Consider the following 113664-nt stretch of genomic DNA (forward strand, 5'->3'; position numbering starts at 1 on the left):
GGCTGGTGCCCGGTGAGAATATACCAGAACAACATCTTTACACCGCAGCAGGCGCGCCTCCACGACTTGCGGCGCCCCGCCCACTGCTGTCCGGCGCGCCTGACTGTCGTCATGCCATAGGAGTGCCACTGTCGAGGGGATGAGTTCTTTGGTTGATCGTGCGCAGCGCACAACTCGAGGTATCGGGCGCAGAAAATCGGCTGAGGCCGAGCGGAAAGACAGGCGACCGCGCCCGGTTCCTGACCGCGACGCTGACGACACACGGGTTCTGCTGACTCTCGCCTTCCGGCCGACGGGCGTCACGGTCGTACTGCTGTCGACATTGATCGTGGTGACGCTAGTGGTGGCGAACAGCGACCTGACGGGGACGTTCGGTGCAATCGCTGCGGCATGGCTGGCGATCCATCAGGTCCCCTTGACGATCGAAGACACCACTCTCGGTGTTCTCCCGCTGCTTCCGACCGTGGGCATGGTGTTCGCCGTATTCCGGGGTTGCGCGGCAGTGATGACTCCCGAGTCCTCACCGCAGAGGGCATTCCGGGTTGTCGGCGCCGCCGTTGCCGGGCCCCTTCTCATGACGGCGATCGCGCTTGCGGTGATAGCGGACGCGTCTGCGGTGATTCCGTTGTCCTCACCGAACGCACTCACCGCGTTCGGGTGGGTGCTCTTCGTACATTTGCTCGCGGCGTCGATAGCCGTCGCTACCGTTGCATGGTCGACGATCGGCGAGCACGTGCCGTCATGGGTCCGGAATGCGGTCAGGCCGGGACTGCGCGCCACGATGGCAATACTCGGCGCCGGTGCGGCCATGGTCACGATTTTTCTCCTGCTTGGCTGGTCAACGGTCGGCTCTTTGATCGAACGCGGGGACGGCGTCGTAGGGATGCTGGGGCTCACGGTCCTTTCGTTGCTCTATCTGCCGAACGTCGTGGTCGGTGCCGCCGCCGCCCTCACTGGAGGGACTGCGCAGATTGGCGATGTCTCGGTCAGTGTCTTCGGGAACGTCGGTGGCTCGTTGCCTCCGCTGCCTCTGCTGGGCGCTGTTCCCGACGGGATGGCCGGTGGCGCCTGGCCGATACTGCTGGCGATTCCATTGCTGGCCGGGGTCATGCTCGGACGGGATTGCGGACGCCGAGTCTTCGGACAGGACGCCGTGTTCACCGCGCTTGTTGCCGCCGCCGCCGTGGGCATCGCCATGTCGGTGCTGGGACTCGTGTCGGGGGGCAGGCTCGGGGCCTTCGGCATGGTCCAATTCAGTTGGTGGGCCTTCGGGCTGCTGACGTTCGCGTGGCTAGGGTTCGCGGGGGTGGTGACCGCGGTGATCGTGGCGTGGCACCGCAATCGGGGTGCCACCGAGGAAGCCGGGACCCAGGTAGCCGAGGAGGATGATCAGCCTCGCCTGCCCGGCGCGCAGGAGGTGCTTGCCATCGCCGGCCCCGTCGGCGAGGAGCCGCCGGCGGCAGCAGGTGAGGTGCCGAGTGGTGTCATCGTGGCGGAACTGGTTGACGAGGTCGAAGCGCCCACAACTGCCGACTCACCGACAGAGGTAGTGGTGGACGCGGAGATCGAGGTAGACGAGGTCCCCAAGCCCGAAGTAGACCTGCCACCAGGACCCGCGCCCCGCAGCGACTAGGCTCTTGGGCGGTCGACATTTCGGCCGACCACCTTGTGACTCGTCCTTGGTTGCACCCGGCCTTTCGATTATTCAGGAGCAGAACTCTGACTTCCCCGCGTGACCACCCCAGGCCTACGGCGGAGGCTTCGAGCTCGTCGGTGGCAGTGTCACCGATGCGTGTCGTGGTACTCGCATCCGGTACCGGAACCCTGTTGAGGTCGCTGATCGAGGCGTCGCGGGTTGACGGGTACCCGGCGGAGATCGTCGCCGTCGGTGTCGACCGCGACTGCGATGCCATTCGGCACGCCGAGGCCGCAGCGATCGAGCACTTCCAGGTCAGTCTCCGCGAGCATGCCGACCGCGCCGCCTGGGACGCCGCACTCACCGAGGCCGTCGCGGCGCATCAGCCTTCGCTCGTCGTTTCGGCTGGATTCATGAAGATCCTCGGTCCCGCCTTCTTGGGGCGCTTCGGTGGCCGAATAATCAATTCGCATCCTGCGTTGCTGCCCGCATTCCCGGGCGCGCACGCGGTTCGCGACGCGCTGGCGTACGGGGTCAAGGTGACAGGGGCGACTGTTCACCTGGTGGACGCGGGTGTGGACACGGGCCCGATCCTGGCGCAGGAGACTGTGCAGGTGCTCGACGGCGATGACGAACCGACGTTGCACGAGCGAATCAAGACTGTGGAGCGACGGATGCTGGCGGAGGTCGTCGCCGCTGTCGCGACCCGTGGAGTTGTATCCGATGGACGAAAGGCCGTGATCCCCAGTGAGTGAACGTAAGGCAGTGCGCCGAGCGCTGGTCAGCGTCTTCGACAAGACCGGGCTGGTCGAACTGGCTACGGGCCTGCACAAGGCAGGCGTCGAACTGGTGTCGACAGGGTCGACTGCAGCGAAGATCGCGGACGCAGGCATCCCGGTCACCCCCGTGGAATCGCTGACCGGATTCCCCGAGTGCCTCGAAGGCAGGGTCAAGACCCTGCATCCTCGAGTTCACGCCGGTGTCCTCGCTGACACTCGCAAGCCCGATCACCTCGCGCAACTCGAGGAACTAGGCATCGAGGCATTCCAACTGGTTGTCGTGAATCTCTACCCGTTCACGCAGACTGTCGCGTCGGGTGCGACACCGGACGAGTGCGTCGAGCAGATCGATATCGGCGGGCCGTCCATGGTCCGTGCCGCAGCGAAGAACCACCCGTCGGTGGCGGTCGTGGTTGACCCCGATCGCTACGCGGACACGCTCGCCGCCGTTGCAGATGGTGGCTTCACCCTGGCAGAGCGCACCGCGCTCGCCGCTCAGGCATTCCAGCACACCGCGTCCTACGACGTCGCGGTGGCGAGCTGGATGACGTCGACACTGGCAGGATCGGACGATTCGCAGTTCCCGGGGTGGGCCGGAGCCACCTGGGACCGCTCGGCCGTGTTGCGGTACGGCGAAAACCCGCACCAGGCTGCCGCTCTGTATGTCGACCCAGTGGCCCCCGCGGGTCTGGCACACGCCAAGCAGTTGCACGGCAAGGAAATGTCCTACAACAACTACACCGACGGCGAGGCGGCTTGGCGTGCGGCGTTCGACTTCGGTGAACCCGCCGTGGCGATCATCAAGCATGCCAACCCGTGCGGTATCGCAGTCGCCGCCGACATCGCCGAAGCGCATCGCAAAGCGCACGCGTGCGATCCGGTCAGTGCGTATGGCGGTGTGATTGCTGCGAACCGTGAGGTCACCGTTGAGATGGCGGAGCAGGTTGCCGACATCTTCACCGAGGTGATCATTGCACCGTCCTATGCGGACGGCGCCCTCGGTGTGCTGCAGCGCAAGAAGAGCATCCGCGTTCTCCTCGCCGCCCCACCGGCGCGGGCCGGAATCGAACTGCGCCCCGTGTCCGGAGGGGTACTGCTGCAGGAACGCGACGTACTCGACGCCGCAGGCGACGACCCTGCCAAATGGACTCTGGCTGTCGGTGACAACGCAGATGAGCAGACTCTGGAGGACCTCGAATTCGCGTGGCGGGCGTGCCGCTCCGTGAAGTCGAACGCGATCCTGCTTGCGAACGGTGGCGCCTCCGTGGGCATCGGAATGGGCCAGGTCAATCGAGTCGACTCGGCTCACCTCGCCGTGCAGCGTGCAGGCGACCGCGTGGTCGGGTCGGTAGCCGCGTCGGACGCGTTCTTCCCGTTCCCGGACGGTTTGCAGGTGCTCGCGAACGCCGGCGTCAGGGCCGTTGTGCAGCCGGGCGGTTCGGTTCGTGACAACGAGGTGATCGACGCCGCCAAGGAGGCAGGGATCACCATGTATCTGACCGGCGCGCGGCACTTCGCCCACTAGAAGGCTCAGCTGGAAGTAGTGGCGTCCCGAACGAGCCCCGGCGATTGGCCGGGGCTCGTTCTGCGTCGTCAGGCTGCTTCTGCCTCTCGCCCTGACCGGCCGTCTCGCTGTCGTGGCGAGTCGGCGATCACTATCCGGGCGGCGCCGCGCCTGCGTAGTTCGCCGACCAGTTCGCCGACCCCGGACTTGTGGGCGTCGCCGCAGTGTGAGAGGTCGAGCGTCACGGCATAGCCGGTGAGGTCGTTGGGCAGGTCCATGTCGGGCGGTGCCGTGGATAGTTGGTTGATGCGTAGTTTCACTAGGTGCTCCTGAACGTGAATAGGTAAAAGAAAGGCACCCGAGGGGAGTTTCCTGGGTGCCCGAGAATGACTTGGTGAAAGTCTCAATATTCTCGGGGTGTACTGGAGTCGGTGATGTGCCTGTCACCGGAGGGGCCGCGCCATATGGGCACGGATCGCCAGCGCGCATGGAGCTGCGTCATGGCGGTACCTCCCGCGTGTCGTTGCCAGTTGGCAGACGAGGCTACCTCACGGGTTGAAGGTTCGCACCCCAAATAATTCTCCGAATGCGCACAAACGCAGGATTATGTTCGGGATTTTCGCGCAGATGTGCGCATTCGAGGTGCTGTGGACGGTGGGTCGCGCTATCCACAGGCCGCGAATTCATGCGTGCGGTCGAGGACCCGACTGCCAAGGTTCGAAGATGGGGGAATTCGAACAGCCGTTTCGGGGATCGGAAGCGCTGAAAGACGGCCGGCTCACGCGTCACGGGCTGAGTTCTTTCCGCCGCCTGCATCGAGACGCATATCTGGATCGGAGCGTCGAGGTCACAGCGATCTCGCGTGCACGCGCCGCGTGGTTGTGGGCGCGCGGTGGCGCTGTCCTTGCGGGGTACTCGGCGGCTGCGGTGCACGGAACCCGCTGGATCGGGTCGGGAGAGTTTGCAACTCTGATCCGGAAAGGAAGCAGGCGATCCGTAAACGGAATCGTGGTGCGCGCGGACACCCTGCTGCCGGAGGAGGTGTGCCGAGTGGACGGGATGCTCGCTACGACTCCGGCCCGTACCGGGTTCGACCTCGGCCGATGGCTTGCCGGTGACCGTGCCGTCGAGGTGCTCGACGCGCTCTGTCACGACACCAGAACAAGTCTGGCGGAAATCTCCGCTGTGGCGAGCCGGCATGCGGGCGAACGCGGTCTAGCTCGACTACGAACAGTTGCCTGCCTCGCCGATCCCGGCGCCGAGTCGCCTCCCGAGACGAGGACTCGACTCTTGTTGATCCGCGCAGGTCTACCGACGCCTACCACCCAGATACCGATAGCCGACCGGTCTGGTCGGGTTTTCGCCCGCGCGGACATGGGCTGGGAGATGTGGAGGGTGCTCGTCGAATACGACGGTGTACAGCACTGGGCGGACGAACGTCAGCGCACCTGGGACATCGAGCGGTTGGAGCGGCTCGCCGAACTCGGCTGGGTGGTGGTGCGGGTAAATGCGGAGCAGTTGCGCATGAGGCCCCACGCCGTCGTCGCGCGAGTTCGAGACCGACTGAGGCAGGCAGCCGCACCCGTTTGAATGCGCAGAAATGCAGATTTCCACTTGACGTGTGGCTGCAGAACTGCACACTCGGCGCGCGTCTTCGCCTCCGCGCTATAGCGTGGCGATCCAGCTGCTGAAGGGCTCACTGAATTCCGCCGAATAGGGTAAGCGCTCAACGTAGTCCGGCCCGGTAGACGATCGATCTCCGATGTCCTTCAGAACATGATTGGCGTTTGTCATCAGGACTGGAGTCAGTGCTGTGTGCGCGAGCGCCTCGTTCAGGCCGGCGACGTCCTCGAGTTGCACTTGGATGTCCTTGGCGGAGCAACTCGTCAGGACAGGGAAGCCGGCGGGAAGCTGCCTCGCGAGAGCCCGCGGATCGAGCGCGTCCTCCTCGGCGAGAGCCTTCGCGTTCGCGTTGACGAGGCCCGCGTTCTGCAAGGGTTCCGGCAAGTCGTCCGGGATCGTCCCGGACGTGCGGAGCGACTCGACGGTGTCTGCGAGCGCAAGCCGTAGTTCGTCCGCCAGTTCCACTGGCAACTGTCCGGTGCCCTCGGCGGCATCCAGTTGGGTGTGGATCTGGGTGGTCAGCAGGTCGAGAAGCCGCACGCTCAGAGGTTCGAGGAGTCCCACGGCATGTACGCGTGAGCCCTGGTCGGCGGTTGCGAGTGCGAGCGCGACGAGGGCGCCGTCGCTGTGCCCGATCACGACGAGCTTGGATGGGTCGACCCCAGGTTGGGAGGCCAGGAAGTCCAGGCCGGTGGAGGCAGCGTCCACGAACGTGCTGAAGCCGAGGCCGCCGACTTCATCGACTTCGTACGGGCCGAGGGCGGTCTCGCCGCTGCCGATCTTGTCGTAGCGCAGGCTCGCGACGCCGTGCTGTTCGAGGACGTCGGCGAGAAAGCGGAGGGTTCCGATGTCACCGGGGAGCAGCGCGCTGTCGCCGTTGCGATCGGTGGGTCCGCTGCCTGCGAGCAGAAGTGCTGCGGGCGTCGATCCGTTGGCGTGGTCGGGTGTGCGCAGGCTGCCGTAGTAGGTGACGGCGCCGCTGTCGAAGGTGATCTCGATGTCAGGCATGGGGACTGTCTACCAGTTCGGAAAATTCGCTGAGAACGAGATCTCAGAGAAGCATCACAGAACTCACAAATGCGGACATTAGCGTCTACATCATCAGTTGTCCCAACAGATTACGTCCGGGATGACCCTCGACTCCAGAAAGGTGCCGCACCATGAACGTCGTACGACTGAGCTCCGGTGACTTCGCCGCCGCCATGTTCTCCCGCGACTTCATCGATCGTGGATGCGACCGTGAAGTCGTCGAGCGGATTCATCGTGGGGCGCTCGACGAATGGGTGACCGTACTTGCCGGTTCAGGGATGCTGTCCAACCGCGTAGTCGCCGACTTGGTGCGCTCGTGGCGCGCGAATCCGCGATTGTTGCTCGATTCCCTTCTGGTGGAGTCTGATCAGACCATGCGCCAATACTGCGACGCCTTGTGGTGCGAGTTGGAGGGATTCTCGCCGCCACAGGCATACGCCGCCTGAGCGGCCTCGTGGCTGTTCCGTTCCGCAGCGGACGATTCTGGCGGTCGACACGGAACAGCTGCATACCTTTTCGCTCATCCCACCGGTAGCTTGGTGTGGTGACGTCATCGGAATCCAGACCTTCGACTATCGGCGAACTCCGTGAGTCGGGCCACGTTCAGCGCTCCGTCAAGGAAGAGATCCGGGCGAATTTGCTCGAGGTCTTGCGTGACGGACGTGATCCGTGGCCTGGCATCGTTGGCTTCGAAGAGACGGTGTCACCACAGCTGGAGCGGGCTCTTATCGCTGGTCATGACGTGGTATTGCTCGGAGAACGTGGTCAGGGCAAGACCCGGCTACTGCGTACTCTCGCTCAACTCCTCGATGAATGGACCCCGGTCATCGCTGGTTCGGAACTCGGGGAGCATCCCTATGAGCCGATCACCCCGGCCTCGATCCGCCGGGCGCGGGAAATGGGTGACGATCTGCCCATCGCGTGGCGGCACCGCAGCGAACGGTACTCGGAGAAACTCGCGACACCCGATACTTCGGTAGCTGACCTCGTCGGTGACGTCGATCCGGTGAAGGTCGCGGAGGGGCGGAGCCTTGGCGACCCCGAGACCATCCACTTCGGTCTCGTGCCCCGCGCTCACCGGGGCATTGTCGCCATCAACGAACTGCCGGACCTCGCCGAACGCATCCAGGTGTCGCTGTTGAACGTGATGGAGGAACGTGACATCCAGGTGCGCGGGTACAGCCTGCGGCTCCCACTGGACGTATTGATGGTGGCCAGCGCGAACCCTGAGGACTACACGAACCGTGGTCGCATCATCACCCCACTCAAGGATCGTTTCGGTGCCGAGATCCGTACGCACTACCCGACTCGACTAGAGGACGAGGTCGCGGTGATCGAACAGGAAGCGCAGCTCGCCGCTGAAGTACCCGATTACCTCCTCGAAATCCTGGCTCGGTTTACCCGATTGCTTCGCGAGTCGACGTCGGTTGATCAGCGATCGGGGGTGTCGGCCCGTTTCGCGGTGGCAGGCGCCGAGACCGTCAGCGCGGCGGCGGTACATCGTGGTGCGGTGCTCGGGGAGGCCGATCCGGTCGCACGCCCGGTCGACCTCGAGACAGTCGTCGAGGTCCTGCGGGGCAAGGTCGAGTTCGAATCGGGCGAGGAGGGGCGCGAGATCGAAGTTCTCGAGCACCTGTTGCGTAGGGCCACCGCCGACACCGCTCGCGCCCGATTGGGTGGCATTGATCTGGCCGAACTCGTGACCGCCGTCGAAGAGGGCGACCCCGTGGTGACCGGTGAGCGGATCACGGCCAAGGCCCTGTTGAACGAACTACCCGAACTCGATGTCCTCACCGAACTGGCCGAGCGTCTAGGCGCCGAATCCGACGGGGAGAGGGCAGCGGCCGCCGAATTCGCTCTCGAGGGTCTGTATCTGGCGCGGCGGATCTCGAAGAGGCCGGACCCCTACGGGCAGATGGTCTACTCCTGATGCCCCGCAACTCGCGGTACGGGCCGTACGACGGTGGAGACCCACTGGCACCGCCGGTGGACTTGCGTGAGGCCCTGGCTGCGATCGGGGACGATGTGCTGGCAGGCAGTTCACCGCAGCGAGCGCTGAGGGAGATGCTCCGGCGGGGAAACAAGGAACTACGGGGACTGGACGCTCTTGCGGCCGACGCCAATCGGCGTCGGCGCGAAATGCTTCAGCGCGGCAACCTGAATCGCACGTTCGAAGAGGTCCGTGAACTGCTCGACCGCGCGGTGCTCGAAGAACGCAAGGCATTGGCCCGCGCGCTCGACGACGATGCCCGCTTTTCGGAGATGCGCCTCGAGGAACTGTCGCCCTCGACCGCCCAGGCCGTGCAGGAACTCGCCGACTACGACTGGCGCAGTTCCGATGCCCGCGAGGACTACGAGAAGATCAGGGACCTGTTGGGGCGGGAACTACTGGACCAGCGCTTCGCCGGTATGAAGCAGGCGCTCGAGGGTGCGACCGAGGAAGACCGCGAGCGAATCCGAGAGATGCTCACCGACCTCAACGACCTACTGGACAAGCACTCGCGTGGTGAGGACACGCAGGAGCAGTTCGACGAGTTCATGAGCAAGCACGGGGAGTACTTCCCCGAAAATCCGCGCAACGTCGAGGAGTTGCTCGATTCACTGGCCCAGCGTGCAGCGGCGGCTCAGCGTCTGCGCAACTCGCTCTCGCCCGAGCAACGCGACGAACTGGATGCGCTGGCGCAGCAGGCTTTCGGTGATCCTTCGCTGATCGGCCAATTGGACCGACTCGACCAGCATCTGCGGGCGGCCAGACCCGGCGAGGACTGGCAGGGGGCGCAGCGATTCCGGGGAGAACGCGGTATGGGCCTTGCAGAGGGCGCCGAGGCGTTGCAGGACATTGCAGAACTCGAGTCGCTGGCTCAGCAGTTGTCGCAACAATATGCCGGCGCCGAACTCGACGACATCGACGTGGACGCGTTGGCGAGGCAGTTGGGTGATGAGGCCGCAGCGGACGCGCGAACTCTCGCCGACCTCGAAAAAGCGTTGCGAGATCAGGGCTTCTTCGACCGCGGGGCGGACGGCCAGTGGCGGCTGTCGCCGAAGGCGATGCGTCAACTCGGCCAGACAGCGCTCCGCGACGTGGCGACCCAATTGTCCTCGCGTGGTGGGCAGCGGGAGACGCGTCGGGCGGGAGCGATGGGAGAGCCAACCGGTGCGTCTCGCGAATGGGTGTTCGGTGACACCGAACCCTGGGATGTCACGCACACCATCACCAACGCCGTACTGCGCACGGCGTCCGATGAGAACGGCAGCCGATCCGTTCCGGTCAAGTTGTCCGTCACGGATGTGGAGGTGATGGAGACCGAGCAGCGGTCGCAGGCTGCGGTCGCGCTGCTCGTCGACATCTCGTTCTCGATGGTGATGGAGGGAAGGTGGGTGCCTATGAAGCGCACCGCCTTGGCGCTGAACCATCTGGTGAGCACACGTTTTCGCAGCGACGAACTGCAACTCATCTCGTTCGGTCGGCATGCGCAGGTACTGAACCCGTCGGAGCTGGCCGGATTGGACCACGGCCGGGAACAGGGCACCAACCTCCACCACGCGCTGTTGTTGGCCGCCCGGCATCTTCGTCGTCACCCCAACGCGCAGCCCGTCGTCCTGATCGTCACGGATGGCGAGCCGACAGCACACCTGGAACCGGACGGGTTCGCCTACTTCGACTACCCGCCGAGCGCACGGACACTCGGGCTGACGGTTCGTGGACTCGATACCCTTGCGCGTCTTGGTGCCCACGTCACGTTCTTTCGGCTCGGTGACGACCCCGGCCTGGCGCGCGTGATGGACCGGATGGCCGAACGGGTGGCCGGTCGTGTCGTGGCGCCGGAACTGGACGGTCTCGGCGCTGCCGTGGTCAGCGACTACATGCGCCGCCGCCGGTGACGGTGATCGGTAACACTCGGTGAACAGCGCTGGTCGGCAACTGTTTTCTTGCACGGTGGAGGCCTGAGTCGCCGTAGCATGCGAGGAATCGATGTCGTCTGATTCTTGTGGGGGATGTGTACGGTCGGCGTTCGGTTCAACGCGCGAGATTCTGGATTCGTTGGCGGACACTGTGATTGCACGATCGACGACTACGACGGACTCTCGGGCTCGAAGCAATCAGCTCGGGAGGGCGTCGATTGCGATCATCAATGGTCACGGGGTCCCGTCTATCACCTCGCGATCGCCGAGGGGCTGTTGCAACTGGATCTCCATCGTGGCGAAGACCGCTACGAGAGTGCACATCTTGTCGGCTGCTTCCGGGAGAATGCCGGTGCGGAGCGAGACATTGACAGAGGAGTCGGTCTCGACCACCGTCGCGTCGGCACCGTAACACGCTGGTGTTCCGGTGACGAAATGGATCGCAATGTTGTCGCCTTCAGTGCGCGACCACGACTCGAACGGTGTCGGATTCGCTTGCACGATGTCTGGGCGCGGTACGAACACGGTGCCGAATTCCTGATCCGGCACCTCCGAGGGGCGAGGCATACGCGCCTGCGGCATGGTCCGCGTCGGACCCTCGGCGGAAGTCACTTCCGGCGGTGCTGTGAGCTCGTCGGTGTTCGAAACGGGTCCGCACGCTGCGACAGCGAGGCATGCCAGCAACGCGAGGACAATTGCGCGCATAAACCACGGTAGCGTCAATCTTCCGCAAGCCGGACACCATTGCAATCGCCGGAATCGCAGCCAACGCCCCGACTGCGACATACCCCGGTGGGGTACGGTCTGTCTACACTGGTGGCCATGGCAAGGCGCAGGTGCACACTTTCAACGCGCACCGCGCCGCCGATGTCGGTTGCGGCCGGGGTGTCCATGGTGCACAGTCTGATCGCTCGTGTAGCTATCGCCGCTGGTGGCGATCATCCCGCGACCGCTCTCCCTCACGATGCAGGCCCGCGACTACGAGGGCGGCGAAGCTCTCGATTCTGCAGGTGTGACAGGGAGCCCGGGGCATGTGCCCCGGCGGATCCGGCTGTCGCTTTTCCGAATTGATATCCAGGAGCTTTTTCATGCGTACCAAAATCACGACTGCGATCGCCGCGACCGCAGGCACTGCGCTTCTTCTCGCCGGCTGCAGCACAGGCTCGACCGACTCGACTGCGGCACAGTCGACGTCCGTAGCGGCGACTTCGGCGGCCGAGTCGCAGGGCACATTCAACGACGCCGATGTGAATTTCCTGGAAGGGATGTACCCGCATCACGCCCAGGCCGTCGAGATGGCCGACATGGTTTCGGGGCGCACCGACAACGCCGATATCGTGACTCTCGCGGGGGCCATCAAAGCGGCGCAGCAGCCCGAAATGGACCAGATGGCCGGGTGGCTCCGGCAGTGGGGGCAACCTGATCCAGCGGCCGGCATGCAAGGGATGCCCCACGGAGACATGCAAGGGATGATGTCGCCGGACCAGATGCAGGGCCTCGAGGCGATGTCCGGCGCGGATTTCGATCGGATGTGGCTCAATATGATGATCGAACATCACCAGGGCGCGATCGACATGGCGAACACCGAACTCGCCGACGGTGAGAACCCCGAGGTCAAGCAACTCGCCACCGACATCGTGGCCGAGCAGCAGCGGGAGATCGCCGATATGCAGGCGATGCTCGGCTGATGGTCTCTCAGGTACCTGCGGGAGCTACCGGCTCGTGAATGGTAGCAGAGCCATCTCGCGAGCGTTCTTGACCGCGACGGCCACCTGACGCTGCTGTTGGGGGGTCAGGCCCGTCACTCGGCGGCTGCGGATCTTGCCGCGATCGGAGATGAAGGTGCGGAGAAGGTTGATGTCCTTGTAATCGACATACTCGATCTTGGCTGCGAACAACGGGTTCTTCTTGGGCTTGCGGCCCTCCACAGGACGTGGCTTCTTCGACGGGGATTTCTTGACGGCCATCTTCTTCCTTTACAAGCTCGACTTGTGGACGCCCGGCAGCTCCGGTAGCGCGCCATCTCCCGAACACACGCGAGAAAGCCCGAAATTCCTCGGGTGGCCACGCGGGAAGTCCATCCGCAGCGTCTCGATTGCGCAATCGTACCGGACTCGAGCTGGGCCGCAGAGGCCGCAGTATCAGCGAAAGTCCTGCATTTTCGCCACGCCAGAATCTACCCCTTCTTAGACATATCTCAGTCGATCAGGTCAAACTGTCGAGTATGCGGATACTGGTGGTCGACGACGATCGCGCTGTAAGAGAGTCCTTACGGCGGTCGCTGAGCTTCAACGGGTACTCCGTGGACTTGGCCGTCGACGGTGTCGACGCTCTGGAGAAGCTGGCTGATGCGCGTCCCGACGCGCTGGTGCTCGACGTGATGATGCCACGTCTGGACGGTCTCGAGGTCTGTCGTCGTCTGCGTAGTGTCGGCGACGATCTCCCAATTCTCGTTCTCACCGCCCGCGACTCCGTGTCGGAGCGGGTGTCCGGACTCGATGCTGGAGCCGATGACTACCTTCCGAAGCCGTTCGCGTTGGAGGAGTTGCTGGCAAGACTTCGAGCGTTGTTACGTCGAGCCGCACCCGAGCCGGGTACCGACACGGAGACGATGACGTTCGAAGACCTTGCCCTCGATCCGGTCACCCGTGAGGTGACGCGCGGTGACCGCTCCATCAGTCTCACCCGCACGGAGTTCTCTCTACTCGAGATGCTGATGGCAAACCCGCGTCGGGTCCTCACCCGAGGCCGAATCCTCGAAGAGGTGTGGGGATACGACTTCCCGACCTCCGGTAACGCGCTCGAGGTCTACATCGGATACCTCCGTCGCAAGACCGAGGCTGATGGAGAGTCGCGCCTTTTGCATACCGTTCGAGGAGTCGGCTACGTGCTTCGGGAGACGCCTCCGTGATGGCACTCCCTTTCCATCGGACCGCCGACAAGTCGGGGAAGCCCGACTCGCAGCAAGCGTCAATGAACATCACGGGGCCGATCCCGGTCGCCCCGGAGATGCGACCGCCCATGCCGCTGACGCGGTCCGTGTCGTTGCGTTGGCGGGTCACGCTTCTCGCTGCGTCCGTAGTGGCCATCGCGGTGGCCGTGTTGGCAATTGCCGCGTATGCCATGGTCTCGCGCGCGCTGTACGCCGATGTCGACAGCCAGCTCCGCACTCGCGCGGCCGCGCTGATCGACAGCAACCTCGTTACGTTCGATCCCCGCTACATAGCCGGTGCGACGCTCTACACGACAGACATCAGTGTGGCGCTGATTTTCCCGGATCTCGATACCTACATGCCGCCAGGGACCAGCGTCCCGATCGGTGAACCTGAACTGGCGGTCGCTCGCGGTGACCAGCACATGTCGTTGCGAACGGCTGAGAAACAACGGGTGCTGGCTGAGCGCACGCTGGACGGCAGCACACTCGTCATCGCGCAGCGGTTGGCGCCGACGGATGCGGTGCTCGGGCAGTTGGCCTGGGTCCTCGTCGTAGTCGGCGGGTGCGGCGTCATACTCGCGGCTATCGCGGGAACGACAGTGGGTCGCACTGGTCTGCGGCCGATCGCGCGCCTTACTGCCGCAACGGAGCGGGTGGCGCGAACGGACGACCTGACACCGATGCCGGTCACGGGCAACGACGAACTCGCCCGGCTCACCGAGAGTTTCAACACCATGCTGCGAGCCTTGGCGGAATCGCGTGAACGGCAGAGCAGGCTCGTTGCCGACGCCGGGCATGAACTGCGGACGCCGCTGACTTCGCTGCGCACCAACATGGAGTTGTTGATTGCATCGAGTCGTCCTGGGGCGCGGCATATTCCAGACGAAGACATGGCGGAACTTCGCACGGACGTCATAGCCCAGATCGAGGAGCTTTCTCAATTGGTGGGCAACCTGGTGGATCTTGCGCGGGAAGAAGCCCCGGAGACGGTATTCGAAAGAGTCGATCTCAGCGAGGTCGTGGACCGGTGCCTCGAGCGGGCGCGCCGCCGGCGCAACGAGATCGACTTCACCGCCATCACCCTTCCCTGGTTCGTTTACGGCGACCATGCCGGGTTGTCGCGAGCGGTACTGAACGTGTTCGACAACGCAGCGAAATGGAGTCCTGCCGGATCAGATGTGAAGGTGATGATGAGGCCGGTGGGTGACGGACTTCTCGAATTGACGGTCGACGACGCGGGTCCAGGTATTCCCGAGGAGGATCGAGAGCTGATCTTCGACCGCTTCTACCGTTCCACCGCTTCGCGCTCGATGCCCGGATCGGGTCTGGGTCTTGCGATCGTCCGGCAGGTCGTGATCAAACACGGAGGCACGATAGCTGTGGACGTCTCGGAGCGGGGCGGTGCACTGATCCGCATCGTGCTTCCGGGAGAACTCGATGTGGAATAGGCTGAACTGACAAGCTCGGAAGAGGGACCTGGGTTTTTCGGAGCCTTGGGTTCTGGTTCCGGGGTCTGGGTAAACGTACAGGCCGATCTCAGGTGGCTCTCAGCCCCATCGTGCATTCTCATATGCAGAGACGGTGCGACTGCCCGCTGCGGGCAGTCGCAGGCATATGGAGGTGATGCGATGACCGACGATCGACACAGTCACGACAGTGGCAATCAAAACAGCGCCGGTAATGGGGAGGACGCACGCCCGGGTCAATCGGTTCAGCCTCAGCAGATTCCGGGTCATCAGCCGACCGAACAATTTCCGGCAACTCCGCACAACACGACGGGCGCCCCGACCGGTCAACCGGGTCACGAATTCCCCGGCTACATGCAGGGTCACCCGTACATTGGGCCGCAACAGAACACAGAGCAGTTTGCGCAGGCTCAGCCCGGCGGTCCGCAGGACTACGGGTCGCAGCAGCACCCGGCGTCGCAGCAAGAAGCGAGCCAGGGCCCATATGTCGGCTATCAGAGCCCCGGCTACCAGGTACCTGGGCAACCCGTTGCCGGATCAACCGAGGACAAGCGGCGCATCCGCACCGCCCTTATCTCGGGCGCCGTGGCGCTCGCCTTGGTGAGCGGCGGTCTCGGCGGTTTCGTGGGCTCCATGGCGGCTGACAGGACCGGCGGTACCTCGGTGGTCAACGCCCTCGACGCCCCGAGGGACAACACCGCGACGCCCGCAGCGAACGCTCCGGCAGGCACGGTGCAGGCAGTGGCGCAAAAGGTGGTCCCGAGCGTGGTGTCGATCGAGGTGGCGACGCCGGGCGGTTCCGGTGGTGAAGGATCCGGCATCGTGCTCTCCTCGGATGGCCTCATCCTTACCAACAACCACGTTGCGGGCGCGGCCGCTCAGGGCGGCAGACTGATGGTCGCCTTCTCGGATGGCACCACTGCCCCCGCAAGTCTTGTCGGGGCCGACCCGGTGTCCGATCTCGCGGTCATCAAGGTGGATGGCAAGACCGATCTGACTCCGGCGGAGTTGGGAACGTCTGACAGCATCCAAGTTGGACAACAAGTCGTGGCGGTCGGGTCGCCCCTCGGACTGGCGGGCACCGTCACCCAGGGCATCGTCTCGGCAGTCGACCGTCCGGTGTCCACCAACGGTGAGTCCGGAAACCAGAACACCGTGATCGACGCCATTCAGACGGACGCCGCGATCAACCCCGGCAATTCCGGCGGTCCACTCGTCAACATGGACGGACAAGTGATCGGAGTCAACACGGCCATCGCAACCATCGGCGGTGCTGGTGAGGAGCAGGGTGGGTCCATCGGGCTCGGATTCGCCATCCCGGTGGACCAGGCACAGCGAATCGCCAAAGAATTGGTCGATACCGGTACCGCAACCCAAGCGATCATCGGGATTCAGGTTCCCACCCAGGACGACGTGAATGGTGCCACCGTCGTCGACGTCACCCCGGGCGGTCCCGCGGCCGAAGCTGGAATCCCGCAGGGGTCGGTCATCACCAAGGTCGACGACCGAATCATCAACAGTGGTGACGCTCTCATCGCTGCCATTCGTTCACATTCGCCAGGGGACAACGTCTCGATCACCTATACCGACGCGAACGGGTCCAACCCCCAAACGGTAAACGTCACACTCGGTACCGCCGAGCAAGGAGGCAACTGATGAACACCGGGATTCTCGGGCAGGTCGAGTTGGTTCTAGGTGGGGCCGCTACGGTGGGCAACATGGACATCGAAGCCTCGTTGGCCGGCCATGCGCTGGTGGTAATCGTCAACGACCGCACTGCCCACGGAGAGGGTGAGGACTCGACCGGGCCCCTCGTCACCGAGTTGCTGGGTGAGGCAGGGTTTATCGTCGACGCCACCGTCGCGGTGGCCGCCGACGAGGTCGAGATTCGCAACGCGCTCAACACTGCCGTCATCGGCGGGGTCGACCTCGTCGTGTCGGTGGGGGGGACCGGAGTGTCACCCCGTGACGTGACTCCTGATGTCACCGCGGAGGTTCTCGATCGCGAGATTCCGGGTATCTCGGAGGCGCTTCGGACTTCCGGTCTCGCCAGTGGTTTGCTGGATGCGGGCCTCTCGAGGGGTCTAGCCGGCGTGTCCGGTAGCACACTGGTGGTCAACCTGGCATCTTCCCGCTCCGCAGTGCGGGACGGGATGGCTACTTTGACCCCCTTCGCCGCACAGGTAATTTCCGAATTGTCCGGTTTGGAAGGCTGAGACGATTTCTCGTCACGACGAGGCGGAGGCTCCTCGGTACGACGACGCCGAATCACACGCCGAGCCGAAAAATCGAGAAGCAACGAGCCGGGCCCTTATCGACAGGGCTCGGCTCGCGCGCATCTTCGGGGACGTCTTCCCCGATACGACCGCGGACGAACGCGAGCATGGGGACTCGACCAGTGCCGACGAGGAATGGCTGCGTCGGCAGCGCCCCCCGCATCACGGATAGTTACCTTCGAAGGTCCGACGCAATACGAATTGTGATCTTCTGTTCGACTGTCTGCTTCTGTGCGGACGGCTCGGTTGTCGGAGATTTCACACGGAGTTGCGCTGTGTAGCGGCTGACTCCGGGGATGTCAAGGAAGTCGTGTTCGGGCAAAACGGGCGGGGTGCGCGGGAACACAAAAGTTTCATGTTTGTAAAACGCAAGTAAAGGCTGTCTAGCTTAACTTGAACGGCCTGCGAACTTACTGGTCATGGCGCATGGTGCCCGGTTCAAGAGGGCGGTGGAACATCCCAAGTTTCTCCCATATTTCACTGTGCTGTACATCACATTTGCCTTTACCCCCGTTTTAATTGCTTAGGCAACCGTTGGGCGGTTAATGTCCTCGGCGAGTCAGTACTGCAGATGGAGGGCGGGGCGGACAAGCCGTTGCCCAGTCGGATCCCGATGGTTCCCATCGGTGATTCCGTCCCTGGTGCGGTTGTCAAGTTGTTATGCCCCCGAGTTCACCTCGTGATCGTAGGAGCTTGATGTCGTGCTGGGCCCGACACGGACCACTCCTCAGTCTCGAAAGTCGTGGCTGGGAACGAGCAAGAATCCTGATGAGGGGAACGAATGAGCCAGAACCGAAAGACCGGCCTGCGTCGCGTAGCCCGCATTGCCGGCCTGGGTGCCGCCGCAGCCGTTGCACTGGGTCTGATGTCTACGGGCGCTGCGAACGCTGACACCTTCGTCCCGCTTCCCGGTGGCGAGAAGGTTATGGACGCGGGCGGTGTCAATGTGAAGGTTGCCCGCAACGCCGAGAGCGCGCTGCTGTCTCCTTCGCTGTCGGCCAACGGCGCCAGCCGCGTTGCGTGGCTGTCGGGCGACGTGTTCGCCGACCTCGGTGGCAACGTTCCGGAGGAAGGCGCAACGCTGACTACCGGTTACATCGTGGGATGCCAGGCCGACATATCCGGTCTCGATGCCGGACTCGCCGGAGGCTTCTCGCTGACCGGCCCGAGTTTGGGCGCTGCAATGAGCATGCCGATGTCTCCCGGCGAGGTCACGTTCGTGAAGCTGGGTGACAAGTCGGATCTGAAGCCGGGTGTGTCCGCGATTCAATACCGCGACCAGCAGCTCGAAATCCACGGCTGCGGTGGTCACGCGCAGGCCCGTGCAGTCTCGGTCATCGAGGTACCCGGTAACCACTACGTCAAGAGCACCCTCTACGGGCAGCCGTTCAGCCTGGGCTGATTGCTCGTCAGTACCCACTTCATTCCTTCTCGCATCAAGCGACATTCACCCTAGAGGGGAACAATGAACAGCAAGACCATGCGCCACGGCGCCAAGGCTGCCAGCGTGGTTGCGGCGGCCACCGTTGCGATCGGCCTCTTCTCCAACGGTGCGGCCAATGCCGACACCTTCATCCCGTTGCAGGACGGTGAGATCACCCACACGCTGATGGACGGCACGGTCGTGACGGTGCGTCAGACCGGCAACAGTGCGATCATCAGCCCGTCGATGGGGGCAACTCCGTTGCACCGCAACGTGTGGGCGTCGGGCACCGTCGACGTGTCGATCGAGGGCGGCACCGCGGAGGGCGGCTCCATCGACACCGGCTACCTCGTCGGCTGTCAGGTCAGCTTCGGCGGCAACGCCGGTGGTGGCGCCGGTACCGCCGCCAGCTGGGAGGACATGACTGACGGCAACGGCCAGATCACCCAACCGTTTGACATGGGCACTGACATCTTCGGTGGCGGAATCTCCATCGGCCCCGGCCAGACCACCAAGGTGTCGATCCTCGACATCGAGTACGCGGACGACTACGGCGCCGAGGCGCACAAGAGCGATTTCGACTTCGAAGGCAACCGGGGTGGCTTCACCTACTCTGACGAGACCTTCAGTGTTTCCGGTTGCGCCGGTCTCGCACATGCCCGCTCCTACACGACCGTCGAGGTCTCGACCGACAGGGTCGACGGCGTTGTCACGCTCTGGGGACAGCCGTTCAGCATGGGCTGATATTCCATTCCAGATCTGACTCCGGGTCCGCACACGCTGGTGGTGTGCGGACCCGGAGTCATTTCTCGCTATGCACCGCTTGGTCGAGTTCGCTCCCTCATCTCCCCTAGGGAGGTCCTTTGGGCGTCACTGGAAGGTCACGGTGATCGCGTTGGTGAGTGAAGCCGCGGCGACCTTGGTGGCTTCGGGTGCCGGCAGAGCCAGCATCACAACGCGTTCTCTCTGATCACGTCCGTTCTCCGAAGGGGTCACCAGCACGACGACCGCGCGCGAGGCCAACACGGTGGCGCCGGGCTGACGGTCCGGATTCGCAGGTGTCTGGGGATCGACCGTGAGCACATCGACGCTGTCGCCCTCACGTAGGAGCTCGGTGACAGCGGGATCGGCCAGTCGGATCGGCACGATACGAGCATCCTCGATCCCCGCGGCTCCGGCGGCCAGGCGTGGTCCCAGAACTCGAACGTCGGTGAGCGGCTCTCCTGCGCGGGCAGGCCCGGCGAGCGTGCGACCGGTGACATCCGCTACGGCGGTGACAGCTCCTTCAGGCAGGCTGCCTGCTTCCCACTCCACCAGATCGACATCCTCATCCGTCAGGGCACGTCCGGGTTCGAGATTGCGCGCAGCCACCACGACCGCGGACCGGTCGGAATCCGGATTTCCGCGCACCAGCAGAGCGATGGCCAGGAGTAACAGTGCTGCGGCCAGCACTCGTCTGGCAACTACGGTGCGGCCCCAGCTCGGACGAGTGAGGTCGGACAGGCGGTCCGCCCAGGACGGGCTCAGGCTTTGGTTCGTGAGGTTCGGTCTGCGCGGGGCAGGCTCATACGACATGGGCCGACGTTAGAAGACCGCAGGACCATCGACGACGCTGGACGACGTTGCCTGTGGACGAGCTGAAAGTTGTGGACAGCTGTGTGACGAACGAGAACTAGCTGGCAGCGGCCTTGGCTGGAGTGGCTGACGACGTAGACGAGGATGCTGACGAACTATCCGACTTCGAGGCGGGGGCGGATTCGGTCTTGGCGGAATCAGCCTTGGCGGGCTCGCTCGCAGCACCGGAGGAGCCGCGGCTGTCGGTGCGGTAGAAGCCACTGCCCTTGAACACGATGCCGACAGAGTTGAAGAGCTTGCGAAGTTTGCCCGAGCACTCGGGGCACACCGTCAGCGAATCTTCACTGAACGACTGAACGATGTCGAAACGGTTGTCGCACTCTGAACATGCATACGAGTAAGTGGGCACTGGGTTTCCTCCACACTGTCTAGTCAAACCGCAGATTTTTGGCACTCTACAGTCGACAGTGCCAACAACGCGAATCAAAATTCTATTCCGGGCGCGGTTCCTGCTAGCGCACGTCCTCAATCGGCAGCATTTGCGCCGAGTCCGATCAGACCGGAACCCGGGGTGAGCGCCCATCCTATCCGTACGTCGTGGGGGTCCTCGGGCAGTTCGGAGACCAGCTCTTCGTCGCGGACCACGGTGACCAGACGGGCGTCCGGGCGCGCGAGGCCGAGGGTGCGGTCGTAATAGCCTGCGCCGCGACCGAGTCGAACGCCCCTGCGGTCGACTGCCAGGGCGGGAACGAAAATTGTGTGGGCCATCTGTATTTCGCGGGGTTCGAACACCGGCCCCGTCGGCTCGCGTAGGCCGAAGCCGGCGTCCTCGAGATTGTCGGCGCCGTTGTACTCGCTCCAGTAGAGGGGGCCGGGTTCGCGGGTGATGGGGACGAGCACCCGCCCAGCCACTCCGCGGAGCGCGTCCAACAGGTCGAGGTTGCCCGGTTCGAGTGCCGTGGGAATGTAGGCGCAGACCGCGAATCCAGGGGTGAGACCGATTGTGACGAGTTCGACAAGGGACTGCTCCTCGCGCGAACGAAGCTCGGGGGAGACCGCGCGCCTGCTCGAAAGCACCAGTTGTCGCCACTCGTTCTTCGTCTGGGCCTGCATGTCACAACCCTAGAACCGGTCGAAGTGCGCTCGGCGAAAGGCTCCCGGAAGTGGTTGACAGGATCTTGGTGACTGACGAGTAGATTCCACGGTTATTGTGTGGGGATGACAGACGCCTACCCGCACACCGCCGACATCTTCCGCACGGCTGTGGTGCCGGCAGCGGGAATGGGTACGCGGTTCCTCCCCGCGACCAAGACCGTGCCGAAAGAGTTACTCCCGGTAGTAGATACTCCCGGCATCGAGCTTGTGGCCGGTGAAGCCGCGGATTCGGGGGCGAGCCGGCTGATTATCGTGACCTCGCCGGGCAAGGACGGGGTGGTCGCCCACTTCGTCGAGGATCTCGTTCTGGAGAGCAAACTCGAGGAAAGCGGCAAGCACCATCTGCTCGAGAAGGTACGCAAGGCCCCCGGTCTACTCGAGGTCGACTCCGTCGTCCAGGATCAGCCGCTCGGGTTGGGACACGCGATCGGCTGTGCCGAGTCGGCGCTCGACGATGACGAGGACGCGATTGCGGTGCTCCTCCCGGACGACTTGGTGATGCCCCGCGGCGTACTCGAGACGATGGCCCGAGTGCGCGCCAAACGAGGCGGTACCGTGCTCTGCGCCATCGATGTTCCCAAGGATCAGGTGAGCGCGTACGGTGTCTTCGATGTGGAGACGGTGCCCGACGCAGTCAACCCGGATGTGCTCAAGGTCACCGGTATGGTCGAGAAGCCGGCCATCGAGGACGCCCCGTCGACGTACGCGGCGGCCGGTCGCTATCTTCTCGACCGCGCGATTTTCGATGCGCTGCGCCGGATCGAACCCGGTGCGGGCGGCGAACTCCAAATCACCGACGCAATAGCTCTTCTCATAAAGGAAGGTCACCCCGTTCACGTTGTGGTCCATCGCGGCACGAGACACGACCTCGGAAATCCTGGCGGCTACCTCCGTGCTGCGGTTGACTTTGCCTTGGACAGCGACGAGTTCGGCCCGTCGTTGCGTGAATGGCTGGCCGACCGATTGAAGCGAACGGATCTATAGGAGTTCGGGAGGCGAGAATTTGCGGTCGGTCGAGGAGCAACAGACGATTGTGACCGCTGCAGCGGTGGCACCGCGGCCGGTCCGGGTCGCGATCTCCGAGGCCCAAGGGCTGCTGTGCGCCGAGGAGGTGGTTACCGAACTGCCGCTTCCCGGCTTCGACCAGGCCGCTATCGACGGATATGCCGTTCGCAGCGTCGACGTCCAGTCCGCAGGTTCCGACGTCCGTGACGACTACGGTGCGCCCACGGATTTGTTGCTTCCCGTGGTCGGCGAGGTCACGGCTGGTTCGCGTCAGCCGATCCGGCTCCAGCCCCGTCAGGCTGTCAAGGTCGACACGGGCGCTCCGCTGCCCACCCTCGCCGATGCCGTACTTCCACTGGATAGAACGGACGGCGGCCGGGCTCGAGTCAAGATATTCAGGCCTGTTCGTTCGGGCGACTACGTGCGCCGGGCAGGCGACGACGTGCAACCGGGAGACGTCGCGGTACGGGCGGGCACGATCATCGGTGCCGCGCAGGTCGGATTGCTGGCGGCCGTTGGTCGCGACAAGGTACTCGTTCACCCTCGGCCACGCCTGTCCGTTATCTCCGTCGGCGGTGAACTCGTCGACGTCGACCGGAGCCCTGGCCCAGGCCAGGTGTATGACGTCTGCTCATACGCACTCGCCGCCGCGGCCCGTGATGCGGGTGCCGACGTCAACCGTGTCGGTATCGCAGACGACGATGCCGGCCATCTGCGCGACGTTGTCGAGGGTCAACTGATTCGCTCCGAGATTGTCGTGATCGCGGGTGCGGTCGGCGGCGGAGCATCCGAAGGCGTCCACGACGCACTCGCCGAGCTCGGCGACCTCGAGGTCAGCCGCGTGGCCATGCACCCGGGATCGGTACAGGGATTCGGGCAGCTCGGCCGGGACGAGGTCCCGACTTTCCTGCTTCCGTCGAATCCGGTGAGTGCTCTGGTCGTGTTCGAGGTGATGGTGCGTCCGTTGATTCGCATCGCGTTGGGACGCCGCCAGCCGATGCGGCGCATGGTTTCGGCACGCACGGTCTCACCTATCACCTCGCTCGAGAACCGCAAGGGATTTCTCCGCGGACAGCTCATGCGTGACGAGGCCACTGGCGAGTATCTGGTGCAGGCGCTCGGTGGCGCGCCGGGCGCGTCCTCGCACCTGCTCTCCACTCTCGCTGAAGCCAACTGCTTGGTGTTGATCGATCCGGAGGTCACCGAGGTCCGTACGGGCGACCAGGTGGACGTGGCCTTCCTGGCGCAGCGGAGCTGATGGCCCGTTGTGAGATGGCATGAATATGCAACAGTTTGAGGTGCCGACGTGACAGCGCACCCGGGTTGGCCGCCGCGCCTAGGGCCACTACGCGTGAAAGGCGGCGTCGTCACCGTGCGCGCGGTCAGATTGCGCGACGCAGCGGCGTGGAGTCGTCTGCGCATCCGCGACAGGGCACATCTCGAGCCCTGGGAACCGACCGGGGAGGCGCCCTGGGAAGCACGTCACCACATCACCGGTTGGCCGGGTTTGTGCAACAGTCTGCGCTCGGATGCACGGAAGGGGCTCATGCTGCCGATGGCCATAGAGCTCGACGGTAACTACTGCGGTCAGCTCACGATCGGAAACGTGGTACGTGGTGCGCTGCGGTCAGCCTGGATCGGCTACTGGGTGTCCAGCGAGGTCAATGGATTGGGCGTGGCCACAGGCGCCCTCGCCATGGGAGTGGATCACGCCTTCGGGCCCGTGGGGTTGCACCGTGTCGAGGCCACCGTCCGTCCGGAAAACCTGGCGAGCCGTGCAGTTCTGCGCAAAGTCGGCTTTCGTGAGGAGGGACTGCTCACTCGCTATCTCGACGTCGACGGAATGTGGCGTGATCACATCCTGGTCGCGATGACGGTCGAGGATGTAGCGGGCTCGGTTTCGGATTCGTTGGTGCGCAGCGGCCGGGCCCAGTGGGCGTGACCGACACGATCAATGGACGAGCGTCCGTCTAGCGTTAGCCATCTGGCATTATCAAAGATCCCTGGCTGGGAAACTTCGTGGGGGGGACCTACCGCCGACTCATTACCTCGAGCCTTACGTGTTACGCATGTGAAATATGAGTTTCATGAGATCGGCGAGTCTGCGAAGATGTGACGGTTCGCGCGGTTAGCCTGTGTGGGGCAGCAGCGGTATCGATGCTGGTAGACGATTGGGAGGGGGTAGCCGTATGCCGAATTCGTTTCTTTGGATCGGGCTCGTCGTCGTATGGCTCTTCGTTCTGGTCCCTATGCTGGTGAACAATCGCCCCCGGATTCGGCAGACCAGCGATGCCGCACTTGCCACTCGAGTGCTGTACCGCGGTGATCAGCGCCCCGTGCTTCGCGGACCTGCGGTTGGCCACCGGAGCGATCCGGACTGGCAAGCGGAACCGGACCACTTCGGCTACGACGCGGAGGACCTCGTGGACACTCACGCAGAGGAAGACGATTTCGCCGCCGAGCAGGACCTGTTCGACGATTACGTGCCTGTCCGTCGGGGTCGGGGCGGATTCGATCCCGAGGCCGACGCGATCGCGCGTGAGGCCAGGTACGCGTTTCGTCAGCGGTTGGTTCTAGCCCTGGTGCTCGCAACGCTTGTGACTGCGGCACTCAGCCTGATCATCTCGCCAACGATGTGGTGGGCTTTCGCCGCTTGCTTGGTCACGCTCGTCGGGTACATGACCTATCTCCGTCGGCAGGTGCAGATCGAGCAGGAAGTCCGCCGTCGCAGGACGGAACGTCTAGCTCGTTCGCGTTCGGCCGGCGAGTTCAGAAGCGACGAGGAACTGGAGATGATCCCCGACCGGTTGCGTCGACCGGGTGCTGTGGTCCTCGAAGTCGATGACGGTGATCCGGAATTCGACTACCTCGAGCACTTCGATGAGCAGCCGATGTATCAGACGACGTTGCGTCGCGCTGCGGGCGAGTAGCTGATCACGGGTCTCGAGAGGCTCTTCGGTTCGGGCAATTCGCTCCCTCTGTGGATGGCCTGCTAAAGTTTGCCGAGCGGTTCGCAGGATTCGCTCGCGGGGCTGTGGCGCAGTTGGTAGCGCGCTTCGTTCGCATCGAAGAGGTCAGGGGTTCGATTCCCCTCAGCTCCACCAGATCTGCACGAGGCTCCCTCTCCTTTTGGAGGGGGAGCCTTTTGTGATGCGTGGTCTCACCGTGCCAGTGCGTGAGGGCGGATCACTTGGAGCGAGGTCAGCGGGAGTCGGGGGGGACTTCCGGCAAGCCCTCACTGGCGCGGAGCTTCTCGGCCATCCTGGTCAGCAGGCTCTGAGACTCTTCGGACAGGTCGAATGCGCGACTCGACAGCTTGCGTAGTTCGTAACCTTGGAGTTGGGAGAGAAGGTCGAGATCGTGGTCGACCTTTGCCGCGTAGATGTCATTGAAGAAGTAGTCGGGTTTCACTTTGAAGAAGCGCGCAAAGGCCGCGACTGTCTCGTCCGACGGATTGGTCCTCTGACCCGACCGAAGCTGGGAGATGTAGGGCTTCGAGATCTGGTAACCGTCTGCGATCAGTGCCGCCGCGACCTCGGCGTTGGTATGTGGTTTGCGCCCGGGAGGGTGGACGGTCTCGAAGAGCTTGTTCAACCGCGCAGCAAAATCTGCCATTGTGAGCCGCTGGGTCCTTCCTCGTCGGCGTCTAATTCTGTGATCGATACCATACCACGCTGATAACCAATGGATAACTCGCAGATCTGCGCCCGGAAAGGCCTCAAGCTTGACTGGTCCGCGCGTTTGTATGCATGAGCCAGGGGCGCTGATCCATCGACGTACCAGTGGGGCGTAGAGCGAACTTTGATCCACTGTCACAGTGTGTTCCGTCGACGGCGACCGGGGTGGGCGTGGACGACGAATTGGGCCGACGCGCCAGACTGCTGACGAGCGGGCGTCGAGGCGACGAGAGAATAGATTGCTGAAAGTTAGCTATGCGTGAAACTGGAACGCGGAAATTTGGACCCGGCGACGCAATGGCGCAGTCCAGAGGCCTTGTGTTGCGTTGTGCATCGTAACTGGCTTCGGTCGCTCGCTGCTCGTTCGGCTCAGCGAACAGAACTGTAGAAGCACGATGAACCGCACGGCTTGGGCCAGGTACCACAGCCGTCCCTGGATCTGGATAATTCTGGTGCAGTCGGAGATGATTGATTAGTGATACACAGAATGAGTGACGCCGAGCTCCGGAAGGCGATTCGAGTTCTGCGCGAGCGAGCCGATGATGCCCGCAAACGGGGCCAGGAGACTGACGCCAACGAAATCGAGAAGACGATTCGTACCTATCAGGAAGAAATGACCCAGCGGTTGTGAGCCATCACCGTGGGTGCTGCTTCTCGTGCTGTCGGGAGCGAATTTTCCTCTATCGTTCGTGCGCGCAATCCTGCTGCGTGCGTAGACTTCCAGCCGACACGAATCGGTGAAGACGGGGGCTCGCACGACTATGGCTATAAAGACGCTGGATGGCGCCAAGTGCCTGATCACCGGTGCCGCTAGTGGCATCGGGTATGCGACTGCTCTGGCGGCCGCGGCTGAGGGTGCCGAACTCTTTCTGACCGATATCAACGAGGTGGGGTTGGCGCTCGCGGTCGAAGAGGTGGGCAGTCGCGGCGGCACCGTGAGTTATTCTCGCGCGCTCGACGTGTCCGACTACGACGCAGTGACCGCATTTGCAGGGGAGATCCACGAGCAGTTCGGCAGTGTCGACGTCGTGATGAACGTTGCCGGCATCTCCGCGTGGGGGACGGTCGAGAACCTCGAACACCGGCACTGGAAGTCCATGGTGGACGTCAACTTGATGGGCCCGATCCACATCATCGAGAACTTCGTGCCTCCAATGGTTCGTGCGGGGCGCGGCGGCCATTTGGTCAATGTTTCCTCTGCCGCGGGTCTGTTGGCACTTCCCTGGCATGCGGCATACAGTGCAAGCAAATTCGGACTTCGCGGGGTCTCCGAGGTTCTACGTTTCGACCTCAAACGGCACGGCATCGGGGTAAGCCTTGTGGTTCCCGGTGCTGTGAAGACCCCGCTTGTGGGAACTGTCGAGATCGCCGGTGTCGACCGAGAGGACCCACGTATCAAGAAGGCGGTCCGGCTCTTCGAGAAACGGGCGGTTACGCCCGAGAAGGTCGCGTCCTGCATTGTCGCCGGCATCAAGAAGGACCGGTACATGGTCTACACGTCGCCGGACATTCGATTCGGCTACTGGTGGGCCCGCAAGTTCGCACCCCCGTACGACTTCGTGATGCAGAAGGCCAACGATCAGTTCAGCAAGTTCCTCTAGACGTCAGACACCCCGCCGAACGGAGGGGGAGGCTTGCGGCAGCACCATCCCGTCAGTGAATCGGACGCCGTCGGTGCAGCGGCACTCCACCTGTCCGCCACCGAATTGTTCGGCATGGAGTCGTGCGTACAGTCCCCGGCGTGCAAGAAGTTCGGCATGGGTGCCGCTCTCGATGAGGGTGCCCTCGTCGATGACGAAGATCACATCGGCGTGCGCGATGGTGGAGAGTCGGTGTGCGATGGCGAGTGTGGTGCGTCCGCGCATCACCTCTGCAAGTGCCTTCTGAACGAGACGCTCTGAGACAGTGTCGAGGGCCGAGGTGGCTTCGTCGAGGATGAGCACCCGAGGGTTCTTCAGCAGCACTCGGGCGATGGCCAGTCGTTGCTTCTCACCTCCCGACAACCGGAATCCGCGCTCGCCGACCAGCGTGTCATAGCCGCTGTCGAACCCGAGGATTCGGTCGTGAATGTTGGCGGCCGTGGCTGCCTCGTGAAGTTCGGCATCAGTCGCGTCCGGCTTGGCGTAGCGCAGGTTGTCCGCGATCGATGCGTGCAGCAGGTAGGGATCCTGAGTCACCATCCCGACTGCTTCGGCGAGTGAGTTCATGGTCAGGTCCCGCACGTCGTAGCCGTCGACTCGGACGGCGCCGCTGTCCACTTCGTACAGGCGCGGAACCAGATAGCAGAGTGTCGTCTTGCCCGCACCGGACGGTCCGACGAAGGCCGCGAGCTGACCCGGTTCGATCGTCAAAGACGTGCCCGCGACAGCCCATCGGCGGCGTTGATGGTCAACCGGTTCGGCAACTGGGTCCACTGTGACCGGAAGGTGCGAGCCCGCGGTGATTCCCGCGCCGCGCATCCCGCCACCGCCGTGTCCGTGGCTTCCGTGTCCGAGGCTGCGCAGGGCCACGGGGTCGGGATCGGCTGTCGTCAGCCGTACAGGCGGCGGGTATGCGAAGTACACGTCTTCCAACTCGACCCGCCCGGGTGAGTCCTGGGGGAGCGCTGTCGCGTTCGGGCGGTCGACGATCGCCGGTTGCAGGTCCAAATACTCGAAGATGCGGCGGAACAATGCCATCGACGTCTGGACGTCGAGAGTGACCCGCATCAGTGAGACCAGCGGTTGCAGCAACCTGGCCTGGAGGGTGGAGAATGCGACGAGGGTGCCTGCCGAGATCGAGGGGCCGGATCCATTGCTGATGAGGTAACCCGCCAGAAGATAGACGAGCGCGGGAGTGATTGCCATGAACGCGCTGACAACGGCGAAGAAGCCCTGTCCTGTCATCGCCTGCCGCACCTGGAGTTCGGTCTGCCTCGCGTTTTCGGCCCGGTATCGGTCGAGTTCGGTATCGGCTTGGTTGAACACCTTCGTGAGCAGCACGCCCGAAACGCTGAGGGCCTCCTCGGTGATCGCGGTCATGTCCGACAACGATTCCTGCGTCTTGCGCGCCAGCACCCGGCGCCGCCTGGCAACCCGTCGCTGCAAGTACACGAAACCGGGCAACAATGCGACCGCAAGAAGTGTCAACTGCCATGATAGGAGCAGCATCGCGATGAGAGAAGCCGCCACCGTCACCACATTCGAGAGGATGCTCGAGGCGGTAGTCGTCAGCACTGAGCGCACCCCACCTACGTCGTTGGCCAGGCGCGACTGAATCGAGCCTGTCTTGGTGGAAGTGAAGAACGCCAACTCCATCTTCTCCAGATGGGCGAACAGACGCTCCCGCAGGTCTGCCATCGACAAGTTGCCGACCTTGGTTGTGAGGTAGCTCTGACCGACGCTGATCACCGAACCGGCGAGGGTCACCGCGATCATCACCACCACCAACCACAGCAGCAGCGTGAGATGGACACCGCTGCCATCAGGTGGGAAGAGCGCACGGTCGAATACCGCCCGGGTGAGGAACGGATTGACGATACCGAGGAACGACGACACCACGATCGCGGCAACGACGAGTACGAGCCATCCACTGTAAGGGCGCAGTAGTTCCCATATGCGGGGCAGCAGGGAAGGCTGGGTGGCCGATGCCTCCGAAGTGGATGAGGGAGTGGTCACGGGCATCCACCCATCGTGCACACCTGTCATGATTCGTGGAGGGACGGGTCTCGTCAGGGGACGGTTCTCGTCACCGGTGTCCGGCGTGGAGGCAGTCGTCGAACAGTGAGCGTACTTCGTCGACGTGACTGTCGAGATCCGCGATGTCCCAGTCCTCGGTGAACACGGGCTCGAGCACGTCGACGTCGACCGTGCCGGGATGCGCCACGAGCGAGTTGCGCCACATCCGTTCGCCCGCGTTGTGGATGACGATCGGGACGATCGGCACACCCGCCTGCATCGCAAGGTGGAACCCGCCCTTTTTGAACTTGCCGAGTCGGGGAGTCGGTGACCGGGTTCCCTCCGGGGCGATGGCAATGGAAATGCCGGAATGGAGTTTTTCCACCGCGGGCGCGAGTGCCGCCCGCGCTTGCGCGCTGTCCGCCCTGTCCACATACGCGACGTCCAGGAGTGCGCCGACAGGGATGAACCGAGGGTCGCGCGCGGCCTCCTTCTTCGCGACCCCGGTGACGTCGCGTTTGATGACACTTCCGATGATCAGCATGTCGAGCGAACTCTGGTGATTGAACATGAAAACGGCGGGCCGAGCCGACCATGCGTTCTCTCTACCGTTGATTCGCAGGTTGATTCCGCAGATGGAGAGTGCGAGATCCGGACCGAAGCTACCGACCAGGTTCGCAGCCGTCTGGCGGTTCTGGGTGAGGATGCCGGCGGAGGCGCCGAATGCGACCGCACCCATCAGTGCCCCGATCGCCGTCGTAGTGCGCGCGATGGACAGTGGGTCGGCGCCGCCCTTCGGCGCCCGTAGATTCACTGACGGCCACCCGTTCTTCCGCGCGGTGGCCGCCAGCTTGCGGTCTGGATTGAGAGCCACCGGATGTCCCACCGACATCAACATCGGAACGTCCTCGGCACCATTGGAGTACGCGAAGCTCTCCTCGAGGTTCGCACCGTTCTTTTCGGCGTAATCACGGAGTGCCTCGGCTTTCGCGGGCCCCCACAGCGGTGGGGAGGCAAGCTGACCGGTGAGCATTCCGTCGATTACCTCCGGGCGGCTACAGAGCACGTCATCGACGTCGATGTCGAGATCCGCCGCCACCGACATTGCCTGATACGGGGTGGCGGACGTCGCCATCACCACCCGATGCCCGGCATGCCTGTGCGCCGCGAGAATACCGCGAACATCCGGGAAGATCATCCGCGCGATCTCTTGGCGGAACAGTCGCTCCCCCCACTCCTGCATCTCGTCTTCCATGCGCCCGGCCAGGCTTGCGACCCCGATGCGCATCAGATTGCCTATGTCTGCTCCTCGAAACCGGGTATCTATCGCTGCGCCGGTCGTGCGCAGAAGTTCGGAAACGCTGATATCGAAGCGGCGCAGTCGGTCTCGGTAGCCGACGCTGGCGGAGTAACCACTGATGAGGGTGCCGTCCAGATCGAACGCCGCGAGGGTGGTCGGGCCGGCTGCGGCGGCTTCGATGTCGTCGTGAAGACTGCTCAGATCACTCATCGTCATCTACCCCCCATCTGGTCGAGATGTTCGTGTGCGATTGCCCGGATACGGACTACCTGGTTGACCAGTTGCTCGATCTCCTCGGCGAACTCTGCCCTTCGGGCCTCGAGGTTCTCGGTATTCGGTTCCACCAAGCCACGGTTTCGTGCCAATTTCAATGCTGTCGAAAAGAGTTCGGCAGAAATGGACTCACTGCTACCGATTTGTTGCCGTAGGCGCTGCTGTTCGGCGAGAGCGAGGCACGACTTCATGAATGCCTTCTCGTCGAATTCGCGGTCGACCGGAGCGCGCAAGAGTTGATTCGCGACCACCGCGTACGCCTCCAGGAACGGTTGCAGTACGCGGTGAGCCAAGTGTATCGACATCCCGGACAACAGGTTTGTGGCGTGTTTCCGGTGAGAGAGGCTCGTCTCCCACATCGGATCGATCAGATTCAGTTCGATCCGTAGCTCGTCGCGGAAACTGTCTTTCTCGCTGAAGAAGAACTCGAACTTGAGGAGGTCGCGAATCCGCAGCGCCACATCCAATCCGTCGTCGACTGGGTCGGTGAAGTGTTTGTCACCGGCCACCAGTATCACCATCTCCGCGATCGCCCGCATCACCAGAAAATGAATTGTGTTGTTGCGATAGAACGCTGCGACGAGATGTTGATCTCGTCCGAGGTAGAACACACGCTCACTGCCCTGGTCGAAGCTTCGCAGCACCCCGGAGTCGAGATGGGTGCGCACTGCCTTGCGGATCACTTGCGGGTCGGTGAGATCGACGTCGCCGGCGGTCGGTAGCGAGCGCGCCTTGATGTATTCGACGAGTGGTCCGAGAATGCCGCTGATCTCGGAGACGGTGAGTGCTCGATCCTCGATCCCGAGGAAGGCGAGCATGACGAGCGAGGATGCTGTGACAGGGGTGACTTCGTTGATGCGATGGCACACCTCGAAGGCTGTCTTCTGCACAGCCAGTCGTGGGTCGTCACCTTGCCCGAGGTAGTCGGCCAGTGACAATGGCCTACCGATATTGACATGTGCGACACCGTGCCATCGCCCCTGCGCGCGAACGTATCCGAAGAGCCAGCGCAGAGTTTCCTTACTCTTGGCCTCGCCATGTGCCTCGGCTGCCATCGCCTCGACCTCGTAGAGCTGGTCGTACGTCAACGACACCGGGACCAGATAGACATCGGACACACCACTTTCCCGGAAAGCCTGAGCAAGGTAGTTGAGCAAGCCGAACCGTGGCGGCCGCAGCTTTCCCGTACGACTTCGTCCGCCTTCGATATACCACTCGAGGTTGAACCGCTTGGTCAGCAGATACCGCATGTATTCGCGGAGCGTCCACTTGTAGACCTCGTCGTCGCCGAACTTCCGGCGAATGAAGACGGTGCCGCTGCGTTTCCCGATCGCACCGATCGGCCAGATGTTGATGTTCAGACCACCCATTACGTGGTTCAACGGGAGGTTGTTGGCGAGTAGGGCGGGCCGCAGCACCAATGGATCCAAGTACGAGCGGTGACTGGGCAGGAACACGAGGGAGTGCTCCTTGTTCAACTCCCGCAATTCATCGAGCCGGGTGGTGTCGACGTCGAGTCGGTATGCACGGGAGAAGTAGCGGCCCAGTTGGTCCCACACTGCAATTGCTCGCCGGCTCTGCGCCGCGACCATTTCGTCCAATGCAGCGCGTGCCCGGCGGTCGACATCCGCAACGGGAAGATTCAACTCCGTGGACAACTCGTGAGTTCCGGACTGATATCGAGTGGAATCGGTGATCTCGTCGACGACGAACTTCGAGACCTTGTACTGGGTGCCTAGAAGGGTGCGTTCAGCGCGCTCTAGTGTCAAAGCCGCTTGCCGACGTATGAAATCGGGAAGTGACCCGCCGCCTGTCTCTACGAGTCGGCGTTCGAGGTCACTCAGCGGAGCCGGGTCTCCCTCGAGTACCTGGCACCGGGACGGGTCGTCCCGAATGACCCTACGCTGGGTGGTCTGGTTCGGGTGCAACGGATCTCGCAGGGACAGCGTCTCCCGCAGTTGTTGCACTCCATCGGGACGAGGTTCCCTCGGCAGCCAGACCACGCGCAGTGGGGTCAGCAACGGATCATCTTTCCTCAGTGCCAGATCGGCGAGTGCCTCGTCGGTGACCTGCACGGTCCGCGGTGGCTGTCCGGTGTCGCCTGCCTGCTCTTCCAGCCAGGTGCGGAGGACGTCGTCCTCCACATCAGTCATGGTTTCGATGAGATATACCCGTGGCCGTGTCTTCTCTTCTTCCATAGTGTCCGCCCTCCTCTCACCCACGTCCTAGTGCGACGATCTCGTCGAGACTCTCCTGCAGATACGACATGAACCGCGCCGGTTCGGTGACGGCCGCGGTGTCGAGATTGACTCCGATGCAACAGGTACCGACGTGGGAGACCAGTGTGGCCATAACCGCACATCCGGGGGCTGGGCCGAACGGAAACACTCGTTCGATGCGGGCTCCGGCCAAATACACGGGTATAGGAATACCGGCGATGTTGCTAGCCTGCAACTCGAGCGCGCTCGATTGCGAGAGATACCAATTCGCCAGCACCACTGCTGGTATCCGCGCGAGGAGGGGAGCGACGGTATCGAGTAGTCCGAGCGCAGGCTCCTGGCGAAGCCCGAGAATGATTGCGCGAACCTGCTTGATTCGCTCGATCGGGTCGTGTTCTCCGGCTGGTGCGGCGAAACGTGCTGCGGCGAAACGGTTGCCACCGGTCTGATCGGATACGGATCGTAGACTCACCGGCATGCCGACCGAGATCGTGTCGAGTTGGTGACCGAACGACTCGTGGTAGCGCCGGAAGCCGCCGAGTAGGGCGGCGACGTACGCGTCGTTGAGCGATGCGCCCACGCTGTGGGCGGCTGCTCGCAGTTCGTCAAGACCTACCTCGAGCACGCCGAACCAGCGACCTAGCCCGCGGCTACGCAGCAACGGCGAACCGGTGGTCTCGGGAGGTGTGACCACCCGGCGGATCGAATTCGTGTAGTCGACCACTTCGGAGACGGTTCCCACAGGATCGGTCGCGACCGTCGTCGCCGATCTCGCTACGCCGCGGATCAGGTCCCAGAGGAAGCCAGGAGCGTCACGCACGCTGCTGAGCGCCTGCTCCAACAACGCGGCACGGCTCGATATCTGCTCCGGTAGCGGTGCAGGGCGATCCGGCTTGTTCGGTGACGGTTCTGGACGCCTGCTGTGGAGCAAGGTCATCAGCTGAATGCCGCCGAGACCGTCTGTGATGCTGTGGTGGGTCTTCACCACGTACACGGCACGGCCATCCGCCAGCCCTTCGATAAGCATCGCGGCCCACGGTGGCCGTGCCCGATCGAAGGGTTCTGTCGCCATGTGCCGACACATTCGCAGCGCATGGTCGAAGGTCGCGGGTTCCGGCAGTCGAACCCTGGAAAGGTGATAGTCGAGATCGAATTCGGGGTCCACCGACCACACCGGGTTGCCCAGGCGGAGTGTCGGCTCCACGACGCGCATCCTGATTCGGGGCACCACGCGCGACGCCCATTCGTGTGCGCGTACGAGTCGATCCCAGTCCGGTGCCTTGTCGAGCACCTCGACCGCGACGATCGGGGACCGCAGCCTGGGCTGCGCCTCCTCCATTCGCCACATTCCGGTCTCGAAGTCGGACATGGTGCGGGCAGCCCCCCACGTGAGGTCGGAAAAGTCCACGTCAACGGCGCTCGGCGGTATCAGGGGTTCGCAGTCGGCCATGCCCACCCTCATTCGATTTCTCGCGTTGCCCTCAGCTGCTGCGTCTACAGTGTGTACCGGGCTCTCGGGTCGCGTCGGCGCTTCCGCCGGATTGGCATGCCGGAGTATTTATCTAGGCTGGTCCAATGCCGACTCTTCACCATTCGACGCTCGACAAGATCGATCCCGCGACCCTCTACAGGATCATGGTGCTGCGCACCGATGTGTTCGTCTTCGAGCAGGGCATCGTGTCGGAACCGGAACTCGACGGACGAGACCTCGAGCCCACGACCACTCTTTTCTGGGTTGAGGAGGATGGCGAGATCCTCGCAACTTTGCGTGTACTCGAGGACGAACCGACGCTGCATCTCGGCCGCGTGGCCACGGCCGCGAAAGCCCGCCGCCGCGGCCTCGCGGGGCTGCTACTCGAGGCCGTCTTCGAGCAGTTTCCGGGGCCGATCGAGATCTCCGCGCAGGCCTACCTCGAGAAGTGGTACGAGCGGTTCGGGTTTCGCAGAATAGGCGACAACTATCTCGAAGCGGGCATCGACCATTTGCTCATGAGGCGTTGACTCCCTGGTGCAGCGAAGCCCTTTCTCGAACCGGGCACCATACACCGTGTTTGCGTAGGCTGCTTTCATGGCGAAGAGTTTCGAATACTCGGAAGACATCGGATACCCGGTAGATCGGGTGCACGCGACGCTGACGGACCCGGCATTCTGGCAACACCGGTTCGAGAAGGCGCCGGAGAAAATCACTCTCGACTCCGGTCGGGGACCAGGAACACTGACGGCGATCATGCGGGACTCGATCGGGGCTTCCTCGCTCCCCGCAATCGTCGGCAAAGTCGTGACGGGTGAGCTGAAGGTCGAACGCATCGACGAGTGGAACGCCCTAGACGGCGACCGGGCAGATGGTCGGATCAGCGGAAGCTCGACCGGAATTCCGGTGCAGATCCAGTGCACTTCGGTCTTGCGCGCGTCGGGCGAAGATGCCACCGTTCTCGAGGTCGCTGGATCGGTCGAGGTAAAGGTGCCGGTGGTGGGTGGACAGATCGAGTCCCTGATCAGGAAGCTGGTCGGCGACATGATCGGGCAGGACCGAGCTGCGATCGAGAAGGCACTCGGCGACAGTTGATCGTCACCCGAGCCGGAGATGTCCGTGGAGATGGTGGGTGAGCGGCGTCAGATCGTGCGCCATCCAAAGGTCGTAGGTGAGGTCACCCCCGCGCACCGACAGTTGCCGTCGAACGCTGTACACAGGCTTGGCGTCCGGTGACGCGCTCAGCGCCAGCATGGTCAGTTCGATGGTTCGGTCGCGGATCTGACCTCGATGGATCTCGGTGAATCCGGTGGGCTGGGCGATCAGTAGTTCGGCCTCGTTCTCGGCGACCAGTCGGAGATAGCCCGACTCGGTATGCAGAGGTCGACGACTCTCGAGCTCCCATGTGCGGGAACGGTACTCCAGGAACGGTTTGCCAGTCGGCGTGAGTTCGATCTCTTCGGTGTAGGCGAAGTCGTCGATGGTTGGGTAGGCGCCCTCGCCCGCGCCGCGCCAGCGGCCAACGAACGGCACCAGGGCAGCCGGCACCTCGGGTTGAGGCGGAAGAGCCGAAACGGGCGTCGCAGTCGCGTGCATCGGTGTGCTACCAGGATTCTGATCCATGAGTTACCTCCGCGGATTCACGGTACTCGTCCGCGGCGTTGGTGGACACTTTCGATTGAGGTGCTCTGGTACGTGCCTGATGTGCCGGTCGGCATTACCTTCAAAGCATGAACGTGTCCGCATCGGCGCCACTGGGGGTCAATACAGAAGTTGGGCGGCTCCGCGCCGCACTCTTGCATCGGCCCGGAGACGAACTGAAACGGTTGACGCCCCGCAACAACGACCAACTGCTCTTCGACGGACTGCCCTGGGTCGATCGTGCGCAGGAAGAACACGATGCGTTCGCCGACGTCCTGCGGAGCCGAGGTGTCGAGGTGCTGCTGCTGTCGGATCTGGTCACCGAGACCCTCGGTACGAGTGGGGCGGCCCGCATGCAGGGGATAGGGGCGGCCGTAGACCCCCGGAAACTTGGCCACGCTCTCGCTTCGGAACTGGCCACCCACTTGCGGAGCCTTCCCGCACAGGAACTGTCGACCATCCTCACAGCAGGTATGACCTTCGACGAACTTCCGGCCGCGGCCACCACGGCATCACTGGTTCGCCGCATGCATCATGGCGGTGACTTCGTGATCGACCCCCTACCCAATCTGCTGTTCACTCGGGACTCGTCGTTCTGGATCGGCCCGCGCGTCGCCATAACGTCATTGGCGCTTCCCGCTCGGGTCCGTGAAACGTCGCTGACGGACATGATCTACGCTCACCATCCGCGTTTCCGCGGTGCCCGGCGAGCCTACGAATCCCACACGGCCCCCGTCGAAGGCGGTGACGTCCTGCTTCTCGCTCCCGGTGTGCTTGCCGTCGGGGTGGGAGAGCGTACAACCCCGGCGGGTGCCGAGGCGTTGGCGCGCAGCGTCTTCGAGGACGAGTTGGCGCACACCGTGCTTGTAGTGCCCATCGAGCAGTCGAGAGCCTCGATGCACCTCGACACCGTGTGCACGATGGTCGATCAGGATGCCGTCGTGATGTATCCCGCGGTCCAGGACTCGCTGTCGGCGTTCACCATTCACCGCGAGGACAAGGGCGTGTCGATCCGGGGAGCAGAGCCGTTCCTGGTGGCCGCGGCCGAAGCAATGGGCATCGGCAAGCTGCGCGTTATCGATACTGGCCTCGACAATGTCACTGCCGAACGCGAGCAGTGGGACGACGGGAACAACACGCTCGCGCTCGCACCAGGTGTCGTCGTTGCGTATGAGCGCAACGTCGAGACCAATGCCCGACTCGAGGCGTCGGGCATCGAGGTGCTTCGGATCGCAGGGTCGGAACTCGGTTCCGGGCGAGGCGGCCCCCGCTGCATGTCCTGCCCGGTCGCCCGAGACTCGCTGTAGAGCGGTCGCCGGTTCTTCGTCCCCGGTATCGGAGCGTTGCGTGAGGAGCGGCCGGCGATCTTCGACGGGGGTCCTACGATCAGGGGGCATTGACACTCAATTGGTTTCGGTTGCAGTGCCGTGGTCTGTCTGCAGGCTCCTGAACCGCTCGGGAACTTCAGGCGCGCCGCGCTAGAGGACTTCGCCTACCCGTGTGGCCGGGCGTGCGAGGACGGTGCCCTTGTCCGTCACCACGATCGGCCGCTCGATGAGAATGGGATTGTCCACCATCGCCTTCAGCAGTTCGTCCTCGGATGCTTGCGCGAGCCCGAGTTCCTTGTAGGCGGCCTCCCTCTTGCGGATCGCCTCGCTGGGCTTCAACCCGGCATCGTCGAGAAGTTTCCGCAATCCGTCCTTGGACGGAGGAGTTTCGAGATACTTCACGATCGTTGGCTCGATGCCCGCGTCCCGAATCAATCCGAGGACGGTTCGAGACGTGTTGCATCGCTGGTTGTGATAGATGGTTGCGCTGTTGGCCATGCCCGACATTCTGGCACCAGTGGAACAAATGCGCCTGCGGGAACGCTGCAGTATCGGGCAAGAGCAAAATCGGGACGATACAGGGAGATCGATCATGGCCGAGCAAACGACGAACACCGCGCGCCGCATCGTTATTGCGGGAGGGCACGGGAAGATCGCCCGCAAACTGATCAAGCTGCTGAGCGCTCGCGGCGACCGGGCTGTCGCGCTGATCCGCAATCCGGACCATGAAGAGGAAGTCGCCGCGCTAGGTGCCGAACCGTTGCTGCTCGATCTCGAGTCGGTCGGTGTCGACGAAGTTGCTCAGGCACTTGTCGGTGCCGACGCCGCAGTGTTCGCCGCAGGTGCGGGACCCGGCAGTGGTGCGGAGCGCAAGGACACCGTCGATCGAGGGGCGGCAGTCCTCTTCGCCGATGCCGCCGAATCCGCAGGTGTACGCCGTTTCGTCCAGGTCAGTAGTTTCGGCGCGGGGGAACCGATCCCGGACGGAATGGACGATGTCTTTGCCGCTTACCTTGCAGCAAAGACATCTGCGGAGGAGGATCTTCGGGTTCGCACGCACCTCGACTGGACGATTCTGCGCCCCGGCACTCTCATCGACGACGATCCGACCGGGAGTGTCGCACTTACCGAACCACCGCTCGAAGCCGGTTCCGTAACCCGCTCGGACGTGGCCGCTGTGATCATGGCTCTGCTCGACGCTCCGGAGACTGCGCACAAGACGCTGATGCTCACGTCCGGACCGACGCCGGTCGCGGAGGCGGTTGCAGCGTTGTAGCCACTGCTGCCGTCGCAGCGTTGTAGCCATTGCCGCACCGCTGCCCGGCGAACTACTGTCTGATACAGAGCCTGCAACAAGGAGGTGCCATCGGCCGTGCACATCGATATCGATCACGACTCGTCGACTGCCCCATTCGACCAATTGCGCCTGCAGATCATCGAACAGGTACGCAGCGGGCAGTTGATCGCGGGAACCAAGATCCCTACCGTTCGTGCGCTTGCCGTCGAGGTGGGACTTGCGCCGAACACAGTTGCCAAGGCATATCGGGAACTCGGTGAAGAGGGTGTCATCGAAACGCGCGGCAAGCAGGGCACTTTCATTGCTGCGGGCGGGGACCCGATCCGAACCGGGGCGGAGAAAGCCGCGACGATGTATGTGCGTGAACTGCGACATGTGGGGATTTCCGACGAGGAAATACTCGGTTTCGTGCGATCCGCTCTCCGGGGTGCCGAATGACGTAGAACCTGGCCGAAGATACAATTTCGCAGGATTCTTCGGAAGGCAGGTGCCCGGTATGGGTTCCCCACTTTTTAGCAATCTAGCTCTCCTGATCGCGCGCATCGGACTCGGAGTCGTCTTCATCGCGCACGGCTGGCAGAAATTCTTCGACAACGGGGTGCGGGTAACACAGGAGGGGTTCGCCCAGATGGGCATTCCATTTCCTGAGATTTCGGCAGTCGCTGCTGCTGTGATCGAACTCGTTGGTGGATTTGCGCTTCTCGTCGGTGTGCTGACGCCGGTTGCGGGAATCCTGCTGTTCCTCGTGATGCTCGGCGCGATGATGCTGGTCCACGTGGAAAACGGCGTGTTCGTCACAGACGGCGGATATGAACTCGTCGTCGCGCTGGGGGTCGGATCATTGCTCATCGCCGCGGTCGGTGCCGGGAAGATCAGCGTTGACGGTCTTCTCGGGAAGGGTTCAGGATGGGTCAAATCCGCAGCGTAATGATGACGCGAAGAAGATTTGGCCGAGTCTGTGGCTTCGCTTCGGTTTGCTTTTACCCTCAGGATTGACCAACGTAGTCGCACATGGCAACTAATACTGATCTGCCGGCAAGAGATTCCGAGTCTGCCGACGCATCGGTCGCCGGGGGGCGTGCGAGGATCGGTAATCGCACCGATTACGCCGTCTTCTCCGTCGCCGCCGTCGCGGTCTCGGCATTCGTCGTCTGGGGCTTGGTGGCGCCCGACAGCCTCGATAGCGCCGCAGGCACGGCGCTCGACTGGCTGGTCACCGATATGGGTTGGCTGTTCGTCCTGTCGGCGAGTGCTTTCGTCTTGTTCTCACTGTGGCTCGCGGTGAGCAAGTTCGGGCGGATCCCGCTCGGAAAGGACGGGGAGCGACCCGAGTTCCGGACGGTCAGCTGGATCGCAATGATGTTCAGCGCCGGAATGGGCATCGGGCTCATGTTCTACGGTGTGGCCGAGCCGCTGTCGCACTACGTCTCTCCCCCTCCCGGTACCGAGGGCGGTATCGGAACTGCAATGGCCACAACCATGTTCCACTGGAGTCTGCATCCATGGGCCATGTACGCAGTCGTAGGGCTGGCGATCGCTTACGGAACATACCGCAAGGGCCGCAATCAACTGTTCAGCTCAACGTTCATTCCGCTACTCGGACGCCGTGCCGAGGGTCCGCTCGGCAAGTTCATCGACGTGCTCGCGATCTTCGCGACCTTGTTCGGCACCGCCGCATCGCTCGGTCTCGGAGTACTACAGATCGGGTCGGGGTTCGAGGTCGTCGGGTGGTTGTCGCAAGCCGGAACCTTTTTGCTGATCACCATCGTCGCCCTGCTCACGCTGGCCTTCGTCGCGTCTGCGGTATCTGGTGTCGCGAAGGGAATTCAGTGGCTCTCCAACATCAATATGGTGCTTGCCGCGGCCCTCGCCCTGTTCGTGTTCGTCCTCGGTCCGACGGTTCTGATCCTCAACCTGCTGCCGACGACAATCGGTGCCTACACTGCGGAACTGGCGCAGATGTCGGCGCGTAGCGGAGCGACAGGAAGCGCGGAGGCCGGTGAATGGCTGTCTTCGTGGACCATCTTCTACTGGGCGTGGTGGATCTCGTGGACCCCCTTCGTCGGGCTGTTTCTGGCGCGCATCAGCCGCGGCCGGAGCATCAGGCAGTTCGTGGTCGGCGTAATCGTGGTTCCGAGCGTTGTCAGCCTCCTCTGGTTCGCGATATTCGGCGGTGCCGGCATCGATGAGCAACGAGGTGGAATCGACATCGCCGGGCAGAGTACGACTGAGGGGCAGTTGTTCGCGGTGCTCGAGCACCTACCGCTCACCGGCATCTCCTCGGTCCTGGTGATGCTGCTGGTCGCGATCTTCTTCGTCGCGGGCGCCGACGCTGCTTCCGTAGTGATGGGTACGCTGTCGCAACGTGGCGCCCTCGACCCGCAGCGCTGGGTGGTTGTCTTCTGGGGTGTGCTCACCGGCGGGGTGGCCGCACTCCTCCTGTGGACCGGCGGCGGCGCTGCGCTCTCAGGACTTCAGACGATGACGATCATTGCGGCGGCCCCGTTCGTCGTCGTCATGATCGGCCTGTGTCTGTCTCTCTACAAGGATCTCGCCAGCGATCCGCTGATCGTGGAGGAAAAGAAGATTCGCGAAGCTGCGGCACGGAGTCGCCGGGAAAGGTCGTCCGGCTAGAGGGTTCGACTGGAAATTCATTCGGCAAGCCGCCCGGTGTCCTACAGACCGGGCGGCTTGGTGCTTCCTGGCTCAGCGCCGACCGCTCAGCGCCAACTCGGAAGCCACAGTTGATGCTGCCAAGTCTCCGGGGTAATGGGGAGCGCTGTGAGTATCGGCCACAGCCAGACGAAATTGGCGACGACGAGACCCACGTAGAGACAGACGGCAAGCAGTCCGGTGCCACGCCGCTCGAACGACGCCCGTGAACTGCCCAGAACATCGCGCAGTACCAGGGCGAAACCCATCACCATGAACGGTGCCATCGGCACCGCATAGAAGTAGTACATCTGACGATCCAGGGTGATCAGCCACGGGAGAAACCCGGCGCCGTACGCGGTGAGGACGGTCGCGTAGCGCCAATCCCTGCCCACAACGGCCCTCCACAGGGCCCATGCGAGCATTGGTAGCGCCAGCCACCACATTGCGGGCGTCCCGACGAGCATGATGGCCTTGACGCAGCTGGATGCGTTGCAGCCGGTGACTTGCTCACCCTCGGCGAAGTAATACAACATCGGGCGCAGGCCCATCGGCCACGTCCACGGCTTGGACTCCCACGGGTGATGGTTGCCTGCCGAGTTGGTGAGACCCTCGTGGAATTCGAGGACATTGCCGCTGTAGTACCACAGTGACCGCAATGCGCCGGGCACGAACGACCAGAAACCGCCCGTGCCGATCTGATTTCCCACCGCGTACCGGTCGATGCTGGTTTCACTGGCGAACCACGGCCAGTAGCTCGCGAGGTAGACGAACAGTGGAACAACGACGAGTGCGTACAACGCAGGGCCGATGTCCCGGAGAGCGGTACCGAACCACGGGCGCCGCACCCCGTACGCGCGGCGGGCGGACAAGTCGAACGCCACGCTGAGCAGACCGAAGAACACGATGAAGTACAGCCCCGACCACTTCGTGGCGCACGCCAGGCCGAGCATGATGCCGGCGCCGAAACGCCACCACCGCACGCCCAGTCGTGGCCCCCAATCGGTGTCCTCGATCCGTCCTTCGGCGTAGACGCGTGCCATGCGCTCTCGCATCTGGTCACGGTCGACGACGAGGCAACCGAGAGCGGCAACGACGAAGAGCGCCAGGAAGATGTCGAGCATGCCCAGCCGCGAGGAGACGAAAGTGACGCCGTCGGCGATCAACAGGATCCCCGCGAAGGCGCCGATCAAAGTGGATCGGGTAAGGCGCCTGACTATGCGGATCACCAGCAGGATCATGATCGTTCCCGCAACGGCGGACGCGAATCGCCAGCCCCAGCCGTTGTAACCGAAGATCGCCTCTCCGATCGCGATCAGCTGCTTGCCGATAGGTGGATGCACCACCAGGCCGTAGGCGGGGTTGTCCTCGATCCATTCCCCACCGGTCAGCACTTGCCATGCCTGAGGCACGTAGTGCTTCTCGTCGAATACCGGGGTGCCCGCGTCGGTGGGGTAGCCGAGCATCACGAATCGGGTTATCGCCGCGATCGCGGTGACGAACAGCGTCACCACCCAGCCTCGGGCTCGGTCCACGGGACCGTAGTCGGGGGGCGGGACCAAGGGAGCTGGACTGACCATGATCCGCTGTCGTGCGGAGGGCGTCGGTCGGTCGTCCGTCCACGTCGTCACACGACGATCGTAGGCTGTGGGTCATGAACGGTCGTCTCGTGCTAGCCGCAACGCCGATGGGGGATGTGGGTGACGCCTCACCGAGGCTGCGAAAGGCGCTGGAAACGGCTGACATCGTCGCGGCGGAAGACACCCGACGCACCAAGGCGCTGGCGAATGCGCTCGACGTAACCATCACCGGGAAGATCGTCAGCTTCTACGACCAGGTGGAGATCGCCAGGCTGCCCGCTCTCGTCGCGGATGTGGCATCCGGCAAGACAGTGCTCCTCGTCACCGACGCCGGGATGCCATCGGTCAGCGACCCTGGATATCGGCTCGTGTCCGCTTGTGTCGCAGAGGATCTGGCGGTCACGTGCCTGCCTGGACCGTCGGCGGTGACGACGGCGCTTGCGTTGTCGGGGCTGCCGGTCGAGCGGTTCTGTTTCGACGGCTTCGCACCCCGGAAACGGGGTCAGCGCAAGACCTGGCTGGGGGAGCTGAAGACCGAACCGCGGGCATGTGTGTTCTTCGAGGCTCCGCACCGTCTGCCGGAATGCCTGGCCGATGCCGTGGACGTGCTCGGCGGCACGCGGCGTGCCGCCGTGTGCCGCGAACTGACCAAGACCTACGAGGAAGTGCGGCGCGGCACACTCGCTGAACTCGCTGACTGGGCCGAGGACGGTGTTCGTGGCGAGATAACGGTGGTACTCGAGGGTTCCAGTCCGGTGGCATCTGATCCGGCCGACCTCGTCGAGGAGGTCGAACGCCTTGTCGACGAGGGAACGCGGCTGAAGGACGCGTGCGCGCTCGTCGCCACGGCGGGTGTGCCGAAGCGGAAACTCTACGAAACGGTGCTGGCGTCGCGAAAGGCCAACTCTGAAGAGTCGAGCGGCTAACGCCGCAGGGCACGCTCCCCGGGGGCCAGTGATGCGGCGTCCGCCGCCGACTGTCCGGCATACCAGCCGTTGACGTCGACGGCTTTGCGGCGTGACTTGCGGGTGTTCGGGAACAGACGCTCGAACTCGGAATCGACTGCCTCTGACCTGCGGGCCAGGATCGGCAGGAGGTCCTGGACCCGGATCGACGCCTCGTCCGCAGCATCAGCCATGGCCCGGCTGTCTGCGTCGCGAAGGCGTTGGCCGATGCGGCTGGCGAAGCCCGCGAGGAAGCCCTTGCGGAAGGATGTGGTGTGTGACCCGCCCCGGCTGTCGGCATCCTCGAGTTGCATTGCATGCGTGGCCTGCACGAGAAGCGATGTGAAAAGCAGGTCGACCTGCTGGAGCGCAAGGGGCGTCCCGACCACAGTGGCGATGGCGAGGGAGCTGAACCACACGGTGCGTACCTGGTTGGCGTCGCCTATCTCGGTGAGAAGGTGCACCTTCTCCTTGAGGTAAGGATTCTCCAAGTGGATGCGACGACTGTGCACCGGTGTGTCACCCATCCCGCTCCCCTTGTGGAGAAGGGTGGCGGTGATCGCGTAGCGCGTCATCAACTCTTGGGCCTTCGAGGTGAAGATCTCCGCTTCCTCGGCGAAGTCGGTGGCCTCGGCTTTGGCGAGAAGTCCGCGGATTCTGTTGAGTACCTTCGTATCTACTCGAGTGGCAGACTCTGCGACACCGTCGACGATGCGGACGCTCGGCCATGTCGAGGGCGGTGGGGTGAGCATGGTCCATCCGGGCAGGTTCGTCCAAGTCAGGGATAGATCGGTGAATTGTTGGACGGGATGGAACGGGTCTTCGTACATCAGCCCGGCGGCGAGAGTGCGGAAGTCGGCCTCTTCTGCCGGACACCGCCGGGCAAGGCGGTTCGCTGCCGGATACTGCTCGCCGATGGTGCGGAGTTGATCGACCCAGTCTCGTGGTGCGCGGTGCTCGGCGCGCGTCCGTCGGGATTCGTACAGAACGAGTGTCGCCGCTAGAGGTGCGTCCGATGGTTCCCTGGACCGCCGCGCCAGATGCACGATGTCGGCGGGTTGCCAACCGCGCTCGTATGCGGAGGACAACTCGCCCACGAGGATGTGCACCGTGGAGGCTGGCCGAAGGTCTGCTTCGTCGTCGAACACGTGCGCTCCGTTCCCGAACCCACTCGCGTGTGACCGAAGGGATGTTCCCCCGGTGTCATAGGCAGTGTGTATGCGGGGTACGACAACACCGACCCCGCATGTGGTCACTCCTCTACGTACCGAGGGAAAACGCCCGAAGGTGCGGGTAGCGGGGTCCCCGCGACGATTCGGGTGGCGAGGTCGCTGAATTGGCGTGACCCGGGATCCTGGCCGAGGAGATCGAGGAGTTTGTTCGCCGCATCCGGCATCACCGGCTGTACGAGGATGCTCACGATCCGCACCACTTCGAGCGTGACGTACAGCACGGTCCCCATCCGCTCGGGATCTGTCTTCCGCAAGACCCAGGGTTCCTGCTTGGAGAAGTACCGGTTCGTCTCGCCGAGAACCGACCAGATTGCTTCCAGCCCGAGATGCAATGCCTGGACGTCGAATTCGGCGCGGACCCGGGCCGGCAACGCATCGGCTTGCGCCAGCAGCGCATTGTCGTCCTCGCTGAGGTCGCCGGGAGCGGGGACCTTGGCGTCGCAGTTCTTCGCGACCATCGACAGCGACCGCTGGGCGAGATTGCCGAGTTCGTTCGCGAGGTCGGCGTTGATCCGGGTGACGATGGCCTCGTGGCTGTAGCTGCCGTCCTGGCCGTACGAGATCTCGCGGAGCAGGAAGAAGCGGACTGCGTCGAGACCGTACTGCTCGACCATCGCGACCGGGTCGACCACGTTGCCGACCGACTTCGACATCTTCTCGCCCCTGTTGTAGAGGAACCCGTGCACGAAGACGCGCTCGGGCAACTCGATGCCTGCCGACATCAGGAACGCGGGCCAGAACACCGTGTGGAACCGGGTGATGTCCTTGCCGATGATGTGCACGTTCGCCGGCCAGAACTTGCGGAACTGCTCGGACTCGGTGTTCGGGTATCCGGCGCCGGTGAGGTAGTTGGTGAGCGCGTCCACCCACACGTACATGACGTGTTCGGGGTGGCCGGGGACCTCGACACCCCAGTCGAAGGTTGTACGCGAGATCGACAGATCCTTGAGGCCGCCCTTGACGAAGCTGACGATCTCGTTGCGGCGGGTCGCGGGCGCGATGAACTCGGGGTTCTCCTCGTACAGTCTCAGCAGCTTGTCCTGGTACTCGGACAGCTTGAAGAAGTAGGTGGACTCCTCCGTCCATTCGACGGGCGTGCCCGTCTCGGTGGCCAGTCGTGAGCCGTCCTCGGCCAGTGTCGTCTCGGCCTCGGTATAGAAGGCCTCGTCCCGGACCGAGTACCAACCCGAGTAGGTGTCGAGGTAGATGTCGCCGTTGTCGAGCATTCTCTGCCAGATCGCCTTGCTGGCTTCCTCGTGATCGGCGTCCGTCGTGCGGATGAACCGGTCGAAGGAGATGTTCAAGGCCTTGTCCATCGCCTCGAAAACGTCGGAGTTGCGCGCCGCGAGTTCGCGGACGTCGACGCCCTCCTTGGCCGCGGTCTGCTGCATCTTCAGTCCGTGCTCGTCGGTCCCGGTCAGGAAGAACACGTCGAAGCCATCCAGGCGCTTGAACCGGGCCAGGGCGTCGGCGGAGATGTACTCGTAGGCGTGGCCGATGTGCGGGACGCTGTTGGGGTACGCGATCGCCGTCGTCAGATAGAAGGGTGGCCGCGAGGCGGAGGGATCAGCAGCATTCATGATTTGCCTACTCTATCTGCGCGCCCCGGCTTCGCGACGCGCAGATCGGCGTTATCGAAACTGTCGAATCGTGTCCGAACGTGCCAACCCGCTGCCATGGCGGCAACGTCGTCACTGATCGGCTCCGGTCTCGCCGGTAACCGCTCGGGATTCGTACTGCGCGCGGACGGCCTTGTCGGCGGCCGCTACCTGGTCGGGGACGAGCTTGCGGACCACGGCGTCGCGGATGAACGGCGGAAGCAGCGAGACCAGACGGGTCAGCGGTCCGATGTAGCCGGGAATGGTGACTTCGAAGCGCGGGCGTCGAATCACTCCGACCACTGCCTTCGCGACGTCGGCCGGAGTAAGGAGTTTTGCCGCACCCGTCGCCGTGCCCGCCGCGAGTTCCGTGTCGACGACGCCGGGCATGATGACCGAGATCTGCACTCCCGACCGGTGTAGTTCCTCCCTGACAGCAGTCAGGTAGCCGAGGACTCCGTGTTTGGTAGCGGCATACGTGGACTCGCCGGGCGGCGCGACCTTCGATGCCGCCGACGCAACAGTGACTATGTGGCCGCGTCCGCGGTCGCGCATTGCGGGTGCAGCGAGTTTCACTCCACGGATCACTCCGTGCAGATTGACGGCGAGTTGCCGGTCGGTGGCAGACTCTGGTTCTTCGTCGAAGCTGCCGACCCGCATGACGCCCGCATTGTTCACGAGCACGTCGATTGCGCCCCAACGATCCTCGACCGAGGCCAGGAAGTCGGAGAACGATCCGGTGTCCGTCACGTCCAGATCCAGGCCCTGCGCTGTGCCGCCGAGTCGGCCGAGTTCTTCTGCGGTCCGGCGTGCTTCGGCGCCGTCCAGGTCGCCGATCGCAACCTTGGCGCCGGCTTCGGTGAGATGTCGAGCGATCTCTTGCCCGATCCCCCGCGCGCCGCCGGTCACAGCGATCACAAGGCCGTTCAACGAGTTCGACGTCATCAGTTGGGCTCCCTCCGGTTGTGGGCGAACTTACCTTGCCCGGCGTGCGTTCAGGCCGACCCGATGATGTTCGTGTAGCCCTGATATCGACAATGTCTGCATGAGCAAAGACCGACCCGCCCCCGAACCGCCACAGCCGCTGTCGCCACTCGTCGACGCGCACACCCACCTCGATGCGTGCGGAGCCTCGGATGCCTCCAGCGTCAGGCAGATGGTGGACCGGGCAGCGGCTGTCGGGGTCGAGAGGGTCGTCACCGTGGCCGACGACCTCGAGGCCGCAAGGTTCGCCGTCGACGCCGCGAACTGGGATCCTCGGGTGTATGCGGCAGTAGCCATCCACCCGACGAGGGCGAATGTGCTCGACGAGACCACCAAGGCGGAGATCGAACGACTTGCGGGCGATCCCCGTGTGGTCGCGGTTGGCGAGACCGGGCTGGACTTCTATTGGCCGGGAAAGCTCGATGGCTGCGCTACGGCAACCGAGCAGATGGCCGGTTTTCGCTGGCACATCGATTTGGCGAAACGCCTCGGTAAGACCCTGATGATCCACAACCGGGAGGCCGATCAGGCTCTGTTGCGGGTGTTACGCGAAGAGGGGCCACCGGAGTCTGTGATCTTCCACTGTTTCTCCTCGGATGCCGAGATGGCGCGCGAGTGCATCGATGCAGGGTATGTCCTCAGCTTCTCCGGCACCGTCAGCTTCAAGAATGCGAAAGCGCTGCGAGAGGCGGCGCGACTGGTGCCGTCTGATCAGTTGATCTTCGAGACGGACGCACCGTTCCTCACCCCGCACCCGTTCCGGGGTGCACCCAACGAGCCCTACTGCCTGCCGTACACGGTCCGGGCACTGGCCGAGATCCGCGGCGAGGACCCGGAGATTCTGGCACGGGCATCCACCGCCACTGCGGAGCGCGTCTACGGCCTCCCGCTGCAGGACGGGTAGAAAGCCGAGTCCTGCTTCCACGCCTGTCCTGCGTGGTGAAGTAAGGTCGTCGTCGCAATCTTTTCGTGATCTAGACACGCCCAAATCGGACCCGAAGTTGTCAGATGATTTTCGGTTCGTTACCGTACCGTGATCAAACAAGTTGCCAGCCTTGGGACCGGATGTGTCTGAAACCGCGAGCATCACCAACGCCGAGTGGTCGGTGCGCTGATGTCTGCGTTCGCGAGGATCAACTCGGCTCGTTCGCCGCTGCTGTACGCCGTGGTGGCGCTGCTTCTCCTCACCCTGATCGCGGGCGCGGTGACGGCCGTGGTCCGGCACAAGAGCGTCATCCTCGACGTGGACGGCGAGAAGATCTCGCTGCGCACGATGGCCACCGATGCCGCACAGGCACTTGCCGCCGCCGGCTACACGATCAGCGAACGCGATGTAGTCGCCCCGGCACAAGACGCGGCTTTGTCCGACGGAGACACCGTGGTGTTGCGACGTGCGCGTGAGGTATCGCTGACGGTGGACGGTCGGCCGGAGACCGTGTGGACGACCGCGCTCACCGTTGAGGACGCACTGAAGCAATTCCAACTCGCCGACGACGTCTACGTATCCGCCTCCCGTTCGCACCGATTGCCTCTCGACGGGGCCGTTCTCGAGGTGCACAATCCGCTCGACGTCATGCTGGCTGACGGCGCCCGCCCTGCCGCCGCGGTACGCATCGCCGCACCGACGGTCGGGGAGTTCCTCGCCGAACACGGTGCGCCGCTCGAGCAGGCCGACACAGTCGTTCCCGCCGCGGATTCGCGGCTGACCGATGGCATGACCGTGACGGTCACCCGTGTTCGCACGGAGACGAAAGTCGAGACGCTGCCCCTCGAGCCCGAGGAACAGCGCATCGAAGATCCGACGATGAACATGAGTCGCACCGTTGTCGAGGACCCTGGAGTGCCGGGGATCCAGGAAGTTACGTTCGCCGTCGACACCGTCAACGGAGATGAAGTCGGCCGTCGACAGGTTGACGCGAATGTCATGACGGCGTCGTCGCCGCGCGTTGTCCGCGTCGGCGCGAAGCCTGGCACCGAGGTACCGCCCGTCGAAAACGGTGCCATCTGGGATGCGCTCGCCCAATGCGAGGCCACGGGTAACTGGGCGATCAACACCGGCAACGGCTACTTCGGCGGAGTCCAGTTCAACCAGAGCACGTGGGAGCGGCACGGCGGTCTCAAGTACGCCGCGCGCGCCGACCTGGCCACTCGCGAAGAACAGATTGCGATTGCGACCAAGACGCAGGAGGCGCAGGGTTGGGGCGCATGGCCGTCGTGCTCGAGCAAGATCGGCGTGCGCTAAGTTCACCTGGTGTCCGACGCCGAAGTACCCCCTGTCGCCCGCGGTCGGGCGGCGCTCCTCGGCCCCGCGGAGGTGCGGTCCCTGGCCGAGGCATTCGGCGTCCGTCCCACCAAGCAACTGGGGCAGAACTTCGTGCACGACGCCAACACCGTGCGTCGCATCGTCGCCACTGCGGGGGTGGATGATGCAGACAGGGTCCTCGAGGTGGGGCCGGGGCTAGGATCGCTGACTTTGGCGTTGCTCGATGTCGTCGACAAGGTGATCGCGGTCGAGGTCGACCCCAACCTCGCCGCACGACTTCCGGAGACTGTGGCCGACCGTGCCCCGCAGCTGACGGACAGGCTGGCGGTGGTGGGTGCCGACGCGATGCGGATCGCACCCTCCGAGATCCCCGGCGAACCGACCGCGCTCGTCGCCAACCTGCCGTACAACGTGGCGGTGCCAGTGCTGCTGCACTTGTTGTCGGAGCTGCCCAGTCTGCGCACTGCACTCGTGATGGTGCAGGCCGAGGTCGCCGACCGATTGGCGGCGAAACCCGGTAGCAAGACCTATGGTGCACCCAGTGTGAAGGCCAACTTTTTCGGGGACGTCCGCAGGGCAGGAGCTGTCGGGCGCGCCGTGTTCTGGCCCGTTCCGAAGGTCGAGTCGGGTCTTGTGCGCATCGACCGCTACGTCGAACCGCCGTGGCCGGTCGACGAGGAAGCCCGACGTCGTGTCTTCGCGGTGATAGATGCGGCTTTCGCTCAGCGCCGCAAGACGTTACGCGCTGCACTCGGTAGTTGGGCGGGCTCGCCCACGCAAGCGGAACGACGATTACGCGAAGCGGGAATCGAACCGTCCGCGCGGGGCGAGACACTCGATGTCGCCGCGTTCGTCCGTCTAGCGGCCACCCAGCCCTGACATTCTTCCGGTCCGGTCTGGAGTGCCCACGGGACAGATTTTCGGTCCGTGCTTGCCACGGATGTTGCCGCACCCCCCGAGACGGCGGTGGTGCTCGATGTGGTTCACTGTTCGTGGTCGTAGGTTTTGTGTTTGTGTTTTCACGCTCGCAAATCGATGGTTGCGAGCGTTTGGACGTCCTCCACAGGAATCGTCATAGACGGTCGTGTCAATGACCCAGGTCGCCGAGCTGGTTGCCTGAAGAAGTTACTGTGTTTGAGGAGATTTACATGGCAGAGGGCATCGTGAAGTGGTTCAACTCCGAGAAGGGGTTCGGCTTCATCGCCCCCGAGGACGGCAGCGCTGACGTGTTCGTCCACTACTCGGAGATCCAGAGCAGCGGCTTCCGCACGCTCGAGGAGAACCAGCGTGTTTCGTTCGAGATCGGCCAGGGCAACAAGGGCCCGCAGGCCACTGGCGTCACCGTGATCTGAGAGACGGCCATGACTTCCCGGTCCGCCGGGACATGACCTTCGAGCAAGGCCCCCTCGTCACCGAGTGGGGCCTTGTCTCTTTCCATATGCTCTTTGTGCAGGTTCTTCAGCGCTCGGCGTGTGCAGGGGCACACGTTCGATCGAAGCGCAGGTGGGTTGCCTGGTATCCGAGGTTCATCGCGCAGACCAGCCAGAGGACGAGCGCTGAATTCCCTGTTGTTCCGAACATCCCGACCACTGCAGAGGCTCCCAGGCCTGCGGCGACGACGAACGTTGCAATTCCGAGCGTCCGACGAGCCGACGAGGAAAAGGCCACCACATAGGTGACCATGAGTGCCCACAGCGTGGCCGAAATTATCGTGGCGGCCACGAACCAATCCGCCGAATACGGCATCGGCCAGGTCCACGGCGCATCGCCGTTGTCGAGTGTGCACACGAATGCCAGCGAGAACGCCATGATCACCACTGTCGTTCCGCCGAGTGCCAGATGCGCCAGCATGAGTGTCTTCTTGCTTGTTCCTTGCAGAGCGGGCGCGCTCGGGCGCGCCTGTTCGACAACCGTGTGCCGCATTCCCCGACTTCCCCGACCTTTCCTCGTTCGTCACGCGCAATGACGCCGAACGGCCGCCCGGGCACGGATGTCATGTCCGCAGTAAGGGGCTGTTCGGCGTCTTGGTCAGGCGTTACCGTATCGGTCCGCGAATCCGCGAATACGCTCGCCCACCCCGTCGGGCAACTCGATGATGTGAACGGCCAATCACCCTGGAAATGACGTAGTCGCGAACATATCAATTTTCTCACTAGTCACACAGGCCTCATGAATATCAGTAGACTAGCTAGCTGCACTTCCTGAATTTGCGCACGGGTACCGCAGTGATATTCGAGGGAAGGGTCTTCGGAATGACGAGTGTTCGTATCCAGTCGTTCTCTGCCGCAGCAAGGGCATTGATCGCCATCGTCATGACCACCGTCGTCGGCTTGGCGCTTGCAGTGTCAGCCACCGCAACGGCGTCGGCCTCGGCGGCCGATCTCTTCAACAGCGCGCAGGGCAGATTCGCCGCCGGCGACACCAGAGGTGCGCTCGCCGACATAGGCGGAGCAGTGGCGAGCGAGCCGGGCGACACCAACGCGCTGGCGTTGCAAGCGATCTACGCGGACGCGGCCGGGGACCTGATCACTCGTGAGGCAGCACTCATCCGACTTGGTGCGTTGGACGCGGGTAAGCGCGCCGGCGTGGACAACATGCTGAATGCGATCAGAATCGCGTCCTTCACTCCTCCCAATCCGCTCCCTGCCATTCAGGGCCCCTCCACCGCGATCATCGTCCTCGGATACGGACTGCTGCCCGACGGAACGATGCGCCCAGAGTTGGTCGACCGTTTGGAGGCGGCGTTGGTCCAGTCGTGGGTGTCGCCGTTGTCACCGATCATCGTCACCGGCGGGAACCCGCAGAACGGCATCACCGAGGCCGCTGCCATGCAGTGGTGGCTCGAGAACCACGGCGTCCCGGCGAGCCGCATCCACGCGGAGCATCGAGCTGGGTCCACGGTCGGAAATGCACTCAACTCCGTTCCGCTGGCTCGTTCCCTCGGCGCAGGTGGTGCCATCATCGTGACCTCTGCCAATCACATTCGCAGGGCTACGGTGGATTTCAACGTGGCGGGGTTGCCCGTTGTCGGTGCGATGAGTGCTGTCAGCAGTGCGGGGGACTTGATCGCCGAGTTCATGCCGCTGACGAAGAGTGAGCAGCTCGGCATGTATCGCGACGCGATCAAGGTGTTCGGTATCCCCGGCAGGTACTGAATGCGCATTTCCGCACCCGCACGGAGAGCGCCTAAGCTCTTAGCTTGTGCTTTCCGTCGTTCCTCACCGTGTCGTAGTTCGGGCTCCGGCCAAAGTTAATCTGCATCTGGCAGTGGGGGACCTGCGTGCCGACGGCTACCACGAGCTGAACACGGTGTTTCAGGCGCTCTCGCTGAGCGACTCGGTGGCGGTTGCCCCCGCGGACACGCTGTCGGTGACCGTTCGGGGTGAGGACGCCGCCTCGGTGCCCACGGATGAGACCAATCTGGCGTGGAAGGCCGCCGAGATGCTCGGCGACGAGTCGGGGCGGCGCCCCGACGTCGAGATCTCCATCGAAAAAGGCATCCCGGTGGCAGGGGGGATGGCCGGGGGAAGCGCGGATGCGGCAGCGACCCTCGTCGCGCTCAACGCGCTCTGGAAGCTCGATCTCTCACGCGAGGAACTCGACGGTCTCGCGGCGAGACTCGGTAGCGACGTGCCGTTTTCGCTGCACGGCGGCACCGCATTCGGGACGGGGCGTGGCGAGCACCTTCTGCCGGTACTGTCTCGCAGTACGTTCCACTGGGTACTCGCGCTCGCAAAGGGTGGATTGAGTACGCCGACGGTATTCAGGGAGCTGGACAAGCTACGCGCGGAGGGTAATCCGCCCCGACTCGGCGGTGCAGAGGATCTGATGCACGCCCTCACAACGGGCGACGCCGCCACCCTCGCCCCGTTGCTGGGCAACGATTTGCAGGCGGCCGCTCTGTCGCTCAGTCCGGGGCTGCGGCGGACATTGCGCGCGGGAGTTGCGGCAGGCGCACTGGCAGGCATCGTTTCCGGGTCCGGTCCAACCTGTGCCTTCTTGTGTGCGCACGCAGATGCCGCGGTTCAAGTCAGCGCAGAACTCGCGGGCGCTGGGGTGTGCCGGACCGTGCGGGTCGCGAGTGGACCGGTGCCGGGTGCCCGAATAGTCGACGCCGCGGCGGAGGGGTCGCTCTGATGGCGAATCTGATCAACCTCGAGCAGGTGTCGAAGTCGTTCGGCATCAAGCCGCTACTCCAGTCGGTGTCACTCGGAGTGCATGTAGGCGAACGAATCGGTGTCGTCGGACTCAACGGCGGCGGCAAGACCACGATGCTCGAGGTTCTTTCCGGATTGGAGGCACCAGATTCCGGGCGAGTCAGCCGGGTCGGCGGTCTGCGCATGGCGGTCGTGACCCAGCGCGGCATCCTGCCATCCGGTTCGAGTGTCGGCGACGTGGTTCTGGGGCCACTGGGTGTGGCCGATCACGAATGGGCGGGCGACGCCCGCATCAGGTCGATCCTGGCGGGTATCGGCATCGACAATCTGGGTCTGGACGTGAACGTCGACGAGTTGTCCGGTGGTGAACGCCGACGGGTGGCCTTGGCTGCGGCGCTCGTCCAGGATCTCGACCTGTTGGTGCTCGACGAGCCGACCAACCACCTGGACGTCGAGGGCGTGCAGTGGCTGGCCGAGCATCTCGTGAGTCGCCGCAGTGCGCTGGTGGTCGTAACTCACGACCGGTGGTTCCTCGACACCGTCGCAAATCGCACCTGGGAGGTGGTGGGCGGCAAGGTCGAAAGTTACGAGGGCGGGTACGGAGATTGGATCTTCGCTCGCGCCGAGCGTGCACGACAAGCCGATGCGGCAGAGGACCGTCGTCGCAACCTCGCCCGCAAGGAATTGGCGTGGCTGCGTCGCGGGCCTCCGGCCCGAACATCCAAACCGCGTTACCGGGTAGAGGCGGCCGAGGCGTTGATCGCCGACGTCCCCCCACCCCGCGACAGCGTGGCATTGGCGTCGTTCGCGCAGCGCAGGCTCGGCAAGGTCGTCATAGAACTCGAAGATGCGCGCCTCGACACACCTGACGGGCGGGTACTCGTGAACGACCTCACATGGCGGTTGGCGCCCGGAGAGCGCATAGGCCTCGTCGGAGTCAACGGCTCCGGCAAGACCACCGTGTTGCGCGCACTCGCGGGTGAGATCGAACCGTCGTCAGGCCGGCGCGTCCAGGGGCAGACCGTCCGCGTCGGATGGCTCCGCCAGGAGCTCGACGATCTGCCGACCGACATGAGGGTTCTCGAGGCCGTTAGAGATGTGGCGGAACGAATAACCCTGGGAAACAAGGAAATATCAGCTGGCCAGCTGGCTGAACGTCTCGGCTTCGCCCCGGCCCGCCAGCGGACGCCGGTCGGTGATCTGTCCGGCGGCGAGCGCAGACGTCTCCAGTTGACCCGTGTTCTGATGGCCGAGCCGAACGTCCTGTTGCTCGACGAGCCGACCAACGACCTCGATATCGACACACTGCAACAACTCGAAGACCTCCTCGACGGTTGGGCGGGCACGATGGTGGTGATCAGCCACGATCGTTATCTCATCGAACGCATCTGCGACTCGACCTGGGCGCTGTTCGGCGACGGGAAACTGACCAACCTGCCTGGCGGAATCGAGGAGTACCTGCGTCGCAGATCGTCTATGGGCGGCGACGGCGCCCCTTCGGTCGCGTCAGCGGCAGGCAGTGCGCCTGCGCCCAAACGCACACGTGACGGTGCAGCCGATCGCGCCGCACGCAAGGAGTTGGCCAGGTTGGAGCGTGCGGTTGAAAAGTTGGACGACCGGGAGCGAAAGCTTCATACGAAGTTGGCCGAAGCGGCCACCGACCCTGACAAACTTCAAGTGTTCGATGCCGAACTCAAGCAGGTCGTCGCGGAGAAGGAAGCCATCGAGGAGCAGTGGATGGAGCTGGCCGCCGAACTGGATTAGCGTGCGGCGATCAGCAGGTCACTTCCGTCGTCGAATACCCCTGGCTGACTATTCGGCCTATCATTACGGTATCCGATATCGAAATCCGATAGCTGAGGGGTTGGTGTAGGCAACGGCCGATTCCGGTTTTCTGCGGCAGCGCCCTGCCATTGCCTCTCGGTGTCGGTTGGCAACGTGCGACCGGAGTGTCCGATGAGTCAGTTTCTTCGCGGAGCAGTGCGACTGCACATCCTGCACCACGCCGCTGAACGGCCGATCCACGGAGCGTGGATGGCTGAGGAACTTGCCGAACACGGATACCGCATCTCGCCGGGCACCCTGTATCCCACATTGCATCGCATGCAGTTCGACGGTTTGTTGACCTCCGGCCGTGAGATCGTCGACGGGCGGACCCGCCGTGTATACGCGATTACCGACAGTGGTCGAGCTGCGCTGGCCGAGGAACGGCACGCCCTGGCGGAACTGGCTCGTGAAATCCTCGGTCCCGCGCATTTGAAAGAGCGCAAATGAGTACGACACATTCCACACTTGCCCGCCGGCTCGACACCAAGGACGCCATAGTCATCGGCCTCGGGTCGATGATCGGGGCCGGTGTGTTCTCCGCCTTCGCACCAGCTGCAAAGGCCGCAGGGGCGGGCCTGCTGATCGGCTTGGCGATCGCTGCGTTCATTGCCTTCTGCAACGCGACCGCATCCGCCCAACTAGCGGCGACATATCCGACCTCAGGGGGAACCTACGTCTATGGGCGTGAACAGCTGGGTCCGTGGTACGGATTCACGGCCGGGTGGGGATTCGTAATCGGCAAGATCGCCTCCTGTGCGGCAATGGCACTGACATTTGCCTCTTATGCGGTGCCTGGGCCGTGGTGGGTCCAGCGCTTGGTCGCGATCGTGGCAGTGCTCGCGCTCGCTGGTCTGAACTTGCGAGGAGTGACCCGGACGGCTCTGTTGACCCGAATTCTGGTGTTCTGCAGTTTGGTTGCACTCGCGGTGCTCGTCTTGGGTATCGCGTTCAGCGGCGGAGCCGACCCGTCCCATCTCGGCAGTGCGGGCGGCTGGTGGTCGGGTGGCTTGTACGGGATCTTGCAGTCAGCGGGACTGCTGTTCTTCGCATTCGCCGGATACGCCCGGATCGCGACGATGGGCGAGGAGGTCAAGGACCCGTCCCGCGTCATCCCGAAGGCAATTGCGGTCGCCCTTGCTATTACGGTCTCGATCTACCTGATTGTCGGAGTCTCGGTGCTTCTCGGCGCCGGACCGGATCAACTGGCCGCGTCGACGGCACCATTGGCGGAGGCGGTCCGCGCGGCCGGAGTCGACACGTTGGTACCGGTGGTCGCACTGGGCGGCGCGTTCGCCAGCCTTGGCGCCCTGCTCGCTCTGATCACCGGCATCGGCCGAACCGGCCTGGCCATGGCCCGTAATCGTGACCTGCCGAAATGGCTCGACGCGGTGCACCCGCGCTACGGAGTACCTCATCACGCTGAAATCGCTCTTGCGGTTGTGATCAGCGTGCTGGTGCTCACGGGAGACCTGCGGGGTGTGATCGGCTTCTCCTCGTTCGGGGTGCTGGTCTACTACGCGATCGCGAATGCGTCGGCATACACCCAACCTGCCGAGCAGCGTCGCTGGCCTCGCTGGCTCAATATCCTCGGCGTTGCCGGGTGTCTGATCCTGGTCGTTACGCTGCCGTTGACCTCGGTCTTGGCCGGATTAGCCATGTTCGCCGTCGGGTTTGCCCTTCGTGCATTCGTTCTGTGGAGGCGGAGGAGCCATCCCCCGACCGGACAGGAGGAAGGACTCGCACGGTCGGATGGATCTGCTTCGTGACGCCCTGAGATTGTCCGAACGTGCTCACGATTGACGTGCAGGTACCCGCTTGGTGAGCCAGGCATCGAGAGAAATGCGACCCGGTCCCAGTAGAAGGAGTGCGATCAGACCGAGCAGCATGGACCAATCCGCACGGGCTTCATGTGCCATGTCCCAGAAGCCGTGCAGTTGTGGGGTCAGGTTCCCGGATCCCCACATGATCGGGATCTTGGTGAGCACGATCGCCAGCGAAATGTCCACCAGCAAGGGAATGGCTGCCAACCGGGTGAGAAGTCCCATCAGAAGCATCGTGCCGAACACCACCTCGGCCAGCCCGTCGAGATAACCGAAGAAGTAGGGAGCGGGGACGGGAACCTCCTCGAACCGCCCGCCGCCGAGTGCGTCCGGGTACAAGAACTTCTGAATGCCCTCGGACAGGAACACCGCGCCGACCAAGACCCGGAGGACTATCAGCGCCCCCGGACCGTCCGCCTTCAGCCACCGTGTCCACGTGATTTCACCATCCATCCGTGCCACCATTATCGTCTCCCGATGTCGACTTTCGATATCTGCACTCGACGGTACCGGCGGTTCTCGAAGCCGACCACGATCGATATCGGCGACGAGCGGCGATCGAGCACTTCGTAATTCAGGAGGGATGGAGACCGCGAACCTAGGCCAATTTGTTACCTTTTCGTGTCCTGGATCTCGGCTGTGGACTGCATGATCCGCCCAATTCCTGGGAATTCAAGATGTGTCTGCAGATTCTCGGACTAATCTGCAGTCCAGTGCTTACATGTTCGCTGCACAGGAGGCGGGGGTCATGGATCTCGAAGCGATCAAACTGATCGAGCAGCTCAAGCACCGTTACTCACGTGCACTGGACACCAAGTCGTGGGTCGAATTCGCCGATACGATGGTCCCGGATGTCACGGCGACGTACAGCGAGTACCTCACATTCGACTCCCGTGACACGTTCGTTTCTTTTCTCGCAAACACTCTCGGGAACCACGTGATCACCGAACATCAATGCGGCCAGCCCGAGATCACTGTCACAGGTGACACAGCTGTGGGGGTGTGGTTTCTCGCTGATACCACGATGATCCCGGAGGACGGGATGCTCTTGCGCGGGTCCGCCTATTATCACGATCGTTACAAGAAGTGCTCGGACGGAAACTGGCGAATCACCCACACCGGCTATGAGCGCACATGGGAATCGGTTGCGGCACTGTCCGACTGGCCAAGCTTCCGGCTCACTTCCAACAAGTGGGCGATGGCGCAGCCGCCGCCGACGTCCGCCTGAGGGAAGAAGGTGCGATGTCTTCGAGAGCCCCCGTTCCGGGTGCGCTGCCGTATCTGACCGTGAAGCGGGGAGCCGCCGCCATCGACTGGTATTCCAGGGTTTTCGGCGCAGAGATCGTCGACGAACCGATCGTTATGGACGATGGGCGAATGGGTCACGCAGAACTGCGGTTGCCCACTGGAATGATCTATCTCGCGGAAGAATTCCCGGAAATGGGTCTGACGGCGCCGGAATCCGGTTCGACGTCGGTGAGCCTGATGTTGCCGGTTGAAGATCCCGATGACGTCCTGGCGAAGGCTCGTGATGCGGGCGGCACGGTGGAGCGCTGGATCTCGGAGGGGCACGGGCAGCGTAACGCCACCCTCATCGATCCGTTCGGCCATCGTTGGATGCTGGTGGGGCCAACGGATCCGGCATCATCTGGCTGAAGGTACGGGCTGTCGATACTGTCGGCACATGCCGACTTCATCCGATCCTTCGTCGTATCCGGACACCCGCGCTTGGATTCGCGCGCTGCCCGCGCTCGAGGGCGTCACACCCCCGCGCATGGAGGCGCCGCCGGGCTCGCCCTACGAGTTGTTTCTCGATTGGATTACGAAGGCCGTCGCAGCCGGTGTTCCCGAGCCGCAAGCCGCCGCGCTGTCGACCGTGGATGCGGACGGACGTCCCGACGCGCGGTTCCTGCTGCTCAAGGATGTGACCGAGCGCGGATTCTGGTTCTCCGGTGCTGCGCACTCGCCGAAAGGAATCGAATTGGCGTCGAATTCCGCTGCGGCACTGACGTTCTATTGGCGCGAACAGGGCAGGCAGGTGCGTGTGAGGGGATCTGTGGAGGAGGGCGGGACTGCGGTGTCGGCGCGTGATTTCCGCGAACGTTCTGTCACTGCGCGGGCCGTGGCTGCCGCCAGCAGGCAGAGCGAGGTGCTCGGTGATCCCGCCGAGTACGAGCGCGCCGTCGCGGCCGCAGTTGCTCGGATCGAGGCGGAACCGGACTTCGTTTCGGAAAGCTGGCGAGCATGGTGTCTGGTTCCCGACAGCGTCGAGTTCTGGCAGGCAGATCCCGGGCGCAGGCACCAGCGCCTGCTCTACAGCCGCGAATCCGGCGCAGGAGGATGGCGCGCAGCGCAATTGTGGCCGTGATCGGCGGTCGGCGAGGCGAATCGGAACCCCGGGACCGTCCAGACGTCAGTCGGCGGCGGCCACGAGTGGCTCGAGTGTGAGGTCGGGCAACTCCTTCTGGATGTACTGCAACCGCCACTTGTCACTGACGAGAGCGAGCATCACCCCGTCCGAGCGGGTGAATACCTCGACGCCGCGCTGGCGGTTCAGCTCGTCGGCGGACGCAGCGTCGGTTCGTCGCGCCACGGCGTAGCCGAGCGGCTCCATCCGGGCCTCGACGTTGAACTCGGCCTTCATACGTGCCGCGACCACCTCGAACTGCATCGGTCCGACGGCAGCCATGACGGGGGAGGCGTCGCCGCGGAGGTCGTTGCGGAGGATCTGTACGACACCTTCGGAGTCGAGCTGGTCCACGGCGCGCCGGAACTGCTTGTACTTGCCTGCGCTTTCAGCTCGCAAGATCGAGAAGTGCTCGGGGGCGAAGGACGGGATCGGCGGGAACTCGACCTTCTTGTCGAAGAACAGGGTGTGTCCGGGGGCGAGTGCCGTGGCGTTCACGAGCCCCACCACGTCGCCGGGGTACGCGGATTCGACCGTCGAACGTTCACGTCCGAACACGGTTTGTGCGTACTTGGTGGTGAAGGGCTTCCCGGTTTGGGCGTGGGTGACGACCATGCCGCGCTCGAATACGCCCGACACGATGCGCATGAACGCCAGTCGGTCACGGTGCGCCGCGTCCATGCCGGCCTGGACCTTGAAGACGACCGCACTGAACGGGTCGGTCACTTCGCGTGGTGTGCCGGTGACGTCCTCCCGAACGCCCGGCGCAGGCGCCAGTTCCACAAGGGTGTCGAGGATCTGCCGGACACCGAAGTTGAGCATCGCGGATGCGAAGATCAGCGGCGACGTCTGCCCTCCCAGGAACAGCTCTTGGTCGTGGTCTTGGCCGGTGGCCGAGAGTAGTTCGCTCTCCTCCACAGCGGTTTCCCATTCGGAGCCCTCCTTGGCGAGGGCGGAGTCGGCGTCCATTACCTCTTCGGGAGCGATCTTCGCACCACCCGCCGTGCGCGTGAATCGGATGTACTCGCGTGGAGCACCTCCCTCCCCGCGACGTAGCAATCCGCGGAAATCGCCCGCGATGCCCACCGGCCAGAACAGCGGGGTAGGGGTGAGGCCGATCCGTTCCTGGATCTCGTCGAGAAGTTCGAGCGGTGTCCTGCCTGGACGGTCCCATTTGTTGATGACCGTGATCACCGGGATCCCGCGGTGGCGGCACACTTGGAACAGCTTCAGGGTCTGCGGTTCGAGGCCCTTCGCCGCGTCGATCAGCATGACGGCGGCGTCGACCGCAGTCAGGACCCGGTACGTGTCTTCCGAGAAGTCGGAGTGGCCAGGGGTGTCGACCAGGTTGATCACGTTGTCGACTACATCGCCTGCCGCCACCTCGGTGGATCGGTAGTTGAACTGCAGCGCCGTGGAACTGACCGAGATTCCGCGTGCCTTCTCCATCTCCATCCAGTCGGAGACCGTCGACTTGCGGCCTGCCTTGCCGTGGACTGCGCCTGCCTCGGAGATGACCTTCGCATGCAGAGCGAGAGCCTCGGTCAGCGTCGACTTACCTGCGTCGGGGTGCGAGATCACCGCGAAGGTCCGGCGGCGGAGAGCTTCGGCCCCGATGCCCTTGTCGGATTTCCCCTGTGGCGACATTGCTGCCGAGGGAGTGCGGACGGCGCCGCCGTCGATAACGGCACCGAGGTCATTTGATTCCGAATCGGCTCGAGTGGTGTCAGCCGCGTCGGACGGGGTAGTCAACGAAGAACCTCGCGAGGGTCGGATGGGCGTAGAGGACCGTGTGGCCGGACCCCAGGTTACTCGGATGCCGAACGAGAGCTTCCAGTCGGATCCCTGAGGCAGCGATTCCACGCACAGCCAGCGGAGAGTAACGCTCGGACCCCTGTTCCGTATTAGTCACAGTAAGTCGTCGGAGTGCTCCGAATGAAGTTCGGCGGTCGGGCACTCCAAGTGCGGGAGGAGGGGTTTTGAGTAGATTCACAGACGAGATGTACTCGACCGCGGCAGGCAGCACCAACGGTCTGAATACAGGTGAGCCGGGTGTGCCTGTGAGGCAGTCGTGGGGAGAGATCCACAAGATGTCCCGGCGGATGGCAGGGGCACTCGCCGAGGCAGGTATAGGACACGGCGACGCCATCGGCATCCTGGCCGGTCAACCGGTCGACATCGCACCCTCCTGCCAGGCCACGTGGATGCGTGGCGCTTCCGTCACGATGCTGCATCAGCCCACACCTCGTACCGACCTGGCCGTGTGGGCCGGGGACACCGAAACGGTCATCACGATGATCGACGCGAAGGCGATCATCGTGGGGGCACCGTTCGACGCAGCGAAGCCATTGCTAGAGGAGCGCGGCATCCTGGTGCTGACGGTGGAGGAGTTGAAGGGCGGCACCGAGATCGGGCCCGTCGACACGTACGAGAGTGACATCGCCCTGCAACAACTCACGTCCGGTTCCACCGGTTCGCCCAAAGCGGTGCAGATCACGCACGAGAACTTCTACACCAACGCATACGCGATGATCGATCGCATCAAGTTCTCCATCGAGGACGATGTGATGGTCAGTTGGCTGCCGTTGTTCCACGACATGGGCATGGTCGGCTTTCTCAGCGTGCCCATGCAGGTCGGCGCCGAGGTCGTGAGCATCACCCCGTTGGACTTCCTGCGGACGCCTCTGCTGTGGGCGGAGCTGATGGGCAAATACAAGGGCACCGTCTCAGCAGCCCCCAACTTCGCGTACTCGCTGCTGGCCCGCCGCCTGGCACAGGCCGAGGACGGTGCCGTCGACCTCAGCACGGTCCGATACCTGTGGAACGGAGCCGAACCCGTCGACCCGGACACCATGGAGGCGCTTGCGACGGCCGGTGCACGGTTCGGTCTGAACCCGTCCGCGCTGGCCCCCGCCTACGGCATGGCAGAGACCACGCTCGCGGTGTCCATTCCCGACCCGGGGCAGGGTCCGGTCCTCGACTACGTCGATCCCGACCTGCTAGAGGCGATGCAGCGGGCGGTTCCGTCGAGCAAGCCGAACGCACGCCCCATGCCCACGCTCGGGAAGATGGTGCCGAATCTCGAGGCCCGGATCGTCGACAGCGAAGGCGAAGTGCTCCCCACCCGCGGGGTGGGGATCATCGAGGTGCGTGGCAAGGCAGTCACCCAGGGCTACGTCACCGTCGCTGGGCTGGAGCCCGCGCAGGACGCCCACGGATGGTTCAACACCGGCGATGTCGGCTACTTCACCGAAGAAGGTCTCGTCGTGGTGTGTGGACGGGTCAAGGACGTCATCATCATGGGCGGTCGAAACATCTACCCGACCGACATCGAGCGTGCCGCGGGGACGGTAGCCGGAGTGCGCCCAGGTAACGCGGTGGCGGTTCGCCTGGACGCCGGCCAGAAGAGGGAGAGCTTCGCCGTCGCAGTCGAGACCAATAACTACCAGGATCCCGAGGAGGTCAAACGCATCGAGCACGAAGTCGTGCATGCGGTTTTCTCCGAAGTGGGGGTCCGTCCCCGCACGGTGGCCGTGCTCGGTCCCGGCAGCATCCCCAAGACGTCGTCCGGCAAACTGCGCCGCACCACGTCCGTGACCCTCGTCGGCTCGTAGACTCGCGGCGTGGTGGCGGGGCGGCTAGTGCAGCTGGTTCTGTGCCGCCTCCAGTCCGACCTTCAACAGGAGTTCGACGGCATCGGCCGCCTGTTCGCAGACGAGGTCGAGCTCTTTGCGTTCGACCGTCGAGAACGGTTTCAGCACATACGATGCGGGGTCCATCCGCCCGGGCGGTCGCCCGATGCCGATGCGAGTACGTAGGTAGTCCTTGGTACCGAGCGAACTCGAGATGGACCGCAGGCCGTTGTGGCCGCCCTCGCCGCCACCCCGCTTCAGGCGGACCGTTCCGAAGTCGAGATCGAGTTCGTCGTGGACTACCACGATATTTGCAGGATCGATCGAGAAGAACCGGGCCAGTCCGGACACGGCATTACCGGACAGATTCATGAACGATCTCGGTTTGGCGAGGATCATCGGGCGTCCCTCCAGGCGGCCCTGGAGGATGTCGGCGCCACTCTTCTTGTGTACGCCGAACCTGCCGCCCATGCGCCCGGACAGCACGCCGGCCACCATGAAGCCGATGTTGTGCCTGGTCTTTTCGTATTGTGAGCCGGGGTTTCCGAGGCCCACCACCAAGGTCGTGTCTTCGCTCACCGACAGTGTCCTTCCCGTGCGTGAGGTCTCGTGAGACGACGGCGGCGCGTCATCCGGACATCCATCCGGAACGACGCGCCGCCGACGTCAGTGCAGTGGCGAGAGGATCAGTTCTGCGCCCTACTCGGCGGCAGGAGCCTCTTCGGGCTCGGCCTCGGCTTCGACGACCGGCTCCTCTTCGAGATCGGCAGCCGTCGGGGCCGCGGCCACGTTGACGATGAGCAGATCCTCGTCAGCCTGCAGGGTCGCACCCTTGGGCAAGTCGACCTGACCGGCCAGGATCTGGGTGCCGATCTCGAGGCCCTCGACGGACACCTCGATCTGCTCGGGGATCTTCAGCGCATCCACTTCAAGTGAGATGGTGGTTGCGTCCTGCGCGATCAGCGAGCCGGAAGCGGCATCACCGGTCACGACGACGGGAACGTCGACGGTGACCTTCTCGCCCTTCTCGATCACGAGGAGGTCGGCGTGCTCGATGTACTTGCGGATCGGGTGGACCACGACAGACTTGGTGAGCGCGACCTGTTCCTTGCCCTCGATGTCGAGGGTCAGGATGGCATTCGTGCCGTGCGCGCGCAGGATGGCTGCGAAATCGCGGGAGGGCACATTCAGGTGGCGGGGGTCTTTACCGTGGCCGTACAGAACTGCGGGGACCTGGCCGTCGCGGCGGGCACGGCGAGCGGCGCCCTTACCGAACTCGGTACGTACGGCGGCTACGAGGCGATTTGCGTCGGACATGGTGAAACGGCTCCTACAACTCAAAGCGGGCTACTGGCGTGCGGTTCGAGTCGACGAGGACGAACGCGCGACGGCCAGGAGCAAAGACGCCCGAACAAAGCCGTAGCCACGTCGATCACGGTGAGCCAGCCGATTGGAATCTTCCAGTTCACCCTCGCCGAGACAACTCGACAAACTCTACCGGACGGTGCGCTGACCTGCTAATCGAGAAAGACCTGGAGGTGCACAGGGCCTCACGTGGAGTATCGCCTAGCCCGTGTGGGACCCGGCCGCACGGATTCCGGCGCGCCGGCCGTAGAAGCTGCCGTCGCCGAGTGAGGTGCCGCTGGCGTATCCGCCCGCGCACACACCCGACGTGCATCGCCCCGCGGCGAACAGGCCCGGAATCGGCTCTCCCGACACGTGAAGTACTTCGGAATCGATCGTCGTCCGTAGGCCACCGAGCGGGAAGCCGAGCGTAAACCCGCGCAGGTCGATTGCCGCGACAGGTGAGCCGATCGGTTTCACCCACTCGGCCTTCTTGTGCAGTAGCGGATCCGTCCCGCCCTCGGCATGCCTGTTGTACATCTCGACGGTGGATTGGAGTGCGCCGGAGGGCATTCCCGCTTCGGATTCGAGTTCCGCGACCGTCTCGGCCACCCAGGTGGGCCGTATGCGCAGAAAGGGTGTGGCCGTGGTGGCGGCGGCGCCCGCTTCGTAAGAGGCCTCGTCGATGATGAGGAAGGCCTGGTTCTCCTGGTGGAACAGGGTCATCTGGCCGATCCGTCCCGAGTACGTGTCTTCCGGAACATAGCGCTGGCCAAGCCCGTTGACGAGGATTCCGCGAACGGTCAGCTGCGGATCGCACACGAAAGCGACCTCGGTCGCGTCCATGTGAGCGAGATCGGCGCCCAGTGCCTGAGCCATCAGAATCGAGCGCCCGTCGTGTTCCTCGATGGCTGCGCCGGGACGTCCGATGAGCCGGGGTGCGTGGGCCTCGACCATTCTTTCGTTGTACGCGAAACCGCCGCTGGCAAGGATGACGCCGCGTCGCGCCCGGACTGCAACCTCCTTGCCGTACCGTTTGGCGACGATCCCGACCACACGATCTGTGTCGTCGACGACGAGTGTCTGTGCGCGCATGTCGTATTCGGCGCGGACCCCGAGCTCTCGAGCGGTTTCGACGAGCGGTTTCATCAGCATGTACCCACCGCCTCTCTCGCCCGTTCGCTTGTCCGACATCTGTGGAACGTGTCCACGCGGTGCGGGTGTCGCGATCTCGTTGAACGGCGCCGCGTTCTCCCCACCGGAGTACACGAGGCCGTCGTCGAACGGTGGCTCCCAACCAGGTTCGCCCCAGAAGGTCTCCTTGAACGGAACGCCGCAGTCGACCAGCCAGTTGTAGTGGTCGACACTTCCGTTGCAGTAGTCGGTGATCTTTTCCTCGTCGGCGCCGGGACCGAGCGCCGCCATCATGAACTTCTTCATGTTCTCGGGGGAGTCTTCGAAGCCGCATGCCTTCTGGAGTGGAGTCCCGCCGCCGAGGTAGATCAATCCACCCGCGAGTGCGGCGGCACCGCCCCATCCACTGGTGCGTTCGAGAACGAGGACATCTGCACCCGCGCGTGCTGCCTCGATGGATGCGGAAACACCGGCGATGCCGTAGCCCACGACCACGACGTCGGCCTCGTAAGCCCATTCGGTCACTTCTGTTGCGGGTCGGGGTCGGATCGGGGTGGAATCGGCCATGGATGGAGTCCTCTCAGTCGATCACAGACGAAGCGCGGCAACGACAATTCTCAGACCCTAACGTGCGAGGCGTCCGTGAACCCGAAAACCGGTCCAGGTGGGTCCGAGTCATGCCGCGTCATCTGGCGAGCTGTCTGACTTCCGAGAGGAATCGTTCGAGGTCGTCTGGGGAGCAGAAGTAGTGCGGCGACGCCCGTACTACCGAGTCGAGTCCGCGTGCACTCATGTCCAGCAACGTATTTGCGCGCAGGCTCGACGTGACTGTGACGTTTCGTGCCGCCAACCGCTTGGTGACGTCGGCGGGATCCAGTCCGTCGATGGTGAACGACACTATTCCGCATCGGCGGGCGCCGAGATCACGCACGGTGACACCGGTCATATCGGTGAGTCCGGAGCGAAGGTGGTCGGCCGCGGTCAGCACGGCAGCTTCGACTTCCGACGGGCCGAGGTCCAAGAGATAGTCGACGGCAACACCGAGTCCGAGCCGTGCCGCGACGGCGCATTCCCAAGTTTCGAACTTGCTGGCATCGGTGACCGGCTGGTACGCGTCGGCGGCGGTCCACTCCGCACTGTGCAGATCAACTGAGGCGGGTTCGAGTGTCGCGATCAGTTCCGGACGGACGTACAGGAATCCGGTGCCCCGCGGCCCCCGTAGCCATTTCCGGCCTGTGCCGGAGAGGGCGTCGACGCCCAGTTCGCTGACGTCGATGGTGATCTGGCCGACGGATTGGCAGGCGTCGAGTAGCACCAGTGCCCCATGCGCGTGGGCCAGATCCGACACCTCGCGAACGGGGTTGACCAAACCGCTGTTGGTGGGCACATGGACGAGAGAGACGAGGCGGACACGGTCGTCGAGCAGATCTGCCAGGGCGTATACGTCGATCTGGCCAGTGGGATCGCTCGGGATCACGTCGATGGTCGCGCCCGCCTCCTGAGAGCGTTTCAAGAGAGCGATGGCGTTGCTGGCGTACTCGACCTCCGAGATCAGTACCCGGTCGCCGGGGCGGAGAGGGACGGCGTGAAAAAACCTGTTCCAGGAGGTGGTTGCGCCATCCGCCAAGGCGATGCTGTCGGCGTCGGCCCCGATCAATCGGCCCAGGGAGGTCTTCACTGCCGCGAGATCGCTGCTCCGCTCGATCGCCGCGACGTAACCGCCCACTTCGGCCTCTCGGCGCAGGTGCGCAAACATTGCATCCAGGACTTGCGTCGGCGAAAGCGAGGAACCGGCGCTCTCGAGGAACACCTTGTCCAGGCAGCCAGGTGTGTCCTGTCGCGCCTGCTCGAGGTCGAGCATGTGGATACCTCCCTCTGTGGGGTCAATTGACTCTGTGCGGTGAGACGGCTCGACGGGTACTCGTGCAAGTGAAAGTACTCCGATGAGCGTGCAAGGAGCGGCCCAGACACCTAATGTCTATAACGACATTCAGGCGGCGCCCGAAGGGGAGGTCGGATGGGTACGGCAGTTCAGTCGGCCGAGGGAACCCGCCTCACGTCGCGACCGGCGGCTGAGGCGTATCTCGGCGGTGTGTGCTTCAAGCTGGGTCCACCGCAGTTGATCGGCGCGGAATTGGAGTGGCTCACCGCGCAACCCCCTGATCGCGGCCGCCCAGAACTTGCTTCGCTGGCCGCAGCACTCGGGCCACACACTCCCCAAACCATTGATCCCTCTTCTCCTGCTCAGCCTCTCCCTGGTGGCAGCGCCGTCACGGTCGAACCCGGTGGACAGATCGAGTTGTCCAGCGCTCCCTATCGCTCCGCACGTGAACTGTGCGACTATCTCGTCGCCGATCATGCGGTTCTGGCAGACCTCTTGTCGTCTCAGTCCATTCTCATGACGTCCGCGGCCGCCGATGACAGTCGGCCCGCGCAGCGACTGATGCAGTCGCCTCGATACCAGGTCATGGAATCACACTTCGAGGAGATCGGGCCCTTCGGGAAGCTGATGATGTGCAACACCGCGGCAACGCAGATCAGCGTCGACGCAGGTGTCGATGCTGCCGCAGTTGAGGAGCGGTGGCGCCTTCTGTATGCAATCGGGCCGACCATGGTCGCGGCCTTCGCATGTTCGAGGCAATTGTTCGGGATACCCGAGGGCCAGTGGGCGTCGCAGCGAATGCGTACGTGGCTCGAACTGGACGCTCCCCGTACGATCGGTACTCCGAGCAGCGCCGACTATGCGTCATGGGTGCTGAACGCACCTCTGCTTTGCGTGTGCAACGACGGGGACGACTGGACGCCCCCAGCCGATGCGACATTCGGCGACTGGGTAGACGGGGCTCTGAGCGAAGTAATCGGGCGGCCGACAACGGCGGACCTCGACTACCACCTCACCACGTTGTTCCCCCCGGTTCGCGCTGTCGGGCACATCGAGGTGCGCTATCTCGACGCGCAACCCGGCGATCTGTGGCGGGTTCCGATCGCGGCTATCGATGCGTTGCTGTCGGGTCCGGGGGTAATGGCCGAGGCACTCGACGTGGCCCTACCTACGGCGGGGTGCTGGAAAAGCGCTGCACAATTCGGTCTACGTGACCTCGAGCTGCGTGCTTCGGCAACAGCTTTGCTGTCACTCGCGGCGTCGTACTCACCCGACCCAGAATTCGTCAGACTGCTCGACGCCGCAGCCGAGCGATGCTGCCGAGGCCGAGCTCCGAGCGAGGAAAGCTGATGGATATCCGAGAGAAGATCGAGACCGTGCTGACGCAGGCACGCGCGCGCACTGCCGGACTGACGGATTGCGTTGACGAGGGTGAACTCGTGGCACAGCATTCGCCGTTGATGAGTCCACTGGTGTGGGATCTGGCGCACGTCGGAAACCAGGAAGAGCTGTGGCTCGTCCGTGACGTCGGAGGCTTGGAGCCGATTCGCCGGGACATCGACGAGTTGTACGACGCGTTCAAGCATGCGCGGAAAACGCGGCCGTCGTTGCCGCTACTGAACCCGGATGAGGCCAGAGCCTATGTGGGTACGGTTCGTGACAAGACGTGGAACGTTCTCGACAGCTGCACTTTTCGTGGGCGTCCACTCGAGGAGAATGGATTTGCCTTCGGTATGATCGCTCAGCATGAGCAGCAGCACGCCGAAACGATGCTCGCCACCCACCAACTTCGCACCGGCGCAGCGGTGTTGAGTGCGGAGAATGCACCGCCGGTAGGGGTAGCCATCGCTGAAGACGAAGTGGTGATCCCCGCCGGCGGATTCGTAATGGGCACTTCGGATGATCCGTGGGCGCTCGACAACGAGCGCCCCGCACATTTCGTTCACCTTCCGGCGTTCGTGATCGACGCCGTTCCAGTCACCAACGGCCGGTACCTCGAATTCATCGACGACGGCGGCTATCAGCGACGAGAACTGTGGAGCGAACGAGGCTGGGCGCATCGGCTGGAGGCCGGGCTCGAGGCCCCACAGTTCTGGGAGGACGACGGGTGTGGAACCTGGTGGCGACGCAAATTCGGTGTCGTCGAGCCACTTCATTTCCACGAACCAGTCGTGCACGTCTGCTTCTTCGAGGCCGAGGCGTTCGCACGCTGGGACGGCAAACGGCTACCGACGGAAGCCGAGTGGGAGAAGGCGGCACGTTGGGATCCGTTTACCGGCAGGTCCCGCCGATACCCGTGGGGTGACGACGAACCTGACAGATCTCTCGCGAATCTAGGGCAACGGCACCTCGGTCCGGCTGTGGTCGGGGCGTATCCGTCGGGCGCGTCCCCCCTTGGTGTCCATCAACTGATCGGCGATGTCTGGGAGTGGACGTCGTCGTCCTTCGAACCCTATCCGGGTTTCACGGCGTTCCCGTATCGCGAGTACTCCGAGGTGTTCTATGGCGGCGACTATCGCGTGTTGCGTGGCGGTTCGTTCGGCACCGACCCGGTAGCGTGCCGTGGCACCTTCCGCAACTGGGACCATCCGATCCGCCGGCAGATCTTCTCAGGATTCCGCTGTGCCCGGGATCTGCCGGGGAGTGATCATTGAGATGTGCCGACACCTAGGCTATCTCGGACCGGAGCGGCCAGTGGGCGACCTCCTCGTTCGGGGTGAGAACTCGCTGTTGAATCAATCGTTTGCGCCGCGCGACATGCGAGGGGGCGGAACGATCAACGCCGACGGGTTCGGAGTGGGGTGGTGGGGAGACGAAGGATTCTCGCGCTACCGCAGCGATCAGCCACTCTGGTCCGATCCCGCCCTCCAAGAGACGTTTCGAAGTATTCGCTCAGGGGCCGTGGTCGCTGCCGCACGTTCGGCAACGGTGGGAATGCCGGTGCAGCGCACAGCATGTGCACCATTCTCGGACGAAGTATGGGCGTTCAGTCACAACGGGGTCGTGGGCGGATGGCCGGACTCCCTCGCGGAACTGGCCGCTGACCTGTCGACCGCTGACTTGTTGCAACTCGAGGCGCCAACTGATTCGGCGGCGTTGTGGCTACTGCTCCGACACCTGCTGCAGGAGTATGAACCGGAGAAGGCGCTGGTCAGACTTGTCGATTCCGTGACCGCCGTAGCCCCGCAGTCGCGATTGAACCTGCTGTTGGGCAACGGGCAGGAGTTATGGGCTACCACCTGGTACCACTCGCTGTCGGTGCTCGTCGACGACGAACGAGCGATCGTGGTATCCGAGCCTTACGACGACGACCCTGAGTGGCAATCGATCCCGGATCGGCACCTGGTGAGTGCGCGCCCGGGTCACCTGATAATCGCGCCACTAGAGATGGGAGCGAATTGAGGGTTCCCGCTCAGCAGTGGGTCCACCCCGAACGAAGCCGAAACCTGTACAAATCCATTTCCATCATGGAACAACCGCAATCAGGAGTACCGACATGAATCTTCGGCGTACAAACGATGCGGGCGCAGTTGGCTTGCGCCAAGGACACAAGGATTGGATGTTTCGATGACCGCCACGCCGACGCTCGAAGTGCATCTGCAACCGGAACAGTTGAGGGAGGCGCTCCGGAAGGACGCTACCATCGGACTGACCTCGAATCCGAAGTGGCTGCCTCCCAAGTGGTTCTACGATGCCCGAGGGAGCGAGCTGTACGAGGTGATCACGACGTTGCCGGAGTACTACCAGACCCGCACCGAACGTGCACTGCTCGTCGCGCATGCGGCGGAGATCGTGGCACTTGCGTCGCCGGAGATCCTCGTCGAACTCGGGTCGGGGTCGTCGGAGAAGACCCGGATACTCCTCGACGCCGCAAGACAGCATGGCACCCTGCATACGTATGTACCGCAAGATGTCTCGGTTTCGGCGCTCGAGGGTGCAGCGGAACAGATCGGATCCGAGTTTCCAAACCTCACTGTCCACGGTGTGGTCAGTGACTTCACCGATTCGTTGCACCACCTTCCCGGTGGCGGCCGTCGCACGATCGCTTTTCTCGGCGGCACGCTGGGGAATTTCGAGCCCGCCGAGAGGGCCGAGTTCTTGGCAGGCATCGCGGACGTCCTCGGCGCCGGAGAAAACCTCCTCTTGGGAGTTCAGCTTGTCGTCGACCCCTCCATCCTGATTCCGGCGTACGACGATGCGGCCGGCGTCACCGCACAGTTCAACCTCAATGTGCTTCAGGTACTCAACACGCAACTCGGTGCAAACTTCTCACTCGATGCCTTCCGCCATGTTGCATTGTGGGACGCCGAGAACGCCTGGATCGAGATGCGACTCGAAGCCACGAAGTCGATGACGGTTCGTGTGGATGCACTCGACTTCGAGGTCGACTTTGCGGAAGGAGAACAGATGCGCACGGAGATCTCGGCGAAGTTCACACCCGACGGGATACAGGCAGAGTTGGCGGCGTCCGGGTTCACCGTGCAGCGCGCCTGGATGGATCCGGACGACCGCTACGCGCTGTTGGTCGTCACCCGGAACTGAGGAAAAGAGCGACAGCGGGCCTACGCGCACATATAGTAGCCGGCGTATCGAAACCGACTCGAAGGAATGTCCGTGCGCCGTACGAACTTTGCCGCCCTTGCTCTCGTGGCCACTGTGGTGATCAGCATTCCCGCCACACATGCTTCAGCTCAGTCGCTGTCGTTGCCGCTCGACACGGGCAGCCTCGGTTCTGCAGGGGGGATGGCGGACGTGCCCATCGAGGACACTCTGCCCGAGTTGGTCGTGACGCCGATCCTCCAGGGCCTCGACCGCCCCTGGGATGCGGTCCAGGCTCCGGATGGCGCGATACTCACCGGCGAGCGATCCGGCGGTTTCTTCGTCCGCCGTGCGGACGGGTCGACGGGGCCGGTGGCCGCTGACCTCACCGATCTTTACGCAGAGTCGGAGACCGGGCTCATGGGTATCGCGCTCGCGGCCGACTTCGAACAGTCCCGCACGCTGTACACCTGTCAGGGATTCCAGGGTGGCGGGGTTACCGACATCCGCATCCAGTCGTGGACCGCTGACATCGGTTGGACCACGCTCACTCGCGGTCCGGTGGTGCTGGACGGCATCCCGACCATCGGGGGTAGGCACGGCGGATGCCGGATTCTCACTGCCGCGGATGGCACACTGTTCATCGGTACCGGCGACGCCGCGCAGCCGACGGTGCCGCAGGATCCCAACTCGTTGGGCGGCAAGACACTCCACATCAACACTGACGGAACGCCCGCAGCCGGAAACCCGAATCCGGACAGCCCCGTCTACTCCCTCGGCCATCGGAATGTGCAGGGCCTCGCTCAGCAGCCGGGGACAGGCCGCATCTACTCTGTCGAACACGGCACCACGTGGGACGACGAGGTGAACCTGCTCGAGGCGGGCGGTAACTACGGCTACAAGCCCGACCTCATCCCCGGAATCTACGACGAACGCGTGCCCATGACCAGTCAGATCCTTGTGCCTGGTGCTATTCCGGCAACGTGGAGATCAGGCAACTCGACGTTGGCCACCAGCGGTGGAGCCTTCGTGACCGGATCTGGATGGGGTTCCTGGAACGGCGCGTTGGTGATGGCCGCACTCAAGACGAAACAACTCGTCTTCCTGCGCCTCGCGGACGACGGGCAGTCGGCGACGGCCCAGACTTTCGGCCTGCAGGATCAGTACGGGCGCTTGCGCTCGGTGACGCCGTTGTCGGACGGTTCGCTGCTGGTCACCACAGATAGCAGTGGCACCGGCCAGGTGCTTCGCGTTACACCGCAAGGCTGAATGTCGATTGGAAGGGGCGGTCAGAACCAGGCGAGTGTGCGGCACGGTCCGCCGGATCCGCCGGCATGAGTCGGCGCGCCCACCATCACCGTCGCGCCCGACGGTGGAAGGTGTGCCAGGTTCGCGAGAATCTCGACCGCGTACTTCCCTGCTCCGAGGGCCGCGAGGTGGGCGCCGTAATTGGTGCTCCGCCCCGCGTCGATACTCGAGGTGTCCGTACCCAGACCGACTATGTCGCGCTCGCGTACCAGGAAGTCGACGGCGTCGGGATCGAAGCCCGGGGTGTGCTGGACACCGGCACGGTCCTGATTCGCGAAAGCACCCGGCAGTGCCACTCGTGTGTCCCACCCCGAGTACAGGGCGACCAGGCAGCGGTCTGGGAGGTGCCCGTGATCGGACTCCCAGTCGAGGATGTCCTGCCGCGTGAGCACGGTGTCGGGGTCATCCTGCGCACGGACGGAGATGTCGACCACGGCCACCGGCGCGATCAGGTCGGACGGCGGAATCTGTTCGACGGTGATGCCGTCGGGGCTCGCGTGAGCCGGAGCATCGACGTGGGTCCCCGTGTGCTCGTCGAGTCGTAATTCGTTCTTGTAGAAGACACTCGTGGGGGCGAGATCCAGTGATCCGAGCGAACTGCTCCCCGTCCCGATCTGCGCGATCGGGCGCATCTCGAACTGGCGTGCGCCCGGCCACACCGGGAAGTCGGGCGTAATTACGTGGGTGAGATCGACGATAGAACCACCGGGTCCCGGAGCTGCATTCGCTGTCTGCGCAGTCGCGGGAGCGGCCACCGCCGCGACTGCCACAGCCCCCATCCCCTTGAACACCGACCTCCGGCTGATGCGCCCATACACCTGATCCATCAGACGCGGCGAACACATTTGGGCCCCTTCGAGATCGGCGACAACGCGTCAGTCACGGGCGGGCGCGACGAGAACTGGCGCGACGAACTGCTCGAGAATAGTGCGCTCGTCGTCGGCGTCGGTTCCAGGGACGGTGAGGAGCGAGACGATGATCCGCACGAGCCAGCGAGCCTTGCGGGAGGTCTGCTCGTCTTTGACACCGGCATGGCCGAGGAATGCAGCGCCGAGGGATTCGATTACATCGGACGAGTTCGCGATCTGGCCGGCGAGTCCGGAGTCGCCGAGCTGGAACCACGCTGCCAGGGTCGGATCCTCGCGGACGAGCCGGATCGCCGCCAGCATCGCGTTCACGATCACGTCCCCGGCATCGCCCGACCTCGACACCTCCGCCGCGATCAGCGCCCCGATCCGCCGAGCCTCGCGGTGGACGAACGCGAGCTGTAGCGCCTGGCGGCTGTCGAAGTACCGGTAGAGCGTGGCTCTCGAGCATCCCGCAGAACGGGCGACATCGGCCATACCGACGGCCGTGATGCCCTTTTCGACGAACAGCGCAGCGGCGACGTCGAGAATGCGTTCACTCGCGTGTCGGGGGCGCTCTTCGCGCATCCAGTCCGGGGTCATGAGCCACTCGCTCGGAACGGGACACTCGTGGGTCGACGCACGTAGTTGCCGTCTGCGTAGACGACAGCGTCGATGTCCACGGTGAAGTCAGGGCAGCGGGCGAGTAACTCCTCCAAGGCGACCCGGGCCTGCATTCGGGCAGCCGCCGCGCCGAGGCAGTGGTGGGCGCCGTGGCTGAACGTGAGAATCTGCTTTGGGCGGCGAAGGACGTTCAACTCCTCAGAGTCGGGACCGTACTGGCGCGGGTCGCGGTTGGCGGAGCCGTACAGCAGCAACGTCTTCCGGCCTTTGGGGACAGTGACACCCTCGATCTCGACGTCACGCGTGGTGGTGCGGGCCAGTCCCTGAACCGGCGACGTCAGGCGCAGCAATTCTTCGACAGCGTCACCGATGAACTCGGGTTGGTCGATCAACGTTTGCCGTTGGTCGCGGTGCTGGGTGAGTAGCTGCACGGAACCGCCCAACATTCCGGTAGTGGTGTCGTTGCCGCCCGTCACCATCGTGAACGCGAAACCGAGGATGGAGAGCAGACCGCTGATGTCACCGTCAGCGCCCATTCCGCTGGCGACCAGGTGCGAGATCGTGTCATCTTCCTGGTCGGTGCGGCGCCGCTCGATCAGGGTGGTGAAATACGCCATCATCTCGGCGGCCGCGTCGCCGGCCTCCAGGGTGTTTCCCTTCGCGTTGGCCGCGACGATAGCCTCGGTCCACACGTCGAATCGGCCTCGATCTTCTTCGGGAACACCGAGATAGTGCGCGACGACCATGCTTGGGAGCGGCTTGAACAGGGTCTTCACCACATCACCTTCGCCGGCCTCGCGGAGTTGTTCGAGTCGCTCCACCACGAATGCCCGTACCGCTGGTTCCACGGCCGTGACCTGCCGTGGTGTGAACCCCTTCGATACCAGACGCCGGAACTCGGTGTGGGTCGGTGGGTCCAGCATCACCAGCGGGGGATTGTCTTGAAGGCCGATCTTTTCCAACTCACCGTATGTAGTGGTGAGTCCGTCCGCGGAGGAGAACGTCTCGCAATCACGGGCCGCCGCATAGACGTCCTCGTACCGGGACAGTACGAAGTAGTCGTTCTCCGGTTGTCGTTCGGGTATCACATGATGGACCGGATCGTGATCGCGGAGGTCGGCGTACATCTGCCACGGGGCGCGCCACGATTCTCCAGACCTGGGTACGAATGAGACGTTCGACACATGCGCAGTCATGTACTGATACTGAGACACATTGACTGATGTGTCAATGGCAATCGAACGTGAGACTGAAACGGATCTACCGCACGAAGCTCGTCGGCACGACCCGGTGACCGGTATCTGGCCTACCCTGAGGCTGCGATTCTGGCCTTTTCGAGTGCTGCGAGGGTGCGAAGGACCGTGGCGCGCTGCTTTTCGAGGTCGCTGACACGGGCGCGGGCGGCCAGGCCTGCAGGCTCACCGATCAAGGTCATCTGCTCGTCGATTGCCGAGAGTTGATCGAGCAGGCCGGTTACCCGAGTTTCGAGTGCAGAGACATCGACGGCGTCGGTGGTTTTGGATGCCGCCGGACGAGACGCCGGCTTGCGGGACGCCGGCTTGCGGGACGCCGGCTTGCGCGTCGCCGGCTTGTGGGAAACCGGCTTGCGAGCCACGCTCGGGCCGTCGGGTGCAGACGTGGAAGGAGTTCCGGAAGGCGTGGTGCTGGGCTCGGGTACCACGGTGGCGACACGTGGACGGAGGGCCTCGCGGACCTCTGCCGGGTCGGGGAGTTCCGCCAGTTTCATCTCGTTGAGTTCGCGGCGCGCGTTGCGGGCATTGACTCGATGCTCGAGCTCTTCCTCGTCGTCCGACTGTAGCGTGCCGCCGAGTGGTCGCAGGCCGTACATTCCGACGAAGTGACGGGCTGCGTCGATCACCGATTCCTTCTCACGGCAAGTGCCGCAACGTGGCTCACGCCGAAACATCTCGACGGCGCTGTCGTCTCCGCACCACACGCACGACCCTGGCGACCAACGCCGGTCCTTTCGAATTTCAGTGATATCGGTAGGGCCGGAGAGAGTCTGCGCGTCGATCACGACGGAACACATTAGGTCAACTCGAGCTGACAAGTTGCATCGCTGTGAGTACGACCTGCGATTCTGTCGGCGAGCGTGACCAAGATCATGTTTTCGCGTTCGTCAAGCATGACGGAAATGTCGTGTGCCGCACTACTTTTCCCGACCGGTAGGTCTATTCAGCCCCACCGACAGTGTTGGTCAGCCACTCGACCAGCGGACGCATTTCACGCCAGGCCGCTCGTACCTCTTCTGCGGAGCGAGCGGTGTCGATCCAGGTGGGGGAGAGGTATGCCTTGCTGGCGGTGAGGGATTTGTGGCGCATCAGGTCTAGACGGGGGTGGTCCTCGGCAACACCGCGAGGGCGCGTCTTGAGCTTGTCGCCACCGATTTCGTACCCAGCACCTTCCACCTTCTTCACAATCCGCTCGAGTTGACGGCCTCGGCGCTGGTCGTCGACGGCCTCACGGAAGCGTGTGACCTGCACCGGGGTATGCGCGTAGAAACCGCCTGCGACGAACAACCCCGAGGCGTCGATCTGCACGTAGAAGCCGACGCCGGGCCGCGTCTCTACAAATCCTCCCTGGTGCGTCTTGTAAGGGGTCTTGTCCTTCGAAAAACGCACGTCACGGTAGGGCCGAAATACCTTGCCCGGGCCGAACTCCGACTCGAGATCCGCAAGCAGCGCGACCATGGGTGCGCGCACGGAATCGTCGTAGACGGCCTTGTGTGCAGTCCAGAAGCTCTTGCTGTTGTCAGCCTCGAGGTCTTCGTAGAAGTCGAGGGCAGCGGTGGGAATCCCGGTGAACTCGCTCATACGACAACAGTAGGTGCAAAGACCTATGCGTTGCCGTTGAACAGTGAGGTAACCGAGCCGTTTTCGAAAACTTCTTTGATGGTGCGCGCCAGCAAAGGTGCGATGGACAGCACCGTCAGTGCCGGGAACTTCTTCGACTCGTCGATCGGGAGAGTGTTGGTGACGATGACTTCTTTGGCACCACAGGCCTCGAGGCGCTCGGCAGCGGGATCGGAGAGGACACCGTGGGTGGCGGCGATGATCACGTCGCCCGCTCCTGCTTCCTGGAGGATTTTCACTGCACCGGCGATCGTTCCACCGGTATCGATCATGTCGTCGATCAGGATGCAGGTGCGCCCCTCGACCTCACCGACCACTCGGTTGGACTTCACCTGGTTGGGAACCAATGGGTCGCGGGTCTTGTGGATGAACGCCAGCGGGGCGCCACCGAGGGTGTCGGCCCACTTCTCGGCGACGCGGACGCGACCGGAATCGGGTGAGACGACGGCAATATTCTCGGTGCCGTAGTTTGCGCGGATGTACTCGGCCAACTGACCTTGGGCGTGCATGTGGTCGACGGGACCGTCGAAGAATCCCTGGATTTGATCGGTGTGCAAGTCGACCGTGATGATGCGGTCGGCGCCCGCCGTCTTGAGTAGGTCGGCGACGAGCCGGGCGGAGATCGGCTCACGGCCCCGATGCTTCTTGTCCTGGCGGGCATAGGGGTAGAACGGCAACACAGCGGTGATGCGCTTGGCCGATCCGCGCTTGAGCGCGTCGATCATGATCAACTGTTCCATCAACCACGTATTGAGTGGGGCAGGATGGCTCTGCAGAACGAAGGCGTCCGATCCTCGAACCGACTCGTGGAAACGCACGAAGATCTCGCCGTTCGCGAAGTCACGGGCAGTCTGCGGGGTGACCCGCACATCGAGTTCCTTTGCGACCTGTTCGGCCAACTCCGGATGAGCGCGACCAGAAAAGAGCATGAGGTTCTTCTGGTTGTCGATCCAATTCGCGGTCACTGGTCTGAGCCATCCTTAGGTTCTTGCTGATCGGTTTCGTGCAGATCGGAAGTCTGGTGCGATATAGCAGCGGATGCAGCGTCGGCAGCGGCGGTGCCGGGCCGATTTCGTTGCACCCATCCGTCGATGTTGCGCTGTTTCCCGCCAGAGACTGCAAGCGCCCCCGGTGGCACGTCGAAACGGAGTACCGTGCCCGCTCCGGTGTAGGCGCCGTCACCGACATGGACCGGTGCGACGAACATGGTGTCCGACCCGGTCCTTACGTGCGACCCCACAACGGTACGGCTCTTGTCGACTCCGTCGTAGTTGACGAACACGCTCGACGCACCGATATTGGTGTGCTCGCCGATCGTGGCGTCACCCACATACGTGAGATGCGGAATCTTCGTGTGTGATCCGATGTCGGCGTTCTTCGCTTCTACGAATGCACCGAGTTTGCCCGAAGTGCCGAGTACGGTTCCGGGACGCAGATAGGAGTACGGACCGACGTCGGCGCCTGCGCCGATTGTCGATTCACTGCCGTGGGTGCGCACAACGCTGGCACCTTCGCCTACCGACACGTCGGTAAGGGTGGTGTCGGGCCCGATGACTGCGTCCTCGGCGACGGATGTGGAGCCGAGCAATTGGACTCCGGGATGGACGGTCACGTCACGGCCCAGCGTGACGTCGACATCGATCCAGGTGGTCGACGGATCGATCACTGTGACGCCCGCTCGCATCCAGTTCTCGACGGTGCGACGGTTGAGTTCGGCGGCCAGTGCCGACAACTGAACACGATCATTGGCGCCCGCGACCTTCACGGCGTCCGCGAGGTGAGCGCCTGCGACGGGCTGACCCGCACTGCGGGCGATCTTCACGAGATCGGTGAGGTACAACTCACCCTGCGCGTTGTCGGTGTCGAGTTGACCGAGCGCGGAGCGGAGGAACTCTGCGTCGAATGCATAGACACCCGAGTTGACCTCGGTGATGGCTGCCTGTTCCGGAGTGGCGTCTGCCTCTTCCACGATCTCGGCGATTCCGCCGGCACCGGGCTGACGGACGATCCGCCCGTAGCCTCGGGGCTCGGGTGCGGTGAAGGTGAGTACTGTGACTGCCTTCGCGGCCGGTTCGCTGCGGTGCTCCTCGATCAGGCCGTGAAGAGTCTCGGAGTCGAGCAGGGGGATGTCGGCGGCAGTGACCAGAACGATCCCGCGATAATCGGCAGGCAGAGCCGACAGCGCGCATTCGACCGCGTGACCGGTGCCTTTCTGCTCTTCCTGGATGGCGACCCCGATGGGGCGACCGAGTTCGGTTTCGAGGTCGCTGATGGCGGCGCTGACGCGCTCCTTGTCGTGGCCGACGACGGTGACGAGGTGGGTTGGGTCGATTCCTGCGGCGGCGTAGAGGGAATGGGCCAGCATCGTGCGTCCGCCCAGTTCGTGAAGCACCTTGGGTGTCTTCGACCGCATCCGAGTTCCTGCGCCTGCGGCGAGGACGACCACGGCGGTCTGCACTGGCATGAAGCTCCTCTGGGTCGTTCTACTCTTGCTGCTCTGACCTGCACAATTACGCTAAGCAGGCTCCGCGCCCAGGCCTATGAGAGCCGCTCTGCAGGCTCCGCGCTCCGCCGCCAGGACTCGAACCTGAACTATCTGAACCAAAATCAGAGGTGCTGCCATTACACCACGGCGGATTGCCACGCCGACGGGCTGTCGCACCCGTTTGCGCGAAAGAATCCTCGCATGCCGACCCGCCGCACGTCGAACCGCTTCGGAAATTTTTGTCGCGCGCGCCGATAGAGTAGGCGCTACTTGCAGGGTTTTCGTGCCGCTTCCGCGGCGATCGTTCGCTGGGAGTGACCAGGAAAGGATGGTGCTTCCGTGCCACAACCCACAGACGCAGGCACGACCCCCGAGCGGGTTGTGCGGACCCGGATGACCGGAACCCAACGCCGGGAGCAACTCATCGATATCGGGCGCGCCCTCTTCGCCGAGCGCGGCTACGAGGCGACGTCCATCGAGGAGATCGCTCAACGGGCGCATGTCTCCAAACCCGTGGTCTACGAGCACTTCGGGGGCAAGGAGGGGCTCTACGCCGTGGTCGTGGACCGGGAGATGTCGCGATTACTCGAAATGGTCACGTCCTCGCTGACGCAGAATCGGTCACGAATCCGGGTCGAACGGGTAGCTCTGGCGTTGCTGACCTATGTCGAGCAACACACGGACGGGTTCCGGATCCTCGTCCGCGACTCTCCGGTATCGGCGCCGGACGGCACGTACTCGAGTCTTCTGAACGAGGCCATCGGCCAGGTCGGGCACATCCTCGCCGGCGACTTCGAACGCCGAGGATTCAACCCCGATCTCGCCTTGCTCTACGCCCAGGCGCTGGTCGGGATGGTCTCGACCACCGCGACGTGGTGGCTCGACGAACGTACACCGCCGAAGGAGGTCGTGGCCGCTCACCTCGTGAACCTGTGTTGGAACGGTTTGACCAATCTGGAAGCGGATCCACAGTTGGGTACAGACCCGACTCCCGCCTCGGAGTAAGGAACGTGTTCTGGTCTCCCAACCCGTGGTCTAATGCCTGCGCCGCCAAGCCTATAGGGTGTTAGGGTTCGCGGGAATTGTGCGCCCCGCCGGGGGGGTTCGTTTGGGAGGCAGTCGATGGCGAGACAGGTTCGGGCAGAGGTTACTCGAGCTTCGGTCCTTACAGCGGCAGCCGACGTATTCTTACGCCTCGGCTATGCCAACGCGGGGCTCAACGAGATCATTGAGCAGTCTGGTGTAACCAAGGGCGCACTGTATTTCCATTTCAGTTCCAAGGAAGATCTTGCTCGCGGTGTGATCGACGAGGGCCAGGTTCGACTCGCTGCCGAAATGGCCACGGTGAGTGACGGGCCCGCTCCCGCGCTGGAAGCGTTGGTAGCGCTTTCCTATGTTGCAATCGAAGCGGCAGGTTCCGATCCGATCGTTGCTGCGATGTTGCGACTGCAGCATGAGATCGGCGACTACAAGGGCACGAACGGCAATCTGGTGGCTACGTGGCTCCAGGGTTTCGAGCAACTTGTCGCCAGGGCGGTCGAGGAAGGCGACATCCTCGTGAAGGATGAGGTCTCGGCGGCGGCACTCTCGACGTTCCTGCTCGGGTCCTGGATGGGCGCCTATGTCGTTGCGGGCGCGACCGATGCTTTGAATGATCTTCCGCGCCGGATGGAACGAGTCTGGTACTTCATGCTTCCGGGTCTGGTGGACGCTTCGAAGCTCGAGTATTTTCGGCAGTTCGCCTCTCGTCGTTTGTTGCGTTAGCGAAAATATTCTGCTGGTGGGGTGCGATTTCCCATCGACAACTATCAGGTATTTCACGCAACTGGCACCTGCGCGACACCGTTCAAAGGATTCGAGTTCAGTACGTTTCTGTCGCGTGCCAACTACGGACTCGAGCCTTGCAATTTCGACTTCGCAGTCTGTGAAAGATTCTCGATTCGTGGCCCAATATCGTTCCCGAATTATCGGGAAACCGGCAACAAGTACTGGCCGATGATACCCGCCTCGTATGAGGTTGGGGCATGCCTCTATGCGATCAACCTGGTGAAGTTCAACGGTAACTAGGGGATTCGATCCGAGTTTGCAGGGAGACAGGGTGGATCGAGCCCACCTGTACAGAACTGATCGAACTGTTCTGGGTCCCTGGCAACATCGAACTCCTCCCTTTACTTCCCGAAATTCGGGAAATATTCCGACTCGAGGTTTTGTTTTGTGTCAGTTTGCGGAATCCCGAAGTGACAAACTCCGGCCGAACACGGAAAATAGATGGCCGCGGGGCCATGGCCGAGTGTCGGTGTCCGGCTCTCGGGGCTTTTCGATCCCGTGAGTCCGGCGAATTGCCGCACAACAATTGATCGGAAATTGAATGCCTGTTCAGCAGTTGTCGTATCCCAAGAGCCGCGAACAGCCACCCCGAACCTCACTCGATCAGACTCGGGGTGTGTGGGATCCACCGTCGGAGTGTCGCTTCGTCGTAGCCCGACCTGCTGAGGAATGGACTTTGTGGGCAGCGTATCTGAATGGGGCGGTGGCGGCCTATCGACGGTACGGTGCCGAAAAAGCCCTCGACTTGGACCGGATTCGCGATGGAAGCTCCACCGCGTTGTTCTTCGCCGCCATCGAGGCGAACGGGTCTGTCGTCGCCGGCGTGAGGGTCCATGGTCCCTACGAGTTCGCAGATCAGGCCCACGCGATCACCGAGTGGGGGACCGATCCGGGCGCTCCTGCTGTATGGCGGATGATCGACGATCGCCTTCCGTTCGGTGTCGTCGAGGCGAAAGGCGCCTGGGTATCGGATTCGGCGCCTCGCCGCGGTGAACTGGTAGTTTCACTCGGCCGTTTCGCCACCTTCGCGATGGATCTCCTCGACGTCCAATTCATGCTCGCGACAGCTGCGGCTCACGTCTTGACCACCTGGCGATCCTCCGGCGGCGCGGTGGCCGAGCATATTGAGCCCGTGCCATATCCGGACGATCGATACGAGACGCGGCTGATGTGGTGGGATCGCAGGAGGCGAAGAAATCGGGCCGAATTCATACAACTTGCTCAATTGTTGCTCGAGACGTCACGACCGAATCCGTCGGTGTCTGCGGCTTTCGGGGTCCGTAGCGTCGACCGGCAGATGCGGAGCGTCTCGTGAGTGGGACCTGTGATGACTACACCGCGGTGTTATTCGATGAGGAACACCTCGGTACGGAGGTATTCGACAGTCTTCGCCGCGACCCCGAGGTGACATTCGTCGATCAACTGGAACAGCAGAGATCCGCTCTGCGTTCCCTCGTTCCTTCACCAGGTCCGGACGTGCTGAACGAGGCGCCGGTATGGGTGTACTACTCCTGGCGAAGGACCGCGGTGCGTCTACTCGGTCCGAATTCGTTCCGGTTGTTGAGGCTCGATAGAAACCGGAACAAGATCACTGCGAGTGAACAAGAACGACTGAGAGATGTGACCGTCGGGATCGTCGGACTGAGTGTGGGTCATGCGGTTGCGTTGGCACTGACCTTGGAAGGAGCGTGTGGGGCGCTGCGGCTAGCAGATTTCGACGTCCTCGAGTTGTCCAACCTGAACCGGGTCCCGGGCACCGTCTTCGACCTCGGAGTGAACAAGGCGGTCTGTACGGCACGTCGAATCGCCGAAATGGATCCGTACCTCGCCGTCTCGTTGCGGGACGACGGACTGGACACCGAATCGGTGGCCGAATTTCTGAAGGGCGTCGACGTGGTGGTCGACGAGTGCGATTCCCTCGACGTCAAGGTGTCTCTTCGGCGAGAGGCTCGGCGCCTGGGCATCCCGGTCGTGATGGCGACCAGCGACAAGGGTCTGCTGGACGTGGAACGATTCGACGAGGAACCGGATCGTGCGATCCTGCACGGCGTGATCGGGGATCTCGACGTGGAGTCGTTGGCGGGACTCGAATCCCGGGACAAGATTTCGCTGATCCTTCAGATCCTTGATGCAGACCGGTTGTCTCCCACGATGGCGGCGTCCTTTATCGAGGTCGGCGAGACCCTGACCACTTGGCCTCAACTGGGGGCAGACGTGCTGCTCGGTGGGGCACAAGTCGCGGCGGCGGTTCGTCGTGTCGGACTCGGACTACCACTCGCGTCCGGACGGTGCCGGATGGATTTGGACGAAACCTTGGGCGGACTTGTCGAGCCGACTGCGCCTGTTGTGCTTCCCAGCCCACCCGAGGTGCCCGAGTCCGCAGCGGGGGATGTGTCGTGCGATGACATCGAGTCGATTCTGAAAGCTGCAGTCCGGGCACCTTCCGGCGGTAACGCCCAGCCGTGGAAGATCATCGCTTCGAACGAGGGGCTGAGTCTGTCTGTTGCTCCTGAGTGCACGACGGCCATGGACGTGGGCTACCGCGCGAGCTGCGTCGCCGTGGGTGCGGCGCTCTACAACGCCAGGATCGCAGCGTCTGCCGCGGGATTGCTGGGCGGCGTAACGCTTCACGATGCGGAACCGGGGCGGCCGATCGCTACCTTGAACTTCGGCAGCCGGAACGACCGGGAGCTGTCGAGCCGATACGAACACATGCTCGACCGCACCACCAATCGAAGGCTGGGGCTGCCGAGCAGACTGGACGACGCCGAGACGAGCGCTCTCGCGGAGTCGGCGTCGCGGGAAGGGGCCCGTCTCTGTCTGGTAACCGACCCCGACGACATTGCTTCGATCGGCGCAGTACTGGCGGAGTCGGATCGAATCCGATTTCTTACGCCGGCTCTGTACCGTGAGATGCTCGATGAGCTTCGGTGGCCTCCCACCGACCCTGTCGATACGGGCATCGATGTCCGAGCGCTCGAGCTCGACCCTGCGGAACTGTCGACTCTTGCGCTGCTCCGTCGACCTGAAGTCATGGAACACTTGGGTATGCAGGACGGGGGGCACCGTTTGGGAAGGTCCACCGAGGATCGGGTGGTGTCGAGTTCCGCCATCGCCGCGATAGCGGTTCCGGGCAGCACCCCCCGTGACTACGTGCGAGGCGGGGAGGCAGCTGAAAGTGTGTGGATCCAGGCTCAGTCATTCGGACTGGCCGTCCAGCCGATTTCTCCGGTGTTTCTCTACGCTGTGGAAAGAACGGAACTTGACCGACTCTCACCTCGGTATGGGGCCTCGATGGTGAGGTTGCAGCGAGAACTCCGCGATATGGTCCGGGCGAGGCCGGGTGAGTGTCTCGTTCTGGTGCTACGACTCAGCCATGCTCCTGGTCCGTCGGTACGGAGCGAGCGCCGAACCGATCGAGCCCGAAGGCGGATGTAGTCATGGTGGCCGAAGGATCAGTGCACAGCGAGAAGCGTGCCGAGAAGCTCGAGACGCTGGTTACGACTGTCGCGTCCCGGCTCACTCCTGTCGATGCGGTCTCGTTCGTTCCGGTGGCCACGCGCGTCTTGCAGGATCTCGTCGAACATTTCGAGGTCGACACCTGCTTTCTCCGGTTCACCGACCACGAGATCGGGGCAACCGTGCTGATCGCGGAATATCCGCCCAGGCCCTTCGTGCCCGACCCGGATCCCCTCGGTGTCGTGTATTTCAAGGACGCGGATTCGACGTTCGCTCAGATCGAGCACCAGAAGGAAGTGGCTCACTTCCGCCCAGCGGCATCGGGCCCCGACTACAACGAACGGGTGCGTGAGGCATCGGGCGTGCCGGAAGTATCGCTGGCGGCCGTCCCACTGTTGTCGGGGGAGATCACGACTGGAACGCTCGGATTCATCAAGTTCGGAGACCGCGACTGGACACCGCCGGAGCTCGACGTTCTCAAGGCGATCGCCGCCCTCCTCGCGCAGGTACAGGCGCGCATCGTGGTCGAGGAGCAGTTGCGGCACTCCGCCGATCACGATTCGCTCACCGGACTTTGCAACCGGCGAGCACTCTACCGTCACCTCGATACCCGGTTGAATTCATCCGAGCCAGGTCCGATTGCGGTGCTCTTCCTGGACTTGGATCGGTTGAAACCCCTCAACGACTTCTTCGGCCACGGCGCAGGCGACGACTTCATCTCGAAGATCGCGGAGAGGCTCCGTGACCTGAGCACGACCGACGACCTGGTGGCGAGACTTGGAGGTGACGAATTCGTCCTCGTGCTAGGTGGTTCCGTCAGGCTCGAAGATGCCGAGGCGAAGGCACGGCACATTCGGGACGTGGTGACCGAGCGTGTTCACCTGGGCCGTGAGGTGGTCAGTCGTAGCGTCAGCATCGGCGTCGCCGCGGGGTATCCCGGCCAGGCCACTACGAGTTCACTCCTGAGTCAGGCCGACCAGGCCGTCATGGTGGCGAAAACCAAGGGCGGTAACGCGATCAGTGTCTTCACCGACGAGATGCAAGAGGAGAGCGAGAAACGCAACATGATCGAACTCAGTCTGCGCGCCGCCATCGCAGACGAGTCGCTGTTTCTCGAGTACCAGCCGGAGATCGATCTTCGGACTGGACGGATAGTCGGGGTAGAGGCTCTGGTTCGCTGGAGTCACCCGCTGCTCGGATTGTTGCAACCGGCGTCGTTCATCGACGTGGCCGAGGCGACCAACGTGGCAGGGGAACTCGGTCGCTGGGTGATCCGGACCGCATGCCGACAGTGGGCTCAGTGGCGGTCGCAGCTACCCGGGCTCGACATAGGCCTTCGCGTCAATGTGTCTCCAGGACAGTTGGGTGGGCTGGACTTCCTCGATGTTGTCGCGAAGTCGTTGAGAGAGTTCGATCTTCGAAAGGGCGCGCTGTGCCTGGAGATCACCGAGAACGCCGTGCTGAGCGATCTGACATGGACACGTCAGGCGCTCGAAGGACTGCACGAGATGGATGTCGAGGTCGCGATCGACGACTTCGGAACGGGCTTCAGTTCGCTTAGTCACCTGAAGGCGTTGCCGGTGGGCACTCTCAAGATCGACAAGGGGTTCGTAATGAACCTCGACACCAACCCCGAGGATCGGGCGATCGTCAAATCCATAGTCGGGCTAGCCCAATCTTTCGGACTCGAGTTGGTGGCGGAAGGCGTCGAGAACGTCGAGTCTGCGCGGCAACTGCTCGACATGGGCTGTCACCGCGCGCAGGGGTTTCTGTTCAGCCGCCCGGTCTCTGGGGAGAAGATCGGAGAGCTGCTGGCCGCGGGATCCCTCGAGGTGGAACTGTAACTGGTTGCGCAACAGCCTTGGCACCTCCTGTGCGGCGTCGTCGGAGGCCTCTCGCGTCCACTGGAGCGCACCCTCGGCCTGACCGCGGTTGCTCGGCGGACCAGGGATGGAGACTGGATCGTCGTCGTCGCAACCGACGGAGCGGCGCAGTACGTTCATCTCGAACTCGGCGGCTTCGAACCGGTCGACTCATGGTTCCATCTGCCGCCGGGAGGGTCCAGGGCCATACCGATACCTGGGAGCGGAATGGCCGAGGAGATTGCCGGGTCCGTAGCTGCACTGAACTCGATGGTGACGGCACCGGTCGTATCGGCTCGGGACTGATCCGGACCCCGGTTCGCCCGCGCGTGAAATCGACTAGGCTTACTCAGTCCGCAAATAGCCGTTCGTCCTGGCCCAAGCTGTTCGCCGGCAGTTCGTCATCACGCTCAGGAGTGTCTCGTTGTCTTCCCCGCTCATTGCTACCGAGCCGTCGTCCGTCGACACCCCGCTAGCAGGTTTGACGAAGATTGCGTTGGGCGATGGCGTCATCGCGCAGGTTGCCGACGCGCTCGGGCAAGATCATCTGGACGTCGTCGCGCCCCCGTCCGCACGTCCCTTCGTGGCGGCGGCGCTCTCCGAGCGTACCCACCTGCTGCTGGTCACCGCGACTGGGCGAGAGGCCGACGACCTCACCGTCGAACTGCAGGAGATGATCGGCGACGGCGTGGCACAGTTCCCTTCCTGGGAGACGCTGCCGCACGAGCGGTTGTCACCGAGTGCCGACACGGTCGGTCGTCGAATGGAGGTACTGCGCAGACTTGCGCGGCCCGACGACCGCACCTACGGAGCGCCGCTCCGAGTCATCGTCACCACGGTGCGGTCGCTGGTCCAGCCCATGGCGCCCGGCCTCGGTGAGATCGAACCGGTCATCCTGCGTGTGGGTATCACCCACGACTTCGAGGGGCTGGTCCAGCGGCTCATCGAAATGGCCTATACCCGTGTCGACATGGTGGGCAAGCGCGGCGAGTTCGCCGTCCGCGGAGGCATTCTGGACTTGTTCCCGCCCACGGCCGACCATCCGGTCCGTGTCGAGTTCTGGGGCGACGAGGTCACCGAACTACGCGCGTTCTCGGTGGCCGATCAGCGTTCGCTGCCCGAACTCGAGATCGAGGCCTTGGTCGCGCCGCCGTGCCGCGAACTACTTCTCACCGAGGACGTCCGGGAGCGCGCCAACCAACTCGCCACCGACAACCAGGCCGACGCCGCGCTCGTCGAGATGCTCGACAAGATGTCGGGCGGCATCCCGGTGGAGGGCATGGAGGCTCTGCTGCCGATACTGCGGCCGGGACAACTGCAACTGCTCACCGACGTGCTGCCCGACGGCGCGCACATTCTCCTCTGTGACCCGGAGAAGATCCGGACTCGCGCCACCGACCTGATCCGCACCGGCCAGGAATTCCTGGAGGCGTCATGGACGGCGGTCTCGATCGGCGGTGCCGCCCCGCTCGACACCTCGGCACTGAAGGGAGGCGGCATCGACCTCGGTGCCTCTGCGTACCGCTCCCTACGCCAGGTTCGTGAGTCTGCGGAGGCGGCCGGACTTGGATGGTGGAGCCTCAGCCCGCTCGCTTCCGGAAGCGGGGAGGAACTGGAGCTGGCGGTGACCCCGGCGCCACAGGTACGAGGCTCCGATGATCTGCTGTCAGAACTGTTCGTGAGCCTCCGGGCCCACCTGACGACCGGCGGGCGCGCCGCCATCGTGGTTGCCGGTTCAGGTACCGCGCATCGCGTGCTGGAGCGACTTCGGGAGGCAGAGGTGCCTGCGACCGAACTCGTGCCCGGATCGGAGCCCATGCGCGGTCAGGTCGGGGTCCTGAGGGGTTCGCTGCACGACGGACTGGTGCTGCCCGGGAACGACTCGAACCCTGGCCTGGTCATCGTCACCGAGGCCGACCTCACCGGCAACCGGGCGGTCGCGGTCGGCGACGGCAGGAGGCTGCCAGCAAAGCGTCGCAACCAGGTGGACCCGCTCGCCCTGACCGCCGGGGATATGGTCGTTCACGATCAGCACGGAATCGGACGATTCGTGGAGATGGTCGAGAGGACCGTAGGAGGCGCGCGTCGCGAATATCTCGTGATCGAGTACGCCGCCGGTAAGCGTGGTCATCCAGGCGACCGTCTGTTCGTTCCGATGGAGGCACTCGACCAACTCTCGCGGTATGTCGGCGGCGAGCTTCCCGCCCTCAGCAAGCTCGGCGGCTCCGATTGGACCAACACCAAACGCAAGGCGCGCAAGGCGGTTCGTGAGATCGCCGGCGAACTCGTGCAGTTGTATGCGGCGCGGCAGGCGGCCCCCGGACACGCATTCGGTCCCGACACCCCGTGGCAGACGGAGATGGAGGATGCGTTCGCGTTCACCGAGACCCAGGATCAGCTGACCGTGATCAGCGAGGTCAAGGCCGACATGGAGAAGCCTGTGCCGATGGACCGCGTCGTCGTCGGTGACGTCGGCTACGGCAAGACCGAGATCGCGGTGCGGGCCGCGTTCAAGGCAGTGCAGGATGGCAAGCAGGTCGCGGTTCTGACACCGACGACGCTCCTTGCACAGCAGCACTTGCAGACCTTCGCCGAACGTATGGCGGCGTTCCCGGTCAAGGTCCGTGGGCTGTCCCGCTTCACGCACAATGCCGAGGCCAAGGAGATCATCGAGGGCATGGCCGACGGCGAAATCGATGTGGTGATCGGCACGCACCGGCTACTGCAGACCGCGGTTCGCTGGAAAGATCTCGGTCTCGTGGTCGTGGACGAGGAACAGCGTTTCGGCGTCGAGCACAAGGAACACATCAAGGCTCTTCGCACCCATGTGGACGTCCTGACCATGTCGGCCACCCCTATCCCGCGAACCCTCGAGATGAGCATGGCGGGTATCCGGGAGATGTCGACGATCCTGACCCCGCCGGAGGAGCGTCACCCAATCCTCACCTACGTCGGCGCCTACGCGGACAAGCAGGTCGCCGCGGCTATTCGACGTGAACTACTGCGAGACGGGCAGGTGTTCTACGTCCACAATCGGGTCAGCTCGATCGACAAGGCGGCCCAGCGTATTCGCGACCTCGTACCCGAAGCACGCGTTGTGGTGGCACACGGCCAGATGAACGAAGACACGCTCGAGCGAACCGTGCAGGGGTTCTGGGAGCGTGACTACGACGTGCTTGTTTGCACCACCATCATCGAAACAGGTCTGGACATCTCCAACGCGAACACCCTCATCGTCGAGCGCGCGGACTCTCTCGGGCTCTCGCAGTTGCACCAGTTGCGTGGCAGGGTCGGGCGTAGTCGTGAACGCGGTTACGCCTACTTTCTGTATCCGCCCGAGAGTCCGCTCACCGAGACGGCCTACGATCGCCTCGCGACCATCTCGCAGAACTCCGATCTCGGTGCCGGCATGGCGGTCGCGATGAAGGATCTCGAGATTCGCGGTGCCGGAAACGTGTTGGGGGCCGAGCAGTCCGGTCACGTGGCGGGTGTGGGATTCGACTTGTACGTGCGATTGGTCGGGGAGGCCGTCGAGGCCTACCGCGCAGCTGCGGACGGCAAACCGATCGATGCCACCGAACCGCCACGCGAGGTGCGCATCGACCTGCCCGTCGACGCGCACATCCCCGCCGACTACGTCACCAGCGACCGACTACGACTCGAGGGCTACCGCAAGCTCGCGGCGGCGGCCGATCTCGACGCCGTCAGGGCGGTGGTCGACGAACTGGTCGACCGCTATGGTCCGCTGCCCGAGGAGCTGCGGCGACTCGTTTCAGTAGCAAAGCTGCGCCTGCTGTGTCGCGAGTACGGTCTCGAGGAAGTCGCGGTCGTCGGCACGCAGTTGAAGATCTCGCCGATGAAGTTGCCGGATTCGAAGCAGTTGCGTCTCAAGCGCATCTATCCGAGTGCCCACTACCGCGCCACAACCGGCATGGTGCAGTTGCCGTTGCCCAGAGCCGGTTCGGGCGGGATCGGTGCAGATCGGGTGCGTGACCTGGAACTTGTGCAGTACATTGCGGACCTCTTGCTGGCACTGGACGGTAAAGCGGCCGGGTCCGTGGTTATGGAGGCTTGATTTATGACGGTGGTTTTGCTCGATCCCATACGCCCGACGATGATCCCGATCGAGGCCGCCGGGTTGGTAGGTGAAGGTGTGGAGTTCACCGCAGAGGTACCCGAGCAGGTCCGCCGATTGTTGAAATTCGTTCCCGGAGCGAATGTTTTGCTCTCTACCGATTCCAGTCATCCTGAAGTCCGCGCGCGGGTCGAGGCAGGGGCCCAGATCGTCGCGGCACCGAAGGTTGCGGGCGACAATCTTGTCGAGGCCGCCGAGGTGATGGATCGATTGTGGAGCTACGGCGGTTGGGAAGTCACGCAGACACACCGCACACTGTCGCACTACCTCGTGGAGGAGACGTACGAACTGCTCGACGCCATCGAATCCGCCGACTCGGATGGCCTCCGAGAAGAGTTGGGTGACCTTCTGCTCCAGGTGCTGTTTCACTCACGTATCGCGGCGGCGGCCGACACTTTCGACGTCGACGATGTGGCCGCGGCACTTGTTGCGAAGCTTGCGCACCGCAGTCCCCATCTCGGTAGGGATGTCGTCGGGCCGATCGACATCGCCGAACAGGAGCGGGCTTGGGAGATTCGCAAGGCCGCAGAGAAGGCGCGGCGTTCGTGCCTCGACGGCATCGCGTCGAGTCAGCCTGCCGCGTCCCTCGCAGCCAAGGTCGTCGCCCGCGCCAACAAGGCCGGCTTGCCGCAGGAGTTGATGCCGGCCGAACTGGAGCACGGACTGCTAGCGGAGGCGGAGACCGAGGCAGCGCTGCGCGCCGCCACCCGGTCGTTCATGTCGCGGATCAGGGCGGCCGAAGATTCTGCTCGTGCACAAGGAAAACATGTTCTGCGAGGGGCCGACTGGGTCAAGCACTGGCCTTCGTGAGGCAGGCGGAACTTCGCATATCCGCTCTCGTTGATTGAAATGTAGCGGTCCGTCGTATTTGGCCTTCGCAGGCTTGCAGGGCAATTTCTGTCAGTGGTCGCTCGTTGTCGAGTGCCCGTCCCAAGTGACGTCGACGGAGGTCATCCACGCGAACTCGATCGCAGCGACCACCTTGCAACCGGTTCCAAGATTGATCCAGACGATCTCGAGGCGGTGGCCGGAGAATTGTCGCATCCGCGTGGATGATGGTCAGGTGCCCAAGAATCCCGCGCGTCCGATACCTAGTTCCCGACGGCCAGGGTCGCTGTTGGCTTTCCTATCCGGAGTCGTTGTCATAGTTCTCGCTTATGGTGCGTGTTCGCTGGACCGGCAACCGCGGATCGCGATACCTGAAGGAATCCCTCCGGGGCGTGGTGCTGCGATCCCGCCGATCGACATCAACGCGCCGGGACGATCCGCGGAGCAATTACGGGACTGGGCCGCTGGCTTGGCGAATTCGATCGGCATCGGAATCACTGCCCTCGAAGCGTATGGCTACGCAGCGGCGGTGATGGTGGAAGTGAGGCCGGAATGCGGGATCGGGTGGACCACGCTCGCCGGAATCGGCAGTGTGGAAAGTGATCACGGCACTTTCGGAGGGTCGAAGGTCGGTCCTGACGGGCAAGTGACCCCGAAGATTCGGGGCGTTCCTCTCAACGGAAGCCGGGGCGTGGCGGACATTCCCGACACGGACGGCGGGGTGATGGACGGGGATGCGGAGCACGACCGCGCGATGGGACCGCTTCAGTTCATTCCCGAGACGTGGAATAGGTGGGGTGTCGATGCAAACGGTGACGGGATTGCCGACCCCGACAGCATCGACGACGCGTCGCTGACCGCCGCGCTGTATCTGTGTGCTCGCGGAGGTGACTTGACGACACGAGAAGGGTGGCAGTCGGCTCTACTGGCCTATAACTACTCGGGCGAGTACCTCCGGCTGGTCCGCGATCGCGCTTCAGCGTATTCCGTGGGTGTCCGGCCGTGACCTTTCGTGGCCGCGCTGTCGCGGTTCGCCCGGCCGTATGGGAAATAGGGCAGGGCTCTCGTCGATCGCCCTCGGCGGGGCGTGCCATCCCGCGCCGTATTCGGAGTGCCGTTACGCTGTTTGCAGGCACGATCCGGTGTCCTGGCACTATCGGACCGGTCAGTGCGAAGCCCATAAAAGGAGAATCAGCCAGTGTCCATCATTGAGCAGGTCGGAGCGCGTGAGATCCTGGACTCCCGCGGTAACCCAACCGTGGAGGTCGAGGTTCTGCTGGACGACGACAGTTTCGCTCGCGCGGCGGTTCCGTCGGGTGCGTCGACCGGTGAGCATGAGGCCGTCGAGCTGCGTGACGGTGGCGACCGCTACAACGGTAAGGGTGTCGAGAAGGCAGTCAATGCCGTCCTCGACGAGATCGCCCCGGCGATCATCGGCATCGACGCCACGGAGCAGCGAACCGTCGACCAGGCACTGCTGGACGCCGACGGCACTCCAGACAAGTCACGTCTCGGTGCGAACGCGCTGTTGGGTGCCTCGCTGGCCGTGGCACGCGCTGCGGCGACGGCATCCGGTCTCGACCTGTTCCGTTACATCGGCGGACCCAACGCCCACGTACTGCCCGTCCCGATGATGAACATCCTCAACGGTGGCGCCCATGCCGACACAGGTGTCGACGTCCAGGAGTTCATGGTCGCCCCCGTCGGTGCCGTCACTTTCCGGGAGTCGCTGCGGTGGGGTGCCGAGGTCTACCACGCCCTCAAGTCCGTGCTGAAGGAGAAGGGCCTGGCCACCGGACTCGGTGACGAGGGCGGCTTCGCTCCGGATGTCGCGGGCACCAGGGAAGCCCTAGACCTGATCAGTGTCGCCATCGGCAAGACCGGCCTGACTCTGGGAACCGACGTCGCGCTGGCACTCGATGTCGCGGCAACCGAGTTTCACACCAAGGGCGCCGGCTACAAGTTCGAAGGTGCGGATCGAACCGCCGCGCAGATGGCGGATTTCTACTCCGAACTGATCGACGCATACCCGCTCGTGTCCATCGAGGATCCGCTGGACGAGGACGACTGGGAGGGCTGGGTGGCGCTGACCGATCAGATCGGTGGCAAGATCCAGCTTGTTGGCGACGACCTGTTCGTCACCAATCCCGAGCGTTTGGAGGAGGGCATCGTAAAGGGTGCCGCCAACGCGCTGCTGGTGAAGGTCAACCAGATCGGTACGCTCACCGAGACCCTCGACGCCGTCGATCTCGCGCACCGCAACGGCTACAAGACCATGATGAGCCACCGCTCCGGCGAAACTGAGGACACCACCATCGCCGACCTCGCGGTGGCGGTGGGCAGCGGCCAGATCAAGACGGGCGCGCCGGCGCGCAGCGAGCGAGTCGCGAAGTACAACCAGCTTCTGCGTATCGAGGAGAACCTGGGCGACGCTGCCCGCTATGCAGGGGAGGTTGCCTTCCCTCGGTTCGCGTTCGAAGGCTGACGGTCGACGTAAGGGGTGTGGGGGTAGGTGGCACAGCGCGGTAAGCCGCGACCGTCCGGATCAAGTCCGGGCGGTCGGGGGTCTCGGCGTGGTGAACGCTCGCGCGGACGTCGTGCGGACAGCGCTTCCGGTGGCCGCCGCTCCCGCTCTGCCAAGTCGACATCGAGAGAACGAGCCGACGGCAAGCCGAACAAAGTCGGCGGCTCGGACACCGGCAAAGTGCTCTCAGGTCGTGCGCCCCAGAAGAGGGTAGGCACGACCGGAGGGAAACGTAGTTCTCGGTCCGCGAACACGATCCTCGGATTGTCGACCAGCCAGGCACTGATCCTTGTGGTAGTCGTGCTGCTGCTCGCGCTTACTCTCGCGGTTCCGCTTCGCACCTATCTCACACAGCGCGGTGAAGCGGATCGCCTTGCAGCGGAACGGGTTCAACTCGAAGATGAACTGAACGACCTTCGGATTCTCCGGGAGCGCTATTCCGATCCGGTCTACATTGCAGCGGAGGCTCGCAGCCGACTCCGTTGGGTCAACCCTGGAGAGACACCGTTCCAGGTGCAACTGCCCGGCGACTACAAAGAGCCGGAGAAGCCGGAGGAGGAGGATCCCGCAACGTCGGGCCCCTGGTACTCCGACTTGTGGCACACCATTTCAGAACCCCCGGCGGCACCGGAGGTGGAGCCGGCCCCGGCGCCACCAGACGCGCCTCCGCTACCGCTAGAACCAGGAGAACCCACCGGGTGACCACTTCGTCCGACCAGTCCAGCCCAGTGTCGCAGGAAGACCTCGACGCTGTCGCGGCCCAGCTGGGGCGCGAACCACGTGGGGTGCTCGAAATCGCGTATCGCAGTCCAGACGGCACGCCCGGCGTTGTGAAGACTGCGCCGAAACTTCCTGACGGCACGCCGTTTCCGACGCTGTACTACCTCACGGATCCGCGGCTGACCGCGGAGGCCAGCAGGCAGGAGTCCGCCGGTGTGATGCGGGAAATGACCGAACGCCTCACGAAGGATCCGGATCTCGCGGCCGCGTATCTTCGTGCCCACGAGGCGTATCTCGCCGAGCGTGACGCCATCGAGCCACTCGGCACGAACTTCACCGGTGGAGGAATGCCGGAACGTGTCAAGTGCCTGCACGTGCTGATGGCTCATTCACTCGCAAAGGGACCGGGTGTCAATCCGTTGGGCGACGAGTCGGTGGCGCTGGCTGCCTCGTCGGCGGGAGGAAAGTTGAGGGGAACAGCGATTCCTGCCGATTGGCCTGGCATCGACGATGCCGAGAGCGCCGAACAGTGAGTCGGGTAGCTGCCGTCGACTGCGGTACGAACTCCCTTCGCCTGCTCATCGCCGATGTGGACGATCACGGTGTATTGCATGACGTGCATCGTGAGATGCGTGTGGTCCGGCTGGGACAGGGTGTGGACGCCACCGGACGTATGGCACCCGAAGCGATCGAGCGCACGCGAATCGCGTTGAGCGAGTATGCCAACATGATCGCCGACGCCGGCGCCACAGCCGCCCGCATGGTCGCCACGTCCGCAACCCGCGACGCGTCCAACCGGGAAGATTTCTTCTCGATGACCCGCGACGTGCTGGGGGCGGTGATCGCCGGAGTCGGAGCCGAGGTGATCACCGGCGACGAGGAAGCGCGGCTGTCATTCACCGGTGCCGTCGGGGAACTGGATGCCGCGCAGGGTCCGTTCGTGGTCGTCGACCTCGGTGGGGGGTCCACCGAAGTTGTACTGGGCGACGAATCCGGCGTCCATGCGGCCTTCTCCACCGACATCGGATGTGTACGGATCACTGAACGCTGCCTCCACGACGACCCGCCCACGCGCGCCCAGGTCGAAGAGGCGCGCGCCTTCGCTGAGGAACGTCTGGCCGAGGCCTTCGCCCGGGTGCCGGTCGAGCAAGCGCACACATGGGTGGGGGTTGCCGGAACGATGACCACGATCGCCGCCCTCGGCTTGGGCATGCCCGAGTACGACGCCGAGCAGGTGCATCTCTCCCGCATCACCTTCCAACGGCTGCGCGAGGTCTGTGAATCTCTGATCGCCATGACTCATGCGGAAAGGTCAGCGCTCGGACCGATGCACCCGGGACGGGCCGACGTGATCGGCGGCGGTGCCATCGTGACCCTGGCATTGGCAGAGGCTTTGGAAAAGAAGGCCGGAATCGATCACCTCGTCGTGAGCGAGCACGACATACTCGATGGAATCGCGTTGTCGATCTGCTGAGCTATTGTGATCTGCGCATGGTCGCGGGGTCTGACAGACTGCGACCGATGGCCCCTATAGCCCAATTGGCAGAGGCAGCGGACTTAAAATCCGCACAGTGTGGGTTCGAATCCCACTGGGGGCACAGCCGTTTCGCAGCTCAGCGAACTATTCGGAGATCGGCGACACCCGTTTCGATCGCCTCGGTACGCAGTCGGTACGCAGTATCTAGAGACTGCGCTACCGCGTCCAGGTCGTCGGGGAACAGGTGGCCGTAGCGGTCCAGCGTCAGCGTGGCCGTCTTGTGTCCGAGCATCCGCTGTACAACCTTGACGTTCGCACCTGCTGCAATTGCCAGCGACGCGGCCGTGTGACGCAGCTCGTGTGGTACGAGTCCAGACAGACCGGCCGCCTTCGTGGCCTTGTCGAACTGCCAACGCAATTCACCAAGGGGTAGAAACCCGCCCGCACGTCCTGGGAACACCAGGGCATCGCCCGCTTTGCCTTCAATCTCATCGACGAGGAACTCGAGCAGAAAAGCCGGTGCTGGTACCTCGCGCGCTGTGCGATTCTTCGTGCTTCCCTCGACGATGCCCTGGGCGCTGCGGTTGCTGAGGCGTGTACACGCAGGCGGGACCGCTCGAGGTCGACGTTCCCGTCCAACTCGCTTGCGCAGCCGACTAGTGATAAGTTCCTATTCCATGGATTTCGGGAATACGGGAGGAGCGGACAAATCGTCCGTGTTCGAATCCCTTGCGAAGGTCGTCAAGGCGATGGCCAACGGCCGCAGGTTGGAGTTGATCGAGTTGCTCGCCCAGGGTGAGCACTCGGTCGAGGCACTGGCTCGGATGTCGGGGATGGGCATGACGACGGTCTCGGCGCACCTGCAGACGATGAAGCAGACCGGACTGGTCAGGACGCGACGAGAGCGGACGACGATCTACTACCGCCTCGCCGGTGACGAAGTCGCCGAGCTGTATCTGGCGGCCAAACGAGTCGGGCTCCAAAGGTATCCGGACCTGCGGCAATCGCTGGTCGAGTACATGGAGCCTGTGGGTGGACCGTACACGCTGACGATCGACCGGTCGGCGGTGACGTCCGAGATGACCGTCGTCGACGTCCGCCCCCGCGAGGAGTTCGACGCCGGGCACTTCCCCGGCGCGATCTCGATCCCACTGGACGAGCTCGAGGATCGGTTCGGCGAGATCCCGGTCGGCGCGGAAGTGGTTCTGTACTGCCGAGGCGAATTCTGCAGGCTGGCGCGGGAAGCTGCTCGGTGGCTGTGTGACCGCGGCATCGATGCCAAGGCCATGGACGAGGGTGTCATCGAGTGGCGCGGGACCAAGGAGGTCGACCTTGGTGTCGCGTTGTGACGCACACGTCGCGGAGGTAGCGGTCCCGGACGAGGCCGAACGCCGCCGCGTCCAGAAGCGCACCCTGATCGTCGTCGTCGTGAGTCAGGTCCTCGGCGGCGCCGGACTCGCGGCGGGGATCACGGTCGGTGCACTCCTGGCGCAGGAGATGCTCGGCTCGGACAGTCTGGCGGGTCTGCCCACCGCGTTGTTCACTCTCGGGTCGGCGCTGGCAGCCTTCCTGGTCGGTCGCATCACCCAAGCGCGTGGCCGGAGGGTCGGCCTCGGGTTGGGGTTCGGCGCCGGCGGTGTCGGCGCCATCGGCGTCGTGCTGGCCGCGGTGGCCGACAACGTGCCGCTGTTGTTCGTCTCGCTGTTCGTCTACGGAGCCGGTACCGCCACCAACCTGCAGGCACGTTATGCCGGAACCGATCTCGCACCCGAATCGCGGCGGGGCACCGCCATCAGTGTCGCGATGGTCTCCACGACCCTCGGCGCGGTAGCCGGACCGAATCTCGTCGAGCCGCTCGGTGACGTTGCGACGTCCCTCGGCCTGCCGGCGCTGTCGGGCCCGTTCCTCCTCGCCGCATTCGCCTATCTCGCGGCCGGCACGGCCCTGTTCGCGTTGCTGCGACCGGACCCGTTCGTGCTGGCGCGCCGGATCGAGCTGAACGCCCCCGTCACGGCCACCTCGGGCACTATCACCGCCAAGGTCGGCGCGGGCGCGTACGTCGGAGCCACCGTCATGGTCCTCACCCAGGTCGCGATGATCGCGATCATGACGATGACGCCCGTGCACATGCGCGCCCACCACCATGGCCTCGGCGAGGTCGGCCTCGTGATCGGTATCCACGTGGGCGCAATGTATCTGCCGTCGCTGGTGACCGGCATGCTTGTCGACAAGATCGGACGGCTCCCGATGGCCGCGGCGGCGGGCGTGACCCTGCTGCTGGCCGGCGTCACCGCCGCGCTCGCTCCTGGCGATTCACTCGCCCTGCTCATAGTGGCGCTCGCACTGCTGGGCATCGGCTGGAACTTCGGCCTGATCTCCGGAACCGCGCTGGTCGTCGACGCCACCGTCCCCGAGAACCGGCCCCGGACCCAGGGCACGGTCGACGTCGCGATCGCCCTCGCCGGCGCAGGCGGCGGCGCCATGTCGGGTGTGGTGATGTCGGCGACGGACTACTCGACGCTATCTCTCGGCGGCGGAATCCTGGCGCTGATCCTCATTCCCGTGTTGTTCTGGGCCCGGCGTGGACAGAGCAGAGCCGCAGCCTGATCGGGATTCCCGCAGGCGTCGATGCACCCCGGGCAGAGCCGGTGACCCGTCTCCTGCCCGGGGCGCATCTCGTCAGGATCGAATGGCTGACCGCTGTGCGGCAGATCAGTTGGGCCCTGGCGGCGGTGATGTCTGCGATCGTGGTGTAGCGGCCGATACCGAGCCGGATGGTGCGCGACGCCTGATCGCCGGTCAGGCCGATCGCCGCCAGAACGGGCGACGGCGTCGGGTCGGCGCTGTGACAGGCGCTTCCGGCCGAGAAAGCCAGGCCACGCGCGCCGGCCATGAGATCTGCCGCCGACACACCCGGCACGGTCAGGCTGAGGTTACCCGGAAGCCTGTGCGTGAGTGATCCGTTGACGGTGAGACCTGGGAGCGCTTCTTCGAGGCCTCGGAGCAACCCGTCCCGAAGGCTGCGGATGCGCGCCGCGTCGCCCGGTTGGGAGATTCGCGCGATGCGCGCGGCCGCGCCGAGAGCGACGATGCCCGCCACGTTCTCGGTCGATGCGCGCAGTCCCCGCTCTTGGCCGCCTCCGACGAGTTGCGGTTGCGGTATCGGCGCTCCCGCACGCACGTAGAGTGTTGCAACCCCTTTCGGCGCATACATCTTGTGGCCGACGAGGGTGAGCAGGTCCACGCCCAGCGCGTCGACGTCGACCGGGACGGTCGCGGGGCCTTGCGCGGCGTCGGTGTGGAGCACGATTTCTCGTTCGCGGGTGAGCTCGGATATCTGTGCGATCGGTTGGATCGTTCCGATCTCGTTGTTCGCCAGCATGATCGAGGCGAGCGCCGTGTCCGGACGGAGCGCACGGGCGAATGCTTCGGGGCGATCCGCCCGTCGGGTTCGACGGGTATCCGGTTGATCTCGAAGCCTTCCTGGCTCAGCCGGTCGCAGGTGGCCTGGGTGGCGGGGTGTTCGATGGCGCTGATGACGATGTGGTGTCCGCGTCCCTCGGCTCGTAGTGTGTGAGCAGTGCCGGTCAGCGCGAGGTGATTGCTCTCGGTTCCGGAGGCGGTGAAGACGATCTCCTCGGTGCGGGCGCCGACGAGGTGCGCGACGTCATCGCGGGCGTTGTCGAGTGCAGCCTTCGCGGCCAGACCGTAGCTGTGGCCGCTCGAGGGATTGCCGAACTCCGTTGTCAGATAGGGAAGCATAGCGTCGACGACGCGTGGATCGACGGGAGTGGTGGCCTGGTAGTCGAGATAGACCGGCCGGTCGCCGGTAGGTGCAACCGAGCTGGTGATCTCATCGAAGTCGAGGCGGGGCATGTCGTCCTCCCACGGTCGGTTCGGGCTCGTTCTTCGACGCGCCCGACGGTGTGCACCCGTGCACGGTCGCGCAGGGAAATTCGCCGAGGCCGGACGTGCCTGCGCCGTCGAGGTGGTCGTTGATGAGGATGTGGTCGACCTCGTGCGGCCAGAACCCCAGACGGCGGACGTGGTACTCGGCGGTCTTCGCCGGCCCACACTCGATATCGGGACGGCAGTCGGCGCCGGTGTCGACCAGGATCAACTCCCCAGCGATCTCGATCAGCAGACATCGGCAAGACTCGGCGTCAACGCGTGCGCGTTCCGCGCCCGGGGCGGCCCGCGGGCTGCACCTGAACTGATGCACCCGCACGGTTCGGCTCCTCGGGTCAGGCGCGGGTGTTCCAGCGCGAGAGCCACTCACGTTCCTGGGCTTCCTTCTCGGCGTGGAAGTCGGCGCTGGGCCCGTGCAGTGTCACTCGCGGTGCGGGAGTGGCCAGGAAGTCGCCCTCCCCCTTGGCGGCCATGCCGCCGCCGATCTCGACGTAGCATCCGCCGAGCCCGGTGAATCGAGTGTCGGGTGCGTCGTATCCGAGGTGTCTGGTTAGTACCCGTTCGGGACCGTCTGCCCGGCGCTGACCGAGATGACTGCGTCCGCGGAGTTGAATACGCGGACCTCGTTGAGCGGATCGGCTTCGAGCATCTGACGGCCCCATCGGATCCCGTTGAATGTCCGCTCGGTGCCGTAGGGCGGATCGTTGAGAACGAAGAGTTATTTCACCGGTTTCCCCAGGTACATAGCGTCTGTGGACATGTGATCGCGGGCACGGAGCGATACGACTACAATATTCCATGAGATATTGGAGAATCAAGGTGGATGACGTGCCGGACCGCAGAAAAGCTCTCTACGATCAGATCGCCCGAGTCGGCAAAGCCCTCGGCCACGGGGGCCGGTTGCAGATACTCGACCTCCTCGCACAGGGTGAGCGCACCGTCGAATCCATCGCCACAGCCACCGGCATGAACGTCACGACCGCGTCCGCGAACCTGCAAGCACTGAAAGCCAGCGGGCTGCTCGTGTCGCGACGCGACGGCACCCGCCAGATCTACCGACTCGCCGGCCGCGATGTGGCGCGGTTGTTCGCACTGGTCCAGACCGTCGCCGAGGCGCATCTTGCCGACGTCGCCGTCGCGGCCGCAGCCGTACTCGGGTCCCCGGACGACGCCATCACCCGCGACGAGCTGATCCGGCGCCGCGACGCCGGCGAGATCACCATCGTCGACGTTCGGCCCCACGAGGAGTACGACGCCGGCCACATCCCCGGTTCGATCAACCTCCCACTCGCAGATCTCGCCGACCGTCTTGACGACCTCCCCGCGGGACACGATGTCGTCGCCTATTGCCGAGGGGCGTACTGCGTCATGGCGCCGGACGCGGTGCGCATCGCACGCGAAACAGGGCGCAGCATCCAGCGACTCGACGAAGGCATGCTCGGGTGGCGCCTGGCCGGCCTACCCGTCGAGGCCCACGCATGAAAGCGAATGACCACGAAATACCCGAAGGGAGGCGAATCACGATGGACGGACAGACGGGGGCGTTCATACAGGCGGCGAAACAGGTCGGGCTCTCGCTCGACGAGATCCGTGAGTTGCTGGTGGTGTGGGAGCACCTTCCCTGCGCCGAAGTACGTGCGACGCTGCGTCCTCTGATAGCCACTCGCTTGAGCGAGGTCACCGCGCGGGTTGCCGATCTGGCTACCTTCTCGAGGTTTCTGCGTGACTCCCTGAGTCAACTCGACGATCCGCACCCGGCGAGGACGAACGCGATGGGAGCGGCAAGAGCGAGCGTGGTTCGGCCTATCGGCGGATCAAAACACGGGGACTGTTATGTCGCAGGCCTATCGCGTCCACCCGCGCCTCTTGACGGTGGTGATCTCGAAGCACGAGCCGGTGCCTGGGTTAGAACGCAAATGCGAAGTTGAGTCCGCCATAGCTGTCATAGCTCTCGTCCCGCGCAATCAGGGAGTCCTGCGGCGGGGCTCCGGTACTTCCCGAGAAGAGCGGAATGGAGACGCTGTAGATTGCGGCGTAAACGTAGGGCGAGTTGTCGTTGCTGATCGACGACCAGACGTAAGAGCCGGGATCGATGCGCTCGGTTATGGTTTCGCAGAAACGGGAACCGCCAACGTTTTCGGACAGGGTGACGTTCCCAAGCTCCCGCATGCCGAAGTTGTCGTAGTACGTCAATTCATTGCCGAACTGGTTGTCGCTACAGAACACGTAACGCACCTGCGATCCGGAGACTGTTGGGAGTGCCTGAGCTGTCGGAGCCGAGACAGCAGTGATACCGGCGAGCAGTCCGGCAGCGGCAGCCATGGTGGTGACACGTTTCTTCACGATTAACTCCTGATGTTCGATGGTTGGTGGACAGGGTGTCCGTTATTCCGAACGTGTTGCGATTACAGCATTTGCTGGAATCGCAACAGCCAATGCCGTTCTCAGGGAGATCCTTTGAGTGGACAGGCGTGATCATTCGCGTGTGACGCCGTCGCCGTCTCGGTCGAGTTTGTTGTGGACGGTAGCAGCTACACTGGGCGTCAACAGGATTGGAGTGCGCACGAACATGGCCGAGCGATCAAGCATTCTGCAGTCTTCCCCCAAAGTCTCGAGCGCTCAGATGGAGCGTTCTAGGGATCGTAGCGGTGGCGGCCATCGGGCCGGGCCGATTCGGGCGATTCCAGAATCATCGGCGGCTCGATGACAGACACTGCCCTGTGAAAAGAGCGGTACGGCGGCGCAATCGGGCAGATCGAGGACATCGCCGCATGGATGGGTCATGCGTCGGCCGCGCTCGCGCTCCCGGCGTATGCGCGTTCGCAGGATCCCGCGCTGCCACAGTCCGCGAGTTCCGTTTCAGTTGTGACAGTCAGCTTCGAACAACTTCAACAACCAGCGTCACGCCTGGTTCACACGTATCAGCAATTGGCCTTCGAGGCCGGCGGTTCGGTGGACGCCGATCTCAGCAACCTCAGGCAATGTGGCGATACGGACGAAGTCTGCAGCTGAGGGGTATTCGACCAGGCCACAGACGTCCCACATATCTTCGACGTCGCCGATCACCAACGAGGTGATCTGTCCGAGAAACACAAACCTGCCGCCGTTCTCCTCGACGACCTTCTGCATCGCAGTGGCGTATATCTGGTACGCCTCACGCCCGGTCAGTGTTGTCGAGCGGCCATCGCTGTAGACCGCCTTGTCACGAAACCTGAGTAGGTTGAGCATCACGACCGGCTCATCGGACACCACCGCACTCAGCGCCCCGATGCGTTCAACGCTGGGGTAGACAGCATTTTCGACCTGCATTTCCCGAGCTCCTCACCATGTCATGCCGTGTTCCGCGGCAATAGCCGTGGTCCCCCTCACCATTGTGAGATCTTCCCGAGGAAGGTGCATACCGTGGCGAGTGCGGCAACCTGCGGCGCGCCCTTCGGTAGATCGCGCTACTACACCGGGAAGGTGACGTCGGTCAGCTCTTCGGAGGCGTCCCAGAGTCGGCGCTGGATGTCAGTATCGTGTGATTGTGCGCTGGATTCAACGAGTTTCGGGTGGCCACGCATCTCGCGAAAGCCATCCGGGCCGTAGTACTGGCCGTTTCGCACACTGGGATCGGTTGCCGCGCGCAACGTCGGCAGCGCACCCATGGCTGCGCTCTGCGCCACCAGTCCTGACAGAAACTCGAGAGGTGGCCTGACGATGCCCGGAATGTTGCGGGTGAGCTCGGTGTTGGAGCCGCCGGGGTGAGCAGCCACCGCGATCGTCTGGGCGTCCTTGTCCTGGAGCCGGCGCGCCAGTTCGTAGGTGAACATCAGGTTGGCCAGTTTGGCCTGTCCGTAGGCGTCCACCCTGTTGTAGTTTCGCTCCAACTGCAGGTCGTCGAAGTGAATTTTGGCGCGGATCCGATGACCCAGGCTGCTGATCGTCACCACACGCGACCCCTCGACCGACAGCATGTTCTCGAGCAGCTGGCCGGTGAACGCGAAGTGACCGAGGTGGTTGGTGCCGAACTGCAACTCGAAGCCGTCTTTCGTGGTGGCCTTGGGGGTCCACATGACGCCCGCGTTGTTGATCAGCAAATCGATGCGCGGATGGTTGGCGCGCAGCTCCTCGGCGGCCTCATGGATGTTCTCCAGCGAGGTGAGGTCGAGTTGCTGCAGCGTGACGCTGGCGTCAGGAATAGCCGTCTTGATGCGGTCGGCCGCTTGCTTGCCCTTCTCGAGGTTGCGCACCGCCAATACGACATGGGCGCCCCTGGCGGCGAGAACGGCTGCGGTCTCGTAGCCGAGGCCAGTGTTGGAGCCGGTGATGATGACGACCCTGCCGGACTGATCGGGCACGTCGGCCGCGGTCCACTTCATGGCGATCCCCCTTGCTTCTTTGCCGTTCCGAATCTGACTGACTGTGACGTACATTTTAATGATGGCGGGTCAGCTGGCCATGTGCATGCCGACAGCCGAGGGGGTAGACCGCCTGTGACCCTGCCAGGCACCAATATTGCCGTCGCGTAGCGAAACGAAATCGATCGCAGGCATCAGCAGACCGCTGATGATTCGCTCGCCGTCCACTGACTGCGTGTACGACAAGACGTTTCAAACGCTCATGCCGTAACGGGAGGACCGCAATGACCGACACCGCAGCACCCACAGGAGCCCAGATCGCTGAGATGGTCGCACGTGGCCTGGCGTTCCCCGAACGAACCCCGATCCTGAAACGTCCCGACAGCGTTGGCCTCGACTACGAGGACATCTTCTTTCCTGCCCTCGATGGCACCGTATTGGAGGGATGGCTGATTCCCGCCGACTCCGAACGCGTCGTGATCTGCAACCACTTCGGCCCGGCCAATCGGCAGGGTTACCCGGGCCACCTGGAGGGCTGGAACAGCTCCAACGGCGTCGAGGTCGACTTCCTGCCCAAGTACAAGGCCCTGCACGAGGCCGGCTACAACGTGTTGGCATACGACCTGCGCAACCACGGCCTCAGCTCGTCCGGGGCCGGCGGCATCTGCGCCACCGGACTGATCGAATGGCGCGACGTCATCGGCTCCCTGCGATACATCCGATCGCGCCCTGACACCAAAGACATGGCGATCTCGCTGCAGAGCATGTGCATCGGCGCCGACTCCACCTTCGTTGCCATGGCCCATAAACCGGCAGAGTTCGACGGCGTGCGCTCGATGATCGCCATCCAGCCACTGACCGGCCGCAGCTTCGCCGAACGCGCTTTGGAAGCCATGGGAGCACCTGAGGCCATCGGACACTTCGAAACCGCCATCCAACTTCTGACCAGCTTCGAGGTCGACGACTACGACATGACCCGCTACGCGACCGCAGTCACCATCCCAACCCTCGTCGTGCAAGTCCGCGACGACCTCATGACCCGTGAAGTTGACGTCCAAGCGATATACGACGCCATTCCCGCCGTGGACAAGGAAATGTTCTGGATAGGCGATACCGTGATCCGCCATCATGGCTACACCTACTTCGCCGACCATCCCAAGAAGATGATCGACTGGTACAACGCACACCCATAGCCCAGGTGGAGTCGGCTTCTCGGTCGTTGAGATTGCCTGGGTCGCGGGTGCGTTACCCCAGTGCTTCTCCGGCACGTGTGTGGTGCATGGGTTGCCTGTTTCGCGTGAGGCGATATGCTGCGGGGGCGATAAGCGGTAACAAGTTCTTACAAGTACCCCAGCGCTGATCCGCCGCGGGTACGCACCATTACTCATGACAGCCGGATGCAGGAGGATCGGTGGCCGCGACAGATGCGATGAAGACAATGCCGTGGATTACGTGGCTCGACTTGGACACCGAACTCGGTGAGGACGGGTCGGTGCGGTCCATACTGCGTCGCCCCAAACCCGAGCACATAAACCACAATGGGGACGTCAATGCTCCGGTCATCTACGGCGTGGCCGAAGTCGCCGGAGCCGGCGCGGCGGTAGTGGCTGCCGGTGCGGCTGGAACTGGTGCGTACACCGTCATCCGTAGTGCGACGATTGCGTACCAGCGACCGGCGAATGGAGGCATCACTGCCAGTAGCAGGGTAGATCCGGCGGTGGCTGCAGACATACGGCGAACTCTTCAAGCCGGGGAGGGCTGTGACATCGACGTGGACGTCTCATTGACAGACGCAAGCGGAACGTATACTGGCGCTTGCAAATTCGTGGTCACTATGCGGCCGCGCAGGACCGATCGTGATTGATCGATCACTTCGGCCCAGTTCGTTGTGCCAATAGGTGCCGAAACGCGGTGCCAGGTCGTGTCGCACTGGTCTGCAAAATCGACGTCGGATCTCTACATCTTGACGCAGTCGATGAGGGCAATCGGCGGATAGTTGAGGAAGTCATCCCAGTAGTCGACTTCATGTACATCGACTGAGGGGTCCAGCTCGGGCGTGTGTAGCTTGAAATGGCGAAAGCCGGCGGCGTTCAATTCTGACTCGTAGGAATCAGCCGACATGTGATACGTGTCGAGCGTGAGCGACGAATCGCTGAGATCGAACTTGAACTGCAGCGGGGCGCCGTCGGGTTCCAGTTCCGCCAATATGACCTCGAAACCGTACTTTTTGTAGTTCGGGATCGGGTGAAACGACTCCAGACCGGGGTTACTCGTGACGGTGACAAAACGGCTGCCCGGTTTGACGCGACTGGCCACGCCCTGGCACATTCGTGCGAGTTCGGTGCGGTCGCTCGCGTAGTCAAGCAGGTAGGCAGCCACGGCCATATCGAAATCCTGCTGAGGCACTGCCGATCGGGCGTCTTCGACCCGATACTCGATGCCCAGTGGTTGTCGTTCTTCCTGCTCGCGGGCCAGCGCGATCATGCGATCGGAAGTATCGATACCGACCACTTTCGAAACGCCGGATTGGCCGAGGATGCGGGTGAAATATCCTTCACCGCAGGCAACATCGAGCACCTTTTGTCCGCTGACATCTCCAATCAACTTCAGAAATGAGTAGGTCTCGATCTGCGAGCGCCAGGGTTGGGTTTTTGACTCCCGATACTGCTCGGCGATCCGTTCTTGGCTGTAGTCAGTTAGCACGACGACCGCCTTTCCAGGGTGTGTTGGGCTTGGTCCGTTGATCGGCTAGGGGTCTGGGTTGCAGCCCGCTGTCATGCGGTTGCACTGCAATCGTATTCGGCGTGTCGAGGGGGCTTCGGAATCCGCACGCGGCTCGTTTGACTCGGTCGACCGGCCCGTTGTGGCCCTCGGTGCCGACGTCGGCGATCCAGGGCGAAACGAGATGCAGCAGTGCATCGCAGTCGGTAGTCCGGTGTGGGTGTGCCCGGAGTTGCCGCAGGGGTGTGCACGGCGCCCGAGTTATTCGCTTGTGCCGCTCCTGCAGATTCCGGTACTCATGGGGTGATCTGCAAATCAACAGCTTGACGATAGTGAAGGGGGACAGTTTGGAGATTGGTCCGTACGACGGATCCATGCGTGACTTGATACTCGACCTGTCGATTCGGGCGTGGCGGCCCGTTTTCGCCGAACTCTCGAGGGCTGTTCCACCTTTCGTGTTCACCGCCTTCTACCCGCAAGGTTGGGAACGGCGACAGATCGAAGATCTCATGGACGTCCTCGACCGCGAAGGCGACATGGTGCACGTCGCAACGGAGAACGGCGTGCCTCTCGGTTGGGTCAGTGTGCGGCTCCATCCGAGCGACTCAATGGGTGAGATCTACGTCCTCGCCGTCGACCCTGAGCAGCAACGCCGCGGTATTGGTACCGCGCTGATGGAGCACGCGTTCGGTCTCGTGAGAAGAGCTGGGATGAGGATGATCATGGTCGAAACGGGAGACGATCCTGGGCACGGGCCTTCACGGGCTACATACGAGTCGGCCGGATTCAAGCGCTGGCCAGTCGCTCGATACTTCAAGGATCTGACAGTGGACTGACCCTGAACTTCGCTGGCGAAATCGGGTCGAGATGAGGGGCAGGCTTCAGCGATCGCTTCGGCAGGTCGCCCCGATTCTGAAAGTGCCTGGTGGCGGGTACTCGAGGGTGCCGCCTCAATCGTCTCCGACGTAGGTCAGCGCCCACTCTGGACTTCCAAATGCCTGGACGAGGAGTTTCGAACCCACGGTTGCCGAACCGATGTTTCCGATATGCGGACGGACTCCGCTATAGGTTCCTAGCCATCCTTGCCCCTCATTGGGGCAACGCAGCGTCAGAGTCAATGCTTCTCCGTCGTCGAGTCTGTGTCGACTGACGAATTCGCCGCCGGCGAGCAATTGAAACACTTCGTCGACACCCGTGCCGGTGGGTGCGATGTTCACGTGGAATCTGTCGAACCTGCTGTAGTCCTTACCTTCCAGGACTTGATGTAGCTGGGGGTAGCCGTAGCCCTCATTGGTGACGAATGTGGTGAGGGAACCTCCCCCAGGAACTTCCGGCGTGCGCCCAGCCTGCGCAACGATCTCCAGCAAGTGGTCCATCGGGAGCAGGAAGTGTTCCTTGACGCGTGCGACTTCTGCCTCTTCGAGCATGGGTTTCGCCAGGAGTGCGCGTACAGACGCGTCACGGTTCCGCAGATCGAGTGGCCAGACACCGACACCGATCTTCCGTAGTTCTGTGTTGATGTCCGAGAGTGTCTCAGGTTCGGCGCGGCGATCGGAGAATGTCAGCGATAGTCCCTTCTCCATGTAACTCACGACTCCGGAGTTACTTGGAATTTTCGCATCATGTCATAGTCTTCGTGAGTAATGATGTGGCAGTGCCAGACAAAATTTCCCGGACGGTCGAAATGGGCCACTAGGCGGGTGACCTGTCCGGCAAGCGCTAGGACGGTATCTTTTCTTCCCTGCTCATTGGGTTGAGGCAGCACAGGATCTCCGTTCAACCCGTGAAGATCGAGAGTAGCTCCCTGGAAGGTGCGATTGGGGTCGTCCATGAATTGCTGGGTTCTATTGACAAGATCACCATTGAATTCCTGACGATCGATCACTTGGAACTGCACCTGATGAATGTGCATGGGGTGCGCCGACCCGGTAGTGTTGTAGATTTCCCAAATCTCGGTGGAATTCTGTGGGACTATCTCGGTAGTTTCATCCATGAAAAAGAGCGAACCCGATTCCAATGTCCCCATGAGTACCAGGGTTCTATCCATGTCGTCGCGCAGGTTGAACAGCACGAGTTGCCTGACCGTTTGCGGATTGTCTCTGGGCAGCAGTTGTAGCGGTTCACGTAGCGGAATTGTTGGATCGAAGTTGATGGCCTGCGCTTCCGATTGCGGTCCCGCTTCTCCAATATCAAATCGCATGACCAGACCGGTTGATTCCGGGTCGGCGATAGTGGCAAGACCGCCCATGCCGTCCGAAATGACTCGATCTCCACCGGCGTTGTAGACCAGCTTCATGGAGTTTGCTGGTTCAGCCGGATCCACATAGCCGCGGAAGGGTAGTTCGGGACCGAGATTCTTCAGGATTATCTGCTGGTTGGCGCAATCGTTGAAGTCGACGATGATATCCATACGTTCCGCTGGTGTCACCACGAGCTGAGTGAGCCGAACCGGAGAGTTCAAGAACCCGCCGTCGGACCCGATCTGAAAGAACTCCATCCCGTTGTCGAACTCGAGGACATAACTGCGTGAGCTGGAGGCGTTGAGTAGACGCAGGCGGTACTTGTTTGGCTCGAGTTCCACTTTCGGCCAGGCCATCCCGTTGACAAGAATATGGGTTCCAAAAAATTCGTCGAGAACCGTCGGATCCGGCCAGTTGTCGGCAATGTCTTTTTGAATGATCGGATTGATCGGCTCACCGTGACGGCCGGGGTAATAGAGATTGCCTTCGTCATCGAAGAGGGCGTCGTGAATGACGATTTCGATCATGTGGTCATCATCGGGAATTATCGAGCCGTCAATGAGGCGGTCTTCGGTCGCATCTTTGATGAGGTACATGCCCGCCAACCCCGCATATGTGTTGAGGCGCGTCATACCCACCGTGTGGTCGTGATACCACAATCCGGCAGCTTCCTGAGTGTTGTCGTAAAAATAGACGGATTTGTCCCAGTCGGGACCGGTTGCTTGATATTCCTGCGTATACCAGGCCTCGGGATTCCCGTCACTTTCCGACTCTGTGTGACCCCCGTGTAAGTGGATGACAACGGGCTTTTGTTCGATGAATTCCGCGGTGGCGTTCGGAAGGTGGGGTATATGCAACGTCAAGTCTATTGGCAGAATGTAAGGCTCATCATTGGGTAACTGATTTCGCCATTCGACCTGAACATCTTCATTCGATCTGACGATGATGCTAGGTCCAGGTGCCGTTACCTGGCCTTGGTGTTCGAATCCGTAGACGGTAGTCATCATCTCGCTGCCGTCGGATGCCCGTAGACCGAGCCACTGCCGGCTCTCCATTATCGGCACCGTCAGAGTCATTCCTGCAGCAGCATAAATTCTGGCCGGCATCGGTAGTAGATTGCTGAACTTCTCCTGTGATGCAGGGTCCAACAGGGTTACAGATGTTGCGCCGCCACCAATTTCCGTCTGGTTGCTCGATGTACTGCATCCCGCAACGCCGAGACCGATGACGGCTCCGGTGGCGATTGATCCCTTCAAGAATTCCCGTCGTCCCACCATCGGATTCGCGGGTATGAGATTTGGCCGCTTTTTCACTGGTGTTCTCCGAACATGCGAGGGACACGAATCACTTCCGAGTGTAGGTGGGGTTGGTGTCGTCGCACTTGTAGCAATATGTCGGTGGATCGGATGCTGTCCGATTCCGAGCATGGTTCTACCTCGGCGGCGCTGGGCTGCTGCAGTGATGACAGGGGTAGGCGCCCACCGTGACCTGGCTTGATCGGTGATCGCGCGATAGATATCGATTCACAGAGTGCGCTGCTCGTGCGCGTGCTGAATTATCAGCGAGTTCTCAGCTGAGCCGATTCGATATTCGGCGAAAATGCGGCCGAGGATTTGAGGTCGAGCCGGCCTCGGGGCGAACTGGAGAGTCGCTGTCAGATTCCGTAGAAACTTCCGGAGGAGCCCCACGAGCCGAATTCAGATCCCTCCGTAACGGTGACGATGGTCGGCTCGGCGGTTTCTTCACCAGGGGACATGGGCGGGGCGGTTCCCCACAGCTCGGGCACGGGTAGGCCAAAGCATCCCCACTGCACCATGTACTGGCCGGGGCTGACCCTGGCGCGGAGCTCGATCTCTTCTCCCTCCAGAGCAGGCTCTGGGCCGACGACGGCGACTGGAACTGCCGAGTCAACATTTGTGACCCACATCGTGCAGGTCGCGGCGCCAACGGCATCGAACAGAATTCCCATGACCACCTCTCCCGCTGTTCCCGAGATGTCGATGTTGAGGTCATCGGGAGCAGCGGATGCGGTAGGCGCGGAAAAGAGCGTCAGGCCTGTCGACGCTGCGGCGATTCCTACAGTTCGGGCAATCGTCGTCTTCATAGGTGCATTTCTCCGAACGTCTGGTTTCCCATTGACAAGAGGTAAGACCCATCGGGGAGTATTCCACCTCGACCCTGGATCCATTGGGAAGCGCGCGGACCTCTCCCTCGAGATTCGCGTAGGCGTCCATCGGGCGTTGTGTTCAACTTGCTTCGTGTTCAACGTGCTCCGGCGATCACGCTGGTGTTCCTGCCGCCCCCGTGCTCGGCTGTGCAGC

Annotated in this window: 108 protein-coding genes, 3 tRNA genes and 2 pseudogenes; 67 read left to right on the top strand and 46 right to left on the bottom strand. The window is 63.4% G+C overall.

Going from position 1 to position 113664, the window contains the following annotated elements; genetic code table 11:
* The first annotated feature begins 139 nt into the window (after positions 1-139).
* From AB0I57_RS02270 to purH, 3 genes are all read left to right on the top strand, one after another.
* Entirely contained in the window at positions 140-1633 is a 1494-nt protein-coding gene (locus tag AB0I57_RS02270; RefSeq protein ID WP_358329227.1) for a DUF6350 family protein, read from the top strand.
* A gap of 155 nt (positions 1634-1788) precedes the next feature.
* The gene (gene purN / locus AB0I57_RS02275; protein ID WP_358333058.1) at positions 1789-2391 is read left to right on the top strand and encodes a phosphoribosylglycinamide formyltransferase; all 603 of its coding nucleotides are present in this window, start codon (positions 1789-1791) and stop codon (positions 2389-2391) included.
* A complete protein-coding gene (gene purH, locus AB0I57_RS02280; protein WP_358329230.1) occupies positions 2384-3940 on the top strand; it encodes a bifunctional phosphoribosylaminoimidazolecarboxamide formyltransferase/IMP cyclohydrolase in 1557 nt (518 codons plus the stop codon). Before purN ends, purH begins: the two co-directional genes overlap by 8 nt.
* 68 nt (positions 3941-4008) lie before the next feature.
* Here purH and AB0I57_RS02285 read toward each other — a convergent pair whose 3' ends face one another.
* Positions 4009-4239 carry a hypothetical protein gene (locus tag AB0I57_RS02285; protein ID WP_358329233.1) on the bottom strand — a complete coding sequence of 77 codons (231 nt, stop codon included), beginning with the start codon at positions 4237-4239 and terminating at the stop codon, positions 4009-4011.
* A gap of 403 nt (positions 4240-4642) precedes the next feature.
* Here AB0I57_RS02285 and AB0I57_RS02290 point away from each other — a divergent pair, with 403 nt between their 5' ends.
* The gene (locus tag AB0I57_RS02290) at positions 4643-5509 is read left to right on the top strand and encodes a DUF559 domain-containing protein (protein WP_358329236.1); all 867 of its coding nucleotides are present in this window, start codon (positions 4643-4645) and stop codon (positions 5507-5509) included.
* Positions 5510-5584: 75 nt separating this feature from the next.
* Here AB0I57_RS02290 and AB0I57_RS02295 read toward each other — a convergent pair whose 3' ends face one another.
* Entirely contained in the window at positions 5585-6550 is a 966-nt protein-coding gene (locus tag AB0I57_RS02295; protein WP_358329239.1) for an alpha/beta fold hydrolase, read from the bottom strand.
* Between the two features lie 152 nt (positions 6551-6702).
* Here AB0I57_RS02295 and AB0I57_RS02300 point away from each other — a divergent pair, with 152 nt between their 5' ends.
* The 3 genes from AB0I57_RS02300 to AB0I57_RS02310 all read left to right on the top strand — a co-directional run bounded on the left by AB0I57_RS02300 (position 6703) and on the right by AB0I57_RS02310 (position 10453).
* Positions 6703-7017, top strand: a complete 315-nt coding sequence (locus tag AB0I57_RS02300) for a hypothetical protein (RefSeq protein WP_358329242.1) — start codon at positions 6703-6705, stop codon at positions 7015-7017.
* A gap of 98 nt (positions 7018-7115) precedes the next feature.
* Complete coding sequence (locus AB0I57_RS02305) at positions 7116-8501, top strand: ATP-binding protein (RefSeq protein WP_358329245.1); 1386 nt, start codon at positions 7116-7118, stop codon at positions 8499-8501.
* Positions 8501-10453, top strand: coding sequence for a VWA domain-containing protein (locus AB0I57_RS02310; RefSeq protein ID WP_358329249.1), 1953 nt, complete (start codon positions 8501-8503; stop codon positions 10451-10453). The genes AB0I57_RS02305 and AB0I57_RS02310 overlap by 1 nt, the downstream gene beginning before the upstream one ends.
* A gap of 255 nt (positions 10454-10708) precedes the next feature.
* Here AB0I57_RS02310 and AB0I57_RS02315 read toward each other — a convergent pair whose 3' ends face one another.
* A complete protein-coding gene (locus AB0I57_RS02315; RefSeq protein ID WP_358329252.1) occupies positions 10709-11179 on the bottom strand; it encodes a hypothetical protein in 471 nt (156 codons plus the stop codon).
* A 383-nt stretch (positions 11180-11562) separates the two neighbouring features.
* On the opposite strand from AB0I57_RS02315, the gene AB0I57_RS02320 reads away from it, so the two are divergent.
* A complete protein-coding gene (locus tag AB0I57_RS02320; RefSeq protein WP_358329255.1) occupies positions 11563-12162 on the top strand; it encodes a DUF305 domain-containing protein in 600 nt (199 codons plus the stop codon).
* A 24-nt stretch (positions 12163-12186) separates the two neighbouring features.
* On the opposite strand, the gene rpsR is transcribed toward AB0I57_RS02320, so the two are convergent.
* A complete protein-coding gene (gene rpsR, locus AB0I57_RS02325) occupies positions 12187-12441 on the bottom strand; it encodes a 30S ribosomal protein S18 (RefSeq protein ID WP_358329258.1) in 255 nt (84 codons plus the stop codon).
* Positions 12442-12450: 9 nt separating this feature from the next.
* A pseudogene (locus AB0I57_RS02330) lies at positions 12451-12592 on the bottom strand (30S ribosomal protein S14); the annotation flags it as partial.
* A 106-nt stretch (positions 12593-12698) separates the two neighbouring features.
* Between AB0I57_RS02330 and AB0I57_RS02335 the strand changes: the two are divergent.
* The 6 genes from AB0I57_RS02335 to AB0I57_RS02360 all read left to right on the top strand — a co-directional run bounded on the left by AB0I57_RS02335 (position 12699) and on the right by AB0I57_RS02360 (position 19318).
* On the top strand, positions 12699-13385 hold the full coding sequence (locus AB0I57_RS02335) for a response regulator transcription factor (protein WP_358329261.1): 687 nt from the start codon (positions 12699-12701) through the stop codon (positions 13383-13385).
* Complete coding sequence (locus AB0I57_RS02340; protein ID WP_358329264.1) at positions 13385-14857, top strand: HAMP domain-containing sensor histidine kinase; 1473 nt, start codon at positions 13385-13387, stop codon at positions 14855-14857. The genes AB0I57_RS02335 and AB0I57_RS02340 overlap by 1 nt, the downstream gene beginning before the upstream one ends.
* Before the next feature lie 180 nt (positions 14858-15037).
* Positions 15038-16531 (top strand): trypsin-like peptidase domain-containing protein, encoded by a 1494-nt coding sequence (locus AB0I57_RS02345; protein ID WP_358329267.1) that lies wholly within the window; start codon positions 15038-15040, stop codon positions 16529-16531.
* Entirely contained in the window at positions 16531-17091 is a 561-nt protein-coding gene (locus AB0I57_RS02350; RefSeq protein WP_358329270.1) for a MogA/MoaB family molybdenum cofactor biosynthesis protein, read from the top strand. The genes AB0I57_RS02345 and AB0I57_RS02350 overlap by 1 nt, the downstream gene beginning before the upstream one ends.
* An 841-nt stretch (positions 17092-17932) precedes the next feature.
* The gene (locus AB0I57_RS02355) at positions 17933-18553 is read left to right on the top strand and encodes an MspA family porin (RefSeq protein ID WP_358329273.1); all 621 of its coding nucleotides are present in this window, start codon (positions 17933-17935) and stop codon (positions 18551-18553) included.
* Positions 18554-18616: 63 nt separating this feature from the next.
* The gene (locus tag AB0I57_RS02360; protein WP_358329275.1) at positions 18617-19318 is read left to right on the top strand and encodes an MspA family porin; all 702 of its coding nucleotides are present in this window, start codon (positions 18617-18619) and stop codon (positions 19316-19318) included.
* 126 nt (positions 19319-19444) lie between these two features.
* Here the strand turns inward: AB0I57_RS02360 and AB0I57_RS02365 are convergent, their stop codons facing one another.
* From AB0I57_RS02365 to AB0I57_RS02375, 3 genes are all read right to left on the bottom strand, one after another.
* Positions 19445-20149: an SAF domain-containing protein gene (locus AB0I57_RS02365; RefSeq protein ID WP_358329278.1), complete on the bottom strand. Its 705-nt coding sequence runs from the start codon at positions 20147-20149 to the stop codon at positions 19445-19447.
* Positions 20150-20246: 97 nt separating this feature from the next.
* Positions 20247-20558, bottom strand: a complete 312-nt coding sequence (locus tag AB0I57_RS02370) for an FmdB family zinc ribbon protein (RefSeq protein ID WP_358329281.1) — start codon at positions 20556-20558, stop codon at positions 20247-20249.
* 116 nt (positions 20559-20674) lie between these two features.
* Entirely contained in the window at positions 20675-21262 is a 588-nt protein-coding gene (locus AB0I57_RS02375) for a 5-formyltetrahydrofolate cyclo-ligase (protein WP_358329284.1), read from the bottom strand.
* Positions 21263-21367: 105 nt separating this feature from the next.
* Between AB0I57_RS02375 and AB0I57_RS02380 the strand changes: the two genes are divergently transcribed.
* The 5 genes from AB0I57_RS02380 to AB0I57_RS02400 all read left to right on the top strand — a co-directional run bounded on the left by AB0I57_RS02380 (position 21368) and on the right by AB0I57_RS02400 (position 25413).
* Complete coding sequence (locus AB0I57_RS02380; protein ID WP_358329287.1) at positions 21368-22288, top strand: UTP--glucose-1-phosphate uridylyltransferase; 921 nt, start codon at positions 21368-21370, stop codon at positions 22286-22288.
* Positions 22289-22307: 19 nt separating this feature from the next.
* Positions 22308-23567, top strand: coding sequence for a gephyrin-like molybdotransferase Glp (glp, locus tag AB0I57_RS02385; protein ID WP_358329290.1), 1260 nt, complete (start codon positions 22308-22310; stop codon positions 23565-23567).
* A 48-nt stretch (positions 23568-23615) separates the two neighbouring features.
* Entirely contained in the window at positions 23616-24251 is a 636-nt protein-coding gene (locus tag AB0I57_RS02390) for a GNAT family protein (RefSeq protein ID WP_358329293.1), read from the top strand.
* Between the two features lie 247 nt (positions 24252-24498).
* Positions 24499-25239, top strand: a complete 741-nt coding sequence (gene glpR, locus AB0I57_RS02395) for a gephyrin-like molybdotransferase receptor GlpR (RefSeq protein ID WP_358329296.1) — start codon at positions 24499-24501, stop codon at positions 25237-25239.
* A 98-nt stretch (positions 25240-25337) separates the two neighbouring features.
* Positions 25338-25413, top strand: a tRNA-Ala gene (locus tag AB0I57_RS02400).
* 97 nt (positions 25414-25510) lie between these two features.
* Here AB0I57_RS02400 and AB0I57_RS02405 read toward each other — a convergent pair.
* On the bottom strand, positions 25511-25924 hold the full coding sequence (locus AB0I57_RS02405; RefSeq protein WP_358329299.1) for a helix-turn-helix domain-containing protein: 414 nt from the start codon (positions 25922-25924) through the stop codon (positions 25511-25513).
* A gap of 549 nt (positions 25925-26473) precedes the next feature.
* Here AB0I57_RS02405 and AB0I57_RS02410 point away from each other — a divergent pair.
* The gene (locus AB0I57_RS02410) at positions 26474-26617 is read left to right on the top strand and encodes a hypothetical protein (protein ID WP_358329302.1); all 144 of its coding nucleotides are present in this window, start codon (positions 26474-26476) and stop codon (positions 26615-26617) included.
* Positions 26618-26747: 130 nt separating this feature from the next.
* A complete protein-coding gene (locus AB0I57_RS02415; RefSeq protein WP_358329305.1) occupies positions 26748-27587 on the top strand; it encodes an SDR family oxidoreductase in 840 nt (279 codons plus the stop codon).
* Between the two features lie 3 nt (positions 27588-27590).
* Here the strand turns inward: AB0I57_RS02415 and AB0I57_RS02420 are convergent, their stop codons facing one another.
* The 4 genes from AB0I57_RS02420 to AB0I57_RS02435 all read right to left on the bottom strand — a co-directional run bounded on the left by AB0I57_RS02420 (position 27591) and on the right by AB0I57_RS02435 (position 34884).
* Entirely contained in the window at positions 27591-29648 is a 2058-nt protein-coding gene (locus AB0I57_RS02420) for an ABC transporter ATP-binding protein (RefSeq protein WP_358329307.1), read from the bottom strand.
* A 64-nt stretch (positions 29649-29712) separates the two neighbouring features.
* Positions 29713-31152: an HAD-IB family hydrolase gene (locus tag AB0I57_RS02425; RefSeq protein WP_358329310.1), complete on the bottom strand. Its 1440-nt coding sequence runs from the start codon at positions 31150-31152 to the stop codon at positions 29713-29715.
* Between the two features lie 2 nt (positions 31153-31154).
* Entirely contained in the window at positions 31155-33437 is a 2283-nt protein-coding gene (locus tag AB0I57_RS02430; protein WP_358329313.1) for a glycerol-3-phosphate 1-O-acyltransferase, read from the bottom strand.
* Positions 33430-34884, bottom strand: coding sequence for a wax ester/triacylglycerol synthase domain-containing protein (locus AB0I57_RS02435; RefSeq protein WP_358329316.1), 1455 nt, complete (start codon positions 34882-34884; stop codon positions 33430-33432). Before AB0I57_RS02435 ends, AB0I57_RS02430 begins: the two co-directional genes overlap by 8 nt.
* Before the next feature lie 125 nt (positions 34885-35009).
* Here AB0I57_RS02435 and AB0I57_RS02440 point away from each other — a divergent pair, with 125 nt between their 5' ends.
* On the top strand, positions 35010-35435 hold the full coding sequence (locus tag AB0I57_RS02440) for a GNAT family N-acetyltransferase (protein WP_358329319.1): 426 nt from the start codon (positions 35010-35012) through the stop codon (positions 35433-35435).
* 67 nt (positions 35436-35502) lie between these two features.
* Positions 35503-36000, top strand: coding sequence for a DUF2505 domain-containing protein (locus AB0I57_RS02445; protein WP_358329322.1), 498 nt, complete (start codon positions 35503-35505; stop codon positions 35998-36000).
* A gap of 3 nt (positions 36001-36003) precedes the next feature.
* On the opposite strand, the gene AB0I57_RS02450 is transcribed toward AB0I57_RS02445, so the two are convergent.
* Entirely contained in the window at positions 36004-36528 is a 525-nt protein-coding gene (locus tag AB0I57_RS02450; protein ID WP_358329325.1) for an FABP family protein, read from the bottom strand.
* 107 nt (positions 36529-36635) lie between these two features.
* On the opposite strand from AB0I57_RS02450, the gene arcA reads away from it, so the two are divergent.
* Positions 36636-37853: an arginine deiminase gene (gene arcA, locus AB0I57_RS02455; protein ID WP_358329328.1), complete on the top strand. Its 1218-nt coding sequence runs from the start codon at positions 36636-36638 to the stop codon at positions 37851-37853.
* A gap of 171 nt (positions 37854-38024) precedes the next feature.
* On the opposite strand, the gene arsC is transcribed toward arcA, so the two are convergent.
* Positions 38025-38381, bottom strand: a complete 357-nt coding sequence (arsC, locus tag AB0I57_RS02460) for an arsenate reductase (glutaredoxin) (protein WP_358329331.1) — start codon at positions 38379-38381, stop codon at positions 38025-38027.
* An 85-nt stretch (positions 38382-38466) separates the two neighbouring features.
* Between arsC and AB0I57_RS02465 the strand changes: the two genes are divergently transcribed.
* From AB0I57_RS02465 to AB0I57_RS02480, 4 genes are all read left to right on the top strand, one after another.
* On the top strand, positions 38467-39150 hold the full coding sequence (locus AB0I57_RS02465; RefSeq protein WP_358329334.1) for an NAD(P)H-binding protein: 684 nt from the start codon (positions 38467-38469) through the stop codon (positions 39148-39150).
* An 84-nt stretch (positions 39151-39234) separates the two neighbouring features.
* Positions 39235-39609 (top strand): GntR family transcriptional regulator, encoded by a 375-nt coding sequence (locus AB0I57_RS02470; protein WP_358329337.1) that lies wholly within the window; start codon positions 39235-39237, stop codon positions 39607-39609.
* Between the two features lie 58 nt (positions 39610-39667).
* Positions 39668-40099 carry a DoxX family protein gene (locus AB0I57_RS02475; protein WP_358329340.1) on the top strand — a complete coding sequence of 144 codons (432 nt, stop codon included), beginning with the start codon at positions 39668-39670 and terminating at the stop codon, positions 40097-40099.
* 83 nt (positions 40100-40182) lie between these two features.
* Positions 40183-41805, top strand: a complete 1623-nt coding sequence (locus tag AB0I57_RS02480; RefSeq protein WP_358329344.1) for a BCCT family transporter — start codon at positions 40183-40185, stop codon at positions 41803-41805.
* An 86-nt stretch (positions 41806-41891) separates the two neighbouring features.
* Here AB0I57_RS02480 and AB0I57_RS02485 read toward each other — a convergent pair whose 3' ends face one another.
* Entirely contained in the window at positions 41892-43403 is a 1512-nt protein-coding gene (locus tag AB0I57_RS02485; protein WP_358333061.1) for a phospholipid carrier-dependent glycosyltransferase, read from the bottom strand.
* A 74-nt stretch (positions 43404-43477) separates the two neighbouring features.
* On the opposite strand from AB0I57_RS02485, the gene rsmI reads away from it, so the two are divergent.
* Entirely contained in the window at positions 43478-44329 is an 852-nt protein-coding gene (gene rsmI, locus AB0I57_RS02490) for a 16S rRNA (cytidine(1402)-2'-O)-methyltransferase (RefSeq protein WP_358329347.1), read from the top strand.
* Here the strand turns inward: rsmI and AB0I57_RS02495 are convergent.
* The 3 genes from AB0I57_RS02495 to AB0I57_RS02505 all read right to left on the bottom strand — a co-directional run bounded on the left by AB0I57_RS02495 (position 44326) and on the right by AB0I57_RS02505 (position 48122).
* A complete protein-coding gene (locus tag AB0I57_RS02495) occupies positions 44326-45495 on the bottom strand; it encodes a DUF2786 domain-containing protein (RefSeq protein WP_358329350.1) in 1170 nt (389 codons plus the stop codon). The genes rsmI and AB0I57_RS02495 overlap by 4 nt on opposite strands.
* Positions 45496-45599: 104 nt before the next feature.
* Positions 45600-47159, bottom strand: a complete 1560-nt coding sequence (metG, locus tag AB0I57_RS02500) for a methionine--tRNA ligase (RefSeq protein WP_358329353.1) — start codon at positions 47157-47159, stop codon at positions 45600-45602.
* 111 nt (positions 47160-47270) lie between these two features.
* Entirely contained in the window at positions 47271-48122 is an 852-nt protein-coding gene (locus AB0I57_RS02505; RefSeq protein ID WP_358329356.1) for an SDR family oxidoreductase, read from the bottom strand.
* Between the two features lie 100 nt (positions 48123-48222).
* Between AB0I57_RS02505 and AB0I57_RS02510 the strand changes: the two genes are divergently transcribed.
* The 4 genes from AB0I57_RS02510 to AB0I57_RS02525 all read left to right on the top strand — a co-directional run bounded on the left by AB0I57_RS02510 (position 48223) and on the right by AB0I57_RS02525 (position 51776).
* Entirely contained in the window at positions 48223-49065 is an 843-nt protein-coding gene (locus AB0I57_RS02510; RefSeq protein ID WP_358329359.1) for a TatD family hydrolase, read from the top strand.
* Between the two features lie 210 nt (positions 49066-49275).
* Positions 49276-50403 carry a transglycosylase family protein gene (locus AB0I57_RS02515; RefSeq protein ID WP_358329362.1) on the top strand — a complete coding sequence of 376 codons (1128 nt, stop codon included), beginning with the start codon at positions 49276-49278 and terminating at the stop codon, positions 50401-50403.
* Positions 50404-50412: 9 nt separating this feature from the next.
* Positions 50413-51303: a 16S rRNA (adenine(1518)-N(6)/adenine(1519)-N(6))-dimethyltransferase RsmA gene (gene rsmA, locus AB0I57_RS02520; protein WP_358329365.1), complete on the top strand. Its 891-nt coding sequence runs from the start codon at positions 50413-50415 to the stop codon at positions 51301-51303.
* 269 nt (positions 51304-51572) lie between these two features.
* Positions 51573-51776 carry a cold-shock protein gene (locus AB0I57_RS02525; protein WP_358329368.1) on the top strand — a complete coding sequence of 68 codons (204 nt, stop codon included), beginning with the start codon at positions 51573-51575 and terminating at the stop codon, positions 51774-51776.
* A 106-nt stretch (positions 51777-51882) separates the two neighbouring features.
* Here AB0I57_RS02525 and AB0I57_RS02530 read toward each other — a convergent pair whose 3' ends face one another.
* On the bottom strand, positions 51883-52347 hold the full coding sequence (locus AB0I57_RS02530) for a hypothetical protein (RefSeq protein ID WP_358329371.1): 465 nt from the start codon (positions 52345-52347) through the stop codon (positions 51883-51885).
* A 329-nt stretch (positions 52348-52676) separates the two neighbouring features.
* Between AB0I57_RS02530 and AB0I57_RS02535 the strand changes: the two genes are divergently transcribed.
* The 5 genes from AB0I57_RS02535 (at position 52677) to AB0I57_RS02555 (ending at position 58174) form a co-directional block, all read left to right on the top strand.
* Positions 52677-53579, top strand: a complete 903-nt coding sequence (locus AB0I57_RS02535) for a YdcF family protein (RefSeq protein WP_358329374.1) — start codon at positions 52677-52679, stop codon at positions 53577-53579.
* 46 nt (positions 53580-53625) lie between these two features.
* Positions 53626-54561: a 4-(cytidine 5'-diphospho)-2-C-methyl-D-erythritol kinase gene (locus AB0I57_RS02540; RefSeq protein WP_358329377.1), complete on the top strand. Its 936-nt coding sequence runs from the start codon at positions 53626-53628 to the stop codon at positions 54559-54561.
* Positions 54561-56345 carry an ABC-F family ATP-binding cassette domain-containing protein gene (locus AB0I57_RS02545; RefSeq protein ID WP_358329380.1) on the top strand — a complete coding sequence of 595 codons (1785 nt, stop codon included), beginning with the start codon at positions 54561-54563 and terminating at the stop codon, positions 56343-56345. The genes AB0I57_RS02540 and AB0I57_RS02545 overlap by 1 nt, the downstream gene beginning before the upstream one ends.
* A 192-nt stretch (positions 56346-56537) precedes the next feature.
* A complete protein-coding gene (locus AB0I57_RS02550; protein WP_358329383.1) occupies positions 56538-56855 on the top strand; it encodes a PadR family transcriptional regulator in 318 nt (105 codons plus the stop codon).
* The gene (locus AB0I57_RS02555) at positions 56852-58174 is read left to right on the top strand and encodes an APC family permease (RefSeq protein WP_358329386.1); all 1323 of its coding nucleotides are present in this window, start codon (positions 56852-56854) and stop codon (positions 58172-58174) included. Before AB0I57_RS02550 ends, AB0I57_RS02555 begins: the two co-directional genes overlap by 4 nt.
* A 24-nt stretch (positions 58175-58198) precedes the next feature.
* Here the strand turns inward: AB0I57_RS02555 and AB0I57_RS02560 are convergent, their stop codons facing one another.
* Positions 58199-58651, bottom strand: coding sequence for a DoxX family protein (locus tag AB0I57_RS02560; protein WP_358333064.1), 453 nt, complete (start codon positions 58649-58651; stop codon positions 58199-58201).
* A 325-nt stretch (positions 58652-58976) separates the two neighbouring features.
* On the opposite strand from AB0I57_RS02560, the gene AB0I57_RS02565 reads away from it, so the two are divergent.
* The 3 genes from AB0I57_RS02565 to AB0I57_RS02575 are packed head-to-tail and all read left to right on the top strand — an operon-like array spanning position 58977 to position 60596.
* Positions 58977-59456 (top strand): nuclear transport factor 2 family protein, encoded by a 480-nt coding sequence (locus tag AB0I57_RS02565; protein WP_358333067.1) that lies wholly within the window; start codon positions 58977-58979, stop codon positions 59454-59456.
* Positions 59457-59470: 14 nt separating this feature from the next.
* Complete coding sequence (locus AB0I57_RS02570) at positions 59471-59884, top strand: VOC family protein (protein WP_358329389.1); 414 nt, start codon at positions 59471-59473, stop codon at positions 59882-59884.
* Between the two features lie 28 nt (positions 59885-59912).
* A complete protein-coding gene (locus AB0I57_RS02575) occupies positions 59913-60596 on the top strand; it encodes a pyridoxal 5'-phosphate synthase (protein ID WP_358329392.1) in 684 nt (227 codons plus the stop codon).
* Positions 60597-60641: 45 nt separating this feature from the next.
* Here AB0I57_RS02575 and AB0I57_RS02580 read toward each other — a convergent pair whose 3' ends face one another.
* Complete coding sequence (locus tag AB0I57_RS02580; protein WP_358329395.1) at positions 60642-62387, bottom strand: peptide chain release factor 3; 1746 nt, start codon at positions 62385-62387, stop codon at positions 60642-60644.
* Positions 62388-62614: 227 nt separating this feature from the next.
* Between AB0I57_RS02580 and AB0I57_RS02585 the strand changes: the two genes are divergently transcribed.
* Positions 62615-64249, top strand: coding sequence for a fatty acyl-AMP ligase (locus tag AB0I57_RS02585; RefSeq protein ID WP_358329398.1), 1635 nt, complete (start codon positions 62615-62617; stop codon positions 64247-64249).
* A gap of 24 nt (positions 64250-64273) precedes the next feature.
* Here the strand turns inward: AB0I57_RS02585 and pth are convergent, their stop codons facing one another.
* The 4 genes from pth to AB0I57_RS02605 all read right to left on the bottom strand — a co-directional run bounded on the left by pth (position 64274) and on the right by AB0I57_RS02605 (position 68606).
* The gene (pth, locus tag AB0I57_RS02590; RefSeq protein ID WP_358329401.1) at positions 64274-64846 is read right to left on the bottom strand and encodes an aminoacyl-tRNA hydrolase; all 573 of its coding nucleotides are present in this window, start codon (positions 64844-64846) and stop codon (positions 64274-64276) included.
* Positions 64847-64966: 120 nt separating this feature from the next.
* A complete protein-coding gene (locus tag AB0I57_RS02595) occupies positions 64967-65584 on the bottom strand; it encodes a 50S ribosomal protein L25/general stress protein Ctc (protein WP_358329404.1) in 618 nt (205 codons plus the stop codon).
* A 249-nt stretch (positions 65585-65833) separates the two neighbouring features.
* Positions 65834-67312 (bottom strand): FAD-dependent oxidoreductase, encoded by a 1479-nt coding sequence (locus AB0I57_RS02600; RefSeq protein ID WP_358329407.1) that lies wholly within the window; start codon positions 67310-67312, stop codon positions 65834-65836.
* Between the two features lie 118 nt (positions 67313-67430).
* Positions 67431-68606, bottom strand: a complete 1176-nt coding sequence (locus AB0I57_RS02605; RefSeq protein WP_358329410.1) for an aminotransferase class V-fold PLP-dependent enzyme — start codon at positions 68604-68606, stop codon at positions 67431-67433.
* Between the two features lie 156 nt (positions 68607-68762).
* Between AB0I57_RS02605 and egtA the strand changes: the two genes are divergently transcribed.
* The 5 genes from egtA (at position 68763) to AB0I57_RS02630 (ending at position 74435) form a co-directional block, all read left to right on the top strand.
* Positions 68763-69977, top strand: coding sequence for an ergothioneine biosynthesis glutamate--cysteine ligase EgtA (egtA, locus tag AB0I57_RS02610; RefSeq protein WP_358329413.1), 1215 nt, complete (start codon positions 68763-68765; stop codon positions 69975-69977).
* A complete protein-coding gene (gene egtB / locus AB0I57_RS02615; RefSeq protein WP_358329415.1) occupies positions 69977-71281 on the top strand; it encodes an ergothioneine biosynthesis protein EgtB in 1305 nt (434 codons plus the stop codon). The genes egtA and egtB overlap by 1 nt, the downstream gene beginning before the upstream one ends.
* A 1-nt stretch (position 71282) precedes the next feature.
* Positions 71283-72029 carry an ergothioneine biosynthesis protein EgtC gene (gene egtC, locus AB0I57_RS02620; protein ID WP_358329418.1) on the top strand — a complete coding sequence of 249 codons (747 nt, stop codon included), beginning with the start codon at positions 71283-71285 and terminating at the stop codon, positions 72027-72029.
* 165 nt (positions 72030-72194) lie between these two features.
* Entirely contained in the window at positions 72195-73169 is a 975-nt protein-coding gene (gene egtD / locus AB0I57_RS02625; protein ID WP_358329421.1) for an L-histidine N(alpha)-methyltransferase, read from the top strand.
* Between the two features lie 66 nt (positions 73170-73235).
* Positions 73236-74435 (top strand): PQQ-dependent sugar dehydrogenase, encoded by a 1200-nt coding sequence (locus AB0I57_RS02630; protein WP_358329424.1) that lies wholly within the window; start codon positions 73236-73238, stop codon positions 74433-74435.
* Positions 74436-74455: 20 nt separating this feature from the next.
* On the opposite strand, the gene AB0I57_RS02635 is transcribed toward AB0I57_RS02630, so the two are convergent.
* From AB0I57_RS02635 to AB0I57_RS02670, 8 genes are all read right to left on the bottom strand, one after another.
* Complete coding sequence (locus AB0I57_RS02635) at positions 74456-75319, bottom strand: cyclase family protein (protein ID WP_358329426.1); 864 nt, start codon at positions 75317-75319, stop codon at positions 74456-74458.
* 30 nt (positions 75320-75349) lie between these two features.
* Positions 75350-75922, bottom strand: coding sequence for a TetR/AcrR family transcriptional regulator (locus tag AB0I57_RS02640; protein ID WP_358329429.1), 573 nt, complete (start codon positions 75920-75922; stop codon positions 75350-75352).
* Positions 75919-77139, bottom strand: a complete 1221-nt coding sequence (locus tag AB0I57_RS02645; RefSeq protein WP_358329431.1) for a cytochrome P450 — start codon at positions 77137-77139, stop codon at positions 75919-75921. Before AB0I57_RS02645 ends, AB0I57_RS02640 begins: the two co-directional genes overlap by 4 nt.
* A 110-nt stretch (positions 77140-77249) precedes the next feature.
* Positions 77250-77981: a hypothetical protein gene (locus tag AB0I57_RS02650; RefSeq protein ID WP_358329433.1), complete on the bottom strand. Its 732-nt coding sequence runs from the start codon at positions 77979-77981 to the stop codon at positions 77250-77252.
* Between the two features lie 154 nt (positions 77982-78135).
* Entirely contained in the window at positions 78136-78777 is a 642-nt protein-coding gene (locus tag AB0I57_RS02655; RefSeq protein WP_358329436.1) for a DUF2461 domain-containing protein, read from the bottom strand.
* A 23-nt stretch (positions 78778-78800) separates the two neighbouring features.
* Positions 78801-79781 carry a ribose-phosphate diphosphokinase gene (locus tag AB0I57_RS02660; protein ID WP_358329439.1) on the bottom strand — a complete coding sequence of 327 codons (981 nt, stop codon included), beginning with the start codon at positions 79779-79781 and terminating at the stop codon, positions 78801-78803.
* Positions 79778-81280, bottom strand: a complete 1503-nt coding sequence (glmU, locus tag AB0I57_RS02665; protein ID WP_358329442.1) for a bifunctional UDP-N-acetylglucosamine diphosphorylase/glucosamine-1-phosphate N-acetyltransferase GlmU — start codon at positions 81278-81280, stop codon at positions 79778-79780. The genes AB0I57_RS02660 and glmU overlap by 4 nt, the downstream gene beginning before the upstream one ends.
* 102 nt (positions 81281-81382) lie before the next feature.
* Positions 81383-81453, bottom strand: a tRNA-Gln gene (locus AB0I57_RS02670).
* A gap of 241 nt (positions 81454-81694) precedes the next feature.
* Between AB0I57_RS02670 and AB0I57_RS02675 the strand changes: the two genes are divergently transcribed.
* The 7 genes from AB0I57_RS02675 (at position 81695) to AB0I57_RS02705 (ending at position 93394) form a co-directional block, all read left to right on the top strand.
* Positions 81695-82306, top strand: a complete 612-nt coding sequence (locus tag AB0I57_RS02675) for a TetR/AcrR family transcriptional regulator (protein ID WP_358333070.1) — start codon at positions 81695-81697, stop codon at positions 82304-82306.
* Positions 82307-82423: 117 nt separating this feature from the next.
* Positions 82424-83065, top strand: a complete 642-nt coding sequence (locus AB0I57_RS02680; protein ID WP_358329445.1) for a ScbR family autoregulator-binding transcription factor — start codon at positions 82424-82426, stop codon at positions 83063-83065.
* A 604-nt stretch (positions 83066-83669) separates the two neighbouring features.
* Positions 83670-84443, top strand: a complete 774-nt coding sequence (locus AB0I57_RS02685; protein WP_358329448.1) for a hypothetical protein — start codon at positions 83670-83672, stop codon at positions 84441-84443.
* Positions 84440-86566, top strand: a complete 2127-nt coding sequence (locus AB0I57_RS02690; protein ID WP_358329451.1) for an Rv1355c family protein — start codon at positions 84440-84442, stop codon at positions 86564-86566. The genes AB0I57_RS02685 and AB0I57_RS02690 overlap by 4 nt, the downstream gene beginning before the upstream one ends.
* A gap of 20 nt (positions 86567-86586) precedes the next feature.
* Positions 86587-88431 carry a bifunctional diguanylate cyclase/phosphodiesterase gene (locus AB0I57_RS02695; RefSeq protein WP_358333073.1) on the top strand — a complete coding sequence of 615 codons (1845 nt, stop codon included), beginning with the start codon at positions 86587-86589 and terminating at the stop codon, positions 88429-88431.
* Positions 88432-88873: 442 nt separating this feature from the next.
* Positions 88874-92524, top strand: a complete 3651-nt coding sequence (gene mfd, locus AB0I57_RS02700; protein WP_358329454.1) for a transcription-repair coupling factor — start codon at positions 88874-88876, stop codon at positions 92522-92524.
* 3 nt (positions 92525-92527) lie between these two features.
* Complete coding sequence (locus AB0I57_RS02705; RefSeq protein ID WP_358329457.1) at positions 92528-93394, top strand: MazG family protein; 867 nt, start codon at positions 92528-92530, stop codon at positions 93392-93394.
* Between the two features lie 90 nt (positions 93395-93484).
* Here the strand turns inward: AB0I57_RS02705 and AB0I57_RS02710 are convergent, their stop codons facing one another.
* On the bottom strand, positions 93485-93628 hold the full coding sequence (locus AB0I57_RS02710; RefSeq protein ID WP_358329460.1) for a hypothetical protein: 144 nt from the start codon (positions 93626-93628) through the stop codon (positions 93485-93487).
* A 19-nt stretch (positions 93629-93647) separates the two neighbouring features.
* On the opposite strand from AB0I57_RS02710, the gene AB0I57_RS02715 reads away from it, so the two are divergent.
* From AB0I57_RS02715 to AB0I57_RS02740, 6 genes are all read left to right on the top strand, one after another.
* Positions 93648-94418 (top strand): lytic murein transglycosylase, encoded by a 771-nt coding sequence (locus tag AB0I57_RS02715; protein ID WP_358329463.1) that lies wholly within the window; start codon positions 93648-93650, stop codon positions 94416-94418.
* A 192-nt stretch (positions 94419-94610) separates the two neighbouring features.
* On the top strand, positions 94611-95897 hold the full coding sequence (eno, locus tag AB0I57_RS02720) for a phosphopyruvate hydratase (protein ID WP_358329466.1): 1287 nt from the start codon (positions 94611-94613) through the stop codon (positions 95895-95897).
* Between the two features lie 27 nt (positions 95898-95924).
* Positions 95925-96638: a septum formation initiator family protein gene (locus tag AB0I57_RS02725; RefSeq protein WP_358329469.1), complete on the top strand. Its 714-nt coding sequence runs from the start codon at positions 95925-95927 to the stop codon at positions 96636-96638.
* Positions 96635-97189 carry a DUF501 domain-containing protein gene (locus tag AB0I57_RS02730; RefSeq protein WP_358329472.1) on the top strand — a complete coding sequence of 185 codons (555 nt, stop codon included), beginning with the start codon at positions 96635-96637 and terminating at the stop codon, positions 97187-97189. The genes AB0I57_RS02725 and AB0I57_RS02730 overlap by 4 nt, the downstream gene beginning before the upstream one ends.
* Positions 97186-98130, top strand: a complete 945-nt coding sequence (locus AB0I57_RS02735) for a Ppx/GppA phosphatase family protein (RefSeq protein ID WP_358329475.1) — start codon at positions 97186-97188, stop codon at positions 98128-98130. Before AB0I57_RS02730 ends, AB0I57_RS02735 begins: the two co-directional genes overlap by 4 nt.
* A 50-nt stretch (positions 98131-98180) precedes the next feature.
* A tRNA-Leu gene (locus tag AB0I57_RS02740) sits at positions 98181-98254 on the top strand.
* A gap of 15 nt (positions 98255-98269) precedes the next feature.
* Here the strand turns inward: AB0I57_RS02740 and AB0I57_RS02745 are convergent.
* Complete coding sequence (locus AB0I57_RS02745; protein WP_358333076.1) at positions 98270-98797, bottom strand: tyrosine-type recombinase/integrase; 528 nt, start codon at positions 98795-98797, stop codon at positions 98270-98272.
* Positions 98798-98849: 52 nt separating this feature from the next.
* Here AB0I57_RS02745 and AB0I57_RS02750 point away from each other — a divergent pair, with 52 nt between their 5' ends.
* The gene (locus tag AB0I57_RS02750) at positions 98850-99482 is read left to right on the top strand and encodes a metalloregulator ArsR/SmtB family transcription factor (protein ID WP_358329478.1); all 633 of its coding nucleotides are present in this window, start codon (positions 98850-98852) and stop codon (positions 99480-99482) included.
* Positions 99469-100740, top strand: a complete 1272-nt coding sequence (locus tag AB0I57_RS02755; RefSeq protein WP_358333079.1) for an MFS transporter — start codon at positions 99469-99471, stop codon at positions 100738-100740. The genes AB0I57_RS02750 and AB0I57_RS02755 overlap by 14 nt, the downstream gene beginning before the upstream one ends.
* Here AB0I57_RS02755 and AB0I57_RS02760 read toward each other — a convergent pair.
* From AB0I57_RS02760 to AB0I57_RS02770, 3 genes and pseudogenes are all read right to left on the bottom strand, one after another.
* Positions 100688-102009: pseudogene (locus AB0I57_RS02760) on the bottom strand (cysteine desulfurase family protein). The gene AB0I57_RS02755 and the pseudogene AB0I57_RS02760 sit on opposite strands and share 53 nt — an antisense overlap.
* A complete protein-coding gene (locus AB0I57_RS02765; RefSeq protein WP_358329481.1) occupies positions 101987-102361 on the bottom strand; it encodes a hypothetical protein in 375 nt (124 codons plus the stop codon). The pseudogene AB0I57_RS02760 and the gene AB0I57_RS02765 overlap by 23 nt, the downstream one beginning before the upstream one ends.
* 16 nt (positions 102362-102377) lie before the next feature.
* Positions 102378-102704 (bottom strand): hypothetical protein, encoded by a 327-nt coding sequence (locus tag AB0I57_RS02770; RefSeq protein ID WP_358329484.1) that lies wholly within the window; start codon positions 102702-102704, stop codon positions 102378-102380.
* Positions 102705-102840: 136 nt separating this feature from the next.
* Between AB0I57_RS02770 and AB0I57_RS02775 the strand changes: the two genes are divergently transcribed.
* Positions 102841-103524, top strand: coding sequence for a metalloregulator ArsR/SmtB family transcription factor (locus AB0I57_RS02775; protein ID WP_358329487.1), 684 nt, complete (start codon positions 102841-102843; stop codon positions 103522-103524).
* A 41-nt stretch (positions 103525-103565) separates the two neighbouring features.
* Positions 103566-103970 (top strand): MerR family DNA-binding protein, encoded by a 405-nt coding sequence (locus tag AB0I57_RS02780; RefSeq protein ID WP_358329490.1) that lies wholly within the window; start codon positions 103566-103568, stop codon positions 103968-103970.
* Here the strand turns inward: AB0I57_RS02780 and AB0I57_RS02785 are convergent.
* The 3 genes from AB0I57_RS02785 to AB0I57_RS02795 all read right to left on the bottom strand — a co-directional run bounded on the left by AB0I57_RS02785 (position 103948) and on the right by AB0I57_RS02795 (position 106403).
* Positions 103948-104385 carry a hypothetical protein gene (locus tag AB0I57_RS02785; protein ID WP_358329493.1) on the bottom strand — a complete coding sequence of 146 codons (438 nt, stop codon included), beginning with the start codon at positions 104383-104385 and terminating at the stop codon, positions 103948-103950. The genes AB0I57_RS02780 and AB0I57_RS02785 overlap by 23 nt on opposite strands.
* Before the next feature lie 558 nt (positions 104386-104943).
* Positions 104944-105351: a DUF1330 domain-containing protein gene (locus AB0I57_RS02790; protein WP_358329496.1), complete on the bottom strand. Its 408-nt coding sequence runs from the start codon at positions 105349-105351 to the stop codon at positions 104944-104946.
* A gap of 140 nt (positions 105352-105491) precedes the next feature.
* On the bottom strand, positions 105492-106403 hold the full coding sequence (locus AB0I57_RS02795) for an SDR family NAD(P)-dependent oxidoreductase (protein ID WP_358329499.1): 912 nt from the start codon (positions 106401-106403) through the stop codon (positions 105492-105494).
* Between the two features lie 263 nt (positions 106404-106666).
* Between AB0I57_RS02795 and AB0I57_RS02800 the strand changes: the two genes are divergently transcribed.
* Positions 106667-107575 (top strand): alpha/beta hydrolase, encoded by a 909-nt coding sequence (locus AB0I57_RS02800; protein WP_358329502.1) that lies wholly within the window; start codon positions 106667-106669, stop codon positions 107573-107575.
* A gap of 218 nt (positions 107576-107793) precedes the next feature.
* Positions 107794-108246, top strand: a complete 453-nt coding sequence (locus AB0I57_RS02805) for a YiiD C-terminal domain-containing protein (protein WP_358329504.1) — start codon at positions 107794-107796, stop codon at positions 108244-108246.
* Between the two features lie 92 nt (positions 108247-108338).
* Here AB0I57_RS02805 and AB0I57_RS02810 read toward each other — a convergent pair whose 3' ends face one another.
* Complete coding sequence (locus AB0I57_RS02810) at positions 108339-109085, bottom strand: class I SAM-dependent methyltransferase (RefSeq protein WP_358329507.1); 747 nt, start codon at positions 109083-109085, stop codon at positions 108339-108341.
* Positions 109086-109477: 392 nt separating this feature from the next.
* Here AB0I57_RS02810 and AB0I57_RS02815 point away from each other — a divergent pair, with 392 nt between their 5' ends.
* Positions 109478-109939, top strand: coding sequence for a GNAT family N-acetyltransferase (locus tag AB0I57_RS02815; RefSeq protein ID WP_358329510.1), 462 nt, complete (start codon positions 109478-109480; stop codon positions 109937-109939).
* Between the two features lie 114 nt (positions 109940-110053).
* Here the strand turns inward: AB0I57_RS02815 and AB0I57_RS02820 are convergent, their stop codons facing one another.
* The 3 genes from AB0I57_RS02820 to AB0I57_RS02830 all read right to left on the bottom strand — a co-directional run bounded on the left by AB0I57_RS02820 (position 110054) and on the right by AB0I57_RS02830 (position 113447).
* Complete coding sequence (locus AB0I57_RS02820; RefSeq protein ID WP_358329513.1) at positions 110054-110695, bottom strand: hypothetical protein; 642 nt, start codon at positions 110693-110695, stop codon at positions 110054-110056.
* Positions 110692-112656, bottom strand: a complete 1965-nt coding sequence (locus AB0I57_RS02825) for a multicopper oxidase domain-containing protein (RefSeq protein WP_358329515.1) — start codon at positions 112654-112656, stop codon at positions 110692-110694. The genes AB0I57_RS02820 and AB0I57_RS02825 overlap by 4 nt, the downstream gene beginning before the upstream one ends.
* A 341-nt stretch (positions 112657-112997) precedes the next feature.
* Positions 112998-113447 (bottom strand): hypothetical protein, encoded by a 450-nt coding sequence (locus tag AB0I57_RS02830; RefSeq protein WP_358329519.1) that lies wholly within the window; start codon positions 113445-113447, stop codon positions 112998-113000.
* Positions 113448-113664: the final 217 nt, after the last annotated feature.

This window comes from Rhodococcus sp. NPDC049939 (assembly GCF_040656415.1).
GTDB lineage: Bacteria > Actinomycetota > Actinomycetes > Mycobacteriales > Mycobacteriaceae > Rhodococcus_F.

Coding starts and splice junctions, on each gene's coding strand:
- AB0I57_RS02270 (WP_358329227.1), top strand. CDS start 140: ATGAGTTCTTTGGTTGATCGTGCGCAGCGCACAACTCGAGGTATCGGG.
- purN (WP_358333058.1), top strand. CDS start 1,789: ATGCGTGTCGTGGTACTCGCATCCGGTACCGGAACCCTGTTGAGGTCG.
- AB0I57_RS02290 (WP_358329236.1), top strand. CDS start 4,643: ATGGGGGAATTCGAACAGCCGTTTCGGGGATCGGAAGCGCTGAAAGAC.
- AB0I57_RS02295 (WP_358329239.1), bottom strand. CDS start 6,550: ATGCCTGACATCGAGATCACCTTCGACAGCGGCGCCGTCACCTACTAC.
- AB0I57_RS02300 (WP_358329242.1), top strand. CDS start 6,703: ATGAACGTCGTACGACTGAGCTCCGGTGACTTCGCCGCCGCCATGTTC.
- AB0I57_RS02310 (WP_358329249.1), top strand. CDS start 8,501: ATGCCCCGCAACTCGCGGTACGGGCCGTACGACGGTGGAGACCCACTG.
- AB0I57_RS02315 (WP_358329252.1), bottom strand. CDS start 11,179: ATGCGCGCAATTGTCCTCGCGTTGCTGGCATGCCTCGCTGTCGCAGCG.
- AB0I57_RS02320 (WP_358329255.1), top strand. CDS start 11,563: ATGCGTACCAAAATCACGACTGCGATCGCCGCGACCGCAGGCACTGCG.
- rpsR (WP_358329258.1), bottom strand. CDS start 12,441: ATGGCCGTCAAGAAATCCCCGTCGAAGAAGCCACGTCCTGTGGAGGGC.
- AB0I57_RS02335 (WP_358329261.1), top strand. CDS start 12,699: ATGCGGATACTGGTGGTCGACGACGATCGCGCTGTAAGAGAGTCCTTA.
- AB0I57_RS02340 (WP_358329264.1), top strand. CDS start 13,385: ATGGCACTCCCTTTCCATCGGACCGCCGACAAGTCGGGGAAGCCCGAC.
- AB0I57_RS02345 (WP_358329267.1), top strand. CDS start 15,038: ATGACCGACGATCGACACAGTCACGACAGTGGCAATCAAAACAGCGCC.
- AB0I57_RS02350 (WP_358329270.1), top strand. CDS start 16,531: ATGAACACCGGGATTCTCGGGCAGGTCGAGTTGGTTCTAGGTGGGGCC.
- AB0I57_RS02355 (WP_358329273.1), top strand. CDS start 17,933: ATGAGCCAGAACCGAAAGACCGGCCTGCGTCGCGTAGCCCGCATTGCC.
- AB0I57_RS02360 (WP_358329275.1), top strand. CDS start 18,617: ATGAACAGCAAGACCATGCGCCACGGCGCCAAGGCTGCCAGCGTGGTT.
- AB0I57_RS02365 (WP_358329278.1), bottom strand. CDS start 20,149: ATGTCGTATGAGCCTGCCCCGCGCAGACCGAACCTCACGAACCAAAGC.
- AB0I57_RS02375 (WP_358329284.1), bottom strand. CDS start 21,262: ATGCAGGCCCAGACGAAGAACGAGTGGCGACAACTGGTGCTTTCGAGC.
- AB0I57_RS02380 (WP_358329287.1), top strand. CDS start 21,368: ATGACAGACGCCTACCCGCACACCGCCGACATCTTCCGCACGGCTGTG.
- glpR (WP_358329296.1), top strand. CDS start 24,499: ATGCCGAATTCGTTTCTTTGGATCGGGCTCGTCGTCGTATGGCTCTTC.
- AB0I57_RS02405 (WP_358329299.1), bottom strand. CDS start 25,924: ATGGCAGATTTTGCTGCGCGGTTGAACAAGCTCTTCGAGACCGTCCAC.
- AB0I57_RS02410 (WP_358329302.1), top strand. CDS start 26,474: ATGAGTGACGCCGAGCTCCGGAAGGCGATTCGAGTTCTGCGCGAGCGA.
- AB0I57_RS02415 (WP_358329305.1), top strand. CDS start 26,748: ATGGCTATAAAGACGCTGGATGGCGCCAAGTGCCTGATCACCGGTGCC.
- AB0I57_RS02420 (WP_358329307.1), bottom strand. CDS start 29,648: ATGCCCGTGACCACTCCCTCATCCACTTCGGAGGCATCGGCCACCCAG.
- AB0I57_RS02425 (WP_358329310.1), bottom strand. CDS start 31,152: ATGAGTGATCTGAGCAGTCTTCACGACGACATCGAAGCCGCCGCAGCC.
- AB0I57_RS02435 (WP_358329316.1), bottom strand. CDS start 34,884: ATGGCCGACTGCGAACCCCTGATACCGCCGAGCGCCGTTGACGTGGAC.
- AB0I57_RS02440 (WP_358329319.1), top strand. CDS start 35,010: ATGCCGACTCTTCACCATTCGACGCTCGACAAGATCGATCCCGCGACC.
- AB0I57_RS02445 (WP_358329322.1), top strand. CDS start 35,503: ATGGCGAAGAGTTTCGAATACTCGGAAGACATCGGATACCCGGTAGAT.
- AB0I57_RS02450 (WP_358329325.1), bottom strand. CDS start 36,528: ATGGATCAGAATCCTGGTAGCACACCGATGCACGCGACTGCGACGCCC.
- arcA (WP_358329328.1), top strand. CDS start 36,636: ATGAACGTGTCCGCATCGGCGCCACTGGGGGTCAATACAGAAGTTGGG.
- arsC (WP_358329331.1), bottom strand. CDS start 38,381: ATGTCGGGCATGGCCAACAGCGCAACCATCTATCACAACCAGCGATGC.
- AB0I57_RS02465 (WP_358329334.1), top strand. CDS start 38,467: ATGGCCGAGCAAACGACGAACACCGCGCGCCGCATCGTTATTGCGGGA.
- AB0I57_RS02475 (WP_358329340.1), top strand. CDS start 39,668: ATGGGTTCCCCACTTTTTAGCAATCTAGCTCTCCTGATCGCGCGCATC.
- AB0I57_RS02480 (WP_358329344.1), top strand. CDS start 40,183: ATGGCAACTAATACTGATCTGCCGGCAAGAGATTCCGAGTCTGCCGAC.
- AB0I57_RS02485 (WP_358333061.1), bottom strand. CDS start 43,403: ATGGTCAGTCCAGCTCCCTTGGTCCCGCCCCCCGACTACGGTCCCGTG.
- rsmI (WP_358329347.1), top strand. CDS start 43,478: ATGAACGGTCGTCTCGTGCTAGCCGCAACGCCGATGGGGGATGTGGGT.
- metG (WP_358329353.1), bottom strand. CDS start 47,159: ATGAATGCTGCTGATCCCTCCGCCTCGCGGCCACCCTTCTATCTGACG.
- AB0I57_RS02505 (WP_358329356.1), bottom strand. CDS start 48,122: ATGACGTCGAACTCGTTGAACGGCCTTGTGATCGCTGTGACCGGCGGC.
- AB0I57_RS02510 (WP_358329359.1), top strand. CDS start 48,223: ATGAGCAAAGACCGACCCGCCCCCGAACCGCCACAGCCGCTGTCGCCA.
- AB0I57_RS02515 (WP_358329362.1), top strand. CDS start 49,276: ATGTCTGCGTTCGCGAGGATCAACTCGGCTCGTTCGCCGCTGCTGTAC.
- AB0I57_RS02525 (WP_358329368.1), top strand. CDS start 51,573: ATGGCAGAGGGCATCGTGAAGTGGTTCAACTCCGAGAAGGGGTTCGGC.
- AB0I57_RS02530 (WP_358329371.1), bottom strand. CDS start 52,347: ATGCGGCACACGGTTGTCGAACAGGCGCGCCCGAGCGCGCCCGCTCTG.
- AB0I57_RS02535 (WP_358329374.1), top strand. CDS start 52,677: ATGACGAGTGTTCGTATCCAGTCGTTCTCTGCCGCAGCAAGGGCATTG.
- AB0I57_RS02545 (WP_358329380.1), top strand. CDS start 54,561: ATGGCGAATCTGATCAACCTCGAGCAGGTGTCGAAGTCGTTCGGCATC.
- AB0I57_RS02550 (WP_358329383.1), top strand. CDS start 56,538: ATGAGTCAGTTTCTTCGCGGAGCAGTGCGACTGCACATCCTGCACCAC.
- AB0I57_RS02555 (WP_358329386.1), top strand. CDS start 56,852: ATGAGTACGACACATTCCACACTTGCCCGCCGGCTCGACACCAAGGAC.
- AB0I57_RS02565 (WP_358333067.1), top strand. CDS start 58,977: ATGGATCTCGAAGCGATCAAACTGATCGAGCAGCTCAAGCACCGTTAC.
- AB0I57_RS02570 (WP_358329389.1), top strand. CDS start 59,471: ATGTCTTCGAGAGCCCCCGTTCCGGGTGCGCTGCCGTATCTGACCGTG.
- AB0I57_RS02575 (WP_358329392.1), top strand. CDS start 59,913: ATGCCGACTTCATCCGATCCTTCGTCGTATCCGGACACCCGCGCTTGG.
- AB0I57_RS02595 (WP_358329404.1), bottom strand. CDS start 65,584: ATGTCCGACGCAAATCGCCTCGTAGCCGCCGTACGTACCGAGTTCGGT.
- AB0I57_RS02600 (WP_358329407.1), bottom strand. CDS start 67,312: ATGGCCGATTCCACCCCGATCCGACCCCGACCCGCAACAGAAGTGACC.
- AB0I57_RS02605 (WP_358329410.1), bottom strand. CDS start 68,606: ATGCTCGACCTCGAGCAGGCGCGACAGGACACACCTGGCTGCCTGGAC.
- egtA (WP_358329413.1), top strand. CDS start 68,763: ATGGGTACGGCAGTTCAGTCGGCCGAGGGAACCCGCCTCACGTCGCGA.
- egtB (WP_358329415.1), top strand. CDS start 69,977: ATGGATATCCGAGAGAAGATCGAGACCGTGCTGACGCAGGCACGCGCG.
- egtC (WP_358329418.1), top strand. CDS start 71,283: ATGTGCCGACACCTAGGCTATCTCGGACCGGAGCGGCCAGTGGGCGAC.
- egtD (WP_358329421.1), top strand. CDS start 72,195: ATGACCGCCACGCCGACGCTCGAAGTGCATCTGCAACCGGAACAGTTG.
- AB0I57_RS02630 (WP_358329424.1), top strand. CDS start 73,236: ATGTCCGTGCGCCGTACGAACTTTGCCGCCCTTGCTCTCGTGGCCACT.
- AB0I57_RS02635 (WP_358329426.1), bottom strand. CDS start 75,319: ATGTGTTCGCCGCGTCTGATGGATCAGGTGTATGGGCGCATCAGCCGG.
- AB0I57_RS02640 (WP_358329429.1), bottom strand. CDS start 75,922: ATGACCCCGGACTGGATGCGCGAAGAGCGCCCCCGACACGCGAGTGAA.
- AB0I57_RS02645 (WP_358329431.1), bottom strand. CDS start 77,139: ATGACTGCGCATGTGTCGAACGTCTCATTCGTACCCAGGTCTGGAGAA.
- AB0I57_RS02655 (WP_358329436.1), bottom strand. CDS start 78,777: ATGAGCGAGTTCACCGGGATTCCCACCGCTGCCCTCGACTTCTACGAA.
- glmU (WP_358329442.1), bottom strand. CDS start 81,280: ATGCCAGTGCAGACCGCCGTGGTCGTCCTCGCCGCAGGCGCAGGAACT.
- AB0I57_RS02675 (WP_358333070.1), top strand. CDS start 81,695: ATGACCGGAACCCAACGCCGGGAGCAACTCATCGATATCGGGCGCGCC.
- AB0I57_RS02680 (WP_358329445.1), top strand. CDS start 82,424: ATGGCGAGACAGGTTCGGGCAGAGGTTACTCGAGCTTCGGTCCTTACA.
- AB0I57_RS02685 (WP_358329448.1), top strand. CDS start 83,670: ATGCCTGTTCAGCAGTTGTCGTATCCCAAGAGCCGCGAACAGCCACCC.
- AB0I57_RS02705 (WP_358329457.1), top strand. CDS start 92,528: ATGACGGTGGTTTTGCTCGATCCCATACGCCCGACGATGATCCCGATC.
- AB0I57_RS02710 (WP_358329460.1), bottom strand. CDS start 93,628: ATGCGACAATTCTCCGGCCACCGCCTCGAGATCGTCTGGATCAATCTT.
- AB0I57_RS02770 (WP_358329484.1), bottom strand. CDS start 102,704: ATGGGGCCGTCAGATGCTCGAAGCCGATCCGCTCAACGAGGTCCGCGT.
- AB0I57_RS02775 (WP_358329487.1), top strand. CDS start 102,841: ATGAGATATTGGAGAATCAAGGTGGATGACGTGCCGGACCGCAGAAAA.
- AB0I57_RS02780 (WP_358329490.1), top strand. CDS start 103,566: ATGGACGGACAGACGGGGGCGTTCATACAGGCGGCGAAACAGGTCGGG.
- AB0I57_RS02790 (WP_358329496.1), bottom strand. CDS start 105,351: ATGCAGGTCGAAAATGCTGTCTACCCCAGCGTTGAACGCATCGGGGCG.
- AB0I57_RS02795 (WP_358329499.1), bottom strand. CDS start 106,403: ATGAAGTGGACCGCGGCCGACGTGCCCGATCAGTCCGGCAGGGTCGTC.
- AB0I57_RS02800 (WP_358329502.1), top strand. CDS start 106,667: ATGACCGACACCGCAGCACCCACAGGAGCCCAGATCGCTGAGATGGTC.
- AB0I57_RS02815 (WP_358329510.1), top strand. CDS start 109,478: ATGCGTGACTTGATACTCGACCTGTCGATTCGGGCGTGGCGGCCCGTT.
- AB0I57_RS02830 (WP_358329519.1), bottom strand. CDS start 113,447: ATGAAGACGACGATTGCCCGAACTGTAGGAATCGCCGCAGCGTCGACA.